Origin of the sequence: Leifsonia sp. EB34 (genome assembly GCF_041260585.1) — a bacterium.
In the GTDB taxonomy this organism is placed as follows: domain Bacteria; phylum Actinomycetota; class Actinomycetes; order Actinomycetales; family Microbacteriaceae; genus Leifsonia.
This window is the reverse complement of the sequence record NZ_JBGCCV010000001.1, coordinates 1,732,630-1,841,376: the sequence shown is the minus strand read 5'-3', so window position 1 is coordinate 1,841,376 and position 108,747 is coordinate 1,732,630. Positions and strand designations below refer to the sequence as shown.

The window sequence follows — 108,747 nt, the reverse complement described above, 5'->3', positions numbered from 1 at the left end:
GCTGCGCTTCATCCAGGGCTTCGCGCTGGGCGGCGAGTGGGGCGGCGCTGTGCTGCTGGTGGCCGAGCAGAGCCCCGACCGCTCCCGCGGGTTCTGGGCGAGCTGGCCGCAGGCGGCCGTGCCCGTCGGCAACCTCCTCGCCACGCTGGTGCTCCTGGTGTCGTCGTGGGTGATGGCCCCGGAGGCGTTCCTGAGCTGGGGCTGGCGGATCGCGTTCTGGCTCTCCGCCGTGATCGTGCTGGTGGGCTTCTACATCCGCACCCGGGTGAGCGAGGCGCCGATCTTCATCGAGGCGAAGGCGCAGGCCGAGAACGGGCAGCGCGCCGGCTACGGCGTGGGCCAGGTGCTCAAGCGCTACCCGGGAGGCGTGCTGAAGGCCATGGGCCTGCGGTTCGCGGAGAACATCTTCTACTACATCGTGGTCAGCTTCACGATCGTCTACCTCAAGGCCGCGCACGAGTACGAGACCGGTCAGCTTCTGCTGGCCCTGCTGATCGCGCACATCGTGCACTTCCTCGTGATCCCGCAGGTGGGCCGCCTCAGCGACCGCGTGGGACGCAAGCCGGTCTACCTGGTCGGGGCGGTGCTCGCCGCCACCTGGGCGTTCTTCGCCTTCCCGCTGTTCGACACCCTCAACCCGCCGCTCATCGTGCTGGCGGTGACCGTCGGCCTCGTGTTCCACGCGTTCATGTACGCCCCGCAGCCCGCCATCATGGCGGAGCTGTTCCCGACCCGGATGCGCTACTCGGGGGTCTCCCTGGGCTCGCAGGTGGTGTCGATCGTGGCCGGCTCGCTCGCGCCGATCCTGGCGACGACCTGGCTGAAGGACTACCACAGCTGGATGCCGGTGGCGGTCTACATCGTGATCGCCTGCGTCGTGACCGTGGTCGCGGTGCTCTCGCTGCGCGAGACGAAGGGCATCTCGCTGGAGGCCGTCGACCAGGCCGACGCCGCCCGCGACGCCCTGAGTGCAACGCCCTCCGTCGCGCGCTGACCGCCCCACCCCCACCGAAAGGCACCACCATGAGCCCGTTCCAGGGACGCCGCGCACTCGTCACCGGCGGCGCGAGCGGAATCGGCGCAGCCTGCGCCCGCGCGTTCGCCGCCGCCGGCGCGCACGTGACCGTGGCCGACATCGACGGCGACGCGGCCTCCCGCGTCGCCGCCGAGATCGGCGGCGACAGCTGGAAGGTCGACCTCGCCGACACCGGCGCGCTCGCCGACCTCCGGCTCGACGCCGACATCCTCGTCAACAACGCGGGCATCCAGCACGTGAGCCCGATCGAGGAGTTCGACCCGGAGCGGTTCTCGCTGATCCTGCGCCTGATGCTGGAGGCGCCGTTCCTGCTCATCCGCGCCGCCCTGCCCGGGATGTACGAGCGCGGCTTCGGGCGCGTGATCAACCTGTCCAGCGTCCACGGCCTGCGCGCGTCGAAGTACAAGGCGGCGTACGTCTCGGCCAAGCACGGCCTGGAGGGCCTCTCCAAGGTGACCGCGCTGGAGGGCGGCGAGCACGGCGTGACGAGCAACTGCATCGACCCGGGCTACGTCCGCTCGCCCCTGGTCGAGAAGCAGATCGCGGACCAGGCCCGGCTCAACGGGATCGGCGAGGACGAGGTGCTGTCCCGGGTGCTGCTGGCCGAGTCGGCGGTGAAACGCCTGGTCGAGCCGCGCGAGGTCGCGAGCCTCGCGCTCTGGCTCGCCGGGCCGGACGCCGGGATGGTCTCCGGCGCGAGCTACACGATGGACGGCGGGTGGAGCGCCCGATGACCGCGACCGGGATCGACAAGACCGTCGCGTCCGCGCGGGAGGCCGTCGCCGACATCCCGAGCGGCGCCTCCATCGCGGTCGGCGGGTTCGGCCTGTGCGGCATCCCGATGGTGCTGATCGACGCGCTGCTGGAGAGCGGCGTGAACGAACTCTCGGTGGTCAGCAACAACTGCGGCGTCGACGACTGGGGGCTCGGCGTCCTGCTCGCCGCCCGGCGCATCCGGAAAATGACCTCGTCGTATGTGGGGGAGAACCGCGAGTTCGAGCGCCAGTACCTCAGCGGCGAGCTCGAACTGGAGCTCACGCCGCAGGGGACGCTCAGCGAGAAGCTGCGGGCCGGCGGCTCGGGGATCGCTGCCTTCTTCACGCGCACGGGCGTCGGCACGATGGTGGCCGAGGGCGGTCTGCCGCGCCGCTACGCGCCGGACGGCTCGGTCGCCGTGGCCTCCGCTCCCAAGCAGGTGCAGACGTTCGAGGTCGGCGGCGTGCACGAGGAGTTCGTGCTGGAGGAGGCCATCAGCACCGACTTCGCGCTCGTGCACGCCGAGGTCGGCGACCGCGCCGGGAACCTGCGCTTCCACGCCTCGGCGCGCAACTTCTCCCCGCTGGCCGCGATGGCCGGCCGGGTCTGCGTCGCCCAGGTGGAGCGGCTCGTGGAGCCCGGCGAGCTGGGCCCCGACGACATTCACCTGCCCGGCGTCTACGTGCACCGGGTGCTGGAGGTCGGGCAGGTCGAGAAGCGCGTCGAGCGGCTCACCGTCGCAGGGACGGGGGCCTGAGATGCCGCTGACCCGCGAGCAGCTCGCCGCGCGCGCCGCCCTCGAACTGCCGGACGGCGCCTACGTGAACCTGGGCATCGGACTGCCCACCCTCATCCCGAACCACCTCCCGGCCGGACGCTCGGTCGTGCTCCAGTCGGAGAACGGCATCCTCGGCACCGGCCCCTACCCGGACGCCGACGCGGTCGACCCCGACCTCATCAACGCGGGCAAGGAAACCGTGACCACGCTCCCGGGAGGGGCGTTCTTCGACTCGGCCCTCAGCTTCGGGATGATCCGCGGCGGCAAGATCGACGTGGCGGTGCTGGGCGCGATGCAGGTCTCAGCGGCCGGCGACCTGGCCAACTGGATGATCCCGGGCCGGATGGTCAAAGGCCCGGGAGGCGCGATGGACCTCGTGCACGGCGCGAGCCGCGTCATCGTGCTGATGGAGCACGTGGCGAAGGATGGCAGCCCGAAGATCGTGCCGGAATGCACGCTGCCGCTGACCGGCCGCGGCGTCGTGGACCGCATCATCACGGACCTCGCGGTCATCGACGTGACGGCCGACGGCCTCCGGCTGGTCGAGCTGGCGCCCGGCGTGGAGGTGAGCACCGTGCTCGACGCCACGGCGGCGGCGCTGGAGGTGGCGAGCGACCTGGCGGTGGCGGCGATCCGCTGACCCTCATCCGGCCGGCGGCGCGCTCCTCGGCAGCTCGATGATCGCGCGGGTGCCCCCGGTCGCCGGAGACTCCAGCCGGACGGCGCCCCCGTTGCGCTCCACCAGTTCCGCGACGATCGCCAGCCCGAGGCCCGTGCCGGGGACGGCGTCCCGCTCCATGCCGGGTGCGCGGTAGAACCGGTCGAATGCGTGCGCGAGGGTCTCCTCGCTCATGCCCGGGCCGGTGTCGGCCACGACCACGGTGATCGTCGCGTCGTCGGCGGACGCGGCGACCGACACGCTCCCGCCCTCCGGGGTGAACTTGACGGCGTTGGCGACCAGGTTGGTCAGGATGCGGGCCACGTCCCCCGGCTCCGCGCGCGCGATTCCGGCGCGGCCGGTCGCGGACAGCTCGATGTTCTTCTTCGCGGCGATCACGCTCGACACCCTCAGCACATCGTCGATCTGAGCGTCCACGTCGGCCTCGACCGCCGAGCCGGCCCGCTTCTTCGTCGGCTCGCCCAGGGTCAGGAGGTCCTCGACGAGGGAGGACAGCCGCACCGCGTTCCGGTCGATCACCTCGACCCAGGCCCGCTCCTGGTCCCCGAGCGCGTCCGAGTCCGCCAGCAGTTCGCAGAACCCGACGATGCTGGTGATCGGGGTGCGCAGCTCATGGCTCGTCGTCGCGACGAAGTCCTCCCGCTGCCGCTCCAGGTCGATCCGGGTGGTGCGCGCTGCCGCATGCTCCCGTTCGGCGGCGAGCGTCGCCGCCTGCATCCGCAGCGTGTCGGTGACGTCGACCAGCTGCACGGCGAAACGGTCCGGCTCGTCCGGGATGCCGTTCGCTCCGACCGCGAGCGTGCGCGACTCCCCCGCCACCGTGACGGCCGTCCCCTCGGCGAGCGCGGACCGGGCCGCGTCGGCCAGCTCCCCCTCCCAGCGCCGGCTGCTCCCCGCGGGGAGCAGAGCGGCCGCCGTGGGGTTCTTCCAGATCACGCGCAGCTCACCGGTTCTCGCCCGCTCCCCGATCAGCAGGCCCACGGAGGCCTCGACCAGGCTGCCCGAGAGCAGCCGCGAGGTGGCGAGAAGCTGCCGGGTGGTGGCCCGGAGTTCGTACTGGGCGGCTGTCAGGACGATCGCGAAACCGGCGAAGGTGACCAGGAAGGTCTCCGCGAGCGCGGCCTCCTGCGTGACGTTCAGGGTGGTGAGAATGAACGGACCGGCGCCGGCGACGGTGAGCGCGAGGATCGCCATGGACGCCAGGAGCGTCTCGGTGACCACCACCCGGATGGGGAACCGGAAAGCCGCCCACGAGAGCACCGGATACGGCAGGAACGCGAGCGGCAGTCCCGCAGCCGGGTGGAAGACCACCACGATCACCGCCGCGAGCACGACGCCCTGGACCACCATCTCCGCGACGCTCGCGCGCACCGGGACGGACGGCGGGAGCAGCCCGAACGGGGCGATCATGAACACGGCGGCCGCATGCGAGGCGGCGACGAACGCCGCCGTGGCGAAGAAGTCGCCACCCTCGAAGACGGCGACGGCCGCCGCTGCAAGCACCCCGATCGCGACCGCACCGGCGAGCACGGCGAGGGTGAACTTCAGCGCGGAGTCGAGATCGCGCAACCGGAACCGCGGGCCGCCGAGACGGACGAGGATCAGGACGACCACCAGCGCCTCGACGGTGTTCGCCAGTCCGAAGGCGGACGAGACAACGAGCGCTCGCCCGGCCACGGCGTTCGCCAGAGCCGTGACCACGAAGATCACGCCCAGCGCCGCCGCCCGCTCCCTCGGGCCGCGCACCAGCAGCACGAACAGCACCGAGAGCCCGGCCGCCGGCCACCAGACCGCGACCTCGCTGCCCGGCGGCGCCAGCCGGACGCCGAGGACGGACGCCGCGAAGATGGCGACCACCGCCAGCACCCACGCCCACCAGGGGAGGGCTGCGCGCGACCGCTCGGACTCCTGTTCGTCGGCGAGAGCGACGTCGGCGGGGCTGAGGGTCACATCTGGGAAGGTACCCGGGGGCGGTGCCATCGGCGCGCAGGCTCGCCCTGGTCCTGGCCCTGGCCCTGGCCCTGTCCGGTCACCGCGTCGCGGGCCGGCGGTTCTCGGCGCTCACCATCCAGGCGAGCTGCTCGAGGCGCTCGATGAACTGGTGGAGGAGGTCCGCCGACGTCGGGTCCTGCTCGTCGACGTCGTCGTGCACCGAGCGCATCGTCCGGACGACGGTCTCCAGTCGTTCGGTGATGAGGTCGATGGCGTCGGCGGTGTCGACCTCCCCGTTCGGGAACTCGGCGAGCGCCGTCGTCTCCGCGACCGTGCGCGACCGTCCGTCGGTCGTCGCGTGGAGGGCGCGCAGCCGCTCCCCGACCTCGTCGCTGAACGTGCGCGCGGCCTCCACGATCTCGTCGAGCTGCAGGTGCAGGTCGCGGAAGTTGTGGCCGACGATGTTCCAGTGCGCCTGCTTGCCCTGCAGCGAGAGCTCGATCAGGTCGACCTGCACCCGCTGCAGGTCGGCGGCGAGGGAGTCGGAGGCGACGAAGCCGTTCTCCGCGTTCTCGCGCCGGGTCTCGTGCTCGCCGCGGGCCGGCTTCTGGTTCGTGTTCTTCGTGGTCGCCATGGGTTCCCTTCCTTCCGGGCGCCCGTCCGGACGCCGTCCCCGGCCAGGGTAGGCGTGCCCGTTCCTACCGGCGAGCGCCTTCCGCCGCCGCTCGTGCGCGCGTACTGTCAGCCGGTCTGGGCGTCGTCCGGTCTGCCGCGCCGACGTGAGCGTACGCTGTGCCGCATGACCGAGAAGTCCCAGGATTTGAAGCGCCGCGGCGGCTGGCTCCCGCACGATCAGGACGAACTGGAGGCGTGGCTCGACGGCCGGATCGACCGGCTCGACGACGACGACACGGCGCCGTACAAGCACCCCGTGATCCAGGAGTTCGCCGACCTCATCGACACGGATGCGATCGTGCGCATGTACCTGACGCGGATGATCCAGGAGGTCCCGAAGACCCGCCAGTACAGCTCGCGTCACATCGAGAGCGTCGGCCAGATGCTGCGCCTGATCGACGACGTGCTGGACACGGCCCCCGAGTTCAGCGAGGGCGCGATGGTGACGACGCCGCTCACGGGCATCCTCGACTGGACGATGGGCACCACCTCCGGAATGGCCGCCTACCGCGACCCGCGGGTCAACGCCATCCTGAAGAAGGTCCTCGACGCCTGGGCCGAGTTCCTGAACGGTCCGGGCTCGCTCACCGTGCTGAACGACTCCCCGCAGGGCTGGATGTCCGAGAAGGCGCGCGAGGTCGTCGGCATCGACCAGTTCGAGCACGACCCCGACGCCGAGCACTGGGGCTTCACCTCCTGGAACGACTTCTTCACCCGCCGGCTGAAGGAGGGCGCCCGGCCCGTCGCCGACCCCGACGACGATGCCGTGGTGGTCAGCGCCTGCGAGTCCACGCCGTACCGGATCAGCCGGGAGGTCGCCCGGCACAGCGAGTTCTGGATCAAGAACCAGCCCTACTCACTGCAGGACATGCTCGCCAACGACGAGTCCGTGGACGAGTTCGTCGGCGGCACGGTGTACCAGGGCTTCCTCAGCGCGCTCAACTACCACCGCTGGCACAGCCCGGTCGCGGGAACCATCGTCCGCGCGTTCGTACAGCCCGGCACCTACTTCTCCGAGGCGGACTCGGAGGGCGCGGAGTCGGTGGAGGCGACGGTCTCGCAGGGCTACCTCGCCCACGTCGCCGCCCGCGCGATCATCCTCATCCAGGCGGACAACCCGGCCATCGGGCTGATGGCGGTGGTGCCGGTGGGCATGGTGGAGGTGTCCTCCTGCGTGATCGGCGACGACATCGTGCCGGGCCACCACGTCGGGAAGGGCGACGAGCTCGGCTACTTCCAGTTCGGCGGCTCCACGGAGTGCCTGGTCTTCCGGCCCGGAGCGATCCAGGAGTTCGCGCTGGGAGCGATCCCGCAGACCGGCGCGGCGGAGCCGACGGTGCTGAAGGTGCGCTCGAAGCTGGCGGTCGCGACGGGGTGATGACGGGCGCGGAGCCTGGCTGGCACCGCCGAGACGAAGGAGTCCGAGATGGTGACGGGTACCTCCACCGCACCGCGGGATCACGACGATGACAGACCTGCGCCCGACGCCGCACACGCGCGGAATCCCGTTCTCCGCTTCCTGAAGGTCCTCGGCCCCGGGCTGGTCACCGGCGCCGCCGACGACGACCCCTCCGGTGTCGCCACCTACGCCCAAGCCGGGGCCACCTACGGCTACGGGATGCTGTGGACGGTGCCGGTCGCGCTCCCGCTCATGCTGGCGGTGCAGGAGATGTGCGACCGGATGGCGCTGGCGTCCGGGGACAGCCTCGGCAAGCTGATCCGCCGCAAGTTCACCCGAGGGTGGCGGATCGCCATCGGGGTCCTCCTGGCCGCGCTCCTGGTCGCGAACTGCCTCAACCTCTCCGCCGACCTGATGGCGGTCGGCCAGGGCATGGAGTTGCTTCACGCCGGACCGGCCGCGCTGTGGTCGGCCATCGCGGGGATCGGGATCGTGGTCACACTCACGTTCGGGTCCTACGCCTGGATCCGTCGCATCTTCAAGTGGCTCTGTCTCACGCTGCTGATCTACGTCGGCGTGCTCTTCGTGAGCCACGTGAAGTGGCCGGAGGTCGTGGCCGGCATGCTCGGCCTCCACCTGCAGTTCACGCCCGCCTATCTCGGCCTGGCCGTCGGAGTCTTCGGCACCTCGATCAGCCCGTACATGTTCTTCTGGCAGTCCCAGGAGCGCATCGAGGAGATGGAGGAGGAGCCGCACGCCCACGGCAAGGCGAAGTCTCTACCCGAGCGCAGCGCTGCACTCGCGAAGCGACGGCAGATCGGCGGCAGGGTCGACGTCTTCACGGGGATGGCCTTCAGCGTCCTGGTGATGTTCTCCATCATGGCCGCCACCGCCGCGACCCTCGGTGCACACCACAAGACCGTCGTGAATGCCGCGGACGCCGCCAAGGCGCTCGAGCCGATCGCAGGGACGTACGCCGGGATCTTCTTCGCGATCGGCTTCATCGGGTCGGGAATGCTCGCGGTTCCGGTCCTCGCCGCATCCGGCGCGTCCGGGATGGCAGCGCTGCTGGGCAAGGAGTGGGGCTTCGACGACAGCCCGCGCAAGGCGCCGGTGTTCTACGGCCTCCTCGGGGTGGGCATCGTCGCAGGCACGGTGCTCGCGATCTTCGTGAACAACCCGATCCAGTTGCTCGTGCTGTCGGCCGTCGTCAACGGCATCGCGGCCGGCCCGTTCCTGATCATCATGATGCTCATCGCCCGGGACAGGCGGATCATGCACAGGTACCGCAATCGCTTCCTGTCGCAGACCCTCGGCTGGATCGCCACCGGCATCATGTGCGTCGGCGGCGTCTACGGGGTGTGGTTCACGGCGACGGGCGGCGGCTGACCCTCGCGCACCGGTGCGGAGCCCGTCTGTACTACTCGAAAGCCGTCTGCGCTACTCGAAAGGAAGAAGTCTCATCCCATGGCCTCCCTCAACGCGCCCCGACCCGTTCGCGAGTCGTCCGTCCCGTCCGGTGTCCGCACCGCCTCCGAGTGGTCGTGGCGGCTGCTGGCCATCATCGCGCTGGCCGGGGTCGTCATCTACCTGGTGCTCACGTTCCACGAGATCGTGGTGCCCGTGCTGGTCGCGCTCCTGGTCGCGGCCCTCGTCCAGCCGTCGGTCGCCCTGCTCATGCGGCATCGCTGGCCCAAGTGGGCGGCGATCCTCGTGTCCCTGCTCGTGCTCGCCGGAGTCGTCGGCGGCCTCGTCGCCCTCGTGACCTGGCAGGTGCGCGCCGGGTTGCCGCAGCTCGAACACGAGTCGGTCGCCGCCTACAACCGGGCGCGCGACGCCCTCCGCCAGGCGCCCTGGAACATCACCGACGCGCAGTTCGCGGTCTTCCTCCGCGACGCCGGCACCCTCGCGCAGAAGGACAGCGGGGCGCTCATCGGCGGAGTGCTGAGCGTCGGATCCACGACGGGGCGGATCCTCGCCGACACCCTGATCGCCCTGTTCGCGACGATCTTCATCCTGATCGACGGCGCCGGCATCTGGCGGTGGATGACCGGCCTCCTCCCGCGCGGCGGTCAGCCGGCCCTGCAGGCGGGAGGGGAGGCCGGCTGGCGCACCCTCACGAGCTTCGTGCGCGTGCAGATCCTGGTCGCGGTCGTCAACGGTGTCGGAATCGGGCTCGTGGCGTTCTTCCTGGGGCTGCCGCTCGCGATCCCGATCGGTGTCGTCGTCCTGCTCTTCTCGTTCATCCCGGTCATCGGGGCGATCGTCTCCGGCATCATCGCCGTGGTGATCGCGCTGGTGTTCGCCGGGCCCGTCCAGGCGCTGATCATGCTCGCCGGCGTGCTCCTGGTGCACCTCCTGGAGGCGCATGTCCTGCAGCCCCTGCTGGTCGGCGGTGCGGTCAAGGTCCACCCGCTCGCCGTGGTCGTCGGGGTCGCCGCCGGAACCGGCCTGGCCGGCGTCCCCGGCGCGCTGTTCGCCGTGCCGCTGATCGCCGTCGGGAACGCGATGGTCTCGACGATGGTCCGGGTGTCGCGGGGCACGCCTCCGGAGAGCGCCGTGGAGGAGGACAGTCCGGCGAACCCGGGGTGATCGAGCCGCGCGGCCGCTCGTTATCCTCCGCACGGTGCGCCGTGTCAAGCGGCTGATACCGCCTCCCTTCGCGTGACTGTATGGACTCCACCACAGCCGACAAGCGAAAAAGGAGTCGAGAATGACGAACTCGGGGGACGAATTCGGCGCTACGCCGGTGTTCGACAGCACGAGCCAGACGACCAGCACGCCTCAGACCTACCGCGGCCCAGCTGCCCAGGGCACGACCGCTCAGGGCACGACCGCTCAGGGCACGACCGCCACGGGCACCGTCGCCGGGCCGGCCGACGGCGGGGCCGGTAAGACCGACGTCGCCAAGGACGAGGCGGCACGGGTCGCCGAATCGGCGAAGGGCGCGGCCGCGGACGTCGCCGACGTCGCGAAGGACGAAGCGCGCGAGGTCGCACGCGAGACGAAGGCGCAAGCGAGAGACCTCTACCGCCAGACCCAGCAGGAGCTGAGGGAGCAGGCCGCGATCCAGCAGCAGCGCGTGGCCGACGGACTCCGGAGCATCGGGGACGAGCTGCAGCAGATGGCGTCGTCGTCGCAGCAGCAGGGTGTCGCCAGCGACCTGGTCGGCCAGGCGGCGGACCGCACGCAGTCCGTCGCACGCTGGCTCGACGACCGCGACCCTGGATCGCTGCTGAGGGAGGTCAAGTCGTACGCGCGACGCAATCCCGGCACGTTCATCGCCGCGGCCGCGCTCACCGGCGTCCTCGCCGGGCGGCTGACCAGGGCGCTCGCGTCCGCGGACGACAGCGGCAGCGGAGCCGGCGCGCCGGCGCACTCCGCACACACCACGGGCGTCTCCCCCGCGCTGCCGCCCGCCGGCAGCGCGATCCCGGGCGGCACGATGGGGAGCGCCTCCACCGGCGACCTCCGTCCAGGGGGCTCGCTGTGACGGATCAGCCCACCCCCTCCGAACGTCGGGCGGAGCGCGAGTCCCTCGGGGACCTGCTCGCCGAAGTCAGTCGCGACCTCTCGGCACTCGTCCGTCAGGAAGTGGAACTCGCCAAAGCCGAGCTGAAACAGACCGCGACGCGCACGGGCAAGGGGGCCGGGCTGCTCGGCGGCGCCGGGTACGCCGCCCTGATGGCGGTGCTCTTCCTGTCCATCGCGCTCTGGTGGGCTCTCGGCTACCTGATGGGCAACGCCTGGTCCGGGGTGGTCGTGGCGATCATCTGGGCCATCGTGGCGCTGGTCCTCTACCTGACCGGCCGCAACCAGCTCAAAGCGGTGAAGGGGATGCCGCAGACCGTCGAGACGGTCAAAGAATTCCCCGAGACTCTGAAACGAAACGGAGAGAACCGATGACCGACGACCCCGACGTGATCCGCGCCGAAATCGAGAACACCCGCCGCAGCCTGAGCGGCGACGTCGACGCCCTGGCCGACAAGGTCACCCCGAGCAAGATCGCCGACCGCCAGAAGCGCAAGGTCAAGGGCGCGTTCCACTCCTTCACCCAGCGCATCATGGGCTCCGACGACGAGGACGAGTACTACAGCGGGCACGCGCACCGCTCCGTCGCCGCGCGGACCGGCGACGCCCTCGACGACGCGAAGGACGCCACGGCCGACGCCGGCCGCCGCGTGGTCGCCAAGGCGGAGGGCAACCCGGTCGCAGTCGGACTGGTCGCCTTCGGCCTGGGCCTCCTCGCGGCCTCCCTGATCCCGGCCAGCGACAAGGAGCAGGAGCTCGCCGCCAAGGCCAAGGACGCCGCACAGCCGATGCTGCAGGAGGCCGCGGAGGTGGGCAAGGAGATCGCGAACGACCTCAAGCAGCCGGCCCAGGAGGCCGTGGAGGCTGTCAAGGAGACCGCGCAGGAGTCCGTCGAGACGGTCAGGGCCGAGGCGACCGACCGCGCCGGCGACGTCGCCGACGACGCCAAAGAGGCAGGACAGCGCGTCCAGGACGCGTGACCGGCGAGGGGGACGACGGCGCGGCGCACGGCTTCGGCCGGCGCCGCGCCGTTGTCATCCCCGCACGCAGGAGGCGCTCACTGCCGAGTCGGCGACTCTTCGGGAGAGAGCCGGCGCCGAACCTCCCGAGCGACCTCCCGGGCGTGGCTGAGCATCACCACGTGCGGGGCCCCCGGGACCTCCACGAACCGGCCACTCACGGCCAGTGACGTGATCGCCCGCGACCACTCCGCGCGGGCGATCGGGTCGCGCGCGCCCCGGACGACCGTGACAGGCACTGCCAGGGCCGGGAGGTCGTCCTCGACGCGGTAGGCGAGCATGGAGGGCAGCACGGCCAGATACCACCGCGAGCCGCAACGGACGTAGTCGGTGAACACGAGCGCGTTGCTGTGCGGGCTCTCGCGGAGCGTGTCGACCAGCAGCCGGGCCGCCGCCCGCACCGGCGTCGCGTCCGCGGGTGGCATGACCGGCCCGACCAGCACCACGGCGGTCACGAGGTCCGGCCTCTGCCGCGCCAGACTCGTGGCGATCTGGGCGCCCATCGAGTGGCCCACGACCACGACAGGCCCGCACCCGCGGGAGTCGATGAACGCAGCGACGAGGCCGGCGAAGTCCTCCACGGTCAGGCGATGCCCGGGCTTGGGCGCACGCCCGAATCCGGGCAGATCCACAGCGATCACCCGGCTGTCCTGCGCGAGCTCGGGAGCGAGCCGGTGGAAATACCGCGAGCTCACGCCGATGCCGTGCAGCAGGAGGACGGTCTTCGCCGGGACGTCGACAGGACCGTCGTCGAATGTCACGACGATCGCGGGAGCCGCACCGGGACGACTGCGCACAGCGGGCCGCATCACGTCCACCACGCTCTGCGGATCGGAGCTATAGCTGAACGACCGAAGAACCCGGCCAGGGTGGCCGCGAGCTCCTCCGGCGCCTCCTCGGCCAGATGGTGCCCGGACTCGATCGGGCCGCCCACCACCGATTCGGCCCAGGCCCGCCAGATCGCCAGGGGATCGCCGAACAGCGCTTCCAGGTCGTCCCGGCTCGACCAGAGCACGAGCAGCGGCATCCGGAGTCTGCGGCCGGCGTCGCGGTCGGCCTCTTCGGCGAGCCGGTCGACGCCGAGTCCGGCGCGATAGTCCTCCAGCATCGCCCGCACGACCCGGGGATCGTGGATCGCTCTGCGCCGCTCCTCGAAGTTCTCCGCGCCCATGAGGTCGGCGTCGCCCCCGTACCAGCCGTCCGGGTCGGCCGAGATGACGCGCTCCGGCAGGTCCGGCTGCGCGAAGAAGAACCAGTGGTACCAGGCGGTGGCGAACTCGGGCATGATCCGCTCCAGGTGTTCCACGATCGGGATGCAGTCGAGCAGTGCGACGGCGGGAACGGCGTCCGGGTGGTCCATGGCCAGCCGGAACGCGACATAGCTGCCGCGGTCGTGCCCGGCCAGCAGGAAGCGCTCGTGACCCAGCTCACGCATCAGCGCGACGACATCCTCCGCCATCGCCCGTTTCGAGGCCTGCGCGTGATCCGGGAGCGGCTCCGGCGCCGTCGAACGGCCGTAGCCGCGCAGATCCGGGACGACCACCCGATAGCCGAGGCTGACGAGCAGCGGCCCGAGACGGTGCCACGTCGCGCCCGTCCGCGGATGCCCATGCAGCAGGACGACGGGCGGCCCGTCTCCACCGTGGCGCACATGGATGACCGCGTCACCGACGTCGATGTCGTCCTCGACGAATCCCTCGAACACAGAGCGCACGGTACTCCCGACGCCGGGCGAGACTCGTCAGGGGCGGGTCATCCAGCGGTCAGACGCCCTCCGTCGCCCCGAACGCGGACTGGTACGCGCGGCGGAACCGGTCCTCCGACGCGAACCCCCACCGGGCCGCCAGCGCCGCGTCAGTCAGGCCGGGCTCGCTGCGCCGGTCGAGCCGGGCGGCCGCGAGCCGGGCCTGGCGCAGATAGGTGCCAGCGCCCGTGCCCGTGCGCGACCGGAAGACCGCGTTGAGCGTGTGGAGGTCGGTCGCGGCCGCGGCGGCGACGTCGCCGAGGGTGATCGGGAGGGAGAGGCAGTCGTCTATGAACCTCTTCGCGCGCCGGTAGACGTCGGCCTCGCCGCGCCGCGTCACGGGGGCGCGGCGGCCGTCCCGCTCCAGCGGGAAGGTCTCGAGCACGCCGACCGCGAGCTGGTGGAACAGGCTCGCGCGTACCAGGGGATGCTCGATCATCCCGGACAGCACGTACTCCGAAGCCACCTGGAGGGTCTGCAGCATGGCCAGGCTGCGCTGCGGGTCGACCGGCCGGGGCGACTCGAAGGCGGGGTCGAGGCGATCGTCCGCGTAGACCTGGCGCGCGACCTCCGTGAGGCGTTCGGGGGTGAGGTAGACGTTGACGATCGTCAAGTCGTCGCCGTGGCCGAACAACTCGTGCCCGGGCCGGGACAGGAACGGGGTCGCGTAGCCGGAGTCGCGGTCGCCGTCGATCTCCCAGCGGTAGTCGCCGGAGAAGACGCCGTGGACGCCGAACTGGTCGAATTCGCCGTCGGACTGCCACTCTCCATCGATGCGGTACACCCCGACGGCGACACCCTCGTCGCCCACCTGGTTCACCCGGAACGAGAAGTCGGATCCGGGATCGCGGGAGAACGCGAACCGTCCGCCCGCCTCGCGCAACAGCGCGTCGGCCTCCGCCGGGTCGCCTGTGCAGCTCTGCACACGCCTGAGTGGGTCCACACCGGGAAGAGTACTCCCCGGGAGCTCGGCGCAGCCATCGGATTTCGCCCCTGTTCGTGCTCTGTTCGTGCACTGTCCTTGCTCTGCGGGCAGCGGCTGTGGAATGCTCTCCCTCGTGATCCTCTAGCAGCGAGCCCCTTCCTCCCCACGACCGTGGGTGAGTCGATCGACCCTGCACACGAAGAGGTTTCATGTCTACGTCAGAGAGCACCACCACCCTCAGGGGCTTCACCATCGAGCCGCTCGTCGTCCCGGCCAGCGTCGACGCCGCGGACGCGGCGGATTTCGTCGCCTTCGCCGCGGTGCGCAGCGCCGTCGAAGCGGAGCAGCGCGGCCACGGCGGCGCGGTCATGACCGCGGCCGAGCTGCTGCCGGACTGGCTGGACGAGTCGAGGCAGATGGTCGGGCTCGTCGCCAAGGTCGACGGCCGTGTCGTCGCCCGCGCGAACCTGGCGCTGCCGGCCGGCGCGCCGGAATGCTGGGGCGCGGTCTCCGTCCTCCCGGAGCTCCGCGGCCGCGGCATCGGCTCGGCGCTCTACGACCGCCTGGAGGAGCTGGCCCAGGAGGCCGGCCGCGCCACCCTCCAGAACCAGTCGACCTACCCGGCCGACGTCGCGGGCGAGGCCGTCCCCGCGCCGACGGGGTTCGGGTCGGTGCCGATCGACCTCCCGTCCACCCGGTTCCTGCTCCGCCACGGCTTCTCCCTCGAACAGGTCGGGCGCATCAGCGCCCTGTCGCTCCCCCTCGACCCGGACGCACTGTCCGCCCTCCTCGCCGAGACGGTCGCCGCGTCCACCGGCTACCGGACGGTCTCCTGGCAGGGCCGGACGCCCGAGGAGTGGGTGGAGTCGATCGCGCTGCTGCGCACCCGGATGAGCTCCGACGCCCCCAACGCCGGCATCGAGCTGACCGACGTCTGGACGGCGGAGCGCGTCCGCGCCGTCGACGACCTCTGGGCCGACAGCCCGCGTGTCGCACTGACCTCGATCGTGGTGCACGAGGCGACCCGGCAGGCCGTCGGGTTCACCGAGCTCGACGTGTCCAGCGAGTCCGACCGCCCGGCGGAGCAGATGGACACCCTGGTGCTGCGCGAGCACCGCGGCCACCGGCTCGGGATGCTGCTGAAGCTCGCCAACCTGCGCGAACTGACCGCCCGCTTCCCCGGCTGCGGGCTCGTGGAGACGGTCAACGCGGAGGAGAACCGCCCGATGCTGGAGGTCAACGACGCGATCGGGTTCGTCGCCTCCTCCTACTCGGCGCGCTGGCGCAAGCGGATCGGCGGTGCTCCCGAAACCGTGTGAGCGCGGATACGACGACCGCGCTCAGTCGTCGCCGAAGTCGACGGCTCCGCCCCGCAACGCGGCGACGGCCTTCACGATCAGCCGCACCGCGGCGACCCCGATCACCATCGAGACACCGAGCGCGAGGACCGGGTCCAGCCAATACGCGCCGCCGGTGAGCAGGATGATGAGGCCGGCGACCGCGATGGCGGCGGCGACCGCGGCGTCGGCCAGCGCGTCCAGGAGCACCGACCTCATGTGGAGGTCCTCGTCGCGCGCGGAGAAGCCGAGGACGAAGGCGCCGGCCAGCATCACGACCATGGTCACCAGACTGACGATCACCACGGGGAGTCCGTCGACCGGCGGCGAGCCCTCCCGCAGCCGGCCGATCGCCTCCCCGACCACCGTCGCGGTGACGACGAGGAGCAGAGTCCCGTTGACCAGCGCGGCAACGGCGATGGGCCGGTTCGCGTGCGGGTGCCCGGGGTCGCGATCCCGCAGAGCGATCGCGACCAGCCCGAGGCCCAGGGCGAAGCAGTCCGCGACGGTGTCGCCCGCCGCGGCCAGCACGCTCACCGACCCGGCGGCCAGACCCACGACGACCAGCCCGACGATCAGAGCGGCATTCAGCCCCAGCACGATCGCGATCCGGCGAGCCTGGCTCCGCCGCGGTCCACGGTCGGCCGCCACGATGTACGGCTCGGAGTCCACGCACCCGATCCTGTCACGTGGAAGGATCTGACCGAGCGCACCGACGACGATGTCGAAAGGACCTCCCATGACCGACCCCGCGATCGACCCCGCTATCGCCAGCCCTCGCATCGCCCGGGTGGGCGGCTGGTTCGGCATCGCCGGACCGGTGCTCCTGACGGTCTACTTCGCGGCCCCCGTAGTCGCGGGCTGGCCGTATGCGGGCGGGACCGACGCCCAGCTCACCGCGTACGCGCGCTCGCACGAGTCGCTCTTCTACGCCGGCGCCTGGCTCCAGGTCACCGGCGCCCTCTTGAGCGTCGTGTTCTTCCTCGTGCTCGCCACACGCACGGGCAAGGGCGCCTGCTTCGTCGGCCGGCTCGTCACCGTCGGCGCGGCGCTCCTGATCGGCGTCGTGGTGATGGAGGCGACCTTCCTCATCGCGGTCCCGATGGCCGCGGCGGCCGGCTCCGGCGCCGGCGTCTCCACCGCCTTCACGCTCAGCAACGGGGTGTTCGCCAGGGTGTTCCCGCTGGCCCCGGCACCGCTGCTGTTCGCGGCCACCGGGTTGGCGCTGCGCCACACCGCCGTGCTTCCCCGCGCCTTCGCCCCGCTCGCACTCGTGGTCGCCGGCCTCTTCGAGCTCGCCGGGATCGCGGCCATCTTCAGCACGGCCGGCTTGATCGCCGCCATCGCGATGTCGATCCTGCAGGAGGTGTGGATCGTGGCCGCGGCGATCGCGCTCCTGCTCCGGGCACGGACGACAACGGCCGCCGCTCCGGTCAACCCCTGACACGCGCGGATCGCCGGACGTATCGTCGCGCCATGCCTACATACACCGCGACCCGACCGCTCGACGGCGACGCCGACGAATACTTCGACTACATCGCCGACCCCGAGAACCTCCCGGCGTACTTCCCCCGCATGACGGCGGCCCACGAACTCCCCGACGGCAAGGTCGAGACGACCGCGCACGTCGACGCGGACCGCGACGGCGAGGACGAGACCGTGACCTCCGTCGCGGAGTTCGACGTCGACCACGCCGCACGGGAGGTCCGCTGGTCTGCGCCCGGACCGCACGACTATCACGGCTCGCTGCGCCTGGCGGAGGACCGGGTGGAGCTGACCATCCACACCACCGAGGAGTTCGACGGGATGCAGCAGGCCCTCGACGGCACCCTGGCGAGCATCGCGGACAACCTCCGACGTCGCGAGTGAGCTGAATCCTGAATCTCTAGCCGGGCTAGGCAATTCTCGGTACACTGGCCGCGTCGCCCGGGTCGCCCGGACGCCGGCGGCGTACAGCGGCGACCGCCGGCGATCACTCACGCTGACGTCGATCGTGCGAAGGAAGCCACGATGTCCGACACACGCAACTCCGATCCGACTGTCGTCCTGGTCCATGGCGCGTTCGCCGACGCGGCGAGCTGGGCCGGCGTCATCCGGCTGCTCCAGGCGGAGGGGGTGCGCGTCCTGGGCCCGGCTGTCGCACTGCGCGGCATCGCCTCCGACTCCGACTATCTGCGCAGCGTCGTGCAGCAACTCGACGGGACCGCCCTGCTGGTCGGGCACTCCTACGGCGGAGCGATCATCAGCAACGCGGCCACGGGCCTCGACACCGTCCGGGGCCTGGTCTTCGTGTCCGGCTTCGCGCCCGACGAGGGCCAGTCGCTCGGCGAGATCGAGGGCACCTCGCGCGACAGCGCGCTCGGGCCGGCCCTGGTGCAGAAGACCTTCCCCGGTCCGGACGGGCAGCCCGCCGTCGAGCTGTTCGTCGACGAAGCCGAGTTCCCCCGGGTGTTCGCCGGAGACCTGCCGCCGGAGCAGGGAGCGGTGCTCGCCGCCGCCCAGCGCCCCGTCGCGGCGGCCGCCTTCGACGAGAAGAACGGCCCTCCGGCCTGGCGGCAGCTGCCCTCCTGGGCGGTCGTGGCCACCGGCGACAAGGCGGCCGGTTCGGACGTCCTCCTCGCCATGGCGCGCAACGCCGGCGCCGAGTTGACCGAGCTGGAGGGGTCGCACCTGATCATGGTCTCCCAGCCGCGCGCCGTGACCGATGTGATCCTCCGCGCACTCGAAGCCGTCCGCTGATGGGCGCCGACCCGCAACGCGACGACCTCGCGGGCCGCCTGCACCGCACGGAGGTCCAGCGCGCGGAATCCTCGATCCCGGGCCGGATCATCGTGCAGGTGCTGACCGAGATCCCCGAAGGCGTCGAATCCGGCTGGCACACCCACCCGGGCGAGGAGGTCGGCTACATCCTCGCCGGCACGGTGGAGATGCAGCTCCGGGGAAGCGCGACGCTGCGCCTGGATGCCGGCAGCGGGTTCCTCATCCCGCCGAACACGCCGCACAACGCCCGCGACCTGGGCCCGGGCACCGGACGCATGCTGTCCACATACGTGGTCCGCGACGACCGGCCGCTGGCGAGCTTCGCGCCGCAGGACGCGTGACGCACAGGCGGTCGGCAGGGCTGGCGCTGGAGTCCGGCTCGCCGGATACTGAGCGCGTGGAGATTCTGCAGGTCGCACAGCACGCCGACGACCTCGACCGCGCCGCGGCCTTCTACGAAAACCTGCTCGGGGAGGCCCCGGCCGCCCGCTTCGACCCACCGGGCCTGCTGTTCTTCAACATCGGCATCGGCCGCCTCCTGCTGGAGAAGGGCGCGCCGTCGGCACTCGTCTACGTCCAGGTGGACGATGTGGCCGAGACCGTGGAGCGGCTGCGCAGCGACGGCGTGAGAGTGGTCACCGAACCGCACGTCATCTTCACCCACGCGGACGACGCGATCGGCCCCGCCGGCAACGACGAGTGGATGGCGTTCATCGAGGACAGCGAAGGCAACACGGTCGGGCTCGTCAGCTACGAGCCGCGGCACGACCCCTGAGAGCGCGCGAACCGTCGGCAGTTCTCCGTCGCCGAACGGCTCAGCCTCCGTCGTCGCCTCGCCCGGCAGCGGTGTTCCTCTCCGCCTCGACCGCCCGGTGGATGTTGCCGTGGATGTGGTCGGCCCCGATGAGCTCGACCACTCCCTCGCGTTCGAGCACGGCTCGCGGGCCCGGCTTCAGCCGCGTGAAGCGAAGTCGGACGCCGGCGTCGCGGGCGAGGGTCACGACGTCCGCGAGCGTGGCCGCACCCTGGGCGTCGACGAAGTTCACGCCGCCGCAGTCGAGCACGATGCCGGTCAGGTCCGGGTTGGCCTGGATGACGTCGCGCAGGTGGTCCTCCAGAGCGTCCGCTGTGGCGAAGAACAGCCCGCCGTCGAAACGGACCACCGCCACGTCGGGCAGTATCTCGTCGCCCGGGTGGGCGTCCACCTCCCGGAACACCTGGGTTCCTCGCTCGCGGCCGAGGGTCGGCATCTCCGGGTGGGTGGCCACCGCGACCAGCCACACGAGGGAAAGCCCGATCCCGATGATCACACCGGCGAGCACACCGAAAACCAGGGTGGCGAGGAGCGCGACGATCGCGATCCAGAAGTCGACCTTCTTCACCCGGAACAGCCTCCGCATCTCCGGGACGTCCATCATGCCGCTGACCACCGCTTCGATGATCAGCGCTCCGAGCACCGCCTTGGGAAGGATCGAGAACAGCGGTGCCAGGATCAGCAGGGTCAGCAGCACCGTGACGCCCGAGGTGAGCGAGGCCAGCCCGGTCCTGGCGCCCGAGCGGTCGTTGAGCGAGCTCGCCGACAGACTCGTGGAGACGGGCATCCCCTGAAAAAGCCCTGCGCCGATGTTCGCGGCGGACTGGGCGACCGACTCCTGGTTGATGTCGATCCGGTAGCCGTGCTTGGCCGCGAACGTGCGCGCGTCGCCCGCGGTCTGTGAGAAGCCGATCATCACCAGCGCCACAGCGGCCAGTGCGACAGTGCCCGCGTGCTCCCACAGCAGCTGCCCGTTCGGGAGCTTCGGCAACGGCAGGCCCCGCGGCACCTTTCCCACCACCGCGACGCCTTTGGCCTCCAAGCCGAGCAGCGCCGACGCCAGCAGGCCGCCCACCACGAGCACGAGAGCGCCCGGGACCCGCGGAGCGATCACCCGCAGCCCGAAGACGACGACGAGCGAGACGGCCCCGACCAGGACCGTCGTGCGGTGCGCCTCGCCCAGCGTCCCGACCCACGACCACAGCTCCTGGATCGGGTTGGCGCCGCTGGTCTCGGTCCCGGTGAGCTTGGGCAGTTCCCCGATCACGACGTCGATCGCCGCGCCGAAGAGGAAGCCGGTGACCACGGCCCGCGAGAGGAACTGCGCGATCCAGCCCATCCGGAAGACGGCGAGCAGCAGGAAGAGGATGCCGGAGGCGAGGGTGATGCCCGCGACGAACGAAGCGACGTCCTGCTCGCCGGTGATACCCGCCGCGAGCACGGCGCTGGCCGCCACCGCCGCGAGACCGGAACTGGGCCCCATCGAGATCTGCCGGCTCGTCCCGAAGATCGCGTAGAGGATCGCGCCCGCTGCGGCGGCGTAGAGCCCGTTCTGCAGCGGGACGCCCGCGATTCCGGCGTACCCCAGATTCTTCGGGACGATGAGGGCAGCGACGGTGACCCCGGCGATCAGGTCACCCCGGAGCCACGCGCGACGGTAGGACCGGAGCTGGCCGACGATCGGGACCAGGTTCGGACGTTCACCGCGAATCCGGGGCATGCGCTCGTATTACCGCACGGCCGAGTCGCGGAACAAGGTCATCCCTGCGAACGAAGACTCCTCCGTTATGCCACCGTCCCGAGCGCCTTGGCTTTGAGCGTCTCGAACTCCGCAGGCGTGATCGCGCCGCTGTCGCGGAGTTGCTTGGCCGCCTCGATCTCGGCCGCTGGAGAGGTGCTCCCCGCCACGGAGCGGATGTAGTCGTCGGACTGCGCCTGTGCCTGCCGTGCGCCGGCCATGCTGCGCTGCGCCATCCGCCCGCCGCGCGCGATCAGATAGATGAAGGCTGCCAGGAAGGGTGCGACGACGAGGAACAGCACCCACAAGGCCTTCGCCCACCCATTGAGCTCGGGGTCGCGGAAGAGGTCGATGAAGACGCGGATGAAGATCGAGATGCAGACGACCACGAGGTAGAACCAGAAGGACCAGACGAGAAAATCCCAGAAAGTCATAGCGACGGCGCTCCTTCCGCGGGGCGAGGATCGCCTCGCGTGGCCGAAAGGTACGACCATGGGCGACCGGATGGCTATACCCGATTCGGACGCCGATCGTCGGAACTAGCCGACGCCGGCATCCGGCATAGCCACAAGCGAAGCCCCTCCCTATACTTGCGGCCGAAACGGCAGTCACCCCACTTCAAGGAGACCCGACATGAGCGACGCAACATCCACTCCCGCGGACGGGACCGGCGCAGATGACACGGGCGTCGGCGTGACGGCGGCGGGCATCAGCGACGGCGCCTACACGCTGATCGCCGCCGATTTCGCGGACACCGAGATCGCAATGGAGGCGTACGAAGCACTCAAGAAGGTCGAGGACGGCGCGACGGTCAAGATCGACGGAGTCGTCGTCGTCAGACGGGACACGGGCGGCAAGCTCGAAGTTCAGAAGGCCACCGATCACAGCACTCGCGAGGGCCTCACCTGGGGCGCTGTCGGCGGCGCGGTCCTGGGTGTGCTGTTCCCGCCCTCGATCATCGGCAGCGCCCTCGTGGTCGGCGCAGGCGGCGGCCTCATCGGGAAGCTGCGTGAGCGCCACCACAAGAAGGAGCTGGCGAAGGAGCTCGAGGACGCGATCGCACCCGGCCACTCCGGCATCATCGCACTGGTCTCCAACCCCGGCGAGGTCAAGATCCGCACGGCGCTCGAGAAGGCCGACCGGATCGTCGAGAAGGCTGTCGACGATGCCGCCGCGGCGGACATCAAGGCAGCGGGCAAGGATTCGGACAGCGCGGCCTCTGCCACCGAGAGCAGCTCTTCCGACAAGAAGTGAATCGGCTGCGCGGAGGCGAACTCCGTGAGCGTGGCCAGCGAAGCTCATCCGGATCCCGCGATTCTCACAGCGGTGATTAACGGTGAGTTTGGCCAAAAACCGTTGACCGGGTAGTCTGGGCCGCAGCCTTACTTCCCAGTGTTTATCTGGGATTTTGGGCCGCGCGAGTGTAGTTCAATGGTAGAACTTCAGCTTCCCAAGCTGATAGCGCGGGTTCGATTCCCGTCACTCGCTCCACTGTGTTTGTCATATTCCAGACGATCCTCGGCTGACAAGGGCGAGGAAACGGCCGGGTTGCGCGATCAGCCGATTTAGCGGTGGAGGGTCGCCACGTAGATGATGCCGAGGACGACCACGGTGCCGAGCAGCGCCGTCCAGTAGTAGCCGCGCTTACTCATCGCCGGGCCTCCGTTCCGTGTCAGAGCCGGGTTCGTGCCGGGCCTGTCGTCGAGACCAGAGGATCCAGATCAGGTTTCCGACCGCGATAACGGCGCCTCCGACAGCGAAGATGTAGTTGACGTGCTGCCACCCGGAGAGGATTCCGGGAACAACGCCGATCAAGACGAAAGCCACACCCAGCGCGAACCCGCTCCATTGGCGTTCGCGCTTTGTGCTTGCGTTAGCCTTCATACTGCCGAGTTCCCTTTGAGGTCAGCTTCGTCCAGCATTATCGGGGCGGCCCCTGTGCTGTCTCAGGAATGCTCCTATCTGTCGGTAGTTGATCAGTAGTGCGATTGCGGCGCCGAGGTAGCAGGCGATCGCCACGATGAAGAGGATGAGGGCGAGTGTCGAGGTGGTGTTGAGGGCTATCCCGATGGTCATGAGAACGGCGCCCGTGTAGATGGGTACGAGCCCGAGGGTTGCCCGGCGCGCTTGTTGTCCTGCGGCGATGATCGTGGCTGCGTGCTCTGTGTCGAGCGTTTGCTTACCTCGGATCTGTTTCATCACTGCCTTGCGCTCGGCGCGGTTCAGCGGGCTCATGACCGCCCGCCACCGTGGCACGTAATGGCCGGTTCTTCTTCCCCAGATGAATCCAGCGAGCCCGACAAGGATCCCCAGGACGACCAACACCAGCTCCGCTATGCCGCCGATGCCTCCGCCTGACCCGCGGTACGACGGCCGTGGGAGAAGGATGGCAAGCGCGAACCCGATCAGCCATGACACGACGAGAAGGCCTACCACCCACGTCAGCAAGCGCGATCGTCTGCGGCCCATCCGGTCGTCAGTGGCACCTTCTGCGAGCCGGTCCGCTGCACGCCACCGAACCTCCGCCGAGTCCGCAGTCTCGGTCATCGAATGCTCCCCGCTCCGTTCCGCTGCCCCGCTACTCGACGCGGCCGGAAGTATTCGCTCCCCGGTTTGACGAAAATCAGCACCGTAGCCACGACCCCGACGACGGCACGTACCGCTCCGACCCCGTACCCGCCGAGGACACCGAACAGTGAGAAGGCGGTCACGACCAGCAGGACGATGCGCGCCCAGTTCGCGCCGCGTCGCAGGAACACGGCGGACACCACGTACGCGGCGGCGTACACGACCCCGACGGTCGCGGCGAAACCCACACCGAGCACGAACGCACTCGTAGCCACGTCTGCGGCCAGCCTGCTGTTATGAGGCAGGTGAGCCGTGGCCGGCTCGACGGTTATCGCCGCGAGCACAACTCCAACTAGAACCAGGGCGGCGACGATGAGGTAGAGCCAGAACGCGACAGTGACCTGCCGAGGGATTCGCGCCGCCGAATCAGACCCCCCTGCCTTTGTTGCAGACAGGCCCGAGTCGCCGCTCATTTGTGGCTCCGTCGCACCCGACCGGCGAAGCATGCGCGCTTAGGCATCGCTGGCTCTCCGTTCCGTGTGCTGCCGGGTACGTGCAGGTGTCGCGAGGCGCGGCCGGTGGTTATGTGAGCTCTTCAACTTTGCCGGCTCCGTCCGGCGAGAATTGCGGCGGTGACACCCCAAGCCGCCAGTATCGCTGCCGCTATGAAGAACGGGACAAGCGGCGGCCGGGGCGCGGGAAGCTCTGGGATGAGAAGGAGAACGAGCGCCGCGGCGGCGAACGACGCGAGGGATGAGATGAAGAGCATCCGTTTGCGCTGGAACATGCTCAGGGGTTTCATCCCGAAGAGGGAGAGATAGGTAGGGGCTCTATCGGGTCTACGCATGAAAGGGCGGCCTATCGGGCGCGGTTGGAGGACCAGGTGTTGAAAGCGAAGATGGCGTTGACTGCGGCCAACGCGAACACCATCCAAGCCGTCGATGTCACCACTGGCCTACCGCCCACGAAATACAGGTTGACTAATGAGGCGACGGCAACCAATGAGGATGTGACAGCGACTGTTCGCATGCCAGGCACCTGCATCTTCTTATCGTTCACGAAGGTCTCTCCTTGATCTCGCGTTGCTCATTCACTTCGGGAGCGCCCGAATCTGAGTCGTAGTAGCGCAGGAATCGTTGCGATGAGGTAGCACCCGCCAATCGCCGCCGCCTAGCCGGCGCTATCGGGGAGAGCGCGAGTACGGATCCGAGCGCGATTGCCGACGGGTGACGTATCCGGGCGCGATCGATACGTTGCCGCGTCCGCGTCGGTCCGCCAAAGCGACTCCTCACCGCCTCCGTCAAGCATCCGGCCGTCCGGCGGGCGCTGCACACGGTATCCCTTCATCCGACGATGAGCAACTGTCATGTTTCGATGTCGGCTCGGCGGGTTCCGGCGTACAGTTCGCTCATGAAGGTCAGCCCGAGCCTGAGATTCTGGGGCGAGCGGAATCGGAATCAACGTCCTGGTGATCGGGATCATGTTCATCGTCTTTCGAGCCGGCATCTCCCGAGGGCTTGAGAAGGTGCGGCACCCGACGGGGACTTTTCGTTTACACAGCGACGCGCGTGGTTCTTGCGATTGAGGGTCTGCTGCTGACATGGGCTCTCCACAGCGCGTCGCCGGTCGCGTGGATTCTCTGGGCGCTATTCATCGTGGGCCGCGGCGGCCAGGCGGCGGCGCAGGCCGCTCGAAGACGCTGACGGCTAGGCGTACGGTTCGGGTCGTGAGTTATTCTCGGAATCGGTCGAGGGCTCTGCGGCTGGCGACTCCGTCGACCGCCTTGGCGGTCTTCGACCTGATTCTCCTTCCGTTCACGCAGCTGTGGATTGCCCAGCTCGTGACTTTCGCCTGTCTTGGGTTCATCGCGATCAGCAGCTGGGCAGCCTACCTCTACTACCGTCGGCACCCGGATGGCGAGCACGCTCCCGCCGATGAGCGGGACGCAAAGTGAACGACGACCCTGACGGCGAGCCCGCTCCCGACCCGTCAGTGGACGGCGAGCACCTGGTGGAGACTCCGGCGGTCGGTATTGCAAGGCGGGAGATCCGGGCCGCCTGGGGTCTTCTTGGGGTGGCGGCGGTCGCGTTGGCTGTCGGCGTCGTCGTTGAGGTATTCATCTTGCCTGTGCCGCACTCTGGTTGGCATGGGATCGCGGTCGGCCTGCTGACTTCTGGTGGGCTCCTCATCTTTCAGGGCGTGCCGAAGGTCCGTAACGGCCGCGCCACGCTCCGCGACGAGCTCAGACGGCAGCACGGTGAGGGGACAGAGTGAATCGACGCAGTTGGGTGCTCCCGTGGACTTCGACGTCCGCGCTCCTGTTCGGCGTCTTCGCGGTCATCACGGCGTTCGCGTTACCTCCGAAGACCGGCGGGATCGGGGTTGAACCGCTGATCATCGGAATCGTCCTCATCGGCGCCGGCGTCGTAGGATTCGTCATCTTCGCTAGGCACAGACGAGGGCGCGGCTGACGCTCCTCGCGATGCGCGATCTGCGCCGACGAGACCCTAGTCGTCACTGCGACCACTGTCGGTTCGGCCGTCCCGGCCGCTCCGGGGGCGGTTGCGCTTGTGCCAGGCGACGCTTGCCCATGCGGCCGCGCCGAGAACAAGCCAGCTCACCCCTACCAGGAGATTCCACCATCTGCCGGTGACGAACCAGCTCACGAGGAAGACGCCGCCGGCCAGCGGGTAGAAGATACCCATGAATAGGGCGTAACCGCGGGTGTTGCTGACGAGCCACCACGGATTCGACGCGCGCACGTCATCCGCATGGATCGATCTCATCGGAGGGAAGCCTCCATTTTCGTCGCGGTCGTCGGATGGCCGGGGTCCTGCCACGGTTATGTCACCGCCCGCGCCGTCGAACAAGCAGTGCCGCCCCGACTGCGACGGCGAACAGGATGGTGATCGCCAGAGGCAACGCGGGCCACGCGCCCGGCAAGAGCACGAAGGCCCCGCCAGCGGCGAGGACCGTCACGCTCACGGTTGTCCCCCATCCTCGAGTTCGGATTTCGCCCGCCGGTGTGTCCGGAAGTAGACAAGACTTTCAAACCCGGAGGTGTGGGCGGCGCAGCGGAGTGCGCCGTCCGCGCTTGGGTGTGGCCGGGCTCTTCCCGAAAATGGCCTGTGCGAGGTCGAGCACATGGCTTGCGATGCCGACCACGTGGTAGTCGTCGGTCAGTCGAGGGATCGGTTCGCTCACTAGGGTGTCCCGCGCGATCAGCGCGTCAAAATTTATCTGCGGGCGAACGCGACCATCGCCCGGTCGGACACCAGCCACGTCGGCCATGACCCGCACCACGTTCTCCGCGAGCAGGCCGTACGCGATGGTGGTGGGATGAACGCCGTCGAGAGAGAAGAGGCCTCCTTGGGTTCGGCCGTGCTTGTCTTCCAGGAAGAACCTACTGTCGGGTCGTGGCGACAGTGCAAGCAGCGCCGGCGGTAGGGGGTCGGGGTGACGGGTCCACCATGTCGGCTGCGACTGGGGACTGTCCTGGTATCGCCGGTAGGCAAGCAGATCCAGGAGACCGCACAGGTCGACGAGCAGCCAGTCTCGCGGGTCTGCCGGGTCGGTTCGAGCCGCGTGCACCATCTTCTTGATCGCCCAGTTGTATTGGTCGATTGCCGCATCGATTGCTCGCGCATCATCTGCGGTCAGACACGGGTCCTGGTTTCCATTGAACCCGTCACTGAGCCACGGGTGCGTGTACCGAACGAAGTATCTCGAGTCGGGGGGTTTCTGCCCGATGCCGTGAAGGAGCGGCACGATCGTCACGTGCGGAACCGTCATCCATATGGTGTGCGCCGCGTTCACCCGCTTCACCTCGTCGGCAAGCCGGCCGAGCTCTATTTCGAAATGCTCCGGCGTCCAGACGTTGAACTTGCTCTTGCGATCGACGTTGTCGAAGCCCTCCTTGCTCCAGTGGATCTTGAGTTCACCGATGCTGCGGAGCGCGTTGTTGGCACCCAACTCCACGACCAGAGTCTCGATTCCTGCACCATTGTTTTCAGCGCCGAGTGATTGGGCAGCGGCGATCTGGGTGGTGGCACTGTCGCCCAGTTTGCCTCCGGAGAGGGTGATCAGAGCGGAGCGCTCTTGGGCGTGAGCGACCAAGAACCGTGACGGGTTACTCGTGTCCTTCACCTGCTCGCGGCACCATTCTCGTGACGCGGAGAGGCAGTCTCGGATGTCGAAGCCCCAACAGGCAAGATTCTCGTAGGCCGGGTCCTGACCACCGTTGCGTCGGTCGAGTTCGGCGTCGGTCCAGTATGTCTGCACCTGCTTAGCGAGGCTTCTCGCCTGCAGCAATTCCGGTATCCAGGTGTACCACTTGATCCCCGGGAACGCTTCGTTGAGTGAGCGGGCCAGGCCCTCGAGGTTCAGCGGCATTCCAGGCACGTGTCTCGGATCGGCGAATACGGGATGGGTGATGCCGAAGCCGAACGCCTCAGCAGCCAGGACGGGCCACGAATGATCCGTGTTGAAGATGGCGAAGGATTGGAAGCCTTGGCTGATGGAACCCCCGATCACGACGAGCCGGTGGGGGCGACTGGATCCGTCCGGCGGTGCTGTGGCGAGTTTCGTACCGAGATCGGCCTGTTCCACCGTGAGCGGCTCGGGCGCCTCGCTGCGAATATGCAGGCCTTGCTCCCGGTACTTCTCCGCTACCACCTCGGGAGGAGGTTCTTGCCACAGCCGGTCCGGGTTGTCGTTCTCCGCTTCTTCCATCGTTCTCGTCCTTCCCCGCGACAAGAGGGGATTGTGGCAGACGCAGCGTTCTACGGCAAGAGTTTCTGAGTGTTTCTCATGTTTGCATACACGCGGCACCCCGCGCCAACCCACACGCTTCTTGCCGCACGCGAAAGATCGCGGAAACTTTCAGTGCCAAGGCGCACCAAGAACAGCCATTCACCCACTACCGTCGCAATGCGGGCGACCTCCGCACCTGACGAACAGACGCGTCCATCCGACGCGGAAGGGCCCTGAGTACCGAGCGTGACCACCTTCAACACCGACCACCCGCACGCCTTCGAGTCCCACCGCGCGGCGTGGGTCGAGCGGGAGGTGCAGGCCGAGCAGCTCATCCCGCTCATCGGGCGCCTCTACCGCGACCATGGCGTGGTCACCTCCATCCACGGCCACCGGCTGATCAACCTGTCCGCCACCGGGGTCATCGCGGTGCACGACCGGGCGCGCGAGCTCGGGCATGAGGAGCTGACGCTGAGGGAGACGTCCGCCGTGCTCACCGCGCTGCTGGCGAACGCGCCGGCGCCGGCCTCCATCGACGTCGCGCGGCTCGCCATGTCGGTGCGCGGGCTGGACGACGGCGACGTGAAGGCCCGGGTGCGGGCGGAGCTCGACGGCGCGCACAACGCCCCCGCGGCGGGGCCGACCGACGTGGTGCTCTACGGCTTCGGCCGCATCGGGCGGCTGCTCGCGCGCATCCTCATCAACCACGCCGGCAACGGCAACGGGCTGCGCCTGCGGGCCATCGTGGTGCGTCGAGGGTCGGACAACGACCTCGACAAGCGCGCCAGCCTCCTCGCCCGCGACTCGGTGCACGGGCCGTTCCCCGGGTCCGTCACGGTCGACGCCGAGAACGATGCGCTGGTCGCGAACGGGACGCGCATCCAGGTCATCTACTCCGACGACCCGACGAACGTGGACTACACCGCCTACGGCATCCGCGACGCGATCGTGGTCGACAACACCGGCCGCTGGCGGGACGAGGCCGGGCTCGCGCAGCACCTGGCCAGCCCGGGCGTTGCGCGGGTCCTGCTCACGGCTCCCGGCAAGTCGCCGCTGAAGAACATCGTGCACGGCATCAACGACGACACGATCACCGAGGCCGACCGCATCGTCTCGGCGGCCTCCTGCACCACCAACGCGATCACCCCGGTGCTCAAGGCGCTCCAGGACGCCTACGGCATCGCGCGCGGGCACGTGGAGACGGTCCACTCCTTCACCAACGACCAGAACCTCACCGACAACTTCCACAAGGGCGACCGGCGCGGGCGGTCGGCGGTGCTCAACATGGTCATCACCGAGACCGGGGCGGCGAAGGCGGTCGCCAAGGCGCTGCCGTCGCTCGCGGGCAAGCTCACCGGCTCCAGCATCCGGGTCCCCACCCCGGACGTGTCGCTCGCGATCCTGAACCTGACGCTGGAGCGGCCGGCGACGAAGGAGCAGGTCAACGACTACCTGCGCCGGGTGTCGCTGCACTCCACGCTGCGCCAGCAGATCGACTATGTGGAGTCCCCGGAGGTCGTCTCCAGCGACTTCGTCGGGTCGCACCGGGCCGGCATCGTGGACGGCCTCGCCACCATCGCGGACGGGACCAACCTGGTGCTATACGTCTGGTACGACAACGAATACGGCTACTCCTGCCAGGTCGTCCGGGTGCTCGAGCGGATGGCGGGAACGCATCCGGCGGTCGTCCCGCCGCGCGCGGAGGTGCGCTTGCGGGAGGTGGCGACTACCGTTCAAGGGTGAGCACGCCCGAGAACGACCCCGCCGAGACCACCGACACGACCGAGACCGAGGCCGCAGGTGCCCCCACGGGAGACGCCGCCGAGACGGAGGCCTCCCTCACCTTCTCCGACCTGGGACTCGACCCGCACGTCCTGAAGGCGCTGAAGGACGTCGGCTACGAGACCCCGTCCGCCATCCAGGCGGCGACCATCCCGCTGCTGCTGGAGGGCCGCGACGTCGTCGGCCTCGCCCAGACCGGCACCGGCAAGACGGCCGCGTTCGCCCTCCCGATCCTGTCGCGGCTCGACCTCTCGCAGAAGATCCCGCAGGCGCTCGTCCTCGCGCCGACGCGCGAGCTGGCCCTCCAGGTCGCGGAGGCGTTCGAGAGCTACGCCGCCCACATGAAGGGCGTGCACCTGCTGCCGGTGTACGGCGGCCAGGGCTACGGGGTGCAGCTCTCGGCGCTGCGGCGCGGCGTCCACATCGTGGTCGGCACGCCCGGCCGGATCATGGACCACCTCGACAAGGGGACGCTCGACCTCTCCGAGCTGCGCTACCTCGTGCTGGACGAGGCCGACGAGATGCTGAAGATGGGCTTCGCCGAGGACGTGGAGACGATCCTCGCCGACACCCCGGACGACAAGCAGGTGGCACTGTTCTCGGCGACGATGCCGGCGCAGATCCGCCGCATCTCCAAGAAGTACCTGCACGATCCCGAAGAGGTCACGGTCAAGACCAAGACCACGACCTCCCCCAACATCACCCAGCGCTACCTGGTCGTGTCGTACCCGCAGAAGGTGGACGCGCTCACCCGCATCCTCGAGGTCGAGAACTTCGAGGGGATGATCGTCTTCGTCCGCACCAAGAACGAGACGGAGACGCTGGCCGAGCGGCTGCGCGCCCGCGGCTACTCGGCCGCGGCGATCAACGGCGACGTCGCGCAGGCCCAGCGCGAGCGGACGGTCGACCAGCTCAAGTCGGGCAAGCTCGACATCCTGGTGGCCACGGATGTGGCGGCGCGCGGCCTCGACGTCGAGCGGATCAGCCACGTCGTCAACTTCGACATCCCGGTCGACACCGAGTCGTACGTCCACCGCATCGGGCGTACGGGCCGCGCGGGCCGCAGCGGAGCGGCGATCAGCTTCGTCACCCCCCGCGAGCGACGGCTGCTGACCGCCATCGAGAAGGCCACCCGCCAGCCGCTCACGCAGATGCAGCTCCCGAGCGTGGACGATATCAACGTCACCCGCCTCGCCCGCTTCGACGACGCCATCACCGCGGCGCTCGGGCAGGACGAGCGGATCGCGCGGTTCCGCGACATCATCGGGCACTACGTGGAGCACCACGATGTTCCGGAGGCCGACGTGGCCGCGGCGCTCGCGGTCGTGGCGCAGGGCGACGAGCCGCTGCTGCTGGACGAGAACGACGCGCTGGCGCGGAGCGTCGAGCGGGACGGGCGCGACACCCGCTCCGCCGGACGCGACGACCGGGGCGGCCGGGGCGAGCGCGGGGAGCGGGGCGAGCGGGGCGCGCGGCGCGAGCGCAGCGACAAGCCGATGGCCGCCTACCGCATCGAAGTCGGCAAGCGGCAGAAGGTGGAACCGCGCCAGATCGTCGGCGCGCTCGCCAACGAGGGCGGCCTCAGCCGGGAGGACTTCGGCCACATCCGGATCATGCCGGACTTCTCGGTCGTGGAGCTGCCGGCGGACCTCCCGGCGGACACCCTGAGCCGCCTGTCGGACACCCGGATCAGCGGCAAGCTCATCGAGATCCGGCCGGACCGTGGGCCCGGTGCGCGGCGCGAGCGCGGCCAGTGGGAGGAGCGGCGACCGCGGGAGCGCCGTGACCGGGACGACCGCCCGGCCCGGTACGACCGTGACGACCGGCCGTCCCGCAATGACCGCGACGAGCGGCCGCCCCGCAAGCCACGGCACCGCTGAGGCCGCAGGATTCCGCGAACCCGGTGACGGCGGCTGGGGACTCCTAGCCGCCGTCGCTTCCCGGTCTCCACCCCGACTGCGCCAGCCACGCGTCGAGGTCAAGCAGCTCCGGGTCGATCTCCCGCGTCGTGGCGAAGTCGGCCTGGTACGCGGGCGTCTCGGCGAACCACCGGAACATCTGCGCCATGTCCCCGAACGGAGCGACGGCCTCCAGTGGCAGCGCCTCGTAGCGCGCGGGCAACCCGGCGTGGAGGCCGACCGCCTCCGCGATGTCGTCCCCGGTCAGGCGGTCGCCCGCGATCTCCAGGCTCGCTCCCTCCACGGGCGTACCGCCCAGCAGGATGGCCGCGGCGACCCGACCGATGTCGCGCACCGCGACCATCTCCAGTGGGACGTGCGGCGGCAGCGCCATCCGGACGACGACCCGGCGGTCCTCGACGCTCACCGACCGGGCGGCGAGGTTGTCCATGAAGAACACCGGCCGGATGATCGTGCGGTGCAGCCCGAGCGCGTCGAGGTGCTCCTCGACGCGGCGCTTGCTCTCGAAGTGCGGGATGCCCGTGTGCCGCTCGGCGCCGCCGACCGAACTGAAGACAAAGTGCGGCACCCGGGCGCGGGCAGCCGCGTCGGCGGCGGCGATCCCGGAGGCCGTCTCGTGCTCGATCCCGCCGCGCGGCGTGGTCATCGCGAAGGCGGCGTCCACACCCGCGAAGAGCCGGTCGAGGGACACCGCGTCGTCCAGGTCACCCGCCGACAGCTCCACCCCGCGGTCGGCGAGGCTCCGGGCGCCGGCCGCGCCGGGATCGCGCACGAGGGCGCGGACGCGGGCACCGCGCTCCAGCAGCGCGTCGACCACGGAGCCGCCCTGGCGGCCGGTGGCGCCGATCACCGCGACGAACGGCGCGGCCGACGGGATGCGATCGGTGGTCATGGTGTGCTCCTCGCCGGATCCGTCATCCGCGCGCGTTGTCCTCCACGATGTGCCGGACGGCGCCGACCGCCAGGTGCAGCATCCCGCCGAGCACCCCGAGCACGCCGAGCCGGTTGCCCCAGGCGAACACCTCCGCGGCTCCGGCGGCGTCGGTCGCGCGGATGGCGAAGCCGACGAAGTACAGGACGATCGCGCTGATCAGCGCGACGACGTAAATGGTCACGAGGACGGTGATCGCGAGGTTCGGCGTCCGGCGGGTCTTCGGCCTGCGCTCATCAGTGGACATGGCTCGGATGCTACCCACGGCACCGAGCCGCCGGCAACGACGGGGGGCTACCATGACCGGCATCCGCCCCGCGAAAGGAGCCCCCTCATGCCTGTCCTCACCGAAACCTTCGCCCTGTCCAACGGCGTCGAGATCCCGAAGGTCGGGTTCGGCACCTGGCAGATCCCGGCCGGCCCCCTCACCTACGACGCGGTGCGGACGGCGCTCGACGTCGGCTACCGGCACATCGACACAGCGCGCGCCTACGGCAACGAGGAGAGCGTCGGACGGGCGGTGCGCGACAGCGGCCTGGCGCGCGAGGACGTCTTCATCACCACCAAGTGCCCGGCGGAGGTGAAGGACGCCGCGGGTGCACGCCACGCGTTCGAGCGGTCGTCCGAGCTGCTGGACCTCGGCCCGATCGACCTCTACCTCATCCACGCGCCGTGGCCGTGGAACCACCAGGGCAGCGACCACCGCGCCGGGAACATCGAGGTCTGGAAGGTGTTCGAGGAGCTGTACGACGCCGGGCGGACGCGCTCCATCGGCGTGAGCAACTTCGTCGTGGCCGACCTGGAGTCGCTCATCGCCGGGACGAGCGTGGTGCCGCACGCCGACCAGATCCGCTGGTTCGTCGGGCACACGCAGCCCGAGACGACCGCCTACTGCCAGGAGCGCGGCATCCTCGTGGAGGGCTACTCGCCGCTCGCGACCGGACGGCTCATCGGGGACGAGGATATCGAGCTGATCGCGGAGAAGTACGGCAAGACCGGCGCGCAGGTGAGCCTGCGGTACGTGCTGCAGAAGGGCGTCCTCCCGCTGCCGAAGTCCACGACGCCGCACCGGATCGCGGAGAACGCCGACCTCGACTTCGAGTTGAGCGCGGAGGATATGGCAGTGCTGGACGCGATGGAGGCGCGAGGGCGCTGAGCCTCCCCGCGGCCGCTGGACGCTGAGGTGGGTGTGGGGCGCGCCTACTTCCCCGCCCCCACCGCGATCCCCGCGACGACGTACCGCTGCAGCGCGAGGAACACGATGAACAGCGGCAGCACGCCGAGCACGAGCGTCGGCAGAAGCTGCTCGGGGCTCATCGTGTGCGTGCCGATCGTCGCGTAGACCGCGAGTGTGACCGTCTGCTTGTCGTCCGACGAGAGCAGCACGAGCGGCAGGATGAGGTCGTTCCACACCTGGAGGATGACGAAGATCGCCAGCGTTGCCGTCGCCGGGCGCAGCAGCGGGAAGACGATCCTCCAGTAGGTGCGGATCAGCCCGGCGCCGTCGACGGCCGCGGCCTCCTCCAGCTCCGGCGGCACGGTGCGCAGGAAGCCCGCGAAGAAGAACACGGCGAACGGCATGATCGTGGCGGTGTACGCGAGCACGATGCCGATGTAGCTGTCGAGCAGGTGGAGTTTCTGCATCACCTCGTAGAGCGGGGTGAGGACGACGAAGATCGGGATCGTCAGCCCCGAGACGAAGACCTGGTACAGCGTGCGGGTCCAGCGCCGGGTGTGCCGCACGATCGCCCAGGCCGCGAGGGAGGCCGCGAACACGGTGATGACCGCGGTCGCGAGGGTGATGATGAGCGTATTCCCGACGCTGCGCAGGTAGTGCATGTTCTGGAACGCGTTGACGTAGTTCTGGACGTCGATCGGGCTCGGGAGGGCGAACGGGTTCGACGGCGACGAGTTCCCGTGCTGCAACGACACCATCACGAGCACCCAGATCGGCGTGAGGACCACGGCCGTGAAGGCGAGCAGGATGACGGAGGCGATGACCGTCGACGCGCGGCTGCGGAAGCGGCGGGAGCGGAACCGCGGAGCGCGGGCAGAGTGGCCCTCCGGCGTGGCGCGGTCGTCGCGGGCGGCCTCGGTCTCCTGGCTGATGAGTGCGGTCATGCGAGGTCGGCCTCCCGTCGGCGCAGCAGCGTCGCCTGCGTGACGCCCACGACGATCGTGAGGATCAGCAGCAGGACGGCGAGCGTCGTGCCGTAGGCGAACTGGTAGTTCGCGAAGCTGTTGTTGTAGATGACGAGGCTCAGCGTCTGCGTCGCGTCCTCGGGGGCGCCCTGCGTCATGATGAACGGCAGGTCGAACACGCGCAGCGACCCGATGACGCTGAGCGTGATGTTGATCGTGAAGGACGGCGCGAGCAGCCGCCAGTCGATGCTCCAGAACCGGCGCCAGCCCGCGGCGCCGTCCAGGTTCGCGGCCTCGATGAGCGCCGGGTCGATCGCCAGGTAGTTGGCGAGGTAGATCGTTGCGGTGTAGCCGAGGAACATCCAGATGTAGATGGCGGCGATCGACATCAGCGCGGTGTGCGGGTCGCCGAGCCAGATCGGCTCGAGCCAGTGCAGGCCGAGGGCGTTCATGACGTCGTCGATCGGGCCTCCGAGCGGCGAGTACATGTACGACCACAGGTAGCCGACGGCCACGAAGGCCATCATCGCTGGCAGCAGGAGGCCGGCCCGCACGAAGTTGCGCACGCGCTCCAGCTTGAACAGCCAGAACGCGACGAGGAGGGCAAGGCCGTTCTGCACGATCACCACCACGATCGTGTAGACGATGGTGTTGCCGAGGGCGTGCAGGACGGTCGGGTCCGACAGCGCGTGCAGGTAGTTCTTCAGCCCGACGAAGTTGCCGCCGCTCGGCCCGATCGCGTCGGTGAAGCTGAGCTGCACGCCGCGGATCAGCGGGTAGATCACGAACACGGCGAAGATGAGGGCTGCCGGCGCGATCAGCACCATCGCGGAACGGCCACGGATTTGCATGGGGATCGCCTTTCGGGGCTGGGTGGTGCGGTGGTGCGGGTGCGGTGGTGCGTGGACTCCCGGCCGGGGAGGCGTGGGCGCTCCCCGGCCGGGACAGTGGTGACTACTTCGGCGGTGCTTACTTCGGCAGTGCTTACTTCGTCTTCGGGATCGTCTGGTCGAGCTGCTTCAGGAGCGTGCTCGTCGACTGCGTCGGGTCGTTGAAGAGCGCGGTGCCGACCTTCCAGAACTCCTGCTCGTAGGTCGGGAAGTGCAGGTACTCGATGGGCGACACCTGCGAGTGGCCGGCGTTGAAGGCGTCCACGTAGGCGCTCGCCTTCTCCATCGTCGGGCTCGGCACGTTCTTCAGCGTGGTGAAGGAGTTCTCCGCGGCCAGGTAGCGGCTGTCGTTGGCCGGGTCGGCCATGAACGCCACGTACTTCTTCGCGGCGTCGGTGTGCTGGCTCGCCGCGTTGACGCCCCAGCCGGAGCCGACGAAGGTCACGCCGTAGGGGCTGCTGCCCGCGTCGCCGCCGGGGAACGGGTTGAGCGAGAAGTCGAACTTCGCGTTCTGCTGGAAGTTCTGCAGCTCCCACGCGCCCATGATGGTGAAGGCCCACTTGCCGGCGGCGAAGTCGGCGTTGCCGGTGTTGAACGGCTCGATGCCGTTCATCAGCTTGCCGTCCACGTCACCCGAGGTCAGGAGCTGCTTGATGTGGTCGAAGACCGGGGTGAACGACGGGTTCCAGTTGGTCTTTCCCTCGTCGTAGCCCTGGCCCCACTTGGCGTCGACCAGGTTCGCGGCGAGCGCCAGCGAGAGCTGCTCGCTGGTCCAGCCGCCCTGGTCGGCGAGCAGGAGGCCCGGCTGGCCGGCGGCCTTCAGCTTCTGCAGCGCGTCCAGGAAGTCCGGCCAGGTCTGCGGCACCTGGCTGATGCCGGCCTTCTTCAGGATGTCGAGGTTCGCGTACAGGCCGATCGGGATGTTCTGCTGCGTGAAGGCATAGGTCTTGCCGTTGATCGCGCCGAACGGGGCGACGTTCGGGAGGATCTGCTTCACCCAGGACTGGTCGCTCAGGTCGGCGAGGTAGCCCTGCTTCTGCCACTGCTGGACACGGGTCGCGTTCGTCATCAGGACGTCGGCCGCGGTGCCGGCCGCGAGGCGGGTGTTGTTGTACTGGTCGTACTCGCCGTTGGCGACGTACTTGTAGTCGACCGTGATGTTCGGGTACTTCTTGTGGAAGTCGGCGTTGATCTGGGGGATGTCGGCGAGCTCGGTGCCGCCGCCCTCGAAGCCGACCACGGTCAGCGTGGTCTTGCCGTCGCTGGAGCCGCCTCCCGACGAGCAGCCGGCGAGCGCCAGCGCGACCGCCGAGACGGCGGCTGCGGCGAGGATCAATTTCTTGCGCATGGGTGTCCACTCCTTTGTGAGGTGCCTGGTGTTGTCAGGTGGTGCGTTGCGTACGGGGTGTTGCGGGATGGTGCGGGGGTGGTGGTGCGTGGCCGCGCCCCGGATCAGGGATCGAGGGGCGGGACGTCGTCGAGCTCGTAGGCCGCCGGTCGCGACTGGATGTCGCGCAGGAGCCGGAGGTCGAACTTCGGCACGCGCCGGAAGTCGAGCACGCCGTTCTTCTCCTGGAAGACGTCCGTGAGCTGGGTGAAGCAGTAGCCGAACATGCCGGCGTCGTCGAGCAGCGTGTCCACGAGCCGGCGGAACCGGTCGATCCACTCCTCGCGGGTGCGCGGCGCCTCGCCGTACCCCCAGGAGTCGTCGCCGCTGCGGTCGCTGTCCGACCACCAGATGCCGCCGAACTCGCTGCAGAAGTAGGGCTGCCCGGCATACGGGACCGACCACTCGGTGCCGTCGAGCGCCGTGTTGACGTACGGCCGGCCGTCGGCGAGGCCGCCCATGCGCTGTGCGAAGACGTCCGGGTCCTGCTCGTACAGGTGCGAGTCGTAGATGTCGGCTCCGGGCACGCGGTGCGAGTACCCGGACGCGTCGATCACCGGGCGTGTCGGGTCGATCGCCTTGGTGACCGCGTAGAGCGCCTTGGTGGCGTCGTCGAGGACGGTCAGCCGGTCGGTCATCGGCTGGAAGGTCTCGTTGAGCGGACACCAGCCGACGATCGACGGGTGCGAGAGGTCGCGGGTGAGCGCCTCCACCCACTCGGCCACGAAGGACAGCGTCGGCTCCTGCGGGCCGCCGGGGCCGACCTTGGCGCCCCAGTCGGCGAACTCGCCCCAGACCAGGTAGCCGAGCCGGTCGGCGTGGAAGAGGTAGCGCTCCTCGAAGACCTTCTGGTGGAGGCGGGCGCCGTTGAAGCCGGCCGCCATCCCGAGCTCGATGTCGGCCACGAGGGCGTCGTCGCTCGGCGCGGTCATCAGGGTGTCGGGCCAGTAGCCCTGGTCGAGGACGAGCCGCTGGAAGACCGGGCGGCCGTTGAGGAGGACGCGGCGGCCGTCGATGGCGATGGACCGCATCCCGGCGTAGCTGTCGAGGACGTCGACCACGGTCTCGCCGCGAAGCAGGGTGAAGCGGACGGTGTAGAGGTGCGGGTCCTCGGGCGACCAGGTGCGCAGGCGCTCGGCCGGGACCGGGAGGGTGAGCACGGGCTTCACCTGCGCCGTCACCTCGGTTTCGCGGGTGACGACGAGGCCGTCTGCGTCGCTGACGTCGACGCGAGCCGTGAGCCCTGCGGCCGGGGAGACGACGTCCAGCTCGACCGCGAACGACGACGACGCCAGGTCGGGACGGATGACGGGGCGGCCGAAGTGCGCCGGCGAGACGGGCTCCAGCCAGACCGTCTGCCAGATGCCGGTCGTGCGCGTGTAGAAGGCCTCGTAGTTCTCGGGACGGCGGGACTGCTTGCCGCGCGCCTGGATGGTGAGGTGGTCGTCCTCGGCCAGGACGGAGAGGGTGAAGGCGGCGCGGCCGGCGACCGCGTCCGTGATGTCGATCGTGAACGGGGTGAAGCCGCCGCGGTGGCGGCCGACCTCCGTGTCGTCCACCCAGACCGTGGTGTCGAAGTCGACCGCGCCGAAGTGGAGCAGGAGGCGGTCGCCGGCCCAGCCGGCCGGGACCTCGACCGTGCGCTGGTAGCGGACCGCGGGGTGGAACGTGGTGCTGCCGATGCCGGAGCGCTCCGACTCGGGGGCGAACGGGACGAGGATGTCGCGGTCGAGGGTCCAGTCGGTGGGGGCGTCCGCTGCCGCGACCGCGGCCGCGCCGAAACCGAAGCTCCACACGCCGTTGAGGTTCAGCCAGCGGTCGCGCACGAACTGCGGACGCGGGTACTCCGGGCGCGGCACGGCCCGCGCGACGGGAGCTTCGCCGTCCTGTTCGATTTCCCTCGATGCAAATGGCACGTTCAGGATGCTAGCGTGCAGTTTGCCTCGATGCAAACGGATATTGGAAAAAGTTCGGAATCGCGGCCCACTGCATCACCGGGCGGAGGAGGGAGGTGCGCCCGCACCTGACGCGCGCGACCCGTCGTCGGCGGACGGCGCGCTCTCCCGCACGACCAGCCGGTGCGGCCCCAGGAGTACCTCCGGCTCGAGCTTCTCGCCGGCGAGCCGCCGCACGATGCGATCGAGCGTCGTCTCCGCGAGCCACTGCTTGTCCGGGCTCACCGTCGTGAGCGACGGGATGGAGAAGCGGCCGTCCTCGATGTCGTCCCAGCCGACCACGGCCACCTGGTCGGGCACGGAGACACCCGCGTCATGCAGAGTCCGCAGCGCGCCGAGGGCGAGGGCGTCCGAGAAGCAGAAGATCGCGTCGAACCGTTCACCGCTGTCGAGCAGGCGGCGCATCGCGGCGGCGCCCTCCGGCCGGCGGAAGCCCTCCACGTATTCCACGATCTCGGGGAGGCCGAGGTCGGCGTGCGCACGGATCGCCGCGCGGTAGCCCTCGAGGCGCTGGGAGCTCGCGGCCCGGTGGCTGCGCTCGGCGCCGATTGCGGCGATGCGGCGGCGGCCCTGGCCGAGCAGGTGCTCCACCGCCTCCCGAGCCGCCAGGAAGTTGTCGATCATCACCTTGTCGTAACCCGGGAACTCATCCTCACCGAGGAACACGAGCGGACCCGCGGCGAGCGCCTCCAGGTCCTCCGCGCGCAGGGCGAGCGGGCTCAGCGCGAGGGCGTCGAAGAGCGAACCCCCGGCGGTGCGGCGCAGCAGGGCGAGCTCGCGCTCGCGGTCGCCGTCGGTCTGGTCGACGACGACGGTCAGACCGCGCTCGGCGCCGCCCTCGACGAAGGCGCGGGTGAGCTCGGCGAAGTAGGCGGTGTCGAGCTCCGGCAGCATCAGCCCGATGAGTCCGGACCGCCCCACCTTGAGGCTGCGCGCGAGCTCGCTCGGCTGGTACTCGAGCTCGTGGATGACGCGGAGGACGCGCTCCCGGGTCGCCGGCGCCACATGGTCGAAACCGTTGACGACGTTCGAGACGGTGCGGACGGAGACGCCCGCGGCCTCCGCTACCTCACGACGTGTCGCCGCCATGCTCCCCCGCTCGCAGTCCCGTGTGAATCGTGTGTTTGCCTCGTGGCAACGGGGCGCGATCATCCTAGCGGGGCGGGGGCGGCGAGTGCGCTACTGCGCCGGCACATCCTCCCCGAGAGGAGCCTCCACCAGCTCCACCACCCCGTCCCCCGACGCATCCGCCCGCACCAGCGCGATCCCCCCGAGGATCAGCGCGCCGCCCACGAGCTGCAGCGCGTTCAGCGACTCGCCCAGCAGCAGCCACGCGTAGAACGTCGCCGCCACGACCTCCAGCAGCCCGGCGAAGGAGCCCAGCCGCGAGCCGAGCATGTTCGCGGCGGTGATGCCCGAGGCGTATGCCAGCGCCGTCGCGAGGACGCCGACCACGGCGAGGGGCAGCCATCAGGGCGCTGGACCGCCGAAGAGCTGCACGTCGCGGGTGCTCACCACGAACGGGAGCAGTCCGGTCGCGCTCACGGCGGCCAGCGCCACGCCGCCGGCGAGCAGTCCGCCCGCTGCGAGGGCGACCGGCGGGAGGCCGTCGGAGGGGCGCGCGGCGATGATGTAGTAGCCGGCGCAGCCGAGCATCGCGGTCACCGCGAGGGCGACGCCGACGAGGTCGAGCGGCTTGCCTCCGCCGGGTGAGACGACCAGCAGCAGGCCGGCGATCGCGACCGCCGAGCCGGCCAGGACCACGGCCTTCGGCGCCCGGCGCGTGCGCGCCCAGACGAACAGCACCAGCACCACCGGCGCCAGGTACTCGATCAGGATGGCGGTGCCGACCGGGATGCGCTCGATGGCGGCGAAGTACAGCACCTGCGTCCCTGCCACGCCGACCAGGGCCATCCCGAGCAGGCGCCAGCGCCCCCGCCAGAGCGAGGCCCAGCGGCCACGCAGGGCGAGGATCGCGAACGGCGCCAGCACGACGCCGCCGATCAGCACGCGTGCGGTGACCGCGGCGGCCGGCGACCAGCCGCTCTCCAGCAGCGGCTTGATGAACGCGCCCGACAGACCGAACGACGCGGCGGCGACGACCGCGACGACGAGGCCTTTGGAGGTCTGGTTCAGTGCCATCGGAGGCCTCCTGCCGTATGCACGCGACGGGGTCCGTGCGGCGCGGAACAGGGCCGCGTCAGGACCGAAGTGGGTTATGATCCTGACGTGAGTACCGGGCGTAGTAAGGAGTCAACTTGCATTTTGCCCCTGACGCGGAAGACGCCCTCCAGTTCGCCGTCGTGCTGTGCAACACCGTCCCCACCGCCTCCCGCAGCGGGGAGGACGAGCTCGCCACTCCGGCCCAGCTCGTGGCGCTGATGCACGAGAACCGGTATTCGGGACGCATCGACGGCGACGAGGCCGAGCTGCAGCAGGTGCACGAGACCCGCGACCGCCTCCGCCGGGCATGGACGATGGAGCGCGACGACGCCGTCGCCGAGGTGAACGCCATGCTCGCCGACGCCCACGCCTCCCCCTACCTGATGCGGCACGACGGCTTCGACTGGCACCTGCACGCGACGTCGCTGGACGCGCCGCTCGCCGAGCGCATCCGGGTGGAGGTCGCGCTCGCGCTGGTCGACGTCATCCGCTCGAACGAGAACGACCGGCTGCGGAGCTGCGCCGCCTACGACTGCGACGGCCTGGTGCTCGACCTGTCCCGGAACGGGTCGAAACGGTTCTGCAGCGTACGCTGCGGCAACCGGATGAACATGGTCGCGTTCCGGGCGCGGCAGGAGGCCGAGTAGCGATGACCGATGACAAGCTCCCCACCATGCAGGCCGTCGCCGCGACGGCGGGAGTCTCGCTCGCGACCGTGTCGAACGTGCTGAACCAGCCGTCCCGCGTCGCGCCGGCCACCCGCGAGAAGGTGCGGGCGGCGATCGAGTCGCTCGGCTACATCCGCAACGCCGCCGCCCGCGACCTCAAGCGCAGCAGGAGCGACGGCATCGGGCTGATCGTCCCGGACATCCTCAACCGGCTCTTCGTCGACATGTCCCGCGGGGCGCAGATCACCGCGGGCCGGAAGGGCCTGAGCCTGCTGATGGCCAACGCGGTCTACGCGTTCGAGTCGTTCGACCCGCTGGTGGTGACGAACCAGCAGGACCAGTTCCTCGACTACTTCGCCGAGGAGCGCACCAGCGGCATCCTGTACGCGGCGATGAGCGACCCGACCGACGGGATCAACCGCATCCGCGGCCATGTGCGCCCCATCGTGGTGATCAACTACGACCAGCCCGGCGACTGGTGCTCGGTGCTGATGGACAACCAACAGGCCGGCCGGATCGCCGCAGAGCACCTGGCCAGGATCGGCGTGCGCCGGGTCTTCTACGTCTCGCCGCCCGACGCCGCCCAGCCCATCGCCGACCGGCGCCGCGGGGTCGCGGAGGCCGCGGCCGCCCTCGGCCTGGAGCTGACCGAGGTCACCACCGACGGGTTCGAGACGGAGCACGGGAGGTCGGCGATGGCCGCGCTCCTCGCCGACCGGAGCGACGCCGAGCGGTTCGCGTTCGTCGGAATCAACGACGCCCTGGCCCTCGGCGCGCTGAGCGTCCTCCGCCGGCACCCGGAGGTGCGCATCCCGGAGGACGTCGCGGTCATCGGGCTCGATGGCACCCACGACGGCGCCGACTCCGACTGGGTGAGCCTCACCTCCATCACCCTGCCGGGGTACCGGATGGGCGAGGAGGCGATCCGCCTGGTGCTGGACGAGGCGCAGCCGGGGCACCGGCACGAACGGCTGGTGCTGCCGGTGGGGATGCGGGTCGGGGCGAGCACGGTGCGCCCTGACTGCGTTAGGCCAGCGGACCCGTCGGGATCGTGGCGGCGAGCCCGGCGGTGACGTTGACGTAGCCGACCGATCCGCCGAGCTGCGAGAACCGGGCCATCGAGGCGATCGGCAACTTCTTCCCCGAGTCGAGCAGGAAGATCGAGCCGTTCGGCGTCCGGATGAACTTGGTCGCGGGCGAGCCGATCGAGAGCAGCGCGCAGGTGTACGAGTCGAGCGGGGTGTACACCAGCGGATAGAGCGGTTTCGTGCTCGCGTCCAGTGCCCGGAGGGTCCCCGCGGCCGCGACGTAGTCCGTCCCTCCGCAGGTGATCCCGTAGCCCATCGCGGCCCCGGCTGTGGGATAGCCGGCGAGCACGGCGCTGTCGACGACCCCGAAGCCGTTGATGCCAATGGACGTGGGGATGTCGAACGACGAGAAGGGGATCTTGTTGGTGAGGCCGTTCACGAGGTACACCGTCGCGTCGGCGGGACTGCGGACCAGTGTTCCGGAAGTGAGTGCCGTCGGGCCCACCCGGACGCCCGCGATGACGGACGCCGCGACGACACGGATGACCGGGCTCGCCCCCCGTGGCATGAGCGCGAGGAGCGCCCCCCACGAAGACACGGGCTTGATGTCCGTCGGGCCGACGATGTAAACCGTGCCGCTGGTCGCGGTCTTGATGAAGGAGCCGGTGGGATATCCAGGGATGAGCGGCCCGGTGGTCGGAGTCGGCGTGCCGGTCGGGGCCGGCGTGCCGGTCGGGGTCGACGTAGCGGTGGGGGTCGGCGTCCCCGCGACCGTGTAACTTCCGGTGGTCGCCGCCGAGCGGTTGCGGGTCCCCCATCCCGCGACGACCCGATAGGTGTGGGCCCCGGCCGCCTGCCCGGAGAGGGACACGCTCCACGCCCCCGACGTCGCGACGGCGGCGGTCCCGGCGGCCGCGCTCGCGCCGTCGACGTACACGGAGACCGAGTCCCCGGTCGCGACGTTCGGCAGGGAGCCGGTGAGGACGGTCGTGGACCCTGGCGTGACGCCGCTGACCGTGGGTGCGTCGACGGTGACCATGGGCTCCCAGCCGGTCTGCTGGCTGACGATGCTGTTCGCGTTGCCCTGCACCGGGTAGATCGCGGAGTAGCCGCCGGCGTCCGTGCATGCCGTGCTCGACCAGGTCCCGCTGGAGTTGACCCCGACGGCGTAGAAGCCGATCATCGCCGGGCCGCCCGAGTCGCCGTGGTACATGCACATGCTCGTCTGGACCGAGTTGACCGCCTGCCCGCTGCTGATGCCCTGCGAGTAGTTCACCCGCTGGACCGTCCCACAGGTCCAGCCGGTCGTGCGTCCGGACTTGCAGACGTACGCCCCGACCGTCGCGGTGATCGTGCCGCGCACGGCGATCGCGTTGCCGTCCCACGTCGAGACCTGCGGCTTCGGCGCCAGAGCAGGGTTGCTCACATCGATGAGCCCGGAGTCGTATCCGCTGCCGAATTGGAAGGAGTTGTACTCCAGATCGCCGATGGTCGAACCTGAGGTGCCCGTCTGGTTCGGCTGGCTCTGCACGTACCGCGTGGCGGTCACGGGAGCCGCTGGGACCGGCGAGTTCCCCAGCAGGCAGTGGCCCGCGGTCGCCACGGTCGCCGCGCCGGACGCGTTCCAGCCGTTGAAGCCCGTGGAGCAGATCGCGATCGACGAGCTGCCGACCGGCAGGTACCAGCCCGATCCGTTCACCAGGTCTTCGTAGGACGATGCCGTGGTCACGGCCGGAGGCGTCGGCGGCGTGGAGGAGGTAGGCTCTGCGCCCAGCGCGTGTGCGACCTCCTGCTGGTGGGCGTCGGCGGTGTGGACCTTCAGCACGCTGCCGTCCAACCACACCTGGGCAGGGTCGACGCCCGCCTTGGTGAGCGCGGCGATCGTTGCCGGGGCCGCGGCCGCCGCCTGCGCTCCGGCGAGGTACTGCTGCGGTGTGATGTGGAGATCGCGGCCGATCGCCGCCTTCAGCCCGTCGGGGAGCGTCGACGGGTCCGGGGACTGCGGAGATGCCTCCGATGGGGCGGTGGCCGGAGCGCTGGGCGCGACGGCCGCGGCGCTGGAGCCGCCGCCGCCGGCGGTGTGCGGGGACGACGGTGCGCCGGCGCGGACGCCGCCGGACGGACCGGCGCATCCCGCGAGAACCGTGGCCGCGACGGAGACCGCGACGATCACGGCCGCGGTCGTCGCGAGCCTTTTCGAACGCATCGGGCGCCTCCTCCGGCGGTGATCTCCTCCCAGGATCATACGGGTCGGTCCACCTGTCACCCCCGCGACGCCTTCAGCTCATCTGACTGTTCATCAGCGTCCGGCCAGCAGCTCCAGGACCTCCGCGGTCGTGCCGAGCTCGCCGAGCTTCGGGAACTGGTGGGCGATGGAGGCCTCGTGCGCCTCGAGCTTGTCGCTCATGGCGTCCGTGACGAACGCGACGTGGTAGCCCAGCTCGTACGCGGTGCGGGCGGTCGACTCGACGCCGGATGTGGTCGAGACGCCGGTGAGGACGATCTGGGTGGCGCCGGCGTCCTTCAGCTTCGCGTCGAGGTCGGTCGAGAGGAACGCGCCGAGCGTGCGCTTGGTCACCGTGATGTCGCTCGGCTGCTGGTCGAGCTCGGGGAGGAGCTTCGTCGCCTCGGCGGGGAGGGTGCCGCCACCGACACGTCCCGCCGCCTTGCTGCGCTCGGTACGTCCTGGCGCGCTGCCGGCGACGTTGACGAGCACGACCGGGAGCCCCTTCGCGCGGAACGCCGCGGCGAGCTCGGCGGAGTTGGCGACCACCTGCTCGATCGGGTGGGCGATGGGGTGGCCGAGGATGCCGGTCTGGAGGTCGATGACGACGAGGGCGGGGGTCTTTTCGAGCTCGATGCTCATGCGGGTCTCCTCTAACGTTCGCCGGCACAATCGTTTGTGTCGCTGACGATCAGCCTACGCTATGATTTCGGCATGTCCAGCGAGAGCCCGGCGGCCGGCGAACCGAGCGAAATCCTCGCGTACCTGTTCAAGCACGCCCTCCGTCGACTGCTCGCCCTCGCGGACGCCGCGCTCGAGCCGCACGGGCTGGACCGCAAGGAGTTCGGCGTCCTCCGGATGCTCGCCGCGCGCGAGCCGCTGTCGCAGCAGACGCTCGCCGGCCTCCTCGGCGTCGACCCGACCACGATGGTCGCGGTGCTCGACGCGCTGGAGGACAAAGGGATCGTGACCCGCCGGCCGGACCCGGCGGACCGGCGGCGCAACCAGATCGCGTTGACCGCGACGGGGCAGGCGACGAGCGCGGCGGCGGAGGCGGCGTATACGGCGGCGGAAGAGGAGTTCCTGGCGCCGCTCGGGGATGTGGACGGCGAACACCTGCGCGGGATGCTGCGACGGCTCGTACCGGGCGACGCCGCGTAGCGGACGTCGACGGCCGCGCCGTGGCGGCAGGTGCTCGGGCCTCAGGTGATCCCGAAGGGGCCCTAATCCGCCGCGTGAGACCGGTGGGCGAATCCCGCCACGAGTGACCCGCCTGCCATGAGCACCACGTCCGGAACGGCGAACCCGAAAGCCGAGGCGACCGGCTGCGCGAGGATCGCGACGACAGCGAGAACCACCGCGCAGAACCTCACCCGCACCCAGGCGCGAGCCGACAGGAGGGCCCGCACCCGGCCGACGCCCCGGGCGGGGTCACTGGCGATCCGGTACCCGGCGCCCGCGAACAGCCACGCGGCGACCAAGCCGTGGACGAACGGGAGCGAGAACACGGCGAGCGCCGCCAGCGTCACCGTCACGGAACGCCTGTGCCGGACGATGTCGGCGTCGTCCCAGCGCGTGTAGCTGCGGAAGCCGAAGACGGCCTGAACGGTCGCGGAGAGAACGACCAGGCCGGCGGTCGTGACGAGGTACGGCTTCACGGCCGGGACCGGGATGAACGCGGCGAGCGCGCCCGCCAGGAGAACGACGAGCAACGGCGGCAGCAGCCAGTCCGCGACCCTCAGCGGCACCCCGGGCGGCACGACGAGCGGCGCATCGTCGTGCGCTGCGTCCGGCTGCGGCGCATCCCCCTCGGTCACGCCGCGAGCTTAGTGCGCGGCCGCGCCTTCGGCGCACAAAGGAAGACACACCAGAAACTCCTGCCGAACACTGTTCGAAAGGAGTTGCTCGGGCGCGTCCCCGAAAAACTCCTTTGGACGCGGCGCGCACGCCACGCACACGAAAGGACCGAGGCCGCTTCGGGATTCCGAAGCGGCCTCGGTCCTCGTGGGGAGTCGTCAGCTTACTTGGCCGGCGGCATCAGCACCGAGTCGATGAGGTACACGGTGGCGTTGGCGGTGTGCACGCCGCCGCAGATGACGTTGGCGTCGTTCACCTTGAGGTTGTCGCCGGAGCCGGTGACCGTGACGGTGCCGCCCTCGACGGTCTTGTGGGTGCCGACGATGTCCTTCGGCGCGAGCTGGCCCGGGATGACGTGGTAGGTCAGGATGCTGGTCAGCGTCGGGGCTCCCGCGTCGGTCTTCAGCGTGTTGATCGTGGCCGGGTCGATCTTCTTGAACGCGTCGTCGACCGGGGCGAAGACCGTGAACTGGCCGCTGTTGAGCGTGTCGACCAGGTTCACCTTCGGGTTGAGCTTGCCGGACACCGAAGCGACCAGGGTGGTCAGCAGCGGGTTGTTGCTCGCGGCCGTGCCGACCGGGTCCTGCGCCATCCCGGCCACCGAGCCGGCGCCGGAGGGCACCTGCTTGGCATAGGCCGCGCAGCCGGGGCCGACGAGATCGGCGGCCGGGTCCATGGTGGCGGACGCCGACGGGGACGACGACTTCATGGACGAGCTGGTGTCGGTGGACGCGGAGCCGGCTCCGGACGAGCAGGCGGTGAGCGCGAGTGCAGCGGCGGCGAGGATGCCGGCTGCGGCGAGGCGGGTGCGAGTAGTGGATCGCATGTTGTTCTCCTTCATGGTGGTGCGCTTTGTGATGCTCCGAGCAGTGCGGATCGGGAGGCCGCGTCGGCGGCCGTCATCAAGCGTTCGGGACCGGTGGGTGGATCGGATTGGAACTGGTCGCCGACCGTCTTGAACCAATCCGGCGACCGACTCCGCGCCGAACAGGGACCATGAGGATCAGCAGAAGGCGCGTCGCCGCCGGGGCATGGGCCGCGCTCGCGGGCGCGGTGAGCGGCGGCGTCTTCTTCGCCGTCGCCGAGGTCGTGGCGCTCCTGGCCGCGCGGGAGGCCAGCCCGCTGATCGCCGTGGGTTCGTTCGTGATCGACATCGTGCCGCGCTGGGCGAAGGAGCTCGCTATCGAGCTGTTCGGCTCGAACGACAAGCTGTTCCTGCTGTCCTCGCTCGGGGTCGCGGTGGCGGTGGCGGCGGCCGTCGCCGGCATCCTGGAGCTCTGGCGGCGCTGGGTGGGGGTCGCCCTGTTCCTCGTCGCCGGGATCCTGGCCGTGGCGGCGACCGTGACCCGCGCCGACGCGAGCGCCCTGGGCTTCCTCCCGTCCGCTCTCGGGGCGCTCGCGGGCGCGGCCACGCTCCGGCTCCTGGTCGACGCGCTGCGGCGCTGGCGGGAGTCGCTCGGCGGCGAGCGCGCGGGCGCCGGGGTCGACCGGCGCCGTTTCCTGCTGCTGACCGGGGCGGGCGCCGCTCTCGCCGTCGTGGCCGGGGTCGGCTCACGGATCGGGTCGGCCGCGACCTCCTCGATCGCCGCAGTCCGCGCGGCACTGCACCTGCCCGCGCCCGCGAACCGGGTCGCGGTCCCGGCCGGCGCCGAGCTGCACCTGAAGGACCTCTCCCCGCTGTTCACCCCCAACGCCGACTTCTACCGGGTGGACACGGCTCTGACCGTCCCGTCGGTCGACCCGTCGACCTGGTCGCTCACCGTGGACGGGATGGTGGAGAGCCGCGTCGAGCTGACCTTCAAGGATCTGCTCGCGATGGGTCTGCGCGAGTACGCGATCACGCTGACCTGCGTCTCCAACCAGGTCGGCGGGAACCTCCTGGGCAACGCCCGCTGGCTCGGCGTCCCGGTGCGCGAGGTGCTCGCCCGCGCCCGGCCCCGGCATGGCGCCGACATGGTCCTGTCGCGTAGCGTCGACGGGTTCACCGCGGGCACCCCGCTCACCTCGCTCACCGACCCGGGTCTCGACGCCATCCTCGCGGTCGGGATGAACGGCGAGCCGCTGCCCCTGGAGCACGGCTTCCCCGTGCGGATGGTCGTCCCCGGCCTCTACGGCTACGTCTCGGCGACCAAGTGGCTCACCGAGCTGAAGGTGACGACGTTCGCCGCCGACCAGGCCTACTGGACCCCCCGCGGCTACAGCGAGAAGGCCCCGATCAAGCTCTCCAGCCGCATCGACACCCCGCGCATCGACCGGCCCCTCCCGGCCGGCCCGACGAAGATCGCGGGCGTCGCCTGGGCGCAGACCGTCGGCATCCAGAAGGTGGAGGTGCAGATCGACGGCGGCCCCTGGCAGGAGGCCACGCTCGCCGCCGCGGTCAACGCCGACACCTGGGTGCAGTGGTCCCTCGACTGGAACGCCACGAGCGGATCGCACACCCTCGCGGTGCGGGCGACCGACCGCGCGGGGCGGCTGCAGGAGGAGAAGCGCACCCCGATCGCGCCCAACGGGTCGACGGGGTGGCAGTCGACGCTGGTGCGGGTGGGCTGAGAAGGTCAGCGCTGCTTGAAGTAGCGGAACAGGGCCGACTCGCGCACCAGGCACACCGCCACAGCGCTCCCCACGACTGCCGCTCCACCGCCCGCGACCACGAGAGCCGCACTCTGGTAGAAGATCGGAAGCCGGTCCTCGTCGGCCAATCGCACCGCGATGATGACTGCCGCAATCGCCGCCCCAGAGCCGAGCGCCGTCCAGAGGAGGACCTGGCAAGACTGCGACAGAACCTGCGCGGAGCGACTCACGCCGACGTGACGATCGGAGGCGAGCGCCAGGCGGCGCCGGAGGGCGAAAAGGACTCCGAGAAGCCCACCCGCTGCAACGACCAGCGCCTGCATGGTCGAACGGTCGACGAGAGCAGACGGGACGAAACGGGCGCCAAGCGTCTGATTCAGCTGCATGAGTATCGGCCGGTCGGCTGCCTCCCCCGACACGGGCAGCACCGTGCGCCCGAGAGAGGCGACCGCCTTCTCGTCGTGGGGCCAGATCATCGCCCAGCACTGGTCGAATGTCGTCGTGCCGCTGACGGACTCGATCGCGGCGAACGCAAGGAGAGGGTCGCGTCCGTCGTCGGGATACTCGAAGACGGAGGCCACGCGAGTAACCCCGTGGGTCGTCTCGAGAGTGTTTCCCGCCTCGACGCCCAGCGTTGCCGCCGCCTCGCTCGACAGACTCAACCCCGCGCTGTTCGCATCCCCGCTGGCCGGGAGCAGAGCCGCGAATCCAGGTGACACCGTGAAGAGCGTCAGCGGAGTCGTCGGCAGCCGCGCGGACGAGACGCTGTCTCCCCGCTCACGGAGGGCACCGGAGGCACCCACGTTCGCGAGTGAGCTCATGGCGTCGCAGGCCGGCCCATCGATCCTCCCCGCTGCTTTCATCGCGTAGACGGCGGCTCCGGCGGTGACGAAATCGCGTGCGTCGCGCACCGCAGCAGCCGACGACAGTCCCGCGCCGAGAACCAAACCACCCACGACGACCGCGTAGAGAACAGCAAAGCTCACAACTCGGCCCGCCCCGGACACGACGTCGCGCCAGGCCTCGCGCAGTGCCTCCTTCGGCCTCATTGCGGGAGCTCCGGAATGGTCGATCCGAGACCCTCGAGTTCGAGCACCTGGTCGCATGCTCTTCGGGTATCGGCATCGTGGGTGGCGATGACAACCGCGGTACCGGAGCGCGCCAAGCCCGCGACCACCGCATTCACATGCGCAGCCATCGGGCGGTCGAGCTGGGCGGTCGGTTCGTCCACGAGAAGGAGCTGAGGCCGCGCTGCGACCGCCCGGGCCAGCATCAGCCGCTGCGCTTCTCCGCCGGAGAGCGCAGAGAAGGGGACCGCTGCGCGGTCGGCGAGCCCGAAGTCCGCCAGTAGCCGCCGTGCCTCCTCGTCCGCGGCGCGCCGCGTGCGGCCGCCTGCCAGGAGGGGAAGGCTCACATGGTCTAGCGCCGAGCGCCGGGCCACGCCGTGCGGATTCTGGAACACCCAGACGCTGCGACCTTCCGGTCGCGTGACACTCCCCGCGGTCGGGCGGATCATCCCGGCTGCGATTGCAAGCAATGTGGACTTGCCACAGCCGCTCGGGCCCACGACGCCCGTGATGGTCCCGGCGTCGAAGGTATGGCTGATCGGCCGAAACAGCGGGGAGCCGGGATCGAACGAATGCGTGACGCCCGAGAACGTCACCGGCACGAGCGCCCCGTCTGCGGTGTGGTTCGCACGGCCTTTACGGGATGCCCCTCGGCTGGGCGGACGAATGATTGGCCGAGTTCGGACCCGAGAACCTCGACCTCGAGCGGGCTGCCCGACTTCTCCGCGGGCATTACGCAAGCCGATCCGTCTCTGACATCCCAAAGCGCGGATGGTGGCACCACCAGAGCGGTCACCGGCTCCGTCAGCGACCACTGAACGGGTATCGCGGTGTCATCGCCGGCGCCTGCGGCCGCCGAGAGGAACTCCGGCGCCGACCCGATACTGGCGAGTCCGCGAGCGTCCGTCACCGCGCCGTCGGAATCCACCGGGACCTCGAGGGAACCGACGCGCACCACCCGGGCTCCGGGAGCGGCCGATGCGGGGGTCGTCGTGAGCCGAGCGGACAGGACGGCGACCGACAGCCCAACGAGAACGTCGCCCTCGGCGACGGGCGCTCCGACGATCCCAGAACACTCGCCCACTGTCACCTCGGGTTCCGGAATCCAGGAGAAGTGGGCCGGATCGACTGTCTCCGGAGACTCCGCGCGGTTCGACTCGGCTCCACGTATCGCCGCCGCAGCGCGGATCGTTTCGCGGCCCATGATGCCGTCGGGCCGGACGGGCTGACCGAGTCGCGCGAGTTCCGCCTGCAGGGCGCGGACGTCCTCCCCGCGGTCGCCGGACCGGAGCTCGCGCCAGAGCGGGACCGCCGTCGCCAGAGCGACGACCCGGTCTCCGTCGATGCTCGCGAACGCACTGCCTGACTCCAGGCGCCCGCCGCTCCGGCAGCTGAGCGAGGTGAGCCGGCCCTGCCGTGGCGAGACGACCGCTCGTACGGGGCCGGTAGTCACCTGGAGCTGAGCCTGTCGTTCGTCTGCGAACGCGCGCTCGGTCACCAGAACGGTCGTGTTCGGCTGGGGTGTCGAGAGCGCGCTCGGCTCTGGGAGAGGCACCCAGAGAGCCACGAGCGCACCGGCGACGCTGGCGGCCAGAATCGCCGCGACGCCGACGATCGGCCAGCTCATGCGCACGCGAACCTCGCTCATCCGGAGTACCAGAGGCCGAGGGGATCGAGCTCGCAGCTCATCGCTTGGTCGGAGCGCGCGTCGAACGGGAAGATGCCCTTCTCGTTGTCTCGCCGCCACTGATCCTTGGTATACGTTTCGTCGATTAACCCGGCGCCTCTGAGGCACGCGACCTGTAGCGCGCTCTCGTTCTTCTTCTCGGGATTCCGGCGGATCTGCTCGTACAGATAGAGAATCGATCCGACCCACTTGGACTCGCACTGCTGGAGCACGGGGTCCGATCGCTCGAAGAAGTCGTCGGGGTATTTGCCGGTCTTGGAGCCGAGTTCGAACCCACCCCGCTCGTCCCACGTGATGGTGTATCCGGCATCACCAAGACAGGACCGCAGATGATTCTTGGACTCCTCGTACTCTGCCGAAGTGATCTCACCATCCTTGAGAATCCCGCGTTCGTAGTCGCTCTTCGCGTTCGCGTGCGCTACCTGAAAATCCGACCCCCACGGCCCGGTCAGCGACAATGAGTCGACGCCCTGAGCCGAGGAGTCGGAAGCCGAGCAGCCGACGAGGCACGCCACTGCGGCGATGACGACGCCGACCCCGCCGGCTGCTCGCGACCGCACGGCCTAGGCCTTCAGAGAGTAGCCGTACGAGACAACGTTCGCCCAGCAGGAGGTCTGCTTGGACCACTGGCCCGCCGAGGCCCAGTTGCCGTACTTGGAGGCGGAGTTCTTGATGGCATCCCAGTGGCGGGCAGGGACACCGGCGCACTTGTTGTACGCCTGCCAGATCGTGACGCTCTGGACGCACTCGACGGCAGACGCTTCTGGGGCCTGGGCGGTGTCGATGCCTACACCTGTGACGAGCGCTGCGGCGACTGCGCCCGTTGCAAGGAATTTGCGAATGGACATGTACTTCTCCTTCTGCGGGCTGACTTTTCCCGCAAATTAGAACCTAGCATCTTCCATTTTACTTGTATTTCAGTGCCTGGGCGCTGGGTCTCCGTCAGAATGGCCCCGTGACCGACCCGCACCCCACCCCCGCCCCCTCCAAGGAGACCCAGCGCCAGCTCCGCTCCTGGCGTAAGCAGGCTGCGAAGTACGACCGCAAGGTCGGCAGGGCCGAGCAGACCATGCTCGCCGGGAGCCGCGAATGGGTCGGCGCCCGGGCGAGCGGGCGGGTGCTGGAGGTCGCGGTCGGGACCGGGCGCAGCCTCCCGTACTATCCCGCCGGCGTCGAGCTGACCGGCATCGACCTCAGCCCGGAGATGCTGGCGATCGCCCGCGCGCGAGCCGCCGAGCAGGGGATCGAAGCGGACCTGCGCCAGGGCGATGCCGAGGCGCTGCCGTTCGGGGAGGCCGCCTTCGACACCGTCGTGTGCGCGCTCGCGCTGTGCTCGATCCCACGGCCCGGTGTCGCGATCGCCGAGATGGCGCGCGTGGTCGTGCCCGGCGGTTCCGTCGTGCTGGTCGACCACACGCGCAGCGACCGGGCGCTCGTGTTCGCCGGGCAGTGGGCGATCGAGCGGTTCACCATCCCGCTGCAGGGCGAGCACCTGACCCGCCGGCACCGGGCCGAGGTGGAGGCCGCCGGCCTGCAGGTCATCGAGCACGAGCGGCTCCGCTCCGGCTCCGTCGAGCGGATCAGGGCGACCAAGCCGGCGACCGCCTGACGACGCGAAGAAGCCCGCCCGGTGCGCTGGATGGGTGGACGCACCGGACGGGCTCAGGGGGTTACCGCGAGACGGATCAGCCGTCCGCGCCGGCCGGCTTCGTCGTAGTGGTGAAGCCTTCCAGCTTGTTCGCCGCTTCGGCGTACTTCTGGGTGAAGGTGTCGGAGATCTTCACCTTCGAGGTGTCGACGCCGATCGTCTTCTCCATGTCGAAGATGACCTTCGGGCCGCCGGCGGGCATGATGCCGTCCGGGAGGAACTGGCCCTTGTCGGTCGCCAGACCGTCGATGTACTGCTGCTTGGTGATCGTGCTGTTCTGCACGAAGTCCTGCGGCATCTTGTTCGCGATGTCGGCGGCCGAGTGGGTCGCGATCCAGTGCATCGTCGCGACGAGCGCGTCGACGACCTTCTGCGCGGCGTCCTCGTGGCTCTTCACCCAGCTCGCGTTCGCCAGCAGACCGGCCGCCGGCCACGCTCCGCCGAGCGCCTTGGTCGCGCCCTTCGTGGTCGCCATGTCGACCGCGGAGACCGCGAGCTTCTGCGAGGTGAGCGCGCCGACGGTCGGCTGCGTGGTCATCACGCAGTCCGCCGAGCCGCGCTGGATGGCCGCGATCGCGGTGGCGCCGGCGTGAACGGCGATGGTGTTGTAGTCCTTCTTGGTCACGCCCTGCTTGGCGGCCAGGAACTGGGTGAGCTCGTCGGTGCCCGACCCGAGGTCGGTGACGCCCATGTTCTTGCCCTTGAAGTCGGCGGCCGAGTTGACGTTCGCCTTCGGGTTGCACATCACCCGCTCGCCGGGGGCGCCGGAGAGCTGGACGAGGTTGATGACGTCTTTGCCCTTCGACTGGAAGTCGACGGTGTGGATGTACCAGGCGCCTGCCATGTCCACCTGGCCGGAGGCCATCGCGTCCTCGGCGCCGACGCCGCCGTTCTGCTCGGTCGACAACTCCATGTTGACGCCGTACTTCTTGTAGTAGCCGAGCTGCTGGGCGAGCTGGTAGGGGAGGTAGATCTGCTTGTCGATGCCGCCGACCATCATCTTGACGGTGGGCATCGGGCCGGAGCTGCTGCCGCCGGCCGCCGCGGTGCCGCCTCCACCGCCGGAGCAGGCGGCGAGGCTCAGGGCCACGACGACGCCCGCTGCCGCGATGGCACCGATGCTGCGCTTCTTCATGGGGGTTGTTCCTTTCATCGTGCCGGACGGGTCCGGCGTTCTGCTTCGTTGCAGGACAGTTGGGGTGGGCGCGCTCAGATCGCCTGAGCCTCGGACCGGCTCGGCGGACGCCACTTGAGGAGCGACTTCTCCAAGAGGGTGATCAGGTACTCGGCCACGAGGGTGACCACGGCGACGATGACCATGCAGGCGAAGACCGTGTTCGGGTCGAAGCTGCCCTGCGCTTGGCTGATGATGAGGCCGACGCCGTGCTGGGCGCCGAGCACCTCGGCCACCAGGGCGCCGATGATCGCGAAGCCGAACGCGGTGTGGAGGCTCGCGATGATCCACGTCATGGCCGAGGGGATGGTCACGTGCCGGGCGACCTGCACCGGCGAGGCGCCGAGGACGCGGACGTTCGCGATCAGGTTCTGGTCGACCTCCCGCACGCCCTGGAAGGCGTTGAAGAAGACGACGAAGAACACCAGCACCGCGGCGAGCAGCACCTTGGGGAAGACGCCGAGGCCGAAGGCGACGATGAAGATCGAGCCGAGCACGATGCGGGGGATCGAGTTCACGACCTTGATGTACGGGCCGAAGACCGAGGCGAGGTAGCGGTTGGAGCCGAGCAGGATGCCGAAGACGACGCCCAGCGCAGTGCCGAGCAGGAAGCCGAGGAAGGCCTCCTGGACGGTGATCCACAGGTTCTCCCAGATGGTGCCGAACGCCGTGCCCTGCGTGAACAGGTGCACGAGGCTGTCCCAGATGCCGGACGGCTGGCCGTAGAAGAACTTGTCGACCCAGCCTGCCGAGGTGAACCACTGCCAGCCGCCGATCACGACGACGGCGACGGCCGCGCGGCCGGCCCAGATCCAGGCGACCCGGCGGCTGTGCGCGCGGCGCCCCGCGACGCGGAGTTCGGTCTCGCGCTCGATGAGAGGGGCGGACGGCTTCTTCGCGCCGTTGTTCTTCTCTGTGTTGTTGTGTTCTGCGATCGTCATGGTGGTCACGCCGCCGCTCCTGCCGTCTGCTCGTAAGCCCGCGTGACCTCGTCACGGAGCGATTCCCAGATCCGGCCCTGGATGTCGAGGAACTTCTCCTCGTGCCGGATCTCCTGAACGTTGCCGCGCGGTCGCGGCAGGTCGATGTCGAAGACGTCCTTGACCGTGCCGGGGCTGCTGGTCATGATCACGACACGGTCGGACAGCGCCACGGCCTCGTCGAGGTCGTGCGTGATGAACAGCACCGACGGCCGCAGCTCCTCCCACAGGGTGAGCAGCTCGGTCTGCATGATCGCCTTCGTCTGCACGTCGAGCGCGCCGAACGGCTCGTCCATGAGGAGGATGCGCGGGTTGTTGATCAGCGCAGCCGCCATCGCGACGCGCTTGCGCATTCCGCCGGAGAGCTGGTGCGGGTAGCGGTCCTCGAAGCCGGCGAGGCCGACCCGGCGCAGCCAGTCCATCGCGAGGGCCGTCGCCTCCTTCTTCGGGGTGCCGAGGAGGATCGGGCCGATCATGACGTTGGCCAGCACGGTCTTCCAGGGGAAGAGCGAGTCGGCCTGGAACATGTAGCTCACGCCGCTGGTTATGCCGTCCACGATCCGGCCGCCGACGCTCACCGAGCCGGCGCTCGGCCGCTCGAGGCCGGAGACCTGGGCGAGCGTGGTGGACTTGCCGCAGCCGGTCGGGCCGACGATGGCGCAGAACTGGCCGGGCTCGACCGTGAGGGTCACGTCGCGGATGGCCGTGAAGGTCTCGCCCTTCGGCGTCAGGAAGCGCTTCGTCAGGCCGACGATGTCGATGCGCGCCGGCTCTTCCGTCGCGGAGGCGGCGGTGGCGGCGCTTCTGGGTCGGGGTTCGACCATGGTTCAAGACCTCTCTGTCTTCGGGAGGCACGTGTCGCGTGTGCCTGTCCGGCGGAGCGTTTCCCGCCGGTCCGTGTGAACACCGATGCTCGCCCAGACGGGGTGCGGCTGTCTCGCTTGCGCCCGATTCACCGCGTTGTGCGCGTTGTCGCAGGTTTTGCGCATTCTGCGCGCACCGTGTCCACAGCAGGAGGTGAAACAATCTCGGGTGATGCGACGACGGATCAGACGACTCTCGAGCCAGATACTCCTGGCTCAATTGGCGATCCTGGCCGTCTCGATGCTGGTCGGCTTCCTTCTCCTGGCCCAGACCGCGCGGGCCAACCTGGACGCCGACTATCAGGCGCGGGCCGCGTCGATCGCGCAGACGTTCGCCGGCATCCCGGACGTCCAGAAGTGCATGGTGGAGAACGGCCCCGGCTGCGCCACGACCGTGCAGAACCTCGCGTCGCAGACCGCGAACAGCACCGGCGCCGCGTACGTGGTCGTGATCGACCGAAACCGCGTCCGGCACTCGCATCCCGACCCCGCGCTGATCGGCCAGAAAGTGGAGGAGCCCTTCGTCGTCTCCGACGGCAAGGTGCACCTGCGCACCGACACGGGCGCGACCGGCGTCAACGCGAACGCCCGGGTCCCGCTGTACGCTCCCGCGTCCGACAAGATCGTCGGGGAGGTCTCGGTCGGCATCCGCGAGAGCTCGGTGGCGAGCGAGCTCCTCGCCGAGCTGCCCGCCTACGGCGCCTGGTTCGTGCTCGCCCTCGCCATCGGCGCGCTCGCCTCTTTCGCGCTCGCCAGCCTCCTCAAGCGCCGCACCTTCGGGCTGGAGCTGGACGAGATCGCGCGGCTGCTGCAGGAGCGGGAGGCCACGCTGCACGGCATCCGGGAGGGCGTCATCGCCATCGACCCGGCCGGCCGGATCACCGTGGTGAACGACGAGGCCCAGCGGCTGCTGCGACTGCCGGAGGGCGCCAGAGGGCGGCTGCTGGAGGACGTGCTCGTCGCCGGCCCGATCCGCGACACCCTCACCGGCACGTCCGAGGTCAAGGACGCCATCGCGATCACCGACGACCACATCCTCGTGATCAACCGGATGCCGGTGAAGCTCGGCGGCCGTCCGCACGGCGCCGTGTTCACCCTCCAGGACCGCACCGAGCTGATCGGGCTCACCCGGGAGCTCGACGGCGAGCGCAGCTTCAGCGAATCCATCCGGGCGCAGCAGCACGAGTTCTCCAACCGCATGCACGCGGTGTCCGGCCTGCTGGAGCTGGGACGCACGAAGGAGGCGCTGGAGTACCTCAACGAGATCCGCGGCACGACCGCCGATCTCGATGCCACCCTCCGCTCGCACATCGGCTCGCCGATGATCGTCGGCCTCCTGCTCGGCAAGGCCGCGGAGGCGAACGAGCGCGGGATCGACCTGGTGATCGCGCCCGACACCGACCTCGGCGAGGCGCCGGAGCGGGTGCAGGCGCTGACGACCATCCTCGGCAACCTGATCGACAACGCGTTCGACGCGCTCGCCGGGGCGCCGGCGCCGCGGCGCGTAGTCGTGAGCGTGGTCGAGACGCCGGAGTCTGTGACCGTGCGCGTCGTCGACAACGGCCCCGGCGTCCCGAGCACCGAGCTGCCGCGGATCTTCGAGAACGGCTACACGACCAAGCGCGGCTCGCTCGTGCGGCACAGCGGGCTCGGGCTGTCGCTCGTGCACTCGACGGTGACCAAGCTCGGGGGCACCGTCACGGTGTCGGGCGGCCCTGGCGCGACGTTCACGATCGTGCTGCCGCGGGAGACGGTGGTGGGGGCCGCTCCCACGTCGCGCAAGGAAGGAGCCGCACGATGAGCGGGGAGCAGGGAACGGCGTCGCTGAGCGTGCTGGTGGTCGACGACGACTACCGCGTCGCTTCGGTGCACGTCGGATTCGTGGAGGCCGTCCCCGGCTTCCGTGTCGCCGGGTCGGCGCACACCGCGGCCGACGCCCTCCGCCTGGCGGCCGAGTTGCGCCCGGACCTCGTGCTGATGGACGTCTACCTGCCCGACGGCGACGGCCTCCAGGTCGTGCGGAGCCTGCTCGGCGAGCCGTCGGCTCCCGCGGTGATCGTCATCTCGGCGGCGAACGACATCGCCACGGTGCGCAAGGCCGTGCAGCTCGGCGCACTGCACTACCTGGTGAAGCCGTTCGGGTTCGCGCAGCTCGCCGAGCGGCTGCAGGCGTTCCGGCAGGCGAACGAGGATCTGGGCGGCTTCCCCGCGGAGCCGACGCAGCACGACATCGACCGGGTCTTCGACCTGCTGCGGCCCGCGACGGTCGGCCAGACGGAAGAGCTCCGGCGGCTGGCGCCGACCCTCCAAGCGGTCTACGACGCGGTCGCGGCCGGCGACGGCAGCCTGTCGGCGAACGACGTCGCCGCCGCGGTCGGGATCAGCCGGACGACCGCCCAGCGCGCCCTCACCCAGCTCGAGCAGAGCGACGTCCTGAAGCTCGAACTGCGGTACGGCGCGACCGGCCGCCCCGAGCACCGCTACGGCGTCAAGCGGCGCTGACCGCATCCACCTGGCAGGACATGCCGCGACGCACAGTCCCGACGCGGCGTGTCCTGCCAAGTCGTGGGCGTCACGGCGCCGGGCGGGGGCGGCGCGCTGCGGTCAGGAGGGCGTCGGCGGCGACCGCCGCAGCCACGACGACGGCGCCGGCGATGAGGGCCAGGGCGATGTAGAGCAGCGTGCGCGTCGCGCGCTCCTCGGTGCGCTGAAGGGACTGGCCGGCGACGAGGACGCCCGATCCGTCCGGCTTGGCGACGATCGCGAAGCGCAGCCCCTCCTGCGGCTCCCAGCTCACGGCGTCCTCCCCCGTCGCCTTCGCAGTGTCCAGGACGCCGCGCGGCACCTGGGCGAGTGCGCCGCCGAGGTAGCCGTTCCCGGCGGCCGGGGCGTCGTGCGCGTCGTAGCGCACCCAGAACGTGCCGAGCCCGGAGGCGAGGTCGACGCGGCGTGGCTGCTGGGAGGCGGCCGTCGGCGCCCCGGCGGAGAGCAGCGCGCGCGGGGCGTCCTCCACCGCGTTGCGGCCCGACTGCTGCTCGACGAAGTAGAGCGTGGCGAGGCCGCCCGCGAAGAGCGCGTAGGCGGCGACCGCGACGATGATCCTGCGAAACCACATGCTCGCATGATGCGCCCGCACGCGGCCCGGCGGCATCCGCCTCGAGAACGATTCCGCGCGGAGCCTCTGGAGACGCCAACGCGCCCCCGCCTCCGTCCGGTGGGAGGAGGCGAGGGCGCGAAAGCGGCTGCGGGCCTTAGTGGGCCGCGGTGACGGCCGACTCGATCTGGTCGGCGACCTGCTGCACCTGCGAGCCGTAGCCGCCGCTCAGGGCGGTCGTCGCGAGGTGCTGGAGGTCGGCGGTCTGCGCCGAGGCCGGAGCCGAGGCGAGCTGCGACAGGTCGGCGCGCAGCGAGTCCGGGAGCTTCGACGCGAGCTGGCTGTCGCCGGTCACGGTCGAGGCGATGCCGGTGATCTCCGAGCTGAGCTGGGAGGAGGCGCCGGTGGCGGAGCCGAGGAGGTCGCCACTCTGCAGGCCGGAGAGCAGACCCTTGGCGTCCAGACCCTTGAGGTCGAGGCCGCCCTGGGCGTCGCTGTCCTCCGAGCCGTGGGCCGAGGCGCCGCCCTTGAGCTGGTCGGCGAGCTTCTGGATGGAGGTGCCGTAACCGCCGTCGAGCGCGGTCGAGACGACCTTCTTGGCGTCAGCGGTGCGGTCCTTCGACGCGGCGTTCGCCAGCGTCTTCAGGTCGCCCTGCAGGGTGTCGGGCAGCAGCGAGAAGACCGGGGCGTCGGCGACGATCTTCTTGGCGAACTTCTGCGCCTTGGCGCCGTTGACGTGGCCGTTGAGCAGCGCGTGGACCTGGCCGAACAGCGAGGAGCCGTGGTCGAGGTCGAACGCGGCCGAACCACCGGCCGACGCGGAGCCCGAGACGCCAGGAGTGGACGTCGAGGTGGAGACCGTCGCCGAGCCGGAGCCTGCAGCACCGGTGTCGCCGGTGGCCGCGAAAGCCCCCTGCGCCCCCACGCCGATGAGCGCTCCCGCCGCCACGACGGAGGCGGCGCCGATCACGATGCGACGCACGCCGAAAGCAGTGCGAGTGGTTCCGGAGGTGTTCTGGATGGTGTTCTTCACGTGGATCCTTTCCGTCGCCCACGACGAGGCCGGCAGGGGTGCCGGCCTGGGTCGACCGAGGGCATTCGGCGACGTTACGAGACCCGTCTGGACCTCCCGTCAGTACCCTCTGCGAGGTCGCGAAGAGCACTTGAAGGCGTCGGCGCATCGCGGTAATCGGAGAGCATACCGACCGGTATGGAATGCGCTGTGGGGGCTACCACGACCCGCTTCCGCGGGTGCACCATGAGAGAAAGCGGCGGGCCAGGCCGTCCGGCCATGCCGTCAGACAAGAGCGGGAGACCGGGTTTCAGGCGGCCCGCCCCACGGGCAGCGCCAAGCAGACAGCGGCTGGTCCCACCCGCCGCCGGACGGCCGCGACCGCTGCGGGGCAGAGAGGGGAACGACGATGGACGACCTTGAGGGGACCGCGGCGGAGCGGCTCGACCGGCTCGCACGGCTCGGCGGCGATGAGGTGAGCCACGACTGGACCAGGCGGCAGCTCGAACGGGCGCTGCGGGACTGGTCGGAGGACCAGGACACGCTGTCGGTGCTCGGCGAGGGACGCGAGGACTACTGACGGTCAGGCGCGTGACGTTTCATTTCACGCGCGCTCGAAGGCTCTAGACACGCCGGGCCCCACAGCGCTACCTTCCGAGCATGTCCAGCTCTCAGCCATCCGCGTTCGCGTCGTTCTCCCTCAACGGGCAGGACCTGACGAAAGCCGCCATCAACAGCATCCGCATCGCCCTCGGCGTCAGCGGCGCCGTCGCGCTCATCATCGGCGTCATCATCGTGTTCTGGCCGCGGACCGCGGCGGTCGGCCTCACGGTCCTGATCGCCATCTCCTTCCTCATCTCCGGCATCGCCTACCTCAGCATCGGCATCTTCGCCCGCGGGATCGGCGGCGGCGCGCGGGCGCTCGACATCGTCTTCGGCATCCTGCTGATCATCGGCGCCATCCTGGCGTTCGCGAACCTGGCGGCCACGACGGCGTTCCTCGCGGTCTTCATCGGCATCCTGATCGGCATCGCCTGGATCGTGGAAGGCGCGGTCGCGCTCGCCCAGCTCGGCGACTCGCCCTCGCGCGGCTGGTCGCTCTTCTTCGGCATCCTGAGCATCATCGCCGGAATCGTCCTGCTGTTCAGCCCGCTGTGGGGGATCGTGGTGCTGTTCCTGCTCGCGGGCATCGGCCTCATCGTGCTGGGGATCGTGCAGATCGTGCGGGCGATCACCTTCGGGCGGGGGATCGCGACGCCGGCGAGCTGAGCGCCGGTGGCCGGTGCCCCCTTCTCGGCGGCGCTCCCCTTCTCCGCGGCGCTCCCCTTCTCGACGTCGGGGGCCGGTGACACACTGGCCCTGTGCTCCTCGACACGATCGTCACCACCCTGGAGACCGTCGCGGGAACGCGCTCGCGGCTGGCGAAGGTCGACGCGCTCGCGGGCCTGCTCGGCGCGCTCGAGCCCGACGAGATCGCCCCGACCGTCGGCGTCCTCGTCGGCAAGCCGCGGCAGGGCCGGGTCGGCGTCGGCTGGCGCAGCGTCGGGGCGGCCCTGGGTCCTCCGGCGGAGGCACCGACGCTGACCGTCCTCGACCTGGACACGCTGCTCGGCGAGCTCGCCGCGCTCGGCGGGGAGGGCTCGGCGCGCGACCGCAGTGCCGCGCTGGGCGACTTCGCGGCCCGCGCGACGGCCGGTGAGCAGGACCTCCTGACCCGCGTCCTGCTCGGCGAGATGCGCACCGGCGCCTTGGAGGGCGTCCTCCTGGACGCAATCGCCCGCACCGCCGACCGGCCGGGGCCGGACGTGCGACGGGCCGCCATGCTGACCGGCGACCTCGGCGCGACCGCGGTGCTGGCACTGACCGGCACCGCCGAGGAGCTCGCCTCGGTCGGCCTGGTGGTCGGGCGCCCGGTGCTGCCGATGCTCGCCGCCACTGCGCCCTCCGCCGCGGCGGCGCTGGAGACGACCGGCCGCGCGTCGGTGGAGTACAAGCTCGACGGCGCGCGCATCCAGGTGCACCGGTCGGGCGACAGCGTGCGCGTCTTCACCCGGACGCTCGCGGACATCACCCACCGCGTCCCGGAGGTGGTGGAGATCGTGCGGCGGCTGCCCGCGCGGGACCTCGTCCTCGACGGCGAGACCCTCGCGCTGGACGAGGACGGCGGCCCGCGGCCGTTCCAGGAGACGATGTCGCGTTTCGGCGCCGAGCGGCGGGAAACCCTGCTGCACCCGTGGTTCTTCGACATCCTCCACGTGGACGGGCGGGACCTCCTGGACGAGCCGCTGTCGGTCCGGCTGGCCGAGCTGGAGCGCGTCGCCGGCGAGCACCGCATCCCGGGCGAGGTCACCGACGACCCCGAGACGGCCGAGCGCGTCTCCCGCGACGCCCTCGCCGCCGGCCAGGAGGGCGTCGTCGTCAAGGCGATCGACTCCCCGTACGCCGCCGGCCGGCGCGGCGCGAGCTGGATCAAGGTCAAGCCGGTGCTCACCTACGACCTGGTCGTGCTCGCCTGCGAGTGGGGCTCCGGCCGCCGCGTCGGGATGCTCTCCAACCTGCACCTCGGCGCGCGCGACCCGGACGGCGCGTTCGGCGAGCCGGGCGGCTTCGTGATGGTCGGGAAGACCTTCAAGGGCCTCACCGACGAACTGCTGCGCTGGCAGACCGAGGAGTTCCAGAAGATCGAGGTGCGCCGCACGCCGGGCACCGTGTGGGTGGCGCCGACGACCGTCGTCGAGATCGCGATCGACGGCGTCCAGCGCTCGTCCCGCTACCCCGGCGGCATCGCCCTCCGCTTCGCCCGCGTCAAGCGCTACCGCGACGACAAGCCCGCGGCGGAGGCCGACACGATCGACACCCTCCGAGCCCTGCTCCGCGAGTAGCACGCGGAGCTAGGCGCTTTCGGTCGGGGCGGCTAGCGGCGGGCGGTCGCGCGGGCGCCGGCGTCGCGCGGGAGCCGGAGTGCGCCCGCCAGCGGGATGAGCAGCAGGGCCGCGGCGAGCGCGAACGCCCAGTGGTAACCGGGCAGCGCTGATCCGGTGACGCCCTCCGATACCGCGGTGGAGGCGCGCACGAAGACGGCGACGACCGCGAGGCCCAGCGCCGTCGCCACCTGCTGCAGGGCGGAGGCGAGCGTGTTCGCGTTGTTGGTGTCGGCGGCCTCCACGTCGGCGAACTGGAGGGTGTTGTAGGCGCTGAACCCGATCGACCGGAACACGCCGCTCGCCACCAGCAGCAGGAGCAGCACCGGCAACGGCGCGGCCGGCCCGACGCCGACGAACGCGGCGAGCACCAGCATCCCGAGCAGGTTCGACCAGATCAGCACCCGCCGGAAGCCGAGCCGGCGGATGAGCGGGCTCGTGAACGGCTTGATCGCGAGGTTCCCGACGAAGATCGCGATGACGGTCAGGCCGGCGACCGTCGCGCTCCAGCCGTAGGCGAGCTGGAACAGCAGCGTGAACAGGAACGGCGCGCCCGTGATGATCAGGCGGTACACGCCGCCGCTGACGTTCCCGGCGCGGAACGAGTGCAGCCGCAGCACACCCCAGTCGAACAGCGCGTGCTCGCGGCCGCGCGACCGGGAGACGGCGGCCCAGCCGACCGCGATGGCCACCAGGATGGCGGCGCCGCCGGCGAGCTGGAGGCGGCCGTCCTCGGCGCTCAGCCCTTCCGCTCCGGCGGTCAGCAGCACCAGCGACAGGGCGATGGCCGCGTAGCCGCGCCCGTCGAACGGGAGGTCGCGCTGCCGTTCGGTGTGCGGCACCAGCACCAGCCCGGCGACCGCGGCGGCGACGCCGAGCGGGAGGTTGATCAGGAAGATCCAGCGCCAGCCGACCGTGTCCGACAGGATGCCGCCGAGCGCGGGCGCGATCACCGGGGCGATCAGCGCGGGCCAGGTGAGGTAGGCGATCGCGTCGAGGAGGTCGACCGGGTCGATGTCGCGGAGCACCGCCAGCCTCCCGACCGGCACCATGAGCGCGCCGCCGACGCCCTGCAGCACGCGCGCCACCGTCAGCAGCGTCAGGGAGGGCGCGAACGCGCACAGCAGCGACGCGAGCGTGAACACGACGATCGCGGTCAGCAGCACGGGACGGATGCCGATCCGGCGGGACAGCCAGCCGGTCGCCGGGATGCCCGCGGCCACCGCCAGCAGGTAGGCGACCATCGCCACGCTCACGTCGGCCGGGGCGACGCCGAACTCGCGCGCCATCGTCGGGGCCGCGGTCTGGATGATCGTGCCGTCCAGGTTCTCCATGAAGAACGTGGCGGCCACGAGGAGGGCGAGGCCGCGGCTGAACGACACGGCCGTGCGGGTCATGGAGGCTACGACCTGCCTCGGTTGCGCCGCCTCACATCCCGCGGCGCACGCCCCGCGAGGAAGGAGCGGCCGGGGTCGACCACGAAGCCCTGGCGGAGGGCCTCCCGTCCCACGAGCATCCGGAAACCCATCTCGTCGCGGTTGCTCAGGGTCGTCTCGGCCACGACCGCGCGGCCGCCGAGCACGAGCTCCAGCAGCACGACGATCCGCTCCTCGGTGTGGCCCGACGAGCTGCGCACCACGCGGCGGTCGTGGATGGGGACTTCGACCACCGTGCCGTCGGTGTCGGCGTCCTGCCACGGGTGCACGGTGAAGCGCACCCGGTCGCCCGGGAGCTCCTCCAGCCCGAACGTGTGCAGCGCCGAACTGCGTGCGCCGGTGTCGATCTTGACTTTGATCCACGGAATGCCGATGCTGGGCAGGCTCGCCCATTCACGCCACCCCACGACGAGGGTGTTTGAATGGAGGTCACCGGCCATCCCCCTATCTTTGCAGGATCCATCGATGAAGCTCGCCATCCTCTCCCGCGCTCCGCACGCGTACTCCACCCAGCGACTGCGCGCGGCCGCCCGGGACCGCGGTCACACCGTGAAGGTGCTGAACACCCTCCGCTTCGCGATCGACCTGTCCGGCGAGGAGCCCGACCTGCAGTACCGCGGCCGGCTGCTGTCCGACTACGACGCCGTGCTGCCGCGCATCGGCAACTCGATCACCTACTACGGCACGGCCGTCGTACGGCAGTTCGAGCAGATGGACGTCTACACCCCGAACACGGCCAACGGGATCACCAACTCCCGCGACAAGCTGCGGGCGAACCAGATCCTGTCCCGGCACAACATCGGGATGCCGGCGACCACGTTCGTGAACAGCCGCGCGGACGTGCGCATGGCGATCGAGCAGGTCGGCGGCGCGCCCGTCGTCATCAAGCTGCTGGAGGGCACCCAGGGCATCGGCGTCATCCTCGCCCCGGAGGCGAAGATCGCCGAGTCGATCGTGGAGACACTGCACTCCACCAAGCAGAACGTGCTCATCCAGAGCTTCATCTCGGAGAGCCGCGGCCGCGACATCCGCGCGCTCGTCGTCGGCGACCGCGTGGTGGCGGCGATGCGGCGGGTGGCGAGCGGCGACGAGTTCCGCTCCAACGTCCACCGCGGCGGCACGGTCGAGAAGGTCGAGCTGACCCCGGAGTACGAGGAGGCCGCGGTCCGCTCGGCCCAGATCATGGGCCTCCGCGTGGCGGGCGTCGACATGCTCGAGGGCAACGACGGGCCGCTGGTCATGGAGGTCAACTCCTCCCCGGGCCTCGAAGGAATCGAGCGCGCGACCGGCCTCGACGTCGCCGGCGCGATCATCGACTTCATCTCCAACCAGGTCGCGTTCCCGGAGATCGACGTGCGACAGCGGCTGAGCGTCTCGCGCGGCTACGGCGTGGCCGAGCTGCTCGTACACGGCAACGCGGACCTGGTCGGCAAGACGATCAAGGAGTCCGGGCTGTGGGAGCGCGACATCACGGTGCTCACGCTGCACCGCGGCGCTGTGGTCATCCCGAACCCGCGCAGCGGCGTGGAGCTGCAGGCGGGCGACCGGCTGCTCTGCTTCGGCAAGCTGGAGGAGATGCGGTCGATGATCCCGGACCGGCGGAAGCGGCGCCAGAAGGTGCGGCGGCTGCCGAAGGAGCATCTGGCGGAGACGGCGACGACGTCGGTCTGAGTCAGGCGGCGGGAGCCGTCCCGGACCGCGGCGTGCCAGCATCCCACCAGCGCAGCACGCGCAGCGCCCGCAGGGTGACCCAGCGGCTGGGCCTCCCCTCGTTTTCGCCGAAGTCGAACCAGGCCGGCCCCTCGTGCCGGTTCTCCAGGTTCCAGAGTCCGTCGGCGTCGGCTTTGCCGCGCAGCAGCTCCACCGCCTCCCCGAGGCGCGGGTCGCGGCGGTCGACGGTGCGGAAGTGCTCCAGCCCGCGCAGGATGTCGTGGAACCAGCGCACCGGGAAGCTCAGCATGGTCATGCGCGGGTCGGCGACCTCTCCCGTGCTCAGCCGGCGGAACAGGCCGCGGGCAAGGAGGTACTCCTCGCCCGTGCGCTGCGCTTCGGCCGTCGACGCGTCGCCGCTGCCGGTCGCGTTCCAGGCGGCCAAGCCCTCCACCGCGCAGATCGTGGAGTGGAACGACGACACCCGCGCGCCGTACTCGGCCCAGCAGTTCCAGGCGCCGTCGTCGAGCCGGCCGCCGGCGAGCGTGGCGGCGACGTTCGAGCCGTCCTGGCCGAAGTAGGCGGCGAGCGCGAGCACCACGCCGTTGATGCACGGCTCGGTCTCGCCGTCGAAGTAGGGTTCGCCGGCATGGTCCCAGCGGACGTGGTCGCGCACGTGGGCGACGGCTTCCAGCGCCCGCGGGTGCGCGGGGTCGAGGCCGAAGTCGGCGAGCTGCTGCAGCGTGAAGTGGGTGGCGGTCCAGGCGTCGAAGAACGGGCGGTCCTCCTGCGCCCAGCCGGGCCGGTAGACGCCGCCGTCCCAGGTGCCGTCAGGGCCCTGGGCGTCGAGGAGGCGCGCTCCCCAGCCCTCGGTCGCGACGCGGTCGCGTTCGGCGGCGACGGTCTCGTCGGACGCGCCGGCGAGGTCGCGGAGCACCTGCCAGCGGATGCTCGGGTCGGAGTCGAGGAGCCACGCGATGGTGTCCATGCCAGGCATGGTACTCACGTCAGCGCGGCGCGCGCTCGGCCACCAGCACGAGCACCACGATCGCGACGAGAGCGCCGATCAGCGCGATGCCGGGCAGGCCGCCCGCGCGCAGCGGCAGCATCCACGCCGCGAGCAGGCCCGCCGCGAGACTGCCCGCCGCTCCGATCAGCCGGTACGCCCACGGCCCGAGCCGCAGCTCGCGGCGGTACTCCGCGTCCCCGACCAGGTATACAGCGACGCCGCCCGAGAGCAGCCAGGCCGCGGCCGGCGTGACGGGGGAGAAGGCGTCCGCCAGCGACAGGTGCAGGCCGGCGGCGACGCCGACCAGGCCGAACAGCATCACGAAGTGCGCGACGTAGTAGGCGGTGAGGGCAAGAGTCGTGCCGCGGCGGCCGGACGCCCGCCCGAACGACCGCTCGGCCCGCTCGTCGTCGCCGGAGAAGTAGCACCACCACAGCGATGCGACCATCGCGACGGTCGCCACCGCGCCGAGGACCACCTGCGGGCGCAGACCCGACGCCGTCAGCCCGGCGCCGACCGAGACGATCGACTCGCCGAACGCGATGATCATCAGGAGGCCGTGCCGCTCCACGAAGTGCGAGGCGCCGATCGCGAACGGGCTCGACCGCGCGAGCAGCCCGGACACCAGGAACAGCGGTAGCGGCGCGAGGAACAGCGCCCACTCCAGCCAGCCGGTCGCGTACCCGGAGGCGATCAGCAGGAGCGCCGCCACGGCGTTCAGCGGGCCGACCCGCAGCATCACGCGCACCGAGCCGCGGCCTCCCCGGGCGATGAAGAGCCCCGAGTGGATGATCACGACCGTCAGGTAGGCGACCCCGAACAGCACGCCCGACCCGGTGAACACGTCCGGGATGGCGAGCGAGAGCACCAGGAACGCGGCCATCGCCGCGATGAGCAGCACCCGGACGGGGACGGTGTCCGGCACGGCCTGGTTGGTGAGCCACGCGAACGCGTCGTACATCCACCAGACGACGGCGAGGATGGCGGCGGCGCGCAGCACCGAGTCGACGCCGGGCGACTGCACGATCACGGCGGTGAGCTGGCCGATCGTGAACACGAACACCAGGTCGAACAGCAGCTCGATCGTGGAGACGCGCGACGCCACCCGCGCGATCCGGCCTCCGGTCACCCCGCTCACAGGCCAAACGTAGCGGGGAACGCGCCCTCCAGGCTGGCCCCCATGCCCGCGCCTTTCGTCGCCGGGCGCTCGGCGTGCATCCACCTGGCAGGACAGGGGTCGCGACATGCCGTTATGGGCGCCGCGTAGCGGCGTGTTGCGACCCCTGTGCGGGGCGTGGCGGGCGCAGCCCGCGGTTACGCGAGGGTGGGGAGGGTTGCGAGTGCCTCGTCGACGTGGGAGGTGAGCGTCGCGTCGGCGGGGCCGGCCATCCACTGGGCGAAGCCCACGTGGAACGCGCCCACGGCTGCCTGGCCGGCGAGGCTCGCCGCCGGCTCGGCGACGCCGCGGGCGCGCAGGGCCTCGCCGCAGGCGGTGGCGAGGGCGGCCAGCTTGAGCAGTTCGCGCTCCTGGAGGCTCGGGTTGGCCGCGATGACCGCCGAGCGCCGGCGCGGGAAGTCGGCGCCGCGGCCGTCGATCAGCGCAGCGGCGGCGCGCATCCCCGCCGCAGCGACGGCGAACGGCGGCGCATCCTCCGGGGCGGCGGCGATGGCGGCGAGCACGGCGTCCTGCATGGCCGTCGACCCCGCGAAGAGCACCTCGCGCTTGTCCGCATAGTGCCGGAAGAAGGTGCGCTCGGTGACGCCAGCGCGCTCGGCGATGTCCGCGACGGTGGTGCCCTCGAAGCCGCGCTCGGAGTACAGCTCGATCGCCGCCTGCGCCAGGCGGCCGCGCGCGTCCGGAGTCCAGCGTCCCACGAGACGAGTGTAACCGGTTCCGGAGAAGTGATGACAGGTGCTGACATCGGTGCTATCGTGATGTCAGTCACTGACGACAGTCCCTGACATCAGCGACACCACCCACGATCCCATGACTCGGGAGGTCATTCCCATGCGCGTCTTCGTCACCGGAGCATCCGGCTGGATCGGCTCCGCCGTCGTCCCCGAACTCCTCTCCGCCGGTCACCAGGTGACCGGCCTCGCCCGCTCCGACGCGTCGGCCGAGCGCATCCGCAGCGCCGGCGCGACCGCCGTGCCCGGCTCGCTCGACGACCTGGAGAGCATCCGCTCCGGCGCCGCGGCGGCCGACGCGGTCATCCACCTCGGCTTCAAGCACGACTTCTCCGACTACGCCGGCGCGGGCCGCACCGAGCGCGCGGTCGTCGCCACGATCGGCGACGAGCTCGCCGGGTCGGACCGGCCGTTCCTGTTCGCGTCGGGCATCGTCGCGCGCCCTGGCGAGGTGCTGACCGAGGATGTGCCGTCGCCCTATGTCGGGCCCGACGCCCCGCGCGGCGGCGGCGAGGCGTTCGCCTTCGAGTACGCCGATCGCGGCGTTCGGCCGGTCGCGCTGCGGTTCTCGCCGACCGTCCACGGCCGCGGCGACCACGGCTTCAGCGCGGAGCTGGTCCGCGTCGCGCGCGAGAAGGGCGTCGCCGGCTACGTCGGCGACGGCTCCAACCGCTGGCCGGCCGTCCACCGGCTCGACGCCGCCCGGCTGGTCCGGCTCGCCCTCGAACACGCCACCCCGGCGGCGCGCGTCCACGCGGTCGGCGAGGAGGGCATCCCCACGCGCGACATCGCGACGGCGATCGGCGAGGGGCTCGGGCTGCCCGTCGAGTCCATCGCACCGGAGGACGTGGACGCGCACTTCGGCTGGATCGGGCGGTTCTTCGGGATGGACATCCCGGCCTCCAGCGCACTCACCCGCGAGCGCTACGGCTGGACACCGTCCGGGCCGACACTGCTGGAGGACCTCGCATCGGGCTCCTACTTCGAGGCCGTCGCGGCGCGCTGAACTGAGCGCGTCGGCAGCAGGCCGATGAGGGCGGCGGCGAGGAAGCACACCGCGCCGCCGACCGTCCCCACCCCGGTCCAGAACGGGCTCAGGAGGGCGCTGGTGCCGGGCAGCACGAACGCGCCGACAGCCGCGAAGCCGAACAGCACCGAGCCGAGCAGGTTGAGCGCGGCTCCGGCCCTGTCCCGGGTCGACCCGCGCTGCCGCGCCACCGCGACCACCGCGATCAGGCTGGAGACGAGGAAGCAGATCGACCCGTAGGCGTCCGGCCGCCAGCCCGTCCCCCCGGCCGCACCCGCGGGGACGGCGGCGGCGAGCGCGAGCGACGTGCTCACGTTGAAGAACAGCGTCCCGACGAACTGGACGATGGACGAACTCCGGTTCGGCACCCCCAGCGCCAGCCCGGCGCCGAGCGTGAAGAACACCGAGCCGACCACGAACACCACGTTCGTGACGATCGCGCCGAGTGCGACCGCGACCGACGGCAGTGCGGCGAACGCGAAGCACACCGAGCCCACGGCGAAAGAGGCGTCGGAGAGCAGAAGCCTGTTCCGCTCCCCGGCGCCTCCCCCGTCGCTCACGCCGGCCCGCTCAGTGCGCGAAGTGCGTCCGTGTGCGCGCGGACTCGGTGGCCTTGGCCGGCGACGCGACCATCGCACCGGCCTTCTCGGCCTGCTCCCCCAGCTCGGCGCAGACCGCGCGGATGTCGTGCACGAGGTCCTCCGCCAGGTCGGCGTTGAAGCCGTCGCGCACCACGATCCGCAGCACCGCGACGTCGGTCGCGTCCTCCGGCATCGTGTACGCGGGCACCTGCCAGCCGCGGGCGCGGAGCTCGTGCGACACCTGGAACACGGTGTACGGCGTCCCCTCCTTCAGCGCGAACGCGATGACGGGGATGGCGGAGCCGTCGGTGATGACCTCGATCGCCGGGTCCTCGGCGAGGCCGTGCGAGATGAGCAGGGCGGTGTCCCGCAGCGCCTCCATGATCGCGGTGAACCCGGCTCTGCCGAGCCGCACGAAGTTGTAGTACTGCCCGACGATCTGGTTGCCGGGGCGGGAGAAGTTCAGCGTGAACGTGGGCATGTCGCCGCCGAGGTAGTTGACCCGGAACACCAGGTCCTCCGGGAGGTGCTCCGGCGAGCGCCAGACGACGAACCCGATCCCGGGATAGGTGAGCCCGTACTTGTGTCCGCTGACGTTGATCGACACCACTCGCGGCAGGCGGAAGTCCCACTCCAGGTGCGGGTGCAGGAATGGCACGACGAAACCGCCGCTCGCCGCGTCCACATGCACGGGCACGTCGGGTCCGCCGGAGGCGGCGAGGGTGTCGAGCGCGTCGCAGATCGCCGCGATCGGCTCCAGCTCGCCGGTGTAGGTCGTGCCGAGGATGCCGACGACTCCGATCGTGTTCTCGTCGACCGCCGCGGTGACCTGCTCCGGCGTGATGACGTAGCGGCCTTTCGCGACCGGGAGGTAGCGCGGCTCGACCTCGAAGTAGCGGCAGAACTTCTCCCACACCACCTGGACGTTCGAGCCGAGGACGAGGTTGGGCACGCCTCCCGGGTCCGTGCCTCCGGTGACCCCGGCCCGCTTGGCCCGCCAGCGCCACTTGAGCGCGAGGCCCCCGAGCATGACGGCCTCGCTCGACCCGATCGTCGCGGCCCCGGTCGGCTCGCCGGGCTCGGCGTGGAAGAGGGCCGAGACGATGGAGACGCAGCGGCGCTCCATGGCGGCGGTCGCCGGGTACTCGTCCTTGTCGATCATGTTCTTGTCGAACGCCTCGGCCATCAGGATCTCGGCCTCCGGGTCCATCCACGTCGTGACGAAGGTGGCGAGGTTGAGGCGCGAGCTGCCGTCGAGCAGCAGCTCGTCGTGGATCAACCGGTACGTGCTGGCCGGGTCGGTGGCCTCGTCCGGCAGGAGGTCCGGGGGACTCTTCCGCGACAGGCGGCCGGTGTAGGCGGGGGCGAGCCGGGTGTCACCGCTCGCCGTCTGGATGTCTGACTCGAGCCGCGCCATGCGCCGCCCCTCTCTGCCTCGGCGCCGCCGCGGGTCGACGGCGCCTGCCTATCGGCAGCGGATCACTTCGACTTGTCGAGCTTTCCGATCTCGTTGCCGTTCCTGTCGGAGACGACGAGGGTGTTGCCCTTCGCCGTCCCGCTCGACGCCTTCGCCAGCCACTCGTCGACCCCCTGGCACGCCATCATGGTGCTGGCGATCGGGCCGAAGGTGATGGTGTCGCCGTCGATCGAGCCCTTGCCGGTCAGGCGGTTGCAGCCGTCCGTGCCGGAGAAGGCGCCGTCGTTCTCGATGGTGAGGTTCGGCTGGGATGCGGCCGTCGAGCCCCAGGTGCCGACGAGCGCCGCGCCGCTCGGGGTGCCGGCGCAGCCGGCGAGGACGGCGAGGGACGCCGCGGCGACAAGCGCGCCGCCGAGGAAACGGGCGTGTGCCCGCCCGATCGTTCGCGTCATGTCGTCCTCCGCCTCTGCGGTCCGCCCGGTGCTGCGGGCCGCGCCACGAGGCCGAGGATAGCCGGGCCCGGCGAGCGTGCAACAGAGTCGCCATCCCCGATTTCACCCGCTGGTGAGCTCGTCCACGAGGGCCAGGACGGACGGGCTGCCGAGGATCCGGAAGTGGCCTCCGACCGGCACGCGCAGGTTGCGCGCGCCCGGCAGCGCGCATCCTCCCGGGATGTGCGGGTCGTACCAGCCCCAGACCGACACCACCCGGCCGACGTCCACGCCGTCGGCCGCCAGCCGCGCCAGCTCCGGATGGCCGGGCCGCAGCGCGCGCACGGCGGGGAACGGGACCAAGGCGGCCAGGCGGGAGCCGGAGAACGGCGTGGCGATCGCGACCACCCGGCGGATGCGCGCCGACGCGTCCGGCCTCCCGAGCAGCAGCCGGGCGACGAGACCGCCCTTGCTGTGCGCGACGACGGTCACGCCGCTGAGGTGCTGCTCGCGCAGGTAGTGCTCCACCTGGTCGGCGGCCTCCTCGAGCGACATGCCCAGGTGGCCCAGTGAGGTGACGACGTGCACCGGATGCCCCGCGGCGTGGAGGCGGCGCGCGAGCGGGTGCAGGAAGCGCCACGTCTCGTAGATGCCGGGGAGCAGCACGATGGGATCGCCGGTCCCCGCCTCGTCGACCAGCGCCTCGGGAGGGTCTCGGTCGAGGTTCGCCCGGAGCTGGTGCCGCAGCACGTACTCGTAGTCGGCGAGGAGCACGCCGGCCCGGCGGACGACGAGCAGCGCTTTCCTCAGCGGATGGGGGCGCGCGTTGTCTTCCACCCCGCCAGCTTCGCGCCGGCGGCCGCTCTTGCCAACCTCTGGAGCCGGGTGGATAGTTGCGACATGGGCGATGTCGTCGCATTCATCCTGTGCTTCCTGCTCTTCCTGGTGGGGCTCTTCCTGATGGGCCTGGCCGAGACGCTTCCGGCCTGGCAGGGGCTCGTCTTCTTCGCAGGCATCGTCTGCGTCGCGCTGTCGTTCGGCATCCCGGTGCACGCCCTGGGGCACTCCGAGCATTAGCAGGCCGCGAGCGCGGGCTCACATGTCGGGCGCGGTGTGGACTCCGGCGTCGGCGCGGAAGCCCGCCGTGGCCTCCTCGTAGGTGGTGTGCTTGCGGGCGGGGTGGGACTCGGCGGGCGGCGGCACGTCGGCGCGGCTCAGCGCGTGCAGCACGAGTTGCTCGACCAGACCGGCCGCGGTCGTCTCCCGATGGCGGGCAATGCGGACCAGGGCGGCGAACTCGCGCTCGCCCAGGCGGATTGTCAGGGGGATTCCTGCAGGAGCACGACCAGGGCCGTGGACGGACGCGGGCTCAGCGACATCAATAGCGTGAGAATCCTTCATGAACTCGATCGTCTCACGGGTGCGGCCTCATTGAAAGAACCCAAATTATCGGACGATACGCGCAATCCGGATGGTGTCCAGTGGAACATCGGTTCCGCCTCGCACCGCCGACGATCACCCCCCGTTCGGGGCCCGTGCCATGACGGTCTGATGAACAGCGCATGAAGCACCCTCCGGGAGCGCACAGGCCACTCCTAGGCTCGGCCCTGGCCCCCCGCCACACCCACTGAACAGAAGGAAGCAGGAATCGTGTCCAGACTCCATCGTCTGCGCCGCCGCCCGGTCGCCTCGGCCGGGCTGGCGCTGCTCGGCGCGGCGACCCTCGTGGGAGCCGGCGTCCTCACCGTCGCCCCCGCGTCGGCGTTCCCCGCTCACGGGACGCCCGACCACTCGCAGTCCGACCACTCGCACCAGACCCAGACGCCGATCAAGCACCTCGTCGTGATCTTCGACGAGAACGTCTCGTTCGACCACTACTTCGGCACCTACCCGAAGGCGGCCAACACCGACGGCACGACGTTCACGGCGGCGCCGGGCACCCCGAAGACGAACACGCTCGTCACCAGCGGCACGCTCACCAGCAACCCGAACCTGTACCCGCCGTCGCGGCTGAGCCCGGCGCAGGCGCTCACCTGCGACCAGGACCACGCGTACGCCGCCGAGCAGGCCGCGGTCGACAACGGCAAGATGGACATGTTCGTCCAGAAGACCGAGACCGACAGCTGCACCAGCGGGTTCGCCAAGCCGGGCCTGGTCATGGACTACTACGACGGCAACACCGTCACCGGCCTGTGGAACTACGCGCAGAACTACTCGATGAGCGACAACATGTGGGACACCACGTTCGGTCCGTCGACCCCCGGCGCGCTCAACCTGATCTCGGGCCAGACCCACGGCGGCACCGCCTACGACCCGAAGACCGGCGCGGTGCTCCCCGCCTCCACCGCCGTCCAGTCAAAGGACGCCGCGGGCGTCGGCACCGTGATCGGCGACCCCGACCCGGTGTACGACGACTGCTCTGGCAGCGACCACACCTCCACGTCGGCGCTGGTCGGCATGGCCGGCAAGAACGTCGGTGACCTGCTCAACGCGCGCGGCGTCAGCTGGGGCTGGTTCCAGGGCGGCTTCGCACCGACAACCGCGTGGAACGGCCAGGCCGGCAGCTACGCCAAGTGCGACGCGACCACCGCGAACGTCGGTGGCGCCACGCCGAAGGACTACTCGCCGCACCACAACCCGTTCGAGTACTACAAGTCCACGTCGAACCCGCACCACCTGCCGCCGACGTCGACCCAGGCGATCGGTCACACCGACCAGGCCAACCACCAGTACGACCTGACCGCCTTCGACAAGACGCTCGCGGCGAACAACCTCCCCGCGGTCTCGTTCCTCAAGGCCCCGGAGGCCCAGGACGGCCACGCCGGCTACTCCGACCCGCTGGACGAGCAGAAGTTCCTCGTCAACGAGATCAACGCCCTGCAGAAGTCGAAGGACTGGAAGAGCACCGCCGTCGTCGTCACGTACGACGACTCGGACGGCTGGTACGACCACGCCGCGCCGACCGTCGCCAACGGGTCGAACGACCCGGCCGTCGACTCCGGGGTCTGCACCAGCGTGACCCAGATCGCCGGCGGCTACGCCGACCGCTGCGGCCCGAGCCAGCGCCTCCCGTTCCTGGTGGTCTCGCCGTGGGCCGCGCAGAACAAGGTGGACCACACCGCGATCGAGCAGACCAGCCCGCTGAAGTTCATCGAGGACAACTGGGGCACCGGCCGGATCGGCGACGCGTCGTTCGACGCCCGCGCCGGCTCGCTGAACGGGCTGTTCGACTGGAGCCACCCGCAGCAGCGCCAGGTGCTGCTCGACCCGGCCTCCGGCGCGGTCAGCCAGGTCGTGCCCACGCACGACCGCGGTGACGACGACCAGGGCGACAACCAGCACTGACCGTCGAGTACGCCCGTAATCGGTCGGAAACCGCCGAATACGCAGACAATCTGCGTACTCGGCGGTTTCATTCCGGGCGGGTGCTGAGGAATTCGTCGAGCGAGAGGGGGCGGCGGCCGGTGACGCGCTCGACATCGCCGCTCGGCCCGGCGAACTCGCCGGCGGCGATCGCGGTGTAGGTGGACACCCACGCGTCGACCTGCCACTGCGGGGCGTTCCACTTCTTCCGCGAGGCGTAGGCCTCCTCGATCGTCTCGTCGTGGAACGAGACGGCGCGGCCCAGGTGCGCCGTCAGCTTCTCGGCGACCTGCGCCATCGTCAGGTCCTCCGGCCCGGTGAGGTCGTAGGTGACGTTCCGGTGCTGCTCGGGGTTCCGGAGCGCCGTCGCGGCCACCCGGGCGACATCCGCGCGCGCGACCATGGCCGCCTTGCCGTGCCCGGCCGGGCCGCGGATCACCCCGTCGTCGCCGACCATGAACTCCACGAAGTCGAGATAGAGGTCGTCGCGCAGGAAGGTGTACGCGATCCCGGTCGCCTTGATGCGTTCCTCGGTCGCGTAGTGGTCCCGGGCGAGCGTGAAGGTCGCGTCCGGTGCGGCGCCGAAGAACGACGTGTAGACGATGTGCCGCACGCCGGCGTCGGCCGCGGCGTCCACGAACGATAAGTGCTCGCGCAGCCGCTGCTCGTTCTCGGCCGCCGAGACCATGAGGACAGTGTCCACGCCCTCCAGCGCTACACGCACCGAGGCACCGTCGGCGTACGTGCAGGCGACCACCTCCGCGTCGGGGAAGCGCGGGGCGCGCTCCGGGGAGCGCGCAAGCATGCGGAAGGGCACGCCGACCTCCGCGAGTTCGGACGCGGCGAGGCGTCCGACCGTGCCCGTGACTCCGGTGACTGCGATGGTCATGGTGTGCTCCTCCCGGCCCGACGCCTCCCCACATGATCGGTCAGGAGCCGCCGCCGAGTCCAGGCTCACCCTCGCCATCCGTTCCGGAGTTGTGTACGCCCCGGCACGGCGTGTCGCGTACAGAAGTCCGGGACGGATTGTCGAGGAAGTGGGACCCGGCCGCCGCACGCCGATGACAGGGCGGCGGCCGGGAGTTGGAGGGCGGCTAGAGGCCGCGGGCGAGGCGGTAGTAGGCGGCGTTCCAGTCGAGCTCGCGGGAGAAGGCTCGCAACGTGGTGCTCTCGTCGATGATGAGCAGCTCGGTGCGGGCCATGCGGGCGAAGTCCTCGAACGCCTGGATGCCGACGGCGGTGCTCATCACGGTGTGGTGGGCGGCGCCGGCCTCCAGCCACGCGGTCGCCGAGGTGGTGAAGTCGGGGGCCGGCTTCCACACCGCGCGGCCGACCGGGAGCTTCGGCAGCGGGGCCGTCGGCTCCACGACCTCCACGACGTTCGCCACGAGGCGGAAGCGGTCGCGCATGTCCGAGAGCGCGACGACCACCGCGGGGCCCGGGTCGGCGGTGAAGACCAGGCGCACCGGGTCGTCCTTGCCGCCGATGCCGAGCGGGTGGACCTCCAGGGTCGGCTTCGCGCTGGTGAGCGCCGGAGAGACCTCCAGCATGTGCGCGCCGAGGATGCGCTCGTCGCCGGGCGTGAGGTCGTAGGTGTAGTCCTCCATGAGCGACGCGCCGCCGGGGAGGCCGGCGCCCATGACGTTGGCCGCGCGGACCAGGATGGCCGTCTTCCAGTCGCCTTCGGCGCCGAAACCGTAGCCCTCCGCCATCAGGCGCTGCACGGCGAGGCCGGGGAGCTGCTTCAGTGCACCGAGGTCTTCGAAGCTGGTGGTGAAGGCGCCGAAGCCGCCCTCCTCCAGGAACGACCGCAGCCCGACCTCGATCGCCGCGCCGTCGCGCAGGGACTGGTGCCGCTCGCCGCCGCGGCGGAGCTCCGGGACGACGTCGTAGAGGTCCTCGTACTCGGCGACCAGCGCGTCCACCGCGTCGTCGGAGGCGGCGGCGACCGCGTCGGCCAGCTCGTTGACGCCCCAGGTGTTGACCTGCACGCCGAACCGGAGCTCGGCCTCGGTCTTGTCGCCCTCCGTGACCGCGACGAAGCGCATGTTGTCGCCGAAGCGCGCGAGCTTCAGGGAGCGGGTGGCCGCGTGGCCGGCGGCGGCGCGCGTCCAGGTGCCGATGCGCTGCGTCACCGAGGGGTTGCTGACGTGGCCGACGACCGTGGTGCGCGGGACGCCGAGGCGGGTCTGGATGTAGCCGAACTCCCGGTCGCCGTGCGCGGCCTGGTTGAGGTTCATGAAGTCGAAGTCGAGCTCGCCCCACGGCAGCTCGACGTTCGCCTGGGTGTGGAAGTGCAGCAGCGGCTTCTGGAGGGCGTCGAGGCCGGCGATCCACATCTTGGCGGGGCTGAACGTGTGCATCCACGCGACGAGGCCGATCACGGCGTCGTCGGCATTGGCCTCCAGCGCGATGCGGCGGATGGCGTCGGAGTCGGTCAGCACCGGCTTCCAGACGACGCGCACCGGCACGTCGGACGATGCGCCCAACTGGTCGGCGATCCCGCGGGACTGCTCGGCGACTTGCGCGAGCGTCTCCGGTCCGTAGAGGTGCTGGCTGCCCGTGAGGAACCAGACCTCGTAGTGGTCGAGGGAGGTCGTGAGCGTCGGCATCAGGCGAGCGATCCTTCCGGGTTCTGTCCGTACACGTTCTGGTAGCGGTCGAAGAGACTGTCGATCGCCTCCTGCGGGATAGGGACGAGCGGGCCGCCCTGGCGCGCGATGTGCACGGTGCGGGCGACGTCCTCGGCCATGACCGCGGCCTTCACGGCGTCCCGCGCGTCGCGACCGATGGTGAAGACACCGTGGTTCTGCATGAGTACCGCCCGGCTGCGGTGCCCGTCAAGCGTCGCGACGATGCCGCGGCCGATCGAGTCGTCGCCGATGATCGCGAACGGGCCGACCGGGATCTCCCCGCCGAACTCGTCGGCCATCGCGGTGATGACGCACGGGATGGGCTCGGCGCGGGCCGCCCACGCCGTGGCGTAGGTGGAGTGGGTGTGCACGACGCCGCCGACCTCGGGCAGATTGCGGTACACGTAGGCGTGGGCGGCGGTGTCGGAGGACGGGGACCGGTCGGATCCGGGCGAACCGGGGACGACCGCACCGTCGAGGGTGCAGACGATCATGTTCTCCGACGCGAGGTCGTCGTAGTCGACGCCGCTCGGCTTGATGACGAAGAGGTCCTCGCCGGGGACGCGGCCGGAGATGTTGCCACCGGTCCAGATGACCAGGCCGTAGCGGACGAGCTCGGCGTGGAGGGCGGCGACCTGCTCGCGGGTGCGGCGGACGGCGGGGGATTCTGGGACGGCGGGGGTCTCGGCGGTCTCGGGGGTCTCGGCGGTCATCGGGCGGCTCCCTTCAGGGCGATGGAGGCGACGGCGGCGCGCTCGGCCGCCAGGCCCTCGTGGTAGCGGGCGAGGTAGGCCGCGAATCCGGCCACGTCGTCCGGGTGCGGGTTCACGGTCTCGAAGGCGAAGCCTCCGAACACGTCGCGGTCGAGGTAGACGTCGAGCGGGATGCCCTCGCCGGCGGCACGGAGGTAGGCGGCGAGCACCGCGACGCCCCACGCCCCGCCCTCCGACGCGGTCTCGGCGACCGACACCGGCGCGTCCAGCGCGCCGGCCAGGAAGCGCTGCGCGACGCCGGCGGTGCGGAACATCCCGCCGTGCGCGAACATCCGGTCGAGGACGGCGCCCTCCGCGTGCAGCACGCGCATCCCGAGGGCGAGCGTCCCGAACACGCCGTAGAGCTGGGCGCGGACGAAGTTGGCGAGGGTGAGCCGGCTGTCCGGGGTGCGGACGACCAGCGGGCGACCCTCGTCCAGGCCGGTGATCGGCTCACCGGCCAGGTAGTTGTAGGCGAGGAGGCCGCCCGCGTCGGGTTCGCCGCGCAGCGCCTCGCGGAAGAGGGTCTCGAAGACCGCGTCGGCCGCGACCGGCGCGCCCGCGGCCTCCGCGAATCTCCCGAACAGCCCGGCCCACGCCGAGAGTTCGCTCGCGCCGTTGTTGCAGTGCACCATCGCGACCGCGTCGCCGGCGGGGGTCGTCACCAGGTCCAGCTCGTGGTGCGCCTCGGCGAGCGGACGCTCCAGGACCACCATCGCGAAGATGCTCGTGCCGGCGCTGACGTTGCCGGTGCGCGGGGCGACCGAGTCGGTGGCGACCATGCCGGTGCCGGCGTCGCCCTCGGGCGGGCAGAGCGGGATGCCGGGCTGCAGCCCGCCGGACGGGTCGAGCAGGAGTGCGCCCTCCGGCGTGAGGTCGCCAGCGGACCGGCCTGCGACGAGGACCTCGGGGAGCAGGTCCCGGAGGCCCGGCAGCGACGCCCTGTCCCGAACGTGCGCGTCGTAGCGGCCGACCAGCTCCGGGTCGTAGGTCTTCGTGGCCGGGTCGATCGGGAACATCCCGGACGCGTCGCCCACCCCGAGCACGCGGCGGCCGGTGAGGCGCTCGTGCACGTGGCCGGCGAGCGTGGTGATCGAGTGCAGGCGGTCCAGGTGCGGCTCGGCGTCGAGGACGGCCTGGTGCAGGTGCGCGATCGACCAGCGCAGCGGGATGTTGACGCCGAACAGCTCGCTGAGCTCGGCGCTCGCGGGGCCGGTCGTGGTGTTGCGCCAGGTGCGGAACGGGACCAGCAGCTCCCCCTCGGCGTCGAAGGCGAGGTAGCCGTGCATCATCGCGGAGACGCCGATCGCGCCGAAGGTCCGCGGCCGGACGCCGTGGCGCGCCTCCGCGTCGGCGACGAGTGCGGCGTAGGCGGACCGGAGGCCGGACCAGACGGAGTCGAGGGAGTAGGTCCAGACCCGGTCGGCGAACTCGTTCTCCCAGTCGTGCGAGCCGACGGCCAGGACGGTCGCCGGATCGTCGGAGTCGACCAGGCAGGCCTTGATGCGCGTGGAGCCGAGCTCGATGCCGAGCGCGGTGCGGCCGGCGACGAGGGCGTCGCGGTGGGTGCTCATGGTTCTCTCACTCCGTTGTGACCGGTCACATTGTGTCCCCACGAGTGTCCCTCCTCCCTGGTCCCTCTGTCAAGCCGCCCCCACCCGCGCGCACATTCGTGACGAATCGCGGCGCGCACATTCGTGACGAATCGCGGCGCGGAGCGCGGGGTCAGGCGGAGGCGCGGAGTACGAGGAGCGGCGCCACAGGGGCGTCGAAGGCGAGTTCGCGGCCCTCGATGAGGGCGACCAGCCGCGCGACGCCGCGGCGGCCGAGCTCGGCGAAGTCCTGCCGCACGGTGGTCAGCGGTGGCGCGAAGTAGGCGGCCTCCGGGATGTCGTCGAACCCGACGACGGCCAGGTCCTCCGGCACGCGACGCCCGCGCGCGCGGGCCGCGTGCAGCAGGCCGAGCGCCATCTGGTCGTTCGACGAGAACACCGCGGTCAGCTCCGAGTCGGCGAGGAGCTCCGCGCCGATCGCCGCACCCGAGGCGGCGGTCCAGTCGCCCTCCCGCGAGACGACGGGCTCCAGCCCGGCCGCGGACAGTTCGGCGACGAAGCCGTCCCGGCGCGCCCGCGCCTCCGACCAGTCGCCCGGTCCGCTGAGGTGAGCGATCCGGGTGTGCCCGCGGGCGAGGAGGTGGCGGGTGGCCAGCCGAGCGCCCTCCACCTGGTCCACGAACACGCCGTCGTCGCCCGCGACCCCTGCGCCGTGCAGGGTGACCGACGGGACCGCCAGCGAGAAGGCGGCCATGGCCTCCTGCACCGCCCGCTGCGGAGCGATGACGATCACGCCCTCCACCGACTGCGCGCCGAGGTGGTCGACGGCCGCGCCGAGGTCGGCCGGGTCGAGGGAGGCCGCGTGCGCGACCGTCACGAAGTAGCCGGCGTCGCGCCCCGCCTGCTCGACGGCGTCGATGCTGGACGCCGGCCCGAACAGCGAGGACGCGGACGACGCCAGCACGCCGATGGTGCGCGAGCGCGCGGTGGTGAGCATGCGCGCGGCGCGGTTGGGGCGGAAGTTGAGGTCGGCCATCGCGGCCAGCACCCGCTCGCGCGTCTCCGGCCGGATGCTCGGGTGGTCGTTGAGGACGCGCGACACCGTCTGCCGCGAGACGCCCGCGGCGGCCGCGACCTCCCGCACCCCCGGCGGGCGCCCGCTCTCACTCACATCCACACCCTAGCGGCGGCGCAGGCCCCCACACGCGCAGAAGGGCGCACCCCTCGCTCGCTCTCTGCGAAGCGGGTGGCGCGCCCTCAGGAGGCCGGCCCGGCGGCTCAGGCGACGACCGCGAAGCCTCCGGTCCAGGCGATGCGCTCGGCCGCGGCCAGCGTGATCTGCAGGAAGCCGAGCGCCTCGAGCTCGCGGGCGCGGCTGAGCGCGCCGGCGTCGAGCGCGTTCAGGCCGCGGGCGCGGACCAGCGCGGCGAGCTCCGCCTTCGCTTCGTCGTCGTCGCCCGCGATGAGCACGGTGGTCGGCTGCCCTCCGATGGTGCCGGAGGCGAGCGTGGCCGCGAACGTGGTGTTGAACGCCTTGAGCACGCGCGATTCGGGCAGCGCGGCCGCGAGGGTCGCCGCGGCGGAGGAGTCGGCCGGGACGGTCAGCCCGTCGAAGGTCGCGAAGTCGATGGGGTTGGTGATGTCGACCACGGTCTTGCCCGCGAGCTGGGCTCCGTAGGTGGCGAGCACGGCCTCCACCTCGGGATACGGCACCGCCAGCACGACGATGGAGCCGTTGATCGCTCCCCCTCCGCGCCCGATGTACTCGACCGTGGCGCCGCCGCCTGCCAGGACGCCGCCGATCGCGTTGGCCATGTTGCCGTTCCCGATGATGCTGACCGTGGTCATGAGTCTGTTCTCCTTCTGGACGTCTCCGCCTGGATTGTTGATGCTTCAAGTAAACGTTAGCTCGCATTACTTGAAGCGTCAAGTTTTCGGTTACAATGATCTCCATGACGATGAACGCCGAGCTCGCCGGTCGCGAACGCGACGCCTGGCTGGGACTCGTCGCGCTCACGCAACTCCTGCCTCCCGTGCTCGACGGGCAACTCACCCGCGACGCAGCGGCGACGCACTACGAGTACTTCGTGCTCTCCCGGCTCGCCGAGCAGCCGAACCACCGGATGCGTCTCAGCGCGCTCGCGACGGCGACGAACGCCTCCGTGTCGCGCCTCAGCCACGTCGTCACCCGGCTGGAAGCCCGCGACCTGGTCAGGCGGATGCCGTGCGAGGAAGACGGCCGCGCGACGAACGCCGTGCTCACCGACGCGGGCGCCGCGGTGGTCGAGGAGGCCGCTCCCGGGCACCTGGAGACCGTGCGGGATCGCATCCTCGGCGCGCTGCGACCGGAGCAGGTGGAGCAGCTCGCGGAGATCTCCGCAGCGCTGATCGGCGCGATCGACCCGGCGCGGCGGCCGTCCGACGCGTGCGCGGCCATCGTCGACGCCGCGGAGGGCGAACGCGCGAGCGCCTAGCGCGTCGAAGGGCGCCGACGCTCAGTCGATGAGGCCGAGCGCGGAGAGGCGGTCGAGGACCACGTGGCCGGCCGGCGGACACCGTCCGGCGTCGGCCGTCGTCACCCAGTGGACGGCGTCCACCTCGCCCGACGGCACCGGCTCGGCGTCCGTCTCGGCGCGGAACACCGTCATGTGCACCTGCCGCCCGTCCGGCTCGCCGTGGGCCTGCGTGCGCACCTCGAACAGCTCGGTGAGCGCGTCCGCGTCCAGCGCGAGCGCGACCTCCTCCTCGGCCTCCCGCGCCGCCGCCTCGGCCGCCGTCTCGCCGGGGTCGATCTTGCCGCCCGGCATGTAGTAGACGTCGCGGCCGCGGGAGGTCACCATCAGCACGCGCCGGTCGCGCACCACCGCGACGGCGGACACCAGCAGCGGAGCGTGCGTCACGCCTCGACCAGGCGTTTGAGCTGCCGGAGCCCTTTCTCGAAGTCCGGGCCGATCAGCTTGTCCAGGTCGAAGAAGCGGCTGAAGAACGTCCGAGCGCTCTCCATCCGCCAGATGACGCGCGTGCGGTCGCCCTCCGGCGTCAGCAGGAAGCGCACGTGGCTGCTGGAGCGGAACGGCCGCGTGAAGTCGAGGGCGACGCCGACGCCGTCGGGCTGCACCGACTCGATCCGCATCCGTCCCGCGCCCGCCTTGCGGTTGCCGCTCCACGCGTAGGTGGAGCCGACCGCTCCCGGCTCGCCTGTGTATTCGCGCTTCAGGGCGGGGTCCATGCCCTCCCACGGCGACCACTCCACCCAGCGCGGCAGCTCCGCGAGATACGGCAGCAGCACCTCGGGCGTGGTCTGGATGGTGTCGGTGCGTTCCACGACGATCGTTCCGGCCATGCGCACACCTTAGCGGCATGGCATGATCGGGCTGTGACCGGGCGAACGATGCTCCTCGACAGCGCATCCCTCTACTTCCGCGGGTTCTACGGCGTCCCGGACACCGTGCGCGCGCCGGACGGCACCCCGGTGAACGCGATCCGCGGCTTCCTCGACATCATCGCGAAGCTCGTCACCGACTACGGCCCCGAAGCCCTCGTGGCCTGCTGGGACGACGACTGGCGGCCGCGCTGGCGCGTCGACCTCATCCCGAGCTACAAGGCGCACCGGGTGGCGCAGGAGGTGCCCGGCGGGGTCGACGTCGAGGAGGTGCCGGCAGAGCTGGTGGCCCAGGTGCCGGTGATCCGCGAGGTGCTCGACGCGCTCGGAATCGCCATCGTCGGCGCGGCCGAGCACGAGGCGGACGACGTGATCGGCACGCTCGCCACGGTGACTCCCGGGCCGGTGGATGTCGTGACCGGCGACCGCGACCTGTTCCAGCTCGTCGACGACGACCGCGACGTGCGGGTCATCTACACCGCGCGCGGGATGAGCAACCTCGAGGTGCTGACGGACGCGGCGATCGTCGCCAAGTACGGCATCCACGCGGACCAGTACGCGGACTTCGCGGTCATGCGCGGCGACTCGTCGGATGGCCTGCCCGGCGTCGCGGGCGTTGGCGAGAAGACGGCGAGCGCACTGCTCGCCGAGTACGGCGACCTGGCCGGGATCGCGGCGGCCGCGGCCGACCCGGCCTCCGCGATGAAGCCGGCGGCGCGCTCCCGGTTCGACGCCGCGGCCGACTACCTCGCGGTCGCCCCGACGGTCGTGGAGGTCGTGCGCGACCTCCCGCTCGGCCACTTCGACGCCCGCCTCCGCGCCCCGAGCGACGAGCAGCGCGCGACCCTGAATACCCTCGCCGAACGCTGGGCCCTCGGCACCTCCCTCGACCGCTGCCTAGCCGCCCTCACCCGCGCCGCCCCCTGAGCACCCCCACCATCCGTTCCGGACTTATGTACGCCCGAGCCCGGCGTGTTGCGTGCATAAGTCCGGAACGGATGGTTTGGGGGGTCAGGAGGCGGTGGGGTCGAAGCGGTAGAGCTCGCGCTGGGCGAGGAGGGCGAGCTCGCGGAGCACGTCGAGGTCGTTGTCGGACTCGGCCGGCTGGCGCGGCGAGCGCCCGAAGACGCACATTGCGCCGATGCGGGTGCCGTCCGGCGCCTCCACCGGGTAGCCGGCGTAGAAGCGGAGGTGGGCCGGCCCGGTGACGAGCTCGCTCGAGGCGAAGCGGGCGTCGCGCTCGGCGTCGGGCACGACCACCCCGTCCGGCGACCGGAGGGTGTGCAGGCAGGCCGACTGCTCGATCGGGATCTCGGACGGCGACGCACCGACGGCGGCGAGCGGCCACTCGATGCGGTCGTCGAGCACGGTGAACATGGCGATCTCGGTGCCGAGCGTGCGTTGCGCGGTGCCGACCAGGCCCTCCAGCCTGCCGTCACGCGTGTGCTCGTCGAGCCGCAGCCGGGCGATCGCCGCCACCCGGTCCTCCGCGGTGGAGGTGTGGTGCCCGGTCTCGACAGGATGGCCGATCAGGTCCGGAGCGAGCGCGTCGGTGATCCAGCGCGCCCAGAACAGGTAGTCGGCCGGGCTCCGGTGCCGGCCGCCCTCGGGCTTCGGCGAGGCGGGCAGTGCGAGGAAGGCCGCGCCCGTCTTGGCGCAGGCCTGCGCTCCCGCGCGGTTCAGCCGCTCGGCGTGCTCCTGCACGAAGTCGCGGAATGCGTCGTCGAAGGGCGGAAGCGACCGGATCGGCTGCGCGCCGAGCCAGGCGACCACCCCGGCGCCGCTGCCGCGCACCTCCCGCAGCAGCGCGGCGACGTGGGCGCCCCAGCGCTGCGGCTCGACCATGCGGATCGTGTCGGCGACGGTCGCGCTGAGGATGACGACGTCGTAGCGGCCGGACCCTGCGCCGTGCACCATCCTGGCCACCCTGCGCACGCCCGCGGACGGGTGGGCGACCACGTCCACGACCACGCCGCGTCCGGTGGTCGCCGCGATGGCCCGCGCGAGCGCGCCGGGCAGAGCGAGGTCGTGGCTGCCGACACCCCAGCCGATCACCGGGCCGGAGCCCGCCAGCAGCACGCGGAGGCTCTGCCGTCCGGCGACGAAGGCCTGCGGGGAGTCCGTCGGGCGCACCAGCGCCTGCCGGACCCCGGCGACGCGCGCGAGCCTCACCCGCGCGGCGAACCGCCGCGAGGCGCCGAGCCGGACATCTTCCACTCCAGTGACGGTATCCCGTCCCCGGCCCCCGCGGCACCCACGGCTCGCCGGACGCCCGCGGCGCCGAGTACGCGAATAATCGGCCGAAAACCGCCGAGTACGCGGATAATCGGCGTACTCGGCGGCTACGGGAGGGTGTGCCCGGCCAGGCGGAAGAGGCGGTACCACTCCTCGCGGGTCAGCGGCAGGTCGGAGCCGGCGGCGGCCTCCTGCACCCGGCCCGGGTTGGTGGTGCCGAGGACGACCTGCATGTTCGCGGGATGCCGGGTGATCCACGCGGTCGCGATGCCGGTCGGCGTGACGCCGTACTTCGCGGCCAACTCGTCAAGGGCGTCGTTCAGCTCCGCGTACTCCGTGCGGTCGCCGAGGAAGACGCCGTCGAAGAAGACCTTCTGGAACGGCGACCACGCCTGCAGAGTGATGTCGTTCAGGCGGGAGTAGTCGAGGATCCCGAGGTCGCGGACGATGGACTGGTCGAGCCCCGCCATGTTGGCGGCGACGCCCTGCGCGATGATCGGCGCGTGCGTGATGCTGAGCTGGACCTGGTTCACCTTCAGCGGCTGCTTCACCCAGCGGCGCAGCAGCTCGATCTGGCCCGGCGTGTGGTTGGAGACGCCGAACGCGCGCACCTTGCCGGAGGCCTCCAGCTCGTCGAAGGCGGCCGCGACCTCCTCCGGCTCGACCAGGGTGTCCGGGCGGTGCAGCAGCAGCAGGTCCAGGTAGTCGGTGCGCAGCGCGGCGAGCGACTCGTCCACGGTGGTGAGGATGTGCTCGCGGGAGAAGTCGAAGTAGCCCGGGCGGATGCCGACCTTCGACTGGATGACGACCTGGTCGCGCTCCGCGGCGGGGACGGCGCCCGCCTCGCCGAACCGGGTCTCGCAGCCGTGGCGCTGCTCGCCGTAGATGTCGGCGTGATCGAAGACGGTGACACCGGCGTCCCGCGCGGTTCCCACGAGGGTGCGGATCTGCCCGTCGGACAGGGGACTGATCCGCATGAGGCCGAGGACGACGTTGGACGCGGGCACGGCGATGTTCGGAAGGTTCAGGGTTTTCATGCCTTCATCTAACCCCCCGTCAACCCCCTGTCCTCTTCGGCACGGCAGGCTTACCGTCTACTGTGCGGGGATTCGGGGCTCCGTTTACCGGAGGAGGGGACCGATGACGATGACGCCTGAGGCAAGGATGGCGGTCGACGGGTTCCGGCAGGAGACGCGGCTGGTTTCCCCGCACTCCCACGGTCCCGGTTACATCGTGCACGCGCTCGGACGCGACTTCCGCGTCAGCGACGAGATGGCCCGCATCTTCTTGAACCAGGTCGAGCGGGTGGCGGAGTCCGACGCGTCGGCCCTGGTGATCCTGCGCCACGCGCACGGCGTCGAGCTGCTGATGATCACGGACGCGACCTCCTTCTCGATCCGCCCGATGACGGCGGCCGAACGGAGCACGCCGCAGGCGGCCTATCCTCGGATGCGTGGATGAGCTGAGCGACGGGGACTCCGCGGACGGGGACTCCGCGGATCGGGACTCCCGCGACCGGGAGGCCGTCGCCGGCATCCGCGAGGCGCTCGTGGCGGCCGCGCGGACGCTGACCGAGGCGGGCGCCCGGGACGAGGCGCTCGCGGTCCTGGTGCCGCGACGCCGCAGGTTCGGCATCCCGCGCGAGCCGGTGCTGCGACCGGTGGGCCGGGTCTGGCGGCTGGGGGTGCTCCTGCTCGGCGTGACGGCACGCTGTACGCGACGGGTCAGCTCGTGCGGGCGACGCCGCCCGGGCGGACCCAGTACGTGTCGGTGTCGGCGGAGACCCGGCGCGCGTACCGCGAGGCTGCGGAGCGCGGGCACTTCCGCGACGGCGAGACGGTGGACTTCGACGCGCCGGAGATCGTGCCGACCGTGGACGCGTTGCGGGCCTCCACGGGTCCGCTGCTGCTGCGGGACGGCGAGGCGCTCGTGCGGTGGAGCGCGTCGTCGGAGCAGACCGTCGGCTTCCACGCCTACCTGGCGGAGCGCGTGGAACTGCTGGCGCACCCGCCCCAGGGCGCCTGAGTCGGCTCAGGCGACCCGTTTCAGACGCTCTGGGGCGGGTGGGGCCTCACGCCTCGGTCGGCGTGCTGTCCGTCTTCTTGCCGGTGACCTCGTCCAGCTTGTCCGACGCCTTGCCCACGGCCTCCGTCACCTTGTCGCTGAGGTCGGAGGCGGCGTGGCCGGCGAAGTCGCGCACGCCGTCCTTCACCTGCTGCACCTGCTCGGAGCCGGAGAAGCCCTGCCATTTGTTCCGCATGTTCTCGTACGCGTCACGGCCCGCTCGGGTACCGACGACGAACCCGACGGCGACGCCTGCCAGAAAAATGATGACCTTCATGGGCTGCACCGTACGCGCGCGACGGCGACCGCGCCAGGAGCAGAATGGGCGGGGTGATGGGACCGATGCTCGACGGCGACGAACCGGTTGCGCGCTTCGAGCGGGCGGCGGCGGTGTGGTCCGAACGGGCCGGGGCCGCCGGCGTGGCGGTGCCCGTGCCGCCGGAGGTCGCCGGAGCGCTGCTCGTGGAGGGCGCGAGCGACCGTGCCGCGTGCCGTGAGGCCTCCCGGCTGCTCGGAGTCGATCCGGCCGCCGCGGGCGTGGCCATCCTGCCGATGGGCGGCGCGATGAGCGTCCGCCGGTTCGTGAGCCTGCTGCGCCCGGCGCAGCTCCGGCTGCACGGACTGTGCGACGCGGGCGAGGCGGCCTTCTTCGAGCGCGCCGGACTGGACGAGACGTCCGTCTCGGTGTGCCGGCCCGACCTGGAGGGGGAGCTGCTGCGGGCGCTCGGCGCGGAGCGGGCGGAGGCCGTGCTCGCGCGGGAGGGCGACCTGGGCCTGTTCCGCACCTTCCAGCGGCAGCCGGCGCAGCGCGAGCGGCCCGTGCTCGCCCAGTTGCACCGGTTCCTCGGCACGACCTCCGGCCGCAAGGAGCAGTACGGGCGCGCCCTCACCGAGGAGCTGGGAGCGACGGAGCTGCCAACGCCGCTCCGGGAGGCCGTCGAGAGCGTGCTGGGCGGCTGAGTCGCTCCCGGCCTAGGCTGGGCCGCATGCCCACCACCTCGCCCGAGCTGCTCGACCGGCTCGCCGTCCTGTTCGCCGCGCGCGACCGCGGGAACATGGCGCCGACCATCGACGCCTTCCTGGCCGTGCTCGCCGAGCATCCCGACGACCCGCACGTGCTCTACGAGGTCGGCGGCGCCTACGACACCGCGGGCGAGGAGGAGACGGCCGCCGGCTACTACGAGCGCGCGCTGGCCGCCGGGCTGGCGGGCGACACCCTCCGCAAGTGCCTGCTGCAGTACGGGAGCACCCTGCGCAACCTCGAGCGCTTCGACGCATCGCTGGGCGTGCTCGACCGGGCGCTGGCGGCCTTCCCGGAGTCCGAGTCGGTGCGGGTTTGGCACGCGCTCTCCCTGCACGCGGCCGGCCGCAGCGACGGCGCCGTCGCGGAGCTGATGGAGCTGGCGGCCGACCACATCCGCACCCCGGACCTGCTGCGCTACGAGACCGCCCTGCGCGGCAACGCCGAGTACCTGCGCGAGCTGGACGCCGCCCGCTGACTGCGCGGAGGGCTCAGGCCAGCAGCGCGGCGATGACGAGCAGCACCGGGACCGCGAAGAGCGTCGTCAGCAGCACGATGTCGCGCGCCACGGGCATCCCGCGCTCGTAGCGGGCGGCGAAGTTGTAGACGTTCTGCGCCGTCGGGAGGGCGGCGAGCGCCACCGCCGCGAACAGTGCGTGATGCTCGAGGCCGAACGCGAACCGCGCCACGGCGAAGGCGACCAGCGGCATCCCGACCGATTTGATGACCACGGCGGTCGCGATCTCCGCACGCCCGTGCCCGGCCTGGAGCGGACGCGACCCGTGCAGCGACATCCCGAACGCCATCAGCACCAGGGGGACGGCCGCGCCGCCGAGCAGCTCGAACGGCTGGTACACGGCCGCCGGGATCGGGATGTGCAGCACGTCCACGAGGATGCCGAGCAGTGAGGCGATGATCATCGGGTTGCGCACGGGCTGCGTCAGGATCGACCGCAGCGACACCGTCCCGCGGCTCGTGATGTCGAGCACCGTGAGCGCGATCGGTGCGAACACGATGAGCTGGAGCAGCAGCACCGGCGCCACGTACGACGCACTGCCGAGCACGTAGACGGCGACGGGGAGGCCGATGTTGTTGGCGTTGACGTACCCGGACCCGAGCGTGCCGATCGTGGTCTCCGCCGCGGGACGCCGGAAGAAGAGCCGCGACAGCAGCAGGAAGAGCCCGGCCGCGACGACCGCCGCGATGGCCGCGACGAGGAGCTGGGTGGAGAAAACCACCTTGAGGTCGGCGTGCGCCAGCGTCACGAACAGCAGCGCCGGGTTGGTGACGAAGAACGCGATCCGGTTGAGCACGTACGGCGCAGTGGGGCCGCCGACCCGGAACCGCCCGGCGAGGTAGCCGACCAGGATGACGAACGCGATGATCCCGAACCCGGTCAGCACTCCAGCCATCGCCCTGGCGTCTCCTTTCGTCTCCCCCGGACGATCCTGTCAAGAAGTCGGCAGTTTGCGTGCATCCGCGCGCCGCCGCGCCACCAGCAGTACCCCGATCCCGGTGCCGATCAGCGCGCCGAGGGTGTTCGCGACCACGTCGGTGACGGTGCCGAACCGCGCGGGCAGGACGAAGTGCTGGGTGAGCTCGATGGCGATGCTGCAGAGCAGGCCGGCGAGCGGGGCCAGCCACCAGCGCCGGAGGCCGACGATCAGCACGATGAGCAGGGCGGGAGGCACGAAGAACGCGACGTTGGCCGTGAACTCGATCACGTCGTACGCGTCGAGCGGCCGGACCCCGACGGCCCCCAGGGCGCCGAGGAGCCGGAAGAGCAGCGGATCGAGCGGGCGATCCACCGGCGTCGGCCACAGCCCGACGGCGGCGATGAACGCGGTGTAGGCGAGGAGGCCGACGACCGCGCGGCGGCGGGTGCGTCGTGCGGCGGGCATGCCGTCAGCGTAGGCGCCTCTCATCGGGAAATCCTGTGTGTCAGACCTCAGGTTCCACAGGTTTCAGCGACGTCGCACCGGGCCGCCGCGGGCCACCCGCACCGCCACCGCGACCATGATCACGAGGACGCCGGCCGCGAGCGCGGTGACGGCCACCACGGGGCTCGGGAGGCCGCCCACCACCCGCGAGACGGCGATCCAGACCAGCCCCCACGCCGAGGCGAGCGCGGGGGCGAGGCGGCCGCGGTCCCAGACCGCCAGTGCCGAGGCGACGACCGCGAGGGCCGCGAGGACCGCCATAGCCCAGACCTCCGGAGGCAGCCCGAACCCGGAGAAGCCGGCCGTCTGCAGCCATGCCGCCGCGTTCGCGGCGGCCGCCACCAGCACCCAGCCCAGGGAGAGACCGACCGTGCCGTCGAGGAGCACGGAGTCGGCCGTCGTGCCGCCGGGCTCGTGCCGCAGCCGCACGAACGCCATTGCGAGCACGACGAGCAGGAGGGCGATCATCAGCACGCTCAGCGCGAGGAGCCCGGCCTGCACCGACACGATCCAGGCGGCGTTCAGGAGCAGCGACGCGAGCATCCAGTAGCCCAGGGAGCGCTGGCGGTGACGGGCGGCCTGCGAGGGCAGCGCCTGCCAGATCGCGTAGCCGGCCAGTCCCAGGTAGATCACGGACCAGATGGCGAACGCCGGGCCTGCGGGGGCGAGGAGCGTGGCGTCGGGTCCGAGCGCTCCGCCGGCCAGGTGCGGGATCGGCGGGCCTCCCCCGAGCCCGGAGCCGTACACCGCTCCGGCCAGGGCGACGACGGTCGCAGCGATCACTCCGCTCTGCCGGACGCGGTCGGAGACGGTCGGGTGCTCGACTCCGAGCGGCAGCCTTCGGGTCAGGCTGGTCATGGGGTGAAATCTAGACCGAAACCGGGGAGAACGGTATCCCTCGCCGGGCCGCCGGAGCTACGGCCGCTGTGAGTGTTGCGGCCGGTCGGACGCGATCACGACCGTGCCGCCGAGGTCGTCGTCGGACACGACGCGCGCCGCGAGCCCCGCCGCCTCGAACAGGGCCGCCGTGCGCGCCGCCTGCTCGTCGCTGGTCTCGATGACGATCGAGCCGCCCGGCGCCAGCCACTCCCGCCCCTCTGCGGCGATCCTGCGGTGGAGGTCGAGGCCGTCCGCACCGCCGTCCAGCGCGACCGCCGGCTCGTACAGGCGGGCCTCCGGCGGCATCAGCGCGATGGCCTCGGTCGGGACATACGGCGCGTTCACCGCGATCACAGCGAGCGCGCCGCGCAGCTCGGCCGGCAGCGCGGCGAACAGGTCGCCCTCGAACACCCGGGCCGGATCGAGGTTCGCCCGGGCCGCACGCACGGCGGCCGGCTCGACGTCGGCCGCGAAGACGGCGGCGCCGGGCACCCGCGCGGCGATGACGGCGCCGATCGCGCCCGCGCCGCAGCACAGGTCGAGCACGGCGTCGCCCGGCCGGGTCAGCGCCGCCGCCTCGCGGGCGAGCAGCTCGGTGCGGCGGCGGGGGACGAAGACGCCCGGCTCCACGTGGATGCGGAGGCCGCCGAACTCGGCGAAGCCCAGCAGCGGCTCCAGGGGCTCCCCAGCCATGCGGCGGGCCACGAGTGCCTCCAGTTCGTCCGGCGAGGCGGCCGCCTCGAGCAGCAGCGCGGCCTCCTCCTCGGCGAAGACGCAGCCCGCGGCGCGCAGCCGGAGGACGACGCGCTCCACGCGGCTGTCCGGCACTTCGGGCGCACTCACCCGGCCATGCTAGCCGGGAGGAATACCCCTTCGCCCGAGAGTTCAACCCCCTCGCCCGAGCCTTGACCGCTCGTGGTTCCGCACGTATTGATGGGATATGAAGAGGATCCACTACGCGAGCGGCTCGGTGCTCACCGGCGACGCGATCGCGGACGTGCTGGTGAAGTACGCGGCGGCGCTGGCACTCAATGCAGCCGCCGCCGAGGTGCGCGCGCCGGCGATCCTCGAGTCCGGCGAGGTGGGCGAGATCGTGATGCTGCTCGGCCCCGCCAGCCAGATCCTGGCGGAGACCGAGAGGTTCGACGGTCCCGAGCTGCGCGACGACGACTTCGTCAACGGGCTCGGCGAGCGCGTCGCCGCTCTCGGGCCACGCCGGGCGGCGTACGTCACGCTCGGCACGGAGGGCGTCGACGACCTCGACATGGACTTACTGTGAACGCATGCTACGTCGACAGACCGGGTGCGAACCGTTCCCGATACAGTTCTGCACTGGCAGAACCGCGCTGGGCGCGTACTATCTGGCGGGAAGAGCAACTCCGGGGAGTAGGACATGCAGGTGTTCCACGTCTACATCGATGAACTGAGGTTCACGTTCGTCGATCGGGAGCCCGTCGAAGAACTGAAGCGGCGGGTGATCCAGGCGAGCCGCAGCGACGGCGATTTCGTGGCGATCACGCAGTCCAGCCGCCCGCCGAGCGAGATCTTCGTCACCAGCCAGACCAAGGTGCGCATCGAGACGGCCAGCATCCCGCGCGAGCCGGCCACGGTCGGGGACCACGAAGAGGACGACTCGTTCTGGTTCGACTTCGACTCGCTGAGCTGAGCACCGCTGGGCCACGCACGTCGAGGGCTCGGTAGCGCCGGATCCGCGGCGCGCGCACGGGCTCTGGCCCGAATTCCAGTATTCCAGTATCGTCGCGGGCATGACCATTCCTGAGGACGAGAACAAGCCGCAGCCTCCTGAGGGCGGCACTCCAGCCGGCGCCGTCCCGCCGGTCCCCGAACCCACCGAGCCGGCCGCTCCCGCATCCGACGTGCCTCCGGTGCCGCCCGTGACCCCGCCCGCCGACGCGCCCGCCGGCGGTTTCCCGCCGCCTTCCGCCCCGTACGACGGTGCCGCCCCGCCGCCTCCTCCGGGCGCCTTCCCGTCGTACGCGGCCGCTCCCCCGCAGCCCGTCGCTGCGCCGACCCGCATCCCGACCACCGTCAACACGGCGTTCTGGCTGTTCATCGCGAGCGCCGTACTCAGCGTGATCGGCGGCATCGTCACGATCGCGACGGCCAGCAGCGGCGGTCGCGCCGCGATCATCCACCAGTTGCAGATCTCCGGGACGAACCTGCACGGGCAGAACATCGACACGATCGCCTCCGCGGCAGTCGGGGTGGCGATCGGCCTCTCGGTCGTCACGCTGATCTTCTGGGCCGTCGTGTTCGTGCTGTTCGCCTTCTTCCTGCGGCGCGCCGCGAACTGGTCGCGCTGGGTGCTCTCCGCGCTGACCCTGGTGTCGCTGCTCAACATCCGGCCCGGCTTCCCGTTCGGCCTCATCCAGGTGATCGCGTCGATCGTCGCCGTCATCCTGATCTGGCTGCGGCCGTCGTCCGAGTGGTTCGCGGCCATCAAGGCGTCGAAGGCGCCGCGGGCGTAAGCCCACTGACGTCGAAGGGGTCTGCGGCCGTCCGGTCGCGGACCCCTTCGCTGTTCCTCGCCCCTGGCGCCGGCCGTCCGGCGGCGTACCGTGCGGATCAGAGGACGAGAGGAGCACGTCATGCCGGCACGCCAGAACTCACTGAAGGACCAGGAGCTCTACGAGAAGCTCCGCGACGAGGGCAACTCCAAGGAGAAGTCCGCGCGCATCTCGAACGCGGCCGCCGCACGCGGCCGGAAGTCGGTCGGCCGGAAGGGCGGCGAGTCCGGTTCGTACGACGACTGGACGGTGCCCGAGCTGAAGAAGCGCGCCAAGGAGCTCGGCCTCACCGGATACTCGAAGAAGACCAAGTCCGAGCTCGTGAAGGAGTTGCGCGACCGCTGACGTCGCGCACGCGTACACTCGCGCCATGGACCTGCGCGAGGTGGCCGCGGACCTCTACGGGGTCGAGCCCGCGGAGTTCGTCGCCGCGCGGGCGTCCGCCGCGGTGGGAGCCGACCGCGAGCTCGCGAAGACCATCAAAGCGCTGAGGAAGCCGACCGCGTCTGCCGCCGCGGTCAACGCGCTGACGCGCCACGACCCCGAGCTGATCGACCGCATCCTCCAGCTCGGCGACCGGATGCGGGACGCGTTCGCCGCGCGCGACCGGGACGCAATCCGCGACCTGACCCGGGAACGTCAGCGCCTGCTGCAGCGCGCCGTGCGCGACCTGGGGACGAGCGCGGCGGTCGGGCGCGAAGTCGAGGAGACCCTCCAGGCGGCCGTCGTCGATCCGCTCGCGGCCGCCGCCGTCCGCAGCGGGATGCTGGTGCGCGCTCTGGAGTCGACCGGCGTGGAGTCGGTGGACGTGTCCGACGCGGTCGCGCTGCCGCTGGACGAGGAGACGCTGGCCGCTGCGGAGCGGAACGCCGAGCCGGTGGCGGCGGCGACCGCGACGAAGTCGGCTCGACCGGCGAAGAAGGCCGCGCCGGCGGAAAACGACGAGCGGGCAGCCGACGCGGCCGAGCCCCCGGAGTCGGCCAGCGAGCGCCGGGAGCGCGAGCGCACCATCCGCGCGGCCGAGCGAGCCCTCGAACGCGCCAGGGCCGACGCCGAGGCGGTGGACGACGAACTGGACGCGGAAGTCGACCGCCGTTCCGACCTGGAAGCCGAACGAGACGCGCTCGAACGCCGCCTGCAACGCACCGAGGCGGAGCTCGCCGACGCGAAGGCCGCCGAACGTGCGCTCAGACGGCGCATCCCCGAGCTGCAGCGCGCCGTGCGGGACGCCGAGCGCGCCCTGGACGATGCCCGCGGCTGAACGTCAGCCGGGGAGGTGCTGTTCGAGCTGGTCCTCGGCCATCACGACCATGCCTCCGGTGCGCTGCGAGGTGTGCATGAGCGCCTCCAGCCACTGCGGGTTGATCGCCGGAGGCCGGCTGCCCGAGAACTGGAACGCGATCGGGATCTCGCGGCTGATCCAGAGCGACACCCGCCCCGAACCCTGATCGACGGGCACGTCCCAGTTGAGGAGGAAGCTCTCGTGACGGCGCAGCTTGGCGACGATCGCGAGCTTGACGTGACTCAGCGCGCGGTCGTCGAGGTCATACTCCTGACCTGCGCCGTAGAGCAGTTTTCCCATCCTGCAATAGTGCCCCAGATCGGGGCAGAACTGCTGGGCGAATACAGGGGATTGACACACTTTCGATATCCCGATATGGGTGGCCCAGCGCTGAAACCGGCTTTTCCTGGCAAACCCCTCCGACCGCCCCCTCCGACCGCGCGACTTCTGCTGGCAATCCGGCAAAAGACGTGCGGCGGACACCGAGAAGTGGTTAAGCTGGTCGGGTTCGCGCGCATCGAATACCAGGCAAGGAGGCCTTCACAGGCATGTCCCAACCACTCACTGTCGCTGCGCTCGGCTTCTGGCACGTCCACGGGCGCGATTACGCCCGCGACGCCCAGGAGCATCCCGGCACCACCCTCGTCGCCATCTGGGACGACGACCCCGAACGCGGCCGGGAGGCCGCCGAGAAGTTCGGCGTCGAGTTCGTCGCCGACCTGGACGAACTGCTCGCCCGCGACTCCCTCGACGGGGTCACCGTCACCACCTCCACCGACCAGCACGTCGACGTGATCTCGCGCGCCATCGCCGCGGGCAAGCACGTGTTCACCGAGAAGGTGCTCGCGCCGACCGTTGCCGACGCCGACGCGCTCGTCGCCACCGCCGACGCCGCGGGCGTGTCGCTCGTGGTCTCGCTCCCCCGCCTCCACCACGGCTACACCGCCGCGATCGAGGAGGTCCTCGACGCGGGAACGCTCGGCGAGCTGGCCTACAGCCGGGTGCGTCTCGCGCACGACGGCTGGATCGCGGGCTGGCTGCCCGACCGGTTCGGGAACCTCGCGGAGGCCTACGGCGGCGCCCTGACCGACCTGGGCTGCCACCCGATCTACCTCACCCGCCTCTTCCACCGGAGCGAGCCGCAGCGGGTCACCGCGACATACGCGAGCCTCACCGGCCGGGAGGTCGACGACAACGCCGTGGTCACGGCCGAGTTCGACGGCGGCCGGATCGGCGTCATCGAGGCGAGCCTCGTGCAGACCCCGGGAGACTTCGCCATCGAGCTGCGCGGCACCCGCGGCGCGCTCTCGTACGGCGGGGCCGCAGGCGGCCTGTTCCTGAACACCGGCGACGGCTGGCAGGAGCTGCCGGTGCCCGACGACGGCCCGGGCGCGTTCGACGAGTGGGTGCGCCGCATCCACGACGGCAGCAGGGCCGACGCGAACCTCGACCACGCGCTCGCGCTCACCCGCGTCGTGGTCGCCGCGAACGCCTCCGCCGCCGAGGGGCGGCCCGTCGCACCCGCCGTGCCCGCTGCGACCCGCTGACCCGCGCTACTCACCCACACAACATCACGCCGAGGGGCACATCAACGCCCCCATCCGGCACTTTCAGGGGCGTCTACGTGCCCCTCGACGCTTTGGAGACTTCTATGTCCAGCAAGACCGTTCGTATCGGGCTCATCGGCGCAGGCGGCATCGCCGGCGCTCACGTGGAGGGCTACCTCCGCAACCCCGACGTCATCACCTTCGCGGCCGTGGCCGACCCGGTGCGCGAGAGCGCGGAAAAGCGCGCGGAGGCAGCGGGAGCGGCGATCTACGCCGACTACCGCGTCATGCTCGCCGAGGCGGACATCGACGCCGTCGACATCTGCCTCCCGCACCACCTCCACAAGGACGCCATCGTGGCGGCCGCACGAGCCGGCAAGCACATCCTCTGCGAGAAGCCGCTCTGCCTCACCCCCGAGGAGGCCGCCGAGGTCTCCGCCGCGGTCGAGGAGGCCGGCGTCACCCTGATGTGCGCGCACAACCAGCTCTTCCTCCCGGCCGTCGCCCGGGCGAAGGAGCTCATCGAGTCCGGCGCGATCGGCCGCGTCTACGAGGTGCGCACGACCGACTCCTTCTTCAACGACTTCGACCCGGCGAACATGGGCTGGCGCGCGCACGCGTCGACCTCGGGCGGCGGCGAGCTGATCGACACCGGCTACCACCCGACCTACCTGCTGCTGCACCTGGCCGGAGGCGCCCCGGTCGAGGTCACGGCCATGCTCGCCACGCACCGCCTGTCGTTCATGGAGGGCGAGGACTCCGCGACCGTGCTGGTCCGCTTCGACAACGGGGTGATCGGCACCGTCGTCACGAGCTGGGCCTACGAGGCGGCGCCGGGCACCGAGAAGTTCTCGGCCGTCGGAGAGCTCGGCAGCCTCACCAGCGACGGCACGACGCTCACGCTCAAGAAGCGCGGGGAGGCCGAGCCGACCGTGATCGCGCTGGAGCCGGTGCACCAGTTCGGCGAGGAGCTGAACCACTTCGCCCGCAGCATCCTCGACGGCACCCGGCCACTGCACACGCAGAAGGAGGGTGTCGAGGTGCTCGGCATCATCCTCGGCGCCTACGAGTCCGTGCGCACGCGCGCCGTCGCCACGATCCCCGCCCTGTCCCCCACTCGCTGACCCCCGTCGACTACGCCCGAAATCGGCCGGAAACAGCCGAGTACGCAGACTATTCGCGTACTCGGCTGTTTCCGGCTTCGGTAGGGTCGGGGGGTGGATGCGTTTCCGGTGCGGCTCCCCCTCGACGGGCATGACGGGGTCGTGCTGCGGCGGCTGGAGGAGGACGACTGGGGCGTCGAGCTGACGCTGGCCCGCGTCCACGACGTCCCGACCTGGACCATGTACCCGGCCGACCTCGACGAGGCGGGCGCCCGCCTCCGCGCCCAGCGCAACGTGCGCGCCGCCGACGGCCGCCACGGCATCCGGTACGTCATCGACGAGGCGGGCGACGCCCTCGGGACTGCCGGTTTCGGAAGGTCGGCGGACGGCTTCGAGGTCTTCTACGCCCTCCGCCCGGAGGCGCGCGGACGCGGGCTCGTCACCGGTGCCGTGGCCGCGCTCTCGGCGTGGCTCGGCGCCCAGGGCGAGCGCATCGTGTGGCTCAGCACCCTCGACGGGAACGCGGCCAGCGAGGCCGTCGCGGAGCGCTGCGGGTTCACGCGCTTCCGCTCGGGGACGCACGTCGACGGCCGCCCGCTCACGGTGTGGAGCCGTCGACTGGAGTAGCGAATACTTCGATGATTGACACGAAATCTATTTCATTTCAACAGCATTGAAACTGTTCCCAAACCGCGTCCCGTGGGGTTAAAGTGACGCATGAGCACTCCGAGGACGGGGCGGCCCATCGGCGGTCCCGAACATGCGCGACACGATGACTTCGTGGCGGTGCCCTACTTGCGTCAAGGGCAGCTCATCTCCCTGATCCGCTGGAGCCAGGTGAACGGCGAGTGGCGGTACACCACCATGCTCGCCCAGTACCTCCACCGCGACGAGGAGAGCTGGTACCTCGTGATCAACGGCCAGCGCGCCAAGATCAGCCGCGCCGAGTGGGCCATCTTCAACTGATCGGTTTTTCAACCGATCACGTGCGCCGCCAGTCGTCGGAGGGCAGGTGCGAGCCGGCCTGCGGACCCATCTGCAGCATCCCGCCGTCGACGGTCCACGACGCGCCCGTGACGTACGATGCGGCGGGCGAGGCCAGGAAGGCGATCACGGCGGCGACCTCCTCCGGGGCGCCGGGCCGGCCGAGCGGGACGCCCGGGCGGTGCACCTGGCGCGCGTCGACGTCTTCGGCGTCGTTCATCGGGGTGGCGATCTCGCCGGGCGCGACGGCGTTGCAGGTGATGCCGTACTCGCCGAGCTCCAGGGCGAGCGTCTTGAGGAGGCCGCCGAGGCCGTGCTTGGCGGCATCGTAGGCGGCGGAGCCGACCCGCGGCTGATGCTCGTGGACGCTGGTCACGCCGATGATCCGGCCGCCGCGGCCGGCGTCGACCATCCGCCGGGCGATCCGCTGGATGCAGGCGAACGGGCCGTCGAGGTCGGCCAGCAGCGTCCGCCGCCAGGTGTCCCAGTCGGTGTCGAAGAAGGGCGGCCCGCCGTTCACGCCCGCGTTGTTCACGAACACGTCGCAGCCGCCGAGCCGGTCCGCGAGCTCGTCGACGACGTCGGCGCAGGCGGGCGCGTCGGTGGTGTCGAGGCGCGTCACCTCGGCTCTGCGGCCCTCGGCGCGGACCAGGCGCGCCGTCTCCGCCGCGCCCTCCTCGTCGGAGTGCCACGTCACCCCGATGTCCATCCCGGCGCGGGCGAGGGCGACGGCGGTCGCCCTCCCGATGCCGGAGTCGGAGCCGGTCACGATGGCGGTGCGCGGGTCGGTCAGTTCCGGAGGGGTCATGCTCGCACCCTGCCCCCGGCCTCCGCGGGCGGCAAGGGGGATGAGAGCTCGCGGCGAGGGGTGTAAGACATGGAGGCATGACCATCCGCGCCGTGCTCTTCGACGTCGACGGCACCCTCGTCGACTCGAACTACCTCCACATCGACGCCTGGCAGCGGGCGTTCGCCGAGCTGGGCACGCCCGTCGACGCCTGGCGCGTCCACCGCGCCCTCGGCCGGGACTCGGGCCAGCTCCTGAGGGAGGTCGTGGGCGAGCGCGACGACGACTGGAACGACCGGGCACGGGCACTGCACGCGGAGAACATGCAGGAGCTTGCACCGCGGCTGCGGGCGTTCGACGGGGCCGCCGACCTGCTGCGCACGATCGCCGGCCGCGGCATCCGGGTCGTGCTCGCGACCTCCGCCTCCGAGGACGAACTGGCGATGCTGCGGCGCGCGATCGACGCCGACGACGCCGTGCACGCGGCCACCTCCGCCGACGACGTGGAACAGGCCAAACCCGACCCGGGCATCCTGGAGGTCGCCCTGCGCCGCGCGGACGCCACCGCCGCCGAGGCGCTGGTCGTCGGCGACTCGGTGTGGGACATGACGGCGGCGGGGCGGGCGGGGATCCGCTCGGTCGGCGTGCTCTGCGGCGGGGTCGGACCGGGCGAGTTGACGGACGCGGGGGCGCAGGAGGTCTTCGACGGGCCCGCCGCGGTGCTGGAGGCACTCGATCGGCTGCTCTGATTCGATCGGCTGCTCTGGTTCACCCGGCTGCTCTGAGCTGTGCGCTCCCGCCGCAGGCCATCTTGCCAAGCACACTCACTCGGGCGTTTGATGCTCACACAGAACGTCCACCGACGGAGGGAAGGCCATGTCCGCCAGCGAACTCGAGATGTCGAGCGTCCGCTACCCGTATCGGGAGCGCGTCTTCCACGTGGAGAAGAAGGCCCCGGGCGAGTGGGTCGTGCTGGACGAGTCGCACGCGGAGCTGGGGACTCTGATCCGGGTGTCCGCGGAGGGCGAGGAGCACGAGCCGGTCTTCGGCGCCATCCCGGTCGGCTACGTGGAGACGCTGCACGAGGGGTCGGACTGGAAGTTCCTGGTGGCCGCGCTCATCAACGAGGCCCTGGACGAGCCTCCCACGCCGTGGGTCGCCCACCCGGGCGAGGCCTGACCGCTTCCGGGGGCCCCTGCTCTCGGGGGCCGAGGGCCTTCACGGGGGCGGCGTACGATACCCGCAATGAACGCAGCGCTGCGCACGACGCTCGGCTGGGTGGCCGCGGTGCTGCTCAACCTCGGCGCCGTGCTGTTCGTGGTGGGGCTGATCGTGCCCCGCTCCGGCGACGCGTCGATCCTGGAGGTCGGGATCGGCATGCTCGTGGGCGGCGCGATCGTCGGCGGGGTGTGGCTGTACGGAAGCCGGCGCGCGGGGAGACGCTGACGCGCTGACTCCTTCGCGCGACATCGGAAAGCGGCCCCGCCCGGGATGACGATGGACGGGGCCGCGAGAGGACCGCGCGGCCGGGCGATCGGGTTCGGCGATCGCCGGTCGACCACGCGGCCGGTCTCTCAGTCCGGCGGCTCGGTGTTCTTCACGAGGTCCGGGTTGGACGGCTGCTGGGTCGGGTCGAAGTTCGCGGGCGGTGGCTCGGCGCCGCCTGAGCCCTCCGACGCGGGCCCCTGCGTGTCGCGCGTCGTCACGTCCTCGGCGCCCTCGGGCGCGACCCCGGTCTCGTGCGGAGCGGAGACGTCGCCGCCCTGCCCCTGCTCCTCTTCATCCGGCTCGGCGGCCTGCGCGTCGCGCTCGGCGCCGCCGTCCTGTCCGTCCGTGCCTGCCTGTCGCGTCCGGTCTCCGCTCTCGGAGCGCTCCGGGCCCTCGAAGCGCTCCGGATCGTCCTCGGCCGGCACGCCGAGGTCGTCGGTGTTCGGGAGTCCGCTGGTGTCGCTCATGGTCTGCCCTCCTCGCTGTAGGACGTGGCCGAGTCGTCGTCCTCGTCCATCGGACGGTCCGGGTCGAGGTCGGCGATCACGTCCTGGATCACGTTGTGGTCGGCAGTCGGCGTGGCGGCTCCGCCGTCGTCGCCGTCGAGGTCGCCGGCGAGCCCGTTGGTCGGGTCGTGCCCAGTGACCGCATCCCTGTCTTCATCCCTGTCTTCGCGCTGGTCGCTCATACCGGCCACGGAACGCCGGACCCCCGGGCGCCCGCAAGGGGGTTCACCGCGGCCGAAAGCGGCGTACCCTACCGGTTCGCCGCTGCCACGAGCTGGTCGAGCTGCTCCGCGGTGACCGGGCTGCCCGGGAACGCCGCCGCCCGTACCAGCGGGATGGACTCCGCCATCCGGCGCAGGCTCGGATCGTTGAGCATGGCGCCCATCCCCTGCGCCTCCGCGCTCTGGGCCAGGGCCGACATCAGGATGGGGCCGCCGACGGGGTGGCTCAGCCACTCGCCCAGCGTGGACTGGACGGTCAGCGGCGCTGCTCGGCCGTCGCCCGCGAGCGTCACGACGGCCGAGCCGCGCAGGTCGCGGGACGACGCCCCGACCTCCACGACGTAGTCGCCGCCCTCCACGGTCCAGCCGCCGAGCTCGATGTCGAAGTAGGCGAGGTCCTCTGCGGCCAGGTCGATCACAGCCGTCTCGGTGGCGCCGGCCGCGACGGCGAGATTCGCGAAGCCCTTCAGCTCGCGCACCGGCCGCTGCACCCGGGATGCCGGGACCGACACGTAGACCTGCACGACCTCCCGGCCGTCGCGGTCACCGGTGTTGGTGACGTCCACCGTCACGCGGATGCCGCCCTCGCCCGTGACCGTCGCGGTCGGAACGCCGAACGCGAACGTCGTGTACGACAGCCCGTGGCCGAACGGGAAGGAGACCGCGGCGTCGCGCGCGTCGAAGTCGCGGTAGCCGACGAAGAGGCCCTCGCCGTAGCGCACGTGGCCCTTCTCGCCGGGGAAGTTGAGGTACGAGGCGGTGTCCTCCAGCCGCAGCGGGATGGTCTCCGCGAGGCGTCCCGACGGGTTGACGACGCCGAACAGCACGTCCGCGATCGCGCCGCCGCCGGCCTGGCCGAGCAGCCAGCCCTCCACGATCGCGGGCACCCGGTCGGCCCAGCCGGAGACGCGTACGACGCCGCCGTTGGAGAGCACGACGGTCACGCGCGGATTCGCGGCGATGACGGCCTCCAGCAGGCCGGTCTGCGCGGGCGGCAGCTCGATGTGCTCACGGTCGAAGCCCTCCGACTCGTCCTCGCCCGGGAGGCCGAGGAACACCACGACATCGTCGGCGCCGGACGCGGCCGAGACGGCCTCCGCGGTCAGCGCCACCTCGTCGGAGTCCGCGCCGAGCGTGTAGCCGGGAGCGAAGACCACCGTCGCGTCGCCGGAGAGCGCGTGCAGCTCGTCCAGCGCGTTGTCCAGCCGGGTGGGGACGATCTGCGAGGAGCCTGCGCCCTGGTAACGGGGGGTGCGGGCGAACTCGCCGATCACCGCGATGGTGCGGGCGGCGTCCGCGGCGAGCGGGAGGACGCCCTCGTTCTTGAGCAGCACGACGCTGCGGCCGGCGACCTCCCTGGCCAGCGCGTGGTGCGCCTCCGCATCGTAGGTCGCGTCGCCGTCGGCTCCGGCGAGCGCCTTGCCGACCAGGTCGATCACGCGGTCCGCCGCGGTGTCGAGCACGGACTCCGGAAGCGAGCCGCCGCGCACGGCGGCGACGAGCTGCGCGTCGGTGACGCCGCCGCTGGACGGCATCTCCAGGTCGAGGCCGGCGACGAGCGCGCTCACCCGGTCGTTGACCGCGCCCCAGTCGGAGACGACCAGGCCGTCGAAGCCCCACTCGTCGCGGAGGACGGAGGTCAGCAGCCACGGGTCCTCGCTCGCGTAGACGCCATTGATGCGGTTGTAGGAGCACATGACCGTCCACGGCCGGGCGTGCGTGACGACGTGCTGGAAGCCGCGCAGGTAGATCTCCCGCAGCGGCCGCTCGTCCACGTCGGCGCTCACCCGCAGCCGGTCGGTCTCCTGGTTGTTGGCGGCGAAGTGCTTGAGCGAGGCGCCGACGCCCTGCGACTGGAGGCCGCGGACCAGGGCGGCGCCGAGCCGGCCGGAGACGATCGGGTCCTCGGAGAGGTACTCGAAGTTGCGCCCGCACAGCGGCGAGCGCTTGATGTTGATGCCCGGCCCGAGCAGCACGCCGACGCCCTCGGCCTTGGCCTCCTCGCCGAGTGCCGCCCCGACCCGCTCGAGGAGCTCGGCGTCCCAGGAGGAGCCGAGTGCGACCGCGGGCGGGAAGCAGGTGGCCGGGACGCTGTCCCCGATGCCGAGGTGGTCGCCGCCCTGCGCCTGCTTGCGCACGCCGTGCGGCCCGTCGGTCAGGTAGATCGACGGGATGCCGGCGCGCTCGACGCCCTCGGTCTCCCAGAAGCTGCGCCCGCTCGTGAGCGACGCCTTCTCCTCGACGGTGAGTTCGGATGCGCGGGGCAGGCTGTCGACCATGATTCTCCTTCGATACGGCCGCGGGTGTGGCAATACCTTACACCACTCGGTTTTATGGATCGGTGCGCGGACCGCCCGGCCGTCACAGGCGGCGCATGAGGTCGCGGAGGCCGGTCATGTACTGGGTGGAGGCCTGGTAGCCGGGATGCGTCGCCACCTTCACAAGGTAGAGCGGCGGCCCGAATTCGTCTGCCCCCCGGTCGATCTCGTTGTCCTTGAAGGACGCGTCCGGGAAGCCGAGGTAGTCGGTGCGCCGCCACAGGTTCACCCAGGCGATCTGGCCGTCCGACTGGGTCAGCAGCTCGCGCAGCGTCGGCTTGTCGCGTTCGGCGGGGTCGCGACCCCCCGACCCCTGCGCCCGGTGGTCCTCCACGACCTGCTTCAGCCACGGATCGGCCGACCACAGCGACGGCGCGCGGCTCGGGAGGGTGCCGAGCGCGGCCGGCCCGAACAGCTCGGGGAAGAAGCGGCCGAAGTAGGCGCGGAGCTGCGTGCCGTAGGTGAGCAGGCCGATGTTCTTGAGTCCGTCCTTGGTGTCGGCGCCGAGGGTGAAGATCGTGGACACGGCGAGGACCGCGCCGAGGCTGTGCGCGCTGACGACGACCTTGCGGCGCTGGCGCGTGGTCAGCGCCCGCAGCTCGTCGCGGGCGCGCTCCTCTGCGGTGCGGCGATCTCCCACCGTCCCCGCGCTCGCGGAGATGTCCGCCTCCAGCCAGGCGACGATGCGGTCGCGCAGCTCCGGGATGACGCGCTCCGCGTAGCAGGGCGGCCCGAACGGGTGGCCGGCGCGCGGCAGGAAGCACATCAGGTCCCACATCACGCCGATGGGGCGCTCCTTCGTCGTCAGCGCGTTCTCCGCGATGGTCACGACTGCCGCGACCGAGATCACCCCGAGCGCGGGGAGGGCGAGGTCGAGGAGCACCGGGCGCAGCGCTTGCGGGAGGGCGATGGCGGCCGTGACGCCGAGGGCCAGCAGTGCGGCGAGGACGCCGAGCACCGGCTCGCCGCGGTGGAACAGCGCGGCCGACCGGCGGGCGTTCAGCATCCGGAAGTCCAGCTTGCCTGCCGACTTCACCCGGGGAACGCGCCCGTCGCGGTAGCTGTGCAGCGGCTCGCGCAGCGCCCGGCCGCCGACGGTCTCCGGTGTCGTCAGCCGCGGCGTGGTCCGCATCCGCAGGAGCGCCACGACCAGGACGAAGAGGACGAGCAGGACGGCCATCACCGGCACCGTCTCACCGAAGGTGCGGTAGGCGACCGGGGTGGTCAGGCCGCCGGGGGTCAGCGGGCAGATCGGGGTCGGGCCGCCGTGCGAGGCGAGCGCGCACTGCGTGCCGAGCACGAGGAGGGTGGAGAGCAGCATGGCGGCCCCGAGCGAGAGCAGCATGATCACTCCCGGACCGGTGCCGCGCCAGCCCTCGTAGGCGAAGCTGCGGCGGCGCCCCATCGGCCAGAAGATCACCAGCCCGGCGAGCAGCACGGCCGAAAGGCCCGCGAGCAGGTACGCGGCGGTGGTGAGCGGCGCGATGTGCAGGTCCTTCGGGGTCGACACGACGGCGACCAGCAGGGCGACGCCGCCCACGGCGACCACCAGCACCGACAGCCAGCGCGGAACCCCGCGGCGCCAGCCGAGCGCCGAGAGGGCGATGGCGAGCAGGACGCCGAGGACGATGGAGGGCGCGATCACCAGCCCGAGGAACGACGGGGCATGCCCGACGGTGCGCACGGTGGGAGTCGCGACCGGCAGCGCGACGGCCACCGCGATCGAGACGTACACGCCGATCGCGGCCAGCAGCACCCAGCCGGCCACGGCCTCCCGCTGCCGCAGCTTCAACCGGATGAGCGAGTGCCGGCGGGCGTCCCGGACGGCCGGCTCGTCGCCCCGCATCGCCCGCTCGGCGCGGCCGCGCACGGTCGTGTGCACGTTGCGCACGACGAGCGCGACTACCACGATCAGCCCGGCCGCGGCCAGGCCGGCGCCCAGCGTCAGCCACCACCGCGACAGCAGCGGCGTGCTGGCCGGGTCCAGGCACTCCGGGGGGAGGTCCACGCCGGCGGGCGCGCACGTCCAGAACACCCCGTCCCAGCCGACCAGCAGCGCCATCAGGAAGAACGCCGCCGCCGTGTGCAGCAGCTCGCTCGGCGCCTTCACCCGGGTGATCCCCCAGAACCCGTCGGTCGCGAGCGGGCGGCGCGGGGTCGCCCCCTGGCCCTCCGTCACGCCGCTGAGGTCGCTCGCGGTCCGGATCTTCGCGACCGTCCCGAAGATCCCCGCCTCGTAGCGGGTGCGCGCCTAGTGCGAGACGAAGAACAGCAGCAGCACTCCCGCGATGGGGAT

General features: G+C 71.0%; 123 protein-coding genes and 1 tRNA gene (2 of these 124 cut by a window edge). 55 read left to right on the top strand and 69 right to left on the bottom strand.

Annotation, left to right across the window (positions count from 1 at the left end; genetic code table 11):
• The 4 genes in view from ABIA36_RS09050 to ABIA36_RS09035 are tightly spaced (at most 29 nt apart) and all read left to right on the top strand, a layout consistent with a single transcriptional unit that may run on beyond the window.
• Positions 1–994, top strand: the 3' portion of a protein-coding gene (locus ABIA36_RS09050) for an MFS transporter (protein WP_369961977.1). 362 nt of this gene lie to the left of the window's left edge; only the last 994 of its 1,356 coding nucleotides appear in the window; its start codon lies off the left edge, out of view; its stop codon occupies positions 992–994.
• A gap of 29 nt (positions 995–1,023) precedes the next feature.
• Positions 1,024–1,770 carry a 3-hydroxybutyrate dehydrogenase gene (locus ABIA36_RS09045; RefSeq protein WP_369961976.1) on the top strand — a complete coding sequence of 249 codons (747 nt, stop codon included), beginning with the start codon at positions 1,024–1,026 and terminating at the stop codon, positions 1,768–1,770.
• Positions 1,767–2,549, top strand: coding sequence for a CoA transferase subunit A (locus tag ABIA36_RS09040; protein ID WP_369961975.1), 783 nt, complete (start codon positions 1,767–1,769; stop codon positions 2,547–2,549). The genes ABIA36_RS09045 and ABIA36_RS09040 overlap by 4 nt, the downstream gene beginning before the upstream one ends.
• 1 nt (position 2,550) lies before the next feature.
• Positions 2,551–3,210 carry a 3-oxoacid CoA-transferase subunit B gene (locus ABIA36_RS09035; RefSeq protein ID WP_369961974.1) on the top strand — a complete coding sequence of 220 codons (660 nt, stop codon included), beginning with the start codon at positions 2,551–2,553 and terminating at the stop codon, positions 3,208–3,210.
• A 3-nt stretch (positions 3,211–3,213) separates the two neighbouring features.
• Here ABIA36_RS09035 and ABIA36_RS09030 read toward each other — a convergent pair whose 3' ends face one another.
• Together ABIA36_RS09030 and ABIA36_RS09025 are read right to left on the bottom strand one after the other, a co-directional pair.
• Positions 3,214–5,199 (bottom strand): ATP-binding protein, encoded by a 1,986-nt coding sequence (locus ABIA36_RS09030; protein WP_369961973.1) that lies wholly within the window; start codon positions 5,197–5,199, stop codon positions 3,214–3,216.
• Between the two features lie 79 nt (positions 5,200–5,278).
• Positions 5,279–5,815, bottom strand: coding sequence for a Dps family protein (locus ABIA36_RS09025; RefSeq protein WP_369961972.1), 537 nt, complete (start codon positions 5,813–5,815; stop codon positions 5,279–5,281).
• A gap of 165 nt (positions 5,816–5,980) precedes the next feature.
• Here ABIA36_RS09025 and ABIA36_RS09020 point away from each other — a divergent pair, with 165 nt between their 5' ends.
• From ABIA36_RS09020 to ABIA36_RS08995, 6 genes are all read left to right on the top strand, one after another.
• Positions 5,981–7,234 carry a phosphatidylserine decarboxylase family protein gene (locus ABIA36_RS09020; protein ID WP_369961971.1) on the top strand — a complete coding sequence of 418 codons (1,254 nt, stop codon included), beginning with the start codon at positions 5,981–5,983 and terminating at the stop codon, positions 7,232–7,234.
• Between the two features lie 48 nt (positions 7,235–7,282).
• Entirely contained in the window at positions 7,283–8,644 is a 1,362-nt protein-coding gene (locus ABIA36_RS09015; RefSeq protein WP_369961970.1) for an Nramp family divalent metal transporter, read from the top strand.
• Between the two features lie 78 nt (positions 8,645–8,722).
• A complete protein-coding gene (locus ABIA36_RS09010) occupies positions 8,723–9,847 on the top strand; it encodes an AI-2E family transporter (protein ID WP_369961969.1) in 1,125 nt (374 codons plus the stop codon).
• Between the two features lie 121 nt (positions 9,848–9,968).
• Positions 9,969–10,748, top strand: coding sequence for a hypothetical protein (locus tag ABIA36_RS09005; RefSeq protein ID WP_369961968.1), 780 nt, complete (start codon positions 9,969–9,971; stop codon positions 10,746–10,748).
• Positions 10,745–11,161, top strand: coding sequence for a phage holin family protein (locus ABIA36_RS09000; protein ID WP_369961967.1), 417 nt, complete (start codon positions 10,745–10,747; stop codon positions 11,159–11,161). Before ABIA36_RS09005 ends, ABIA36_RS09000 begins: the two co-directional genes overlap by 4 nt.
• Positions 11,158–11,766 carry a DUF3618 domain-containing protein gene (locus ABIA36_RS08995; RefSeq protein WP_369961966.1) on the top strand — a complete coding sequence of 203 codons (609 nt, stop codon included), beginning with the start codon at positions 11,158–11,160 and terminating at the stop codon, positions 11,764–11,766. Before ABIA36_RS09000 ends, ABIA36_RS08995 begins: the two co-directional genes overlap by 4 nt.
• A gap of 77 nt (positions 11,767–11,843) precedes the next feature.
• Here the strand turns inward: ABIA36_RS08995 and ABIA36_RS08990 are convergent, their stop codons facing one another.
• The 3 genes from ABIA36_RS08990 to ABIA36_RS08980 are packed head-to-tail and all read right to left on the bottom strand — an operon-like array spanning position 11,844 to position 14,492.
• Positions 11,844–12,602 (bottom strand): alpha/beta fold hydrolase, encoded by a 759-nt coding sequence (locus ABIA36_RS08990; RefSeq protein ID WP_369961965.1) that lies wholly within the window; start codon positions 12,600–12,602, stop codon positions 11,844–11,846.
• Positions 12,603–12,613: 11 nt separating this feature from the next.
• Complete coding sequence (locus ABIA36_RS08985; RefSeq protein ID WP_369961964.1) at positions 12,614–13,510, bottom strand: alpha/beta hydrolase; 897 nt, start codon at positions 13,508–13,510, stop codon at positions 12,614–12,616.
• Between the two features lie 58 nt (positions 13,511–13,568).
• Positions 13,569–14,492, bottom strand: coding sequence for a helix-turn-helix domain-containing protein (locus ABIA36_RS08980; protein WP_369961963.1), 924 nt, complete (start codon positions 14,490–14,492; stop codon positions 13,569–13,571).
• Between the two features lie 191 nt (positions 14,493–14,683).
• Here ABIA36_RS08980 and ABIA36_RS08975 point away from each other — a divergent pair, with 191 nt between their 5' ends.
• Entirely contained in the window at positions 14,684–15,793 is a 1,110-nt protein-coding gene (locus tag ABIA36_RS08975) for an N-acetyltransferase family protein (protein WP_369961962.1), read from the top strand.
• Positions 15,794–15,814: 21 nt separating this feature from the next.
• Here ABIA36_RS08975 and ABIA36_RS08970 read toward each other — a convergent pair whose 3' ends face one another.
• Positions 15,815–16,483: a cation diffusion facilitator family transporter gene (locus ABIA36_RS08970; protein WP_369961961.1), complete on the bottom strand. Its 669-nt coding sequence runs from the start codon at positions 16,481–16,483 to the stop codon at positions 15,815–15,817.
• Positions 16,484–16,550: 67 nt separating this feature from the next.
• Here ABIA36_RS08970 and ABIA36_RS08965 point away from each other — a divergent pair, with 67 nt between their 5' ends.
• The 5 genes from ABIA36_RS08965 (at position 16,551) to ABIA36_RS08945 (ending at position 19,346) form a co-directional block, all read left to right on the top strand.
• A complete protein-coding gene (locus tag ABIA36_RS08965) occupies positions 16,551–17,255 on the top strand; it encodes a hypothetical protein (protein ID WP_369961959.1) in 705 nt (234 codons plus the stop codon).
• Between the two features lie 32 nt (positions 17,256–17,287).
• Positions 17,288–17,680, top strand: coding sequence for a hypothetical protein (locus tag ABIA36_RS08960; RefSeq protein WP_369961958.1), 393 nt, complete (start codon positions 17,288–17,290; stop codon positions 17,678–17,680).
• 141 nt (positions 17,681–17,821) lie between these two features.
• On the top strand, positions 17,822–18,550 hold the full coding sequence (locus ABIA36_RS08955; protein WP_369961956.1) for an alpha/beta fold hydrolase: 729 nt from the start codon (positions 17,822–17,824) through the stop codon (positions 18,548–18,550).
• Complete coding sequence (locus tag ABIA36_RS08950; RefSeq protein ID WP_369961954.1) at positions 18,550–18,912, top strand: cupin domain-containing protein; 363 nt, start codon at positions 18,550–18,552, stop codon at positions 18,910–18,912. Before ABIA36_RS08955 ends, ABIA36_RS08950 begins: the two co-directional genes overlap by 1 nt.
• A 56-nt stretch (positions 18,913–18,968) precedes the next feature.
• Entirely contained in the window at positions 18,969–19,346 is a 378-nt protein-coding gene (locus tag ABIA36_RS08945; protein ID WP_369961952.1) for a VOC family protein, read from the top strand.
• Between the two features lie 40 nt (positions 19,347–19,386).
• Here the strand turns inward: ABIA36_RS08945 and ABIA36_RS08940 are convergent, their stop codons facing one another.
• Positions 19,387–21,105 (bottom strand): SulP family inorganic anion transporter, encoded by a 1,719-nt coding sequence (locus ABIA36_RS08940; RefSeq protein WP_369961950.1) that lies wholly within the window; start codon positions 21,103–21,105, stop codon positions 19,387–19,389.
• Positions 21,106–21,170: 65 nt separating this feature from the next.
• Positions 21,171–21,557, bottom strand: a complete 387-nt coding sequence (locus ABIA36_RS08935; protein WP_369961948.1) for an SHOCT domain-containing protein — start codon at positions 21,555–21,557, stop codon at positions 21,171–21,173.
• A gap of 199 nt (positions 21,558–21,756) precedes the next feature.
• Here ABIA36_RS08935 and ABIA36_RS08930 point away from each other — a divergent pair, with 199 nt between their 5' ends.
• Entirely contained in the window at positions 21,757–22,377 is a 621-nt protein-coding gene (locus tag ABIA36_RS08930; protein WP_369961946.1) for a DUF1269 domain-containing protein, read from the top strand.
• Positions 22,378–22,540: 163 nt separating this feature from the next.
• Positions 22,541–22,614: transfer RNA gene (locus ABIA36_RS08925), tRNA-Gly, on the top strand.
• Positions 22,615–23,028: 414 nt separating this feature from the next.
• Here ABIA36_RS08925 and ABIA36_RS08920 read toward each other — a convergent pair.
• The 4 genes from ABIA36_RS08920 to ABIA36_RS08905 all read right to left on the bottom strand — a co-directional run bounded on the left by ABIA36_RS08920 (position 23,029) and on the right by ABIA36_RS08905 (position 24,750).
• The gene (locus tag ABIA36_RS08920; RefSeq protein ID WP_369961945.1) at positions 23,029–23,670 is read right to left on the bottom strand and encodes a hypothetical protein; all 642 of its coding nucleotides are present in this window, start codon (positions 23,668–23,670) and stop codon (positions 23,029–23,031) included.
• Positions 23,667–24,164, bottom strand: a complete 498-nt coding sequence (locus ABIA36_RS08915; RefSeq protein ID WP_369961944.1) for a hypothetical protein — start codon at positions 24,162–24,164, stop codon at positions 23,667–23,669. The genes ABIA36_RS08920 and ABIA36_RS08915 overlap by 4 nt, the downstream gene beginning before the upstream one ends.
• Positions 24,165–24,286: 122 nt before the next feature.
• On the bottom strand, positions 24,287–24,493 hold the full coding sequence (locus ABIA36_RS08910) for a hypothetical protein (RefSeq protein ID WP_369961943.1): 207 nt from the start codon (positions 24,491–24,493) through the stop codon (positions 24,287–24,289).
• A 56-nt stretch (positions 24,494–24,549) separates the two neighbouring features.
• Entirely contained in the window at positions 24,550–24,750 is a 201-nt protein-coding gene (locus ABIA36_RS08905) for a hypothetical protein (protein ID WP_369961942.1), read from the bottom strand.
• An 891-nt stretch (positions 24,751–25,641) separates the two neighbouring features.
• Between ABIA36_RS08905 and ABIA36_RS08900 the strand changes: the two genes are divergently transcribed.
• Both ABIA36_RS08900 and ABIA36_RS08895 read left to right on the top strand, forming a co-directional pair.
• On the top strand, positions 25,642–25,965 hold the full coding sequence (locus ABIA36_RS08900) for a hypothetical protein (RefSeq protein ID WP_369961941.1): 324 nt from the start codon (positions 25,642–25,644) through the stop codon (positions 25,963–25,965).
• Positions 25,962–26,162 (top strand): hypothetical protein, encoded by a 201-nt coding sequence (locus ABIA36_RS08895; RefSeq protein ID WP_369961940.1) that lies wholly within the window; start codon positions 25,962–25,964, stop codon positions 26,160–26,162. Before ABIA36_RS08900 ends, ABIA36_RS08895 begins: the two co-directional genes overlap by 4 nt.
• A gap of 36 nt (positions 26,163–26,198) precedes the next feature.
• On the opposite strand, the gene ABIA36_RS08890 is transcribed toward ABIA36_RS08895, so the two are convergent.
• Positions 26,199–26,477: a hypothetical protein gene (locus ABIA36_RS08890; protein ID WP_369961939.1), complete on the bottom strand. Its 279-nt coding sequence runs from the start codon at positions 26,475–26,477 to the stop codon at positions 26,199–26,201.
• A 262-nt stretch (positions 26,478–26,739) separates the two neighbouring features.
• Entirely contained in the window at positions 26,740–28,422 is a 1,683-nt protein-coding gene (locus ABIA36_RS08885; RefSeq protein WP_369961938.1) for a hypothetical protein, read from the bottom strand.
• A gap of 267 nt (positions 28,423–28,689) precedes the next feature.
• Between ABIA36_RS08885 and ABIA36_RS08880 the strand changes: the two genes are divergently transcribed.
• Both ABIA36_RS08880 and ABIA36_RS08875 read left to right on the top strand, forming a co-directional pair.
• The gene (locus ABIA36_RS08880) at positions 28,690–30,186 is read left to right on the top strand and encodes a glyceraldehyde-3-phosphate dehydrogenase (RefSeq protein WP_369961937.1); all 1,497 of its coding nucleotides are present in this window, start codon (positions 28,690–28,692) and stop codon (positions 30,184–30,186) included.
• Positions 30,187–30,296: 110 nt separating this feature from the next.
• Complete coding sequence (locus ABIA36_RS08875; protein ID WP_369962100.1) at positions 30,297–32,105, top strand: DEAD/DEAH box helicase; 1,809 nt, start codon at positions 30,297–30,299, stop codon at positions 32,103–32,105.
• Positions 32,106–32,148: 43 nt separating this feature from the next.
• Here ABIA36_RS08875 and ABIA36_RS08870 read toward each other — a convergent pair whose 3' ends face one another.
• Positions 32,149–33,036, bottom strand: a complete 888-nt coding sequence (locus ABIA36_RS08870; RefSeq protein ID WP_369961936.1) for an NmrA/HSCARG family protein — start codon at positions 33,034–33,036, stop codon at positions 32,149–32,151.
• Between the two features lie 22 nt (positions 33,037–33,058).
• Positions 33,059–33,322: a hypothetical protein gene (locus ABIA36_RS08865; RefSeq protein WP_369961935.1), complete on the bottom strand. Its 264-nt coding sequence runs from the start codon at positions 33,320–33,322 to the stop codon at positions 33,059–33,061.
• An 87-nt stretch (positions 33,323–33,409) separates the two neighbouring features.
• On the opposite strand from ABIA36_RS08865, the gene ABIA36_RS08860 reads away from it, so the two are divergent.
• Positions 33,410–34,231 (top strand): aldo/keto reductase, encoded by an 822-nt coding sequence (locus ABIA36_RS08860; protein WP_369961934.1) that lies wholly within the window; start codon positions 33,410–33,412, stop codon positions 34,229–34,231.
• 44 nt (positions 34,232–34,275) lie between these two features.
• Here the strand turns inward: ABIA36_RS08860 and ABIA36_RS08855 are convergent, their stop codons facing one another.
• The 7 genes from ABIA36_RS08855 to ABIA36_RS08825 form a co-directional block, all read right to left on the bottom strand.
• Positions 34,276–35,196 carry a carbohydrate ABC transporter permease gene (locus ABIA36_RS08855; protein ID WP_369961933.1) on the bottom strand — a complete coding sequence of 307 codons (921 nt, stop codon included), beginning with the start codon at positions 35,194–35,196 and terminating at the stop codon, positions 34,276–34,278.
• A complete protein-coding gene (locus tag ABIA36_RS08850) occupies positions 35,193–36,068 on the bottom strand; it encodes a carbohydrate ABC transporter permease (protein ID WP_179604314.1) in 876 nt (291 codons plus the stop codon). The genes ABIA36_RS08855 and ABIA36_RS08850 overlap by 4 nt, the downstream gene beginning before the upstream one ends.
• 133 nt (positions 36,069–36,201) lie before the next feature.
• Positions 36,202–37,455: an ABC transporter substrate-binding protein gene (locus tag ABIA36_RS08845; protein ID WP_369961932.1), complete on the bottom strand. Its 1,254-nt coding sequence runs from the start codon at positions 37,453–37,455 to the stop codon at positions 36,202–36,204.
• A 104-nt stretch (positions 37,456–37,559) separates the two neighbouring features.
• Positions 37,560–39,410: a glycoside hydrolase family 2 protein gene (locus tag ABIA36_RS08840; protein WP_369961931.1), complete on the bottom strand. Its 1,851-nt coding sequence runs from the start codon at positions 39,408–39,410 to the stop codon at positions 37,560–37,562.
• A gap of 75 nt (positions 39,411–39,485) precedes the next feature.
• Positions 39,486–40,538 carry a LacI family DNA-binding transcriptional regulator gene (locus ABIA36_RS08835; protein WP_369961930.1) on the bottom strand — a complete coding sequence of 351 codons (1,053 nt, stop codon included), beginning with the start codon at positions 40,536–40,538 and terminating at the stop codon, positions 39,486–39,488.
• A gap of 90 nt (positions 40,539–40,628) precedes the next feature.
• Complete coding sequence (locus ABIA36_RS08830; protein ID WP_369962099.1) at positions 40,629–40,916, bottom strand: EamA family transporter; 288 nt, start codon at positions 40,914–40,916, stop codon at positions 40,629–40,631.
• A 3-nt stretch (positions 40,917–40,919) separates the two neighbouring features.
• Positions 40,920–41,591: an EamA family transporter gene (locus ABIA36_RS08825; RefSeq protein WP_369961929.1), complete on the bottom strand. Its 672-nt coding sequence runs from the start codon at positions 41,589–41,591 to the stop codon at positions 40,920–40,922.
• 116 nt (positions 41,592–41,707) lie between these two features.
• Between ABIA36_RS08825 and ABIA36_RS08820 the strand changes: the two genes are divergently transcribed.
• Complete coding sequence (locus ABIA36_RS08820; RefSeq protein ID WP_369961928.1) at positions 41,708–42,259, top strand: CGNR zinc finger domain-containing protein; 552 nt, start codon at positions 41,708–41,710, stop codon at positions 42,257–42,259.
• A 2-nt stretch (positions 42,260–42,261) separates the two neighbouring features.
• Positions 42,262–43,353: a LacI family DNA-binding transcriptional regulator gene (locus ABIA36_RS08815; RefSeq protein WP_369961927.1), complete on the top strand. Its 1,092-nt coding sequence runs from the start codon at positions 42,262–42,264 to the stop codon at positions 43,351–43,353.
• Here ABIA36_RS08815 and ABIA36_RS08810 read toward each other — a convergent pair.
• Positions 43,307–45,514: a S1 family peptidase gene (locus ABIA36_RS08810; protein WP_369961926.1), complete on the bottom strand. Its 2,208-nt coding sequence runs from the start codon at positions 45,512–45,514 to the stop codon at positions 43,307–43,309. The genes ABIA36_RS08815 and ABIA36_RS08810 overlap by 47 nt on opposite strands.
• Positions 45,515–45,607: 93 nt before the next feature.
• Positions 45,608–46,174 carry an isochorismatase family protein gene (locus ABIA36_RS08805; protein ID WP_369961925.1) on the bottom strand — a complete coding sequence of 189 codons (567 nt, stop codon included), beginning with the start codon at positions 46,172–46,174 and terminating at the stop codon, positions 45,608–45,610.
• A gap of 72 nt (positions 46,175–46,246) precedes the next feature.
• Between ABIA36_RS08805 and ABIA36_RS08800 the strand changes: the two genes are divergently transcribed.
• Positions 46,247–46,693, top strand: coding sequence for a MarR family winged helix-turn-helix transcriptional regulator (locus ABIA36_RS08800; protein WP_369961924.1), 447 nt, complete (start codon positions 46,247–46,249; stop codon positions 46,691–46,693).
• Between the two features lie 62 nt (positions 46,694–46,755).
• On the opposite strand, the gene ABIA36_RS08795 is transcribed toward ABIA36_RS08800, so the two are convergent.
• A complete protein-coding gene (locus tag ABIA36_RS08795; RefSeq protein WP_369961923.1) occupies positions 46,756–47,349 on the bottom strand; it encodes a hypothetical protein in 594 nt (197 codons plus the stop codon).
• A gap of 203 nt (positions 47,350–47,552) precedes the next feature.
• Positions 47,553–48,215, bottom strand: a complete 663-nt coding sequence (locus tag ABIA36_RS08790) for a fasciclin domain-containing protein (RefSeq protein ID WP_369961922.1) — start codon at positions 48,213–48,215, stop codon at positions 47,553–47,555.
• Positions 48,216–48,385: 170 nt separating this feature from the next.
• Between ABIA36_RS08790 and ABIA36_RS08785 the strand changes: the two genes are divergently transcribed.
• Positions 48,386–49,939 carry a molybdopterin-dependent oxidoreductase gene (locus ABIA36_RS08785; protein WP_369961921.1) on the top strand — a complete coding sequence of 518 codons (1,554 nt, stop codon included), beginning with the start codon at positions 48,386–48,388 and terminating at the stop codon, positions 49,937–49,939.
• A gap of 5 nt (positions 49,940–49,944) precedes the next feature.
• Here the strand turns inward: ABIA36_RS08785 and ABIA36_RS08780 are convergent, their stop codons facing one another.
• From ABIA36_RS08780 to ABIA36_RS08760, 5 genes are read right to left on the bottom strand one after another with little or no spacing between them, the layout of a single operon-like run.
• Positions 49,945–50,967, bottom strand: coding sequence for a hypothetical protein (locus ABIA36_RS08780; RefSeq protein ID WP_369961920.1), 1,023 nt, complete (start codon positions 50,965–50,967; stop codon positions 49,945–49,947).
• 38 nt (positions 50,968–51,005) lie between these two features.
• On the bottom strand, positions 51,006–51,629 hold the full coding sequence (locus tag ABIA36_RS08775) for an ABC transporter ATP-binding protein (protein WP_369961919.1): 624 nt from the start codon (positions 51,627–51,629) through the stop codon (positions 51,006–51,008).
• Positions 51,620–52,654, bottom strand: a complete 1,035-nt coding sequence (locus tag ABIA36_RS08770; RefSeq protein WP_369961918.1) for a peptidoglycan-binding protein — start codon at positions 52,652–52,654, stop codon at positions 51,620–51,622. The genes ABIA36_RS08775 and ABIA36_RS08770 overlap by 10 nt, the downstream gene beginning before the upstream one ends.
• Positions 52,655–52,671: 17 nt before the next feature.
• The gene (locus ABIA36_RS08765) at positions 52,672–53,274 is read right to left on the bottom strand and encodes a hypothetical protein (RefSeq protein ID WP_369961917.1); all 603 of its coding nucleotides are present in this window, start codon (positions 53,272–53,274) and stop codon (positions 52,672–52,674) included.
• Positions 53,275–53,277: 3 nt separating this feature from the next.
• The gene (locus tag ABIA36_RS08760; RefSeq protein WP_369961916.1) at positions 53,278–53,562 is read right to left on the bottom strand and encodes a hypothetical protein; all 285 of its coding nucleotides are present in this window, start codon (positions 53,560–53,562) and stop codon (positions 53,278–53,280) included.
• A gap of 107 nt (positions 53,563–53,669) precedes the next feature.
• On the opposite strand from ABIA36_RS08760, the gene ABIA36_RS08755 reads away from it, so the two are divergent.
• Positions 53,670–54,323: a class I SAM-dependent methyltransferase gene (locus tag ABIA36_RS08755; RefSeq protein ID WP_369961915.1), complete on the top strand. Its 654-nt coding sequence runs from the start codon at positions 53,670–53,672 to the stop codon at positions 54,321–54,323.
• Between the two features lie 76 nt (positions 54,324–54,399).
• Here the strand turns inward: ABIA36_RS08755 and ABIA36_RS08750 are convergent, their stop codons facing one another.
• The 3 genes from ABIA36_RS08750 to ABIA36_RS08740 form a co-directional block, all read right to left on the bottom strand.
• Positions 54,400–55,497 carry an ABC transporter substrate-binding protein gene (locus ABIA36_RS08750; RefSeq protein ID WP_369961913.1) on the bottom strand — a complete coding sequence of 366 codons (1,098 nt, stop codon included), beginning with the start codon at positions 55,495–55,497 and terminating at the stop codon, positions 54,400–54,402.
• A 74-nt stretch (positions 55,498–55,571) separates the two neighbouring features.
• Positions 55,572–56,477: an ABC transporter permease gene (locus ABIA36_RS08745; protein WP_369962098.1), complete on the bottom strand. Its 906-nt coding sequence runs from the start codon at positions 56,475–56,477 to the stop codon at positions 55,572–55,574.
• 5 nt (positions 56,478–56,482) lie between these two features.
• Entirely contained in the window at positions 56,483–57,340 is an 858-nt protein-coding gene (locus ABIA36_RS08740) for an ABC transporter ATP-binding protein (RefSeq protein ID WP_369961912.1), read from the bottom strand.
• A gap of 259 nt (positions 57,341–57,599) precedes the next feature.
• Here ABIA36_RS08740 and ABIA36_RS08735 point away from each other — a divergent pair, with 259 nt between their 5' ends.
• Positions 57,600–59,180: an ATP-binding protein gene (locus ABIA36_RS08735; RefSeq protein ID WP_369961911.1), complete on the top strand. Its 1,581-nt coding sequence runs from the start codon at positions 57,600–57,602 to the stop codon at positions 59,178–59,180.
• Entirely contained in the window at positions 59,177–59,881 is a 705-nt protein-coding gene (locus ABIA36_RS08730; protein WP_369961910.1) for a response regulator, read from the top strand. The genes ABIA36_RS08735 and ABIA36_RS08730 overlap by 4 nt, the downstream gene beginning before the upstream one ends.
• A 70-nt stretch (positions 59,882–59,951) precedes the next feature.
• Here ABIA36_RS08730 and ABIA36_RS08725 read toward each other — a convergent pair whose 3' ends face one another.
• Positions 59,952–60,494 carry a hypothetical protein gene (locus ABIA36_RS08725; RefSeq protein ID WP_369961908.1) on the bottom strand — a complete coding sequence of 181 codons (543 nt, stop codon included), beginning with the start codon at positions 60,492–60,494 and terminating at the stop codon, positions 59,952–59,954.
• 136 nt (positions 60,495–60,630) lie between these two features.
• A complete protein-coding gene (locus ABIA36_RS08720) occupies positions 60,631–61,506 on the bottom strand; it encodes a hypothetical protein (protein ID WP_369961907.1) in 876 nt (291 codons plus the stop codon).
• Between the two features lie 388 nt (positions 61,507–61,894).
• Between ABIA36_RS08720 and ABIA36_RS08715 the strand changes: the two genes are divergently transcribed.
• The 3 genes from ABIA36_RS08715 (at position 61,895) to ABIA36_RS08705 (ending at position 64,367) form a co-directional block, all read left to right on the top strand.
• A complete protein-coding gene (locus tag ABIA36_RS08715; protein WP_369961906.1) occupies positions 61,895–62,065 on the top strand; it encodes a hypothetical protein in 171 nt (56 codons plus the stop codon).
• An 80-nt stretch (positions 62,066–62,145) separates the two neighbouring features.
• Positions 62,146–62,754, top strand: a complete 609-nt coding sequence (locus ABIA36_RS08710; protein ID WP_369961905.1) for an HdeD family acid-resistance protein — start codon at positions 62,146–62,148, stop codon at positions 62,752–62,754.
• A gap of 92 nt (positions 62,755–62,846) precedes the next feature.
• Positions 62,847–64,367 (top strand): ATP-dependent DNA ligase, encoded by a 1,521-nt coding sequence (locus ABIA36_RS08705; protein ID WP_369961904.1) that lies wholly within the window; start codon positions 62,847–62,849, stop codon positions 64,365–64,367.
• Positions 64,368–64,399: 32 nt separating this feature from the next.
• On the opposite strand, the gene ABIA36_RS08700 is transcribed toward ABIA36_RS08705, so the two are convergent.
• Both ABIA36_RS08700 and ABIA36_RS08695 read right to left on the bottom strand, forming a co-directional pair.
• Positions 64,400–65,803, bottom strand: a complete 1,404-nt coding sequence (locus ABIA36_RS08700; RefSeq protein ID WP_369961903.1) for an MFS transporter — start codon at positions 65,801–65,803, stop codon at positions 64,400–64,402.
• Between the two features lie 5 nt (positions 65,804–65,808).
• Positions 65,809–66,282 carry an ATP-dependent zinc protease gene (locus tag ABIA36_RS08695; RefSeq protein WP_369961902.1) on the bottom strand — a complete coding sequence of 158 codons (474 nt, stop codon included), beginning with the start codon at positions 66,280–66,282 and terminating at the stop codon, positions 65,809–65,811.
• Between the two features lie 25 nt (positions 66,283–66,307).
• On the opposite strand from ABIA36_RS08695, the gene rimK reads away from it, so the two are divergent.
• Positions 66,308–67,513 carry a 30S ribosomal protein S6--L-glutamate ligase gene (rimK, locus tag ABIA36_RS08690; RefSeq protein WP_369961901.1) on the top strand — a complete coding sequence of 402 codons (1,206 nt, stop codon included), beginning with the start codon at positions 66,308–66,310 and terminating at the stop codon, positions 67,511–67,513.
• Position 67,514: 1 nt separating this feature from the next.
• Here rimK and ABIA36_RS08685 read toward each other — a convergent pair whose 3' ends face one another.
• The 3 genes from ABIA36_RS08685 to ABIA36_RS08675 form a co-directional block, all read right to left on the bottom strand.
• The gene (locus ABIA36_RS08685) at positions 67,515–68,480 is read right to left on the bottom strand and encodes a hypothetical protein (protein ID WP_369961900.1); all 966 of its coding nucleotides are present in this window, start codon (positions 68,478–68,480) and stop codon (positions 67,515–67,517) included.
• A 19-nt stretch (positions 68,481–68,499) separates the two neighbouring features.
• A complete protein-coding gene (locus ABIA36_RS08680) occupies positions 68,500–69,639 on the bottom strand; it encodes a low temperature requirement protein A (RefSeq protein ID WP_369961899.1) in 1,140 nt (379 codons plus the stop codon).
• A 176-nt stretch (positions 69,640–69,815) separates the two neighbouring features.
• Positions 69,816–70,376: a TetR family transcriptional regulator gene (locus tag ABIA36_RS08675; protein WP_369961898.1), complete on the bottom strand. Its 561-nt coding sequence runs from the start codon at positions 70,374–70,376 to the stop codon at positions 69,816–69,818.
• 133 nt (positions 70,377–70,509) lie between these two features.
• On the opposite strand from ABIA36_RS08675, the gene ABIA36_RS08670 reads away from it, so the two are divergent.
• Positions 70,510–71,415 (top strand): SDR family oxidoreductase, encoded by a 906-nt coding sequence (locus ABIA36_RS08670; RefSeq protein ID WP_369961897.1) that lies wholly within the window; start codon positions 70,510–70,512, stop codon positions 71,413–71,415.
• Here the strand turns inward: ABIA36_RS08670 and ABIA36_RS08665 are convergent.
• From ABIA36_RS08665 to ABIA36_RS08650, 4 genes are all read right to left on the bottom strand, one after another.
• The gene (locus ABIA36_RS08665; protein WP_369961896.1) at positions 71,388–71,996 is read right to left on the bottom strand and encodes a hypothetical protein; all 609 of its coding nucleotides are present in this window, start codon (positions 71,994–71,996) and stop codon (positions 71,388–71,390) included. The two genes, ABIA36_RS08670 and ABIA36_RS08665, sit on opposite strands and share 28 nt — an antisense overlap.
• A gap of 10 nt (positions 71,997–72,006) precedes the next feature.
• Positions 72,007–73,434 (bottom strand): glutamate decarboxylase, encoded by a 1,428-nt coding sequence (locus ABIA36_RS08660; RefSeq protein WP_369961895.1) that lies wholly within the window; start codon positions 73,432–73,434, stop codon positions 72,007–72,009.
• A gap of 62 nt (positions 73,435–73,496) precedes the next feature.
• On the bottom strand, positions 73,497–73,886 hold the full coding sequence (locus ABIA36_RS08655) for an META domain-containing protein (protein WP_369961894.1): 390 nt from the start codon (positions 73,884–73,886) through the stop codon (positions 73,497–73,499).
• A 102-nt stretch (positions 73,887–73,988) separates the two neighbouring features.
• Positions 73,989–74,702 (bottom strand): esterase/lipase family protein, encoded by a 714-nt coding sequence (locus tag ABIA36_RS08650; protein WP_369961893.1) that lies wholly within the window; start codon positions 74,700–74,702, stop codon positions 73,989–73,991.
• Between the two features lie 63 nt (positions 74,703–74,765).
• Here ABIA36_RS08650 and ABIA36_RS08645 point away from each other — a divergent pair, with 63 nt between their 5' ends.
• The gene (locus ABIA36_RS08645) at positions 74,766–74,942 is read left to right on the top strand and encodes a hypothetical protein (protein WP_369961892.1); all 177 of its coding nucleotides are present in this window, start codon (positions 74,766–74,768) and stop codon (positions 74,940–74,942) included.
• 18 nt (positions 74,943–74,960) lie between these two features.
• On the opposite strand, the gene ABIA36_RS08640 is transcribed toward ABIA36_RS08645, so the two are convergent.
• Complete coding sequence (locus ABIA36_RS08640; RefSeq protein ID WP_369961891.1) at positions 74,961–75,266, bottom strand: hypothetical protein; 306 nt, start codon at positions 75,264–75,266, stop codon at positions 74,961–74,963.
• A 249-nt stretch (positions 75,267–75,515) separates the two neighbouring features.
• Between ABIA36_RS08640 and ABIA36_RS08635 the strand changes: the two genes are divergently transcribed.
• Entirely contained in the window at positions 75,516–77,210 is a 1,695-nt protein-coding gene (locus ABIA36_RS08635) for a phospholipase C (protein ID WP_369961890.1), read from the top strand.
• A gap of 67 nt (positions 77,211–77,277) precedes the next feature.
• Here ABIA36_RS08635 and ABIA36_RS08630 read toward each other — a convergent pair whose 3' ends face one another.
• From ABIA36_RS08630 to ABIA36_RS08605, 6 genes are all read right to left on the bottom strand, one after another.
• Entirely contained in the window at positions 77,278–78,117 is an 840-nt protein-coding gene (locus tag ABIA36_RS08630) for an SDR family oxidoreductase (protein WP_369961889.1), read from the bottom strand.
• 205 nt (positions 78,118–78,322) lie between these two features.
• Positions 78,323–79,840 carry an L-arabinose isomerase gene (araA, locus tag ABIA36_RS08625; RefSeq protein ID WP_369961888.1) on the bottom strand — a complete coding sequence of 506 codons (1,518 nt, stop codon included), beginning with the start codon at positions 79,838–79,840 and terminating at the stop codon, positions 78,323–78,325.
• On the bottom strand, positions 79,840–80,574 hold the full coding sequence (locus ABIA36_RS08620; protein ID WP_369961887.1) for an L-ribulose-5-phosphate 4-epimerase: 735 nt from the start codon (positions 80,572–80,574) through the stop codon (positions 79,840–79,842). Before ABIA36_RS08620 ends, araA begins: the two co-directional genes overlap by 1 nt.
• Positions 80,571–82,187 carry a xylulokinase gene (locus ABIA36_RS08615; protein WP_369961886.1) on the bottom strand — a complete coding sequence of 539 codons (1,617 nt, stop codon included), beginning with the start codon at positions 82,185–82,187 and terminating at the stop codon, positions 80,571–80,573. The genes ABIA36_RS08620 and ABIA36_RS08615 overlap by 4 nt, the downstream gene beginning before the upstream one ends.
• A gap of 151 nt (positions 82,188–82,338) precedes the next feature.
• Complete coding sequence (locus ABIA36_RS08610) at positions 82,339–83,337, bottom strand: LacI family DNA-binding transcriptional regulator (RefSeq protein WP_369961885.1); 999 nt, start codon at positions 83,335–83,337, stop codon at positions 82,339–82,341.
• Between the two features lie 107 nt (positions 83,338–83,444).
• Positions 83,445–84,014, bottom strand: a complete 570-nt coding sequence (locus ABIA36_RS08605) for an NADPH-dependent F420 reductase (RefSeq protein WP_369961884.1) — start codon at positions 84,012–84,014, stop codon at positions 83,445–83,447.
• A 104-nt stretch (positions 84,015–84,118) separates the two neighbouring features.
• Between ABIA36_RS08605 and ABIA36_RS08600 the strand changes: the two genes are divergently transcribed.
• Positions 84,119–84,640: a MarR family winged helix-turn-helix transcriptional regulator gene (locus tag ABIA36_RS08600; RefSeq protein ID WP_369961883.1), complete on the top strand. Its 522-nt coding sequence runs from the start codon at positions 84,119–84,121 to the stop codon at positions 84,638–84,640.
• A gap of 21 nt (positions 84,641–84,661) precedes the next feature.
• On the opposite strand, the gene ABIA36_RS08595 is transcribed toward ABIA36_RS08600, so the two are convergent.
• Positions 84,662–85,066, bottom strand: coding sequence for an NUDIX domain-containing protein (locus ABIA36_RS08595; protein WP_369961881.1), 405 nt, complete (start codon positions 85,064–85,066; stop codon positions 84,662–84,664).
• A complete protein-coding gene (locus tag ABIA36_RS08590) occupies positions 85,063–85,509 on the bottom strand; it encodes an SRPBCC family protein (protein ID WP_369961880.1) in 447 nt (148 codons plus the stop codon). Before ABIA36_RS08590 ends, ABIA36_RS08595 begins: the two co-directional genes overlap by 4 nt.
• A 33-nt stretch (positions 85,510–85,542) precedes the next feature.
• Here ABIA36_RS08590 and ABIA36_RS08585 point away from each other — a divergent pair, with 33 nt between their 5' ends.
• Positions 85,543–86,475: a 5'-3' exonuclease H3TH domain-containing protein gene (locus ABIA36_RS08585; protein ID WP_369961879.1), complete on the top strand. Its 933-nt coding sequence runs from the start codon at positions 85,543–85,545 to the stop codon at positions 86,473–86,475.
• Positions 86,476–86,559: 84 nt separating this feature from the next.
• Here ABIA36_RS08585 and ABIA36_RS08580 read toward each other — a convergent pair whose 3' ends face one another.
• Together ABIA36_RS08580 and ABIA36_RS08575 are read right to left on the bottom strand one after the other, a co-directional pair.
• A complete protein-coding gene (locus ABIA36_RS08580) occupies positions 86,560–87,765 on the bottom strand; it encodes a GDSL-type esterase/lipase family protein (RefSeq protein ID WP_369961877.1) in 1,206 nt (401 codons plus the stop codon).
• A 125-nt stretch (positions 87,766–87,890) separates the two neighbouring features.
• Positions 87,891–88,820 carry an aldo/keto reductase family oxidoreductase gene (locus ABIA36_RS08575; RefSeq protein WP_369961876.1) on the bottom strand — a complete coding sequence of 310 codons (930 nt, stop codon included), beginning with the start codon at positions 88,818–88,820 and terminating at the stop codon, positions 87,891–87,893.
• Positions 88,821–88,923: 103 nt separating this feature from the next.
• Here ABIA36_RS08575 and ABIA36_RS08570 point away from each other — a divergent pair, with 103 nt between their 5' ends.
• A complete protein-coding gene (locus ABIA36_RS08570; protein ID WP_369961875.1) occupies positions 88,924–89,244 on the top strand; it encodes a TetR family transcriptional regulator in 321 nt (106 codons plus the stop codon).
• 270 nt (positions 89,245–89,514) lie between these two features.
• Positions 89,515–89,808, top strand: a complete 294-nt coding sequence (locus tag ABIA36_RS08565; protein WP_369961874.1) for a hypothetical protein — start codon at positions 89,515–89,517, stop codon at positions 89,806–89,808.
• A 46-nt stretch (positions 89,809–89,854) separates the two neighbouring features.
• Here the strand turns inward: ABIA36_RS08565 and ABIA36_RS08560 are convergent, their stop codons facing one another.
• Positions 89,855–90,124 carry a hypothetical protein gene (locus ABIA36_RS08560; RefSeq protein WP_369961873.1) on the bottom strand — a complete coding sequence of 90 codons (270 nt, stop codon included), beginning with the start codon at positions 90,122–90,124 and terminating at the stop codon, positions 89,855–89,857.
• A 56-nt stretch (positions 90,125–90,180) separates the two neighbouring features.
• Here ABIA36_RS08560 and ABIA36_RS08555 point away from each other — a divergent pair, with 56 nt between their 5' ends.
• On the top strand, positions 90,181–90,807 hold the full coding sequence (locus ABIA36_RS08555) for a TOPRIM nucleotidyl transferase/hydrolase domain-containing protein (protein ID WP_369962097.1): 627 nt from the start codon (positions 90,181–90,183) through the stop codon (positions 90,805–90,807).
• 26 nt (positions 90,808–90,833) lie between these two features.
• Complete coding sequence (locus tag ABIA36_RS08550; protein WP_369961872.1) at positions 90,834–91,346, top strand: tetratricopeptide repeat protein; 513 nt, start codon at positions 90,834–90,836, stop codon at positions 91,344–91,346.
• A 13-nt stretch (positions 91,347–91,359) separates the two neighbouring features.
• On the opposite strand, the gene ABIA36_RS08545 is transcribed toward ABIA36_RS08550, so the two are convergent.
• The 4 genes from ABIA36_RS08545 to ABIA36_RS08530 form a co-directional block, all read right to left on the bottom strand.
• Positions 91,360–92,280, bottom strand: coding sequence for an AEC family transporter (locus ABIA36_RS08545; RefSeq protein WP_369961871.1), 921 nt, complete (start codon positions 92,278–92,280; stop codon positions 91,360–91,362).
• A 39-nt stretch (positions 92,281–92,319) separates the two neighbouring features.
• Complete coding sequence (locus ABIA36_RS08540; protein WP_369961869.1) at positions 92,320–92,769, bottom strand: VanZ family protein; 450 nt, start codon at positions 92,767–92,769, stop codon at positions 92,320–92,322.
• 63 nt (positions 92,770–92,832) lie between these two features.
• The gene (locus ABIA36_RS08535) at positions 92,833–93,666 is read right to left on the bottom strand and encodes a TspO/MBR family protein (protein ID WP_369961868.1); all 834 of its coding nucleotides are present in this window, start codon (positions 93,664–93,666) and stop codon (positions 92,833–92,835) included.
• A 57-nt stretch (positions 93,667–93,723) separates the two neighbouring features.
• Positions 93,724–94,530, bottom strand: a complete 807-nt coding sequence (locus ABIA36_RS08530) for a putative protein N(5)-glutamine methyltransferase (protein ID WP_369961866.1) — start codon at positions 94,528–94,530, stop codon at positions 93,724–93,726.
• Positions 94,531–94,627: 97 nt separating this feature from the next.
• Between ABIA36_RS08530 and ABIA36_RS08525 the strand changes: the two genes are divergently transcribed.
• The 5 genes from ABIA36_RS08525 to ABIA36_RS08505 all read left to right on the top strand — a co-directional run bounded on the left by ABIA36_RS08525 (position 94,628) and on the right by ABIA36_RS08505 (position 97,476).
• The gene (locus ABIA36_RS08525) at positions 94,628–94,966 is read left to right on the top strand and encodes a hypothetical protein (protein ID WP_369961865.1); all 339 of its coding nucleotides are present in this window, start codon (positions 94,628–94,630) and stop codon (positions 94,964–94,966) included.
• Between the two features lie 114 nt (positions 94,967–95,080).
• Positions 95,081–95,353, top strand: a complete 273-nt coding sequence (locus ABIA36_RS08520) for a hypothetical protein (protein ID WP_369961864.1) — start codon at positions 95,081–95,083, stop codon at positions 95,351–95,353.
• A gap of 100 nt (positions 95,354–95,453) precedes the next feature.
• Entirely contained in the window at positions 95,454–96,176 is a 723-nt protein-coding gene (locus tag ABIA36_RS08515) for a hypothetical protein (protein ID WP_369961863.1), read from the top strand.
• Positions 96,177–96,296: 120 nt separating this feature from the next.
• Positions 96,297–96,560, top strand: coding sequence for a Rho termination factor N-terminal domain-containing protein (locus ABIA36_RS08510; protein WP_369961862.1), 264 nt, complete (start codon positions 96,297–96,299; stop codon positions 96,558–96,560).
• Between the two features lie 25 nt (positions 96,561–96,585).
• The gene (locus ABIA36_RS08505) at positions 96,586–97,476 is read left to right on the top strand and encodes a hypothetical protein (RefSeq protein ID WP_369961861.1); all 891 of its coding nucleotides are present in this window, start codon (positions 96,586–96,588) and stop codon (positions 97,474–97,476) included.
• Positions 97,477–97,479: 3 nt separating this feature from the next.
• On the opposite strand, the gene ABIA36_RS08500 is transcribed toward ABIA36_RS08505, so the two are convergent.
• Positions 97,480–97,797: a hypothetical protein gene (locus tag ABIA36_RS08500; protein WP_369961860.1), complete on the bottom strand. Its 318-nt coding sequence runs from the start codon at positions 97,795–97,797 to the stop codon at positions 97,480–97,482.
• Positions 97,798–98,045: 248 nt separating this feature from the next.
• Here ABIA36_RS08500 and ABIA36_RS08495 point away from each other — a divergent pair, with 248 nt between their 5' ends.
• The 4 genes from ABIA36_RS08495 (at position 98,046) to ABIA36_RS08480 (ending at position 101,113) form a co-directional block, all read left to right on the top strand.
• On the top strand, positions 98,046–99,044 hold the full coding sequence (locus ABIA36_RS08495; RefSeq protein ID WP_369961859.1) for a Gfo/Idh/MocA family protein: 999 nt from the start codon (positions 98,046–98,048) through the stop codon (positions 99,042–99,044).
• Positions 99,045–99,148: 104 nt separating this feature from the next.
• Positions 99,149–100,168, top strand: a complete 1,020-nt coding sequence (locus ABIA36_RS08490) for a Gfo/Idh/MocA family protein (protein WP_369961858.1) — start codon at positions 99,149–99,151, stop codon at positions 100,166–100,168.
• Positions 100,169–100,261: 93 nt separating this feature from the next.
• Positions 100,262–100,774: a GNAT family N-acetyltransferase gene (locus ABIA36_RS08485; protein WP_369961856.1), complete on the top strand. Its 513-nt coding sequence runs from the start codon at positions 100,262–100,264 to the stop codon at positions 100,772–100,774.
• A 153-nt stretch (positions 100,775–100,927) separates the two neighbouring features.
• Complete coding sequence (locus ABIA36_RS08480; RefSeq protein WP_369961855.1) at positions 100,928–101,113, top strand: hypothetical protein; 186 nt, start codon at positions 100,928–100,930, stop codon at positions 101,111–101,113.
• 16 nt (positions 101,114–101,129) lie between these two features.
• Here ABIA36_RS08480 and ABIA36_RS08475 read toward each other — a convergent pair whose 3' ends face one another.
• Complete coding sequence (locus ABIA36_RS08475; RefSeq protein WP_369961854.1) at positions 101,130–101,939, bottom strand: SDR family oxidoreductase; 810 nt, start codon at positions 101,937–101,939, stop codon at positions 101,130–101,132.
• Between the two features lie 77 nt (positions 101,940–102,016).
• Between ABIA36_RS08475 and ABIA36_RS08470 the strand changes: the two genes are divergently transcribed.
• The 3 genes from ABIA36_RS08470 to ABIA36_RS08460 all read left to right on the top strand — a co-directional run bounded on the left by ABIA36_RS08470 (position 102,017) and on the right by ABIA36_RS08460 (position 103,364).
• Positions 102,017–102,667, top strand: coding sequence for an HAD family hydrolase (locus ABIA36_RS08470; protein ID WP_369961853.1), 651 nt, complete (start codon positions 102,017–102,019; stop codon positions 102,665–102,667).
• A gap of 127 nt (positions 102,668–102,794) precedes the next feature.
• Positions 102,795–103,097 carry a hypothetical protein gene (locus ABIA36_RS08465; RefSeq protein ID WP_369961852.1) on the top strand — a complete coding sequence of 101 codons (303 nt, stop codon included), beginning with the start codon at positions 102,795–102,797 and terminating at the stop codon, positions 103,095–103,097.
• Between the two features lie 66 nt (positions 103,098–103,163).
• Positions 103,164–103,364 carry a hypothetical protein gene (locus ABIA36_RS08460; RefSeq protein WP_369961851.1) on the top strand — a complete coding sequence of 67 codons (201 nt, stop codon included), beginning with the start codon at positions 103,164–103,166 and terminating at the stop codon, positions 103,362–103,364.
• A gap of 128 nt (positions 103,365–103,492) precedes the next feature.
• Here the strand turns inward: ABIA36_RS08460 and ABIA36_RS08455 are convergent, their stop codons facing one another.
• The 5 genes from ABIA36_RS08455 to ABIA36_RS08435 all read right to left on the bottom strand — a co-directional run.
• Positions 103,493–103,873 (bottom strand): hypothetical protein, encoded by a 381-nt coding sequence (locus tag ABIA36_RS08455; protein ID WP_369961850.1) that lies wholly within the window; start codon positions 103,871–103,873, stop codon positions 103,493–103,495.
• On the bottom strand, positions 103,870–104,094 hold the full coding sequence (locus ABIA36_RS08450) for a hypothetical protein (RefSeq protein WP_369961848.1): 225 nt from the start codon (positions 104,092–104,094) through the stop codon (positions 103,870–103,872). Before ABIA36_RS08450 ends, ABIA36_RS08455 begins: the two co-directional genes overlap by 4 nt.
• Before the next feature lie 68 nt (positions 104,095–104,162).
• Positions 104,163–106,412, bottom strand: a complete 2,250-nt coding sequence (locus ABIA36_RS08445; RefSeq protein ID WP_369961847.1) for a glycoside hydrolase family 3 C-terminal domain-containing protein — start codon at positions 106,410–106,412, stop codon at positions 104,163–104,165.
• Between the two features lie 82 nt (positions 106,413–106,494).
• Positions 106,495–108,630: a hypothetical protein gene (locus tag ABIA36_RS08440; protein WP_369961846.1), complete on the bottom strand. Its 2,136-nt coding sequence runs from the start codon at positions 108,628–108,630 to the stop codon at positions 106,495–106,497.
• A 72-nt stretch (positions 108,631–108,702) separates the two neighbouring features.
• On the bottom strand, positions 108,703–108,747 hold the end of the coding sequence (locus ABIA36_RS08435) for a hypothetical protein (RefSeq protein WP_369961845.1). Its footprint extends 594 nt past the window's final position; only the last 45 of its 639 coding nucleotides appear in the window; its start codon lies beyond the right edge, outside the window; it ends in the stop codon at positions 108,703–108,705.

Bases quoted from the DNA above. Each gene is read 5' to 3' on its own strand.
- ABIA36_RS08545 (WP_369961871.1), bottom strand. From the start codon at position 92,280: ATGGCTGGAGTGCTGACCGGGTTCGGGATCATCGCGTTCGTCATCCTG.
- ABIA36_RS08515 (WP_369961863.1), top strand. From the start codon at position 95,454: ATGACCATTCCTGAGGACGAGAACAAGCCGCAGCCTCCTGAGGGCGGC.
- ABIA36_RS08950 (WP_369961954.1), top strand. From the start codon at position 18,550: ATGGGCGCCGACCCGCAACGCGACGACCTCGCGGGCCGCCTGCACCGC.
- ABIA36_RS08450 (WP_369961848.1), bottom strand. From the start codon at position 104,094: ATGAGCGACCAGCGCGAAGACAGGGATGAAGACAGGGATGCGGTCACT.
- ABIA36_RS08570 (WP_369961875.1), top strand. From the start codon at position 88,924: ATGACGATGACGCCTGAGGCAAGGATGGCGGTCGACGGGTTCCGGCAG.
- ABIA36_RS08475 (WP_369961854.1), bottom strand. From the start codon at position 101,939: ATGACCCCTCCGGAACTGACCGACCCGCGCACCGCCATCGTGACCGGC.
- ABIA36_RS08520 (WP_369961864.1), top strand. From the start codon at position 95,081: ATGCAGGTGTTCCACGTCTACATCGATGAACTGAGGTTCACGTTCGTC.
- ABIA36_RS08800 (WP_369961924.1), top strand. From the start codon at position 46,247: ATGTCCAGCGAGAGCCCGGCGGCCGGCGAACCGAGCGAAATCCTCGCG.
- ABIA36_RS08995 (WP_369961966.1), top strand. From the start codon at position 11,158: ATGACCGACGACCCCGACGTGATCCGCGCCGAAATCGAGAACACCCGC.
- ABIA36_RS08640 (WP_369961891.1), bottom strand. From the start codon at position 75,266: ATGAAGGATTCTCACGCTATTGATGTCGCTGAGCCCGCGTCCGTCCAC.
- ABIA36_RS08590 (WP_369961880.1), bottom strand. From the start codon at position 85,509: ATGGCCGGAACGATCGTCGTGGAACGCACCGACACCATCCAGACCACG.
- ABIA36_RS08835 (WP_369961930.1), bottom strand. From the start codon at position 40,538: ATGGCGGCGACACGTCGTGAGGTAGCGGAGGCCGCGGGCGTCTCCGTC.
- araA (WP_369961888.1), bottom strand. From the start codon at position 79,840: ATGCCGACGCTCACGACCTCCCTCGACCACTACGAGGTCTGGTTCCTC.
- ABIA36_RS08660 (WP_369961895.1), bottom strand. From the start codon at position 73,434: ATGGCGCGGCTCGAGTCAGACATCCAGACGGCGAGCGGTGACACCCGG.
- ABIA36_RS08870 (WP_369961936.1), bottom strand. From the start codon at position 33,036: ATGACCACCGATCGCATCCCGTCGGCCGCGCCGTTCGTCGCGGTGATC.
- ABIA36_RS08920 (WP_369961945.1), bottom strand. From the start codon at position 23,670: ATGACCGAGACTGCGGACTCGGCGGAGGTTCGGTGGCGTGCAGCGGAC.
- ABIA36_RS08750 (WP_369961913.1), bottom strand. From the start codon at position 55,497: ATGAAGAAGCGCAGCATCGGTGCCATCGCGGCAGCGGGCGTCGTCGTG.
- ABIA36_RS08865 (WP_369961935.1), bottom strand. From the start codon at position 33,322: ATGTCCACTGATGAGCGCAGGCCGAAGACCCGCCGGACGCCGAACCTC.
- ABIA36_RS08685 (WP_369961900.1), bottom strand. From the start codon at position 68,480: ATGGACACCATCGCGTGGCTCCTCGACTCCGACCCGAGCATCCGCTGG.
- ABIA36_RS08525 (WP_369961865.1), top strand. From the start codon at position 94,628: ATGAAGAGGATCCACTACGCGAGCGGCTCGGTGCTCACCGGCGACGCG.
- ABIA36_RS08445 (WP_369961847.1), bottom strand. From the start codon at position 106,412: ATGGTCGACAGCCTGCCCCGCGCATCCGAACTCACCGTCGAGGAGAAG.
- ABIA36_RS08470 (WP_369961853.1), top strand. From the start codon at position 102,017: ATGACCATCCGCGCCGTGCTCTTCGACGTCGACGGCACCCTCGTCGAC.
- ABIA36_RS08710 (WP_369961905.1), top strand. From the start codon at position 62,146: ATGTCCAGCTCTCAGCCATCCGCGTTCGCGTCGTTCTCCCTCAACGGG.
- ABIA36_RS08455 (WP_369961850.1), bottom strand. From the start codon at position 103,873: ATGAGCGACACCAGCGGACTCCCGAACACCGACGACCTCGGCGTGCCG.
- ABIA36_RS08620 (WP_369961887.1), bottom strand. From the start codon at position 80,574: ATGACCGCCGAGACCCCCGAGACCGCCGAGACCCCCGCCGTCCCAGAA.
- ABIA36_RS08910 (WP_369961943.1), bottom strand. From the start codon at position 24,493: ATGAAACCCCTGAGCATGTTCCAGCGCAAACGGATGCTCTTCATCTCA.
- ABIA36_RS08645 (WP_369961892.1), top strand. From the start codon at position 74,766: ATGGGCGATGTCGTCGCATTCATCCTGTGCTTCCTGCTCTTCCTGGTG.
- ABIA36_RS09025 (WP_369961972.1), bottom strand. From the start codon at position 5,815: ATGGCGACCACGAAGAACACGAACCAGAAGCCGGCCCGCGGCGAGCAC.
- ABIA36_RS09045 (WP_369961976.1), top strand. From the start codon at position 1,024: ATGAGCCCGTTCCAGGGACGCCGCGCACTCGTCACCGGCGGCGCGAGC.
- ABIA36_RS08815 (WP_369961927.1), top strand. From the start codon at position 42,262: ATGACCGATGACAAGCTCCCCACCATGCAGGCCGTCGCCGCGACGGCG.
- ABIA36_RS08490 (WP_369961858.1), top strand. From the start codon at position 99,149: ATGTCCAGCAAGACCGTTCGTATCGGGCTCATCGGCGCAGGCGGCATC.
- ABIA36_RS08605 (WP_369961884.1), bottom strand. From the start codon at position 84,014: ATGACCACGGTCAGCATCATCGGGAACGGCAACATGGCCAACGCGATC.
- ABIA36_RS08825 (WP_369961929.1), bottom strand. From the start codon at position 41,591: ATGGCACTGAACCAGACCTCCAAAGGCCTCGTCGTCGCGGTCGTCGCC.
- ABIA36_RS08630 (WP_369961889.1), bottom strand. From the start codon at position 78,117: ATGACCATCGCAGTCACCGGAGTCACGGGCACGGTCGGACGCCTCGCC.
- ABIA36_RS08810 (WP_369961926.1), bottom strand. From the start codon at position 45,514: ATGCGTTCGAAAAGGCTCGCGACGACCGCGGCCGTGATCGTCGCGGTC.
- ABIA36_RS08760 (WP_369961916.1), bottom strand. From the start codon at position 53,562: ATGTCCATTCGCAAATTCCTTGCAACGGGCGCAGTCGCCGCAGCGCTC.
- ABIA36_RS08495 (WP_369961859.1), top strand. From the start codon at position 98,046: ATGTCCCAACCACTCACTGTCGCTGCGCTCGGCTTCTGGCACGTCCAC.
- ABIA36_RS08615 (WP_369961886.1), bottom strand. From the start codon at position 82,187: ATGAGCACCCACCGCGACGCCCTCGTCGCCGGCCGCACCGCGCTCGGC.
- ABIA36_RS09020 (WP_369961971.1), top strand. From the start codon at position 5,981: ATGACCGAGAAGTCCCAGGATTTGAAGCGCCGCGGCGGCTGGCTCCCG.
- ABIA36_RS08510 (WP_369961862.1), top strand. From the start codon at position 96,297: ATGCCGGCACGCCAGAACTCACTGAAGGACCAGGAGCTCTACGAGAAG.
- ABIA36_RS08940 (WP_369961950.1), bottom strand. From the start codon at position 21,105: ATGCCCCGGATTCGCGGTGAACGTCCGAACCTGGTCCCGATCGTCGGC.
- ABIA36_RS08915 (WP_369961944.1), bottom strand. From the start codon at position 24,164: ATGAGCGGCGACTCGGGCCTGTCTGCAACAAAGGCAGGGGGGTCTGAT.
- ABIA36_RS08460 (WP_369961851.1), top strand. From the start codon at position 103,164: ATGAACGCAGCGCTGCGCACGACGCTCGGCTGGGTGGCCGCGGTGCTG.
- ABIA36_RS08465 (WP_369961852.1), top strand. From the start codon at position 102,795: ATGTCCGCCAGCGAACTCGAGATGTCGAGCGTCCGCTACCCGTATCGG.
- ABIA36_RS08715 (WP_369961906.1), top strand. From the start codon at position 61,895: ATGGACGACCTTGAGGGGACCGCGGCGGAGCGGCTCGACCGGCTCGCA.
- ABIA36_RS08555 (WP_369962097.1), top strand. From the start codon at position 90,181: ATGGGACCGATGCTCGACGGCGACGAACCGGTTGCGCGCTTCGAGCGG.
- ABIA36_RS08960 (WP_369961958.1), top strand. From the start codon at position 17,288: ATGCCTACATACACCGCGACCCGACCGCTCGACGGCGACGCCGACGAA.
- ABIA36_RS08535 (WP_369961868.1), bottom strand. From the start codon at position 93,666: ATGACCAGCCTGACCCGAAGGCTGCCGCTCGGAGTCGAGCACCCGACC.
- ABIA36_RS08770 (WP_369961918.1), bottom strand. From the start codon at position 52,654: ATGAGCTGGCCGATCGTCGGCGTCGCGGCGATTCTGGCCGCCAGCGTC.
- ABIA36_RS08540 (WP_369961869.1), bottom strand. From the start codon at position 92,769: ATGCCCGCCGCACGACGCACCCGCCGCCGCGCGGTCGTCGGCCTCCTC.
- rimK (WP_369961901.1), top strand. From the start codon at position 66,308: ATGAAGCTCGCCATCCTCTCCCGCGCTCCGCACGCGTACTCCACCCAG.
- ABIA36_RS08850 (WP_179604314.1), bottom strand. From the start codon at position 36,068: ATGCAAATCCGTGGCCGTTCCGCGATGGTGCTGATCGCGCCGGCAGCC.
- ABIA36_RS08550 (WP_369961872.1), top strand. From the start codon at position 90,834: ATGCCCACCACCTCGCCCGAGCTGCTCGACCGGCTCGCCGTCCTGTTC.
- ABIA36_RS08575 (WP_369961876.1), bottom strand. From the start codon at position 88,820: ATGAAAACCCTGAACCTTCCGAACATCGCCGTGCCCGCGTCCAACGTC.
- ABIA36_RS08845 (WP_369961932.1), bottom strand. From the start codon at position 37,455: ATGCGCAAGAAATTGATCCTCGCCGCAGCCGCCGTCTCGGCGGTCGCG.
- ABIA36_RS08965 (WP_369961959.1), top strand. From the start codon at position 16,551: ATGACCGACCCCGCGATCGACCCCGCTATCGCCAGCCCTCGCATCGCC.
- ABIA36_RS08890 (WP_369961939.1), bottom strand. From the start codon at position 26,477: ATGAGATCGATCCATGCGGATGACGTGCGCGCGTCGAATCCGTGGTGG.
- ABIA36_RS08730 (WP_369961910.1), top strand. From the start codon at position 59,177: ATGAGCGGGGAGCAGGGAACGGCGTCGCTGAGCGTGCTGGTGGTCGAC.
- ABIA36_RS08885 (WP_369961938.1), bottom strand. From the start codon at position 28,422: ATGGAAGAAGCGGAGAACGACAACCCGGACCGGCTGTGGCAAGAACCT.
- ABIA36_RS08700 (WP_369961903.1), bottom strand. From the start codon at position 65,803: ATGACCCGCACGGCCGTGTCGTTCAGCCGCGGCCTCGCCCTCCTCGTG.
- ABIA36_RS08790 (WP_369961922.1), bottom strand. From the start codon at position 48,215: ATGCGATCCACTACTCGCACCCGCCTCGCCGCAGCCGGCATCCTCGCC.
- ABIA36_RS08745 (WP_369962098.1), bottom strand. From the start codon at position 56,477: ATGACGATCGCAGAACACAACAACACAGAGAAGAACAACGGCGCGAAG.
- ABIA36_RS08930 (WP_369961946.1), top strand. From the start codon at position 21,757: ATGAGCGACGCAACATCCACTCCCGCGGACGGGACCGGCGCAGATGAC.
- ABIA36_RS08600 (WP_369961883.1), top strand. From the start codon at position 84,119: ATGACGATGAACGCCGAGCTCGCCGGTCGCGAACGCGACGCCTGGCTG.
- ABIA36_RS08500 (WP_369961860.1), bottom strand. From the start codon at position 97,797: ATGGGAAAACTGCTCTACGGCGCAGGTCAGGAGTATGACCTCGACGAC.
- ABIA36_RS09035 (WP_369961974.1), top strand. From the start codon at position 2,551: ATGCCGCTGACCCGCGAGCAGCTCGCCGCGCGCGCCGCCCTCGAACTG.
- ABIA36_RS08785 (WP_369961921.1), top strand. From the start codon at position 48,386: ATGAGGATCAGCAGAAGGCGCGTCGCCGCCGGGGCATGGGCCGCGCTC.
- ABIA36_RS08670 (WP_369961897.1), top strand. From the start codon at position 70,510: ATGCGCGTCTTCGTCACCGGAGCATCCGGCTGGATCGGCTCCGCCGTC.
- ABIA36_RS08855 (WP_369961933.1), bottom strand. From the start codon at position 35,196: ATGACCGCACTCATCAGCCAGGAGACCGAGGCCGCCCGCGACGACCGC.
- ABIA36_RS08560 (WP_369961873.1), bottom strand. From the start codon at position 90,124: ATGAAGGTCATCATTTTTCTGGCAGGCGTCGCCGTCGGGTTCGTCGTC.
- ABIA36_RS09005 (WP_369961968.1), top strand. From the start codon at position 9,969: ATGACGAACTCGGGGGACGAATTCGGCGCTACGCCGGTGTTCGACAGC.
- ABIA36_RS09040 (WP_369961975.1), top strand. From the start codon at position 1,767: ATGACCGCGACCGGGATCGACAAGACCGTCGCGTCCGCGCGGGAGGCC.
- ABIA36_RS08805 (WP_369961925.1), bottom strand. From the start codon at position 46,174: ATGAGCATCGAGCTCGAAAAGACCCCCGCCCTCGTCGTCATCGACCTC.
- ABIA36_RS08935 (WP_369961948.1), bottom strand. From the start codon at position 21,557: ATGACTTTCTGGGATTTTCTCGTCTGGTCCTTCTGGTTCTACCTCGTG.
- ABIA36_RS08695 (WP_369961902.1), bottom strand. From the start codon at position 66,282: ATGGCCGGTGACCTCCATTCAAACACCCTCGTCGTGGGGTGGCGTGAA.
- ABIA36_RS08725 (WP_369961908.1), bottom strand. From the start codon at position 60,494: ATGTGGTTTCGCAGGATCATCGTCGCGGTCGCCGCCTACGCGCTCTTC.
- ABIA36_RS09015 (WP_369961970.1), top strand. From the start codon at position 7,283: ATGGTGACGGGTACCTCCACCGCACCGCGGGATCACGACGATGACAGA.
- ABIA36_RS08655 (WP_369961894.1), bottom strand. From the start codon at position 73,886: ATGACGCGAACGATCGGGCGGGCACACGCCCGTTTCCTCGGCGGCGCG.
- ABIA36_RS08505 (WP_369961861.1), top strand. From the start codon at position 96,586: ATGGACCTGCGCGAGGTGGCCGCGGACCTCTACGGGGTCGAGCCCGCG.
- ABIA36_RS08860 (WP_369961934.1), top strand. From the start codon at position 33,410: ATGCCTGTCCTCACCGAAACCTTCGCCCTGTCCAACGGCGTCGAGATC.
- ABIA36_RS09010 (WP_369961969.1), top strand. From the start codon at position 8,723: ATGGCCTCCCTCAACGCGCCCCGACCCGTTCGCGAGTCGTCCGTCCCG.
- ABIA36_RS08975 (WP_369961962.1), top strand. From the start codon at position 14,684: ATGTCTACGTCAGAGAGCACCACCACCCTCAGGGGCTTCACCATCGAG.
- ABIA36_RS08740 (WP_369961912.1), bottom strand. From the start codon at position 57,340: ATGGTCGAACCCCGACCCAGAAGCGCCGCCACCGCCGCCTCCGCGACG.
- ABIA36_RS08955 (WP_369961956.1), top strand. From the start codon at position 17,822: ATGTCCGACACACGCAACTCCGATCCGACTGTCGTCCTGGTCCATGGC.